The sequence below is a fragment of the Hymenobacter caeli genome (assembly GCF_013294115.1).
GTDB classification, from domain to species: domain Bacteria; phylum Bacteroidota; class Bacteroidia; order Cytophagales; family Hymenobacteraceae; genus Hymenobacter; species Hymenobacter caeli.
This window is the reverse complement of the sequence record NZ_JABSNP010000009.1, coordinates 1-113,434: the sequence shown is the minus strand read 5'-3', so window position 1 is coordinate 113,434 and position 113,434 is coordinate 1. Positions and strand designations below refer to the sequence as shown.

At 64.2% G+C, this 113,434-nt stretch carries 105 protein-coding genes, 1 tRNA gene and 1 pseudogene (1 of these 107 cut by a window edge); 58 read left to right on the top strand and 49 right to left on the bottom strand.

The features are described from left to right. The 9 genes from HNP98_RS11215 to HNP98_RS11175 all read left to right on the top strand — a co-directional run. On the top strand, positions 1-403 hold the final stretch of the coding sequence (locus tag HNP98_RS11215; RefSeq protein WP_173810161.1) for a SusC/RagA family TonB-linked outer membrane protein. 2,789 nt of this gene lie to the left of the window's left edge; only the last 403 of its 3,192 coding nucleotides appear in the window; its start codon lies beyond the left edge, outside the window; it ends in the stop codon at positions 401-403. A gap of 18 nt (positions 404-421) precedes the next feature. Beyond that, a complete protein-coding gene (locus HNP98_RS11210; RefSeq protein ID WP_173810160.1) occupies positions 422-2,122 on the top strand; it encodes a RagB/SusD family nutrient uptake outer membrane protein in 1,701 nt (566 codons plus the stop codon). A gap of 119 nt (positions 2,123-2,241) precedes the next feature. After that, positions 2,242-3,537 (top strand): glycoside hydrolase 5 family protein, encoded by a 1,296-nt coding sequence (locus HNP98_RS11205; RefSeq protein ID WP_173810159.1) that lies wholly within the window; start codon positions 2,242-2,244, stop codon positions 3,535-3,537. Further along, a complete protein-coding gene (locus tag HNP98_RS11200; protein WP_173810158.1) occupies positions 3,537-4,679 on the top strand; it encodes a glycoside hydrolase family 26 protein in 1,143 nt (380 codons plus the stop codon). Before HNP98_RS11205 ends, HNP98_RS11200 begins: the two co-directional genes overlap by 1 nt. A 111-nt stretch (positions 4,680-4,790) precedes the next feature. Further along, a complete protein-coding gene (locus HNP98_RS11195; RefSeq protein ID WP_173810157.1) occupies positions 4,791-6,623 on the top strand; it encodes a sodium:solute symporter family protein in 1,833 nt (610 codons plus the stop codon). Positions 6,624-6,747: 124 nt separating this feature from the next. After that, a complete protein-coding gene (locus HNP98_RS11190) occupies positions 6,748-7,965 on the top strand; it encodes a glycoside hydrolase family 130 protein (RefSeq protein WP_173810156.1) in 1,218 nt (405 codons plus the stop codon). Positions 7,966-8,089: 124 nt separating this feature from the next. After that, positions 8,090-9,259 (top strand): AGE family epimerase/isomerase, encoded by a 1,170-nt coding sequence (locus HNP98_RS11185; RefSeq protein WP_173810155.1) that lies wholly within the window; start codon positions 8,090-8,092, stop codon positions 9,257-9,259. Between the two features lie 31 nt (positions 9,260-9,290). Next, complete coding sequence (locus HNP98_RS11180; RefSeq protein ID WP_173810154.1) at positions 9,291-10,955, top strand: alpha-amylase family protein; 1,665 nt, start codon at positions 9,291-9,293, stop codon at positions 10,953-10,955. Positions 10,956-11,000: 45 nt separating this feature from the next. Next, positions 11,001-12,551 (top strand): glycoside hydrolase family 28 protein, encoded by a 1,551-nt coding sequence (locus HNP98_RS11175; RefSeq protein ID WP_173810153.1) that lies wholly within the window; start codon positions 11,001-11,003, stop codon positions 12,549-12,551. A gap of 12 nt (positions 12,552-12,563) precedes the next feature. On the opposite strand, the gene HNP98_RS11170 is transcribed toward HNP98_RS11175, so the two are convergent. Together HNP98_RS11170 and HNP98_RS11165 are read right to left on the bottom strand one after the other, a co-directional pair. Continuing rightward, entirely contained in the window at positions 12,564-12,848 is a 285-nt protein-coding gene (locus HNP98_RS11170) for a hypothetical protein (protein ID WP_173810152.1), read from the bottom strand. A gap of 1,394 nt (positions 12,849-14,242) precedes the next feature. Next, positions 14,243-14,315 (bottom strand) — tRNA-Lys (locus HNP98_RS11165). Between the two features lie 129 nt (positions 14,316-14,444). On the opposite strand from HNP98_RS11165, the gene HNP98_RS11160 reads away from it, so the two are divergent. Then, entirely contained in the window at positions 14,445-15,164 is a 720-nt protein-coding gene (locus tag HNP98_RS11160; protein WP_173810151.1) for a hypothetical protein, read from the top strand. 281 nt (positions 15,165-15,445) lie between these two features. Here the strand turns inward: HNP98_RS11160 and HNP98_RS11155 are convergent, their stop codons facing one another. Further along, entirely contained in the window at positions 15,446-16,246 is an 801-nt protein-coding gene (locus tag HNP98_RS11155) for an SDR family oxidoreductase (RefSeq protein ID WP_173810150.1), read from the bottom strand. A 210-nt stretch (positions 16,247-16,456) separates the two neighbouring features. Here HNP98_RS11155 and HNP98_RS11150 point away from each other — a divergent pair, with 210 nt between their 5' ends. The 3 genes from HNP98_RS11150 to rlmD all read left to right on the top strand — a co-directional run bounded on the left by HNP98_RS11150 (position 16,457) and on the right by rlmD (position 23,859). After that, positions 16,457-18,730, top strand: a complete 2,274-nt coding sequence (locus HNP98_RS11150) for a GEVED domain-containing protein (protein WP_173810149.1) — start codon at positions 16,457-16,459, stop codon at positions 18,728-18,730. Between the two features lie 77 nt (positions 18,731-18,807). Beyond that, positions 18,808-22,281, top strand: a complete 3,474-nt coding sequence (locus HNP98_RS11145) for a gliding motility-associated C-terminal domain-containing protein (RefSeq protein ID WP_173810148.1) — start codon at positions 18,808-18,810, stop codon at positions 22,279-22,281. Positions 22,282-22,446: 165 nt separating this feature from the next. Next, positions 22,447-23,859: a 23S rRNA (uracil(1939)-C(5))-methyltransferase RlmD gene (gene rlmD, locus HNP98_RS11140; RefSeq protein ID WP_173810147.1), complete on the top strand. Its 1,413-nt coding sequence runs from the start codon at positions 22,447-22,449 to the stop codon at positions 23,857-23,859. Here rlmD and HNP98_RS11135 read toward each other — a convergent pair whose 3' ends face one another. Continuing rightward, positions 23,860-24,282: a hypothetical protein gene (locus HNP98_RS11135; RefSeq protein WP_173810146.1), complete on the bottom strand. Its 423-nt coding sequence runs from the start codon at positions 24,280-24,282 to the stop codon at positions 23,860-23,862. A 47-nt stretch (positions 24,283-24,329) separates the two neighbouring features. On the opposite strand from HNP98_RS11135, the gene HNP98_RS11130 reads away from it, so the two are divergent. After that, a complete protein-coding gene (locus HNP98_RS11130) occupies positions 24,330-24,704 on the top strand; it encodes a hypothetical protein (protein WP_173810145.1) in 375 nt (124 codons plus the stop codon). 144 nt (positions 24,705-24,848) lie between these two features. On the opposite strand, the gene thiL is transcribed toward HNP98_RS11130, so the two are convergent. Next, complete coding sequence (gene thiL / locus HNP98_RS11125; protein WP_173810144.1) at positions 24,849-25,877, bottom strand: thiamine-phosphate kinase; 1,029 nt, start codon at positions 25,875-25,877, stop codon at positions 24,849-24,851. A gap of 326 nt (positions 25,878-26,203) precedes the next feature. Here thiL and HNP98_RS11120 point away from each other — a divergent pair, with 326 nt between their 5' ends. The 4 genes from HNP98_RS11120 to HNP98_RS11105 all read left to right on the top strand — a co-directional run bounded on the left by HNP98_RS11120 (position 26,204) and on the right by HNP98_RS11105 (position 27,932). Then, a complete protein-coding gene (locus HNP98_RS11120; protein WP_173810143.1) occupies positions 26,204-26,824 on the top strand; it encodes a Clp protease/crotonase-like domain-containing protein in 621 nt (206 codons plus the stop codon). 118 nt (positions 26,825-26,942) lie between these two features. Beyond that, complete coding sequence (locus HNP98_RS11115) at positions 26,943-27,110, top strand: hypothetical protein (RefSeq protein ID WP_173810142.1); 168 nt, start codon at positions 26,943-26,945, stop codon at positions 27,108-27,110. Between the two features lie 23 nt (positions 27,111-27,133). After that, a complete protein-coding gene (locus HNP98_RS11110) occupies positions 27,134-27,595 on the top strand; it encodes a phosphate-starvation-inducible PsiE family protein (RefSeq protein WP_173810141.1) in 462 nt (153 codons plus the stop codon). 172 nt (positions 27,596-27,767) lie between these two features. Next, positions 27,768-27,932, top strand: a complete 165-nt coding sequence (locus tag HNP98_RS11105) for a hypothetical protein (RefSeq protein ID WP_173810140.1) — start codon at positions 27,768-27,770, stop codon at positions 27,930-27,932. A gap of 84 nt (positions 27,933-28,016) precedes the next feature. Here the strand turns inward: HNP98_RS11105 and HNP98_RS11100 are convergent, their stop codons facing one another. Further along, a complete protein-coding gene (locus HNP98_RS11100) occupies positions 28,017-29,759 on the bottom strand; it encodes a M3 family oligoendopeptidase (protein WP_173810139.1) in 1,743 nt (580 codons plus the stop codon). Between the two features lie 153 nt (positions 29,760-29,912). After that, positions 29,913-31,016 (bottom strand): ferredoxin--NADP reductase, encoded by a 1,104-nt coding sequence (locus tag HNP98_RS11095; protein ID WP_173810138.1) that lies wholly within the window; start codon positions 31,014-31,016, stop codon positions 29,913-29,915. A gap of 175 nt (positions 31,017-31,191) precedes the next feature. Here HNP98_RS11095 and HNP98_RS11090 point away from each other — a divergent pair, with 175 nt between their 5' ends. Beyond that, positions 31,192-31,875: a peptidoglycan DD-metalloendopeptidase family protein gene (locus HNP98_RS11090; protein ID WP_173810137.1), complete on the top strand. Its 684-nt coding sequence runs from the start codon at positions 31,192-31,194 to the stop codon at positions 31,873-31,875. 18 nt (positions 31,876-31,893) lie between these two features. Here the strand turns inward: HNP98_RS11090 and HNP98_RS11085 are convergent, their stop codons facing one another. Together HNP98_RS11085 and HNP98_RS11080 are read right to left on the bottom strand one after the other, a co-directional pair. Beyond that, positions 31,894-32,889, bottom strand: coding sequence for a hypothetical protein (locus HNP98_RS11085; protein ID WP_173810136.1), 996 nt, complete (start codon positions 32,887-32,889; stop codon positions 31,894-31,896). 26 nt (positions 32,890-32,915) lie between these two features. Next, positions 32,916-34,133, bottom strand: coding sequence for an ABC transporter permease (locus HNP98_RS11080; protein WP_173810135.1), 1,218 nt, complete (start codon positions 34,131-34,133; stop codon positions 32,916-32,918). A gap of 80 nt (positions 34,134-34,213) precedes the next feature. On the opposite strand from HNP98_RS11080, the gene HNP98_RS11075 reads away from it, so the two are divergent. From HNP98_RS11075 to HNP98_RS11060, 4 genes are all read left to right on the top strand, one after another. Continuing rightward, positions 34,214-35,422 (top strand): exo-beta-N-acetylmuramidase NamZ family protein, encoded by a 1,209-nt coding sequence (locus HNP98_RS11075; protein WP_173810134.1) that lies wholly within the window; start codon positions 34,214-34,216, stop codon positions 35,420-35,422. Between the two features lie 169 nt (positions 35,423-35,591). Further along, the gene (gene fmt, locus HNP98_RS11070; RefSeq protein ID WP_173810133.1) at positions 35,592-36,512 is read left to right on the top strand and encodes a methionyl-tRNA formyltransferase; all 921 of its coding nucleotides are present in this window, start codon (positions 35,592-35,594) and stop codon (positions 36,510-36,512) included. A gap of 162 nt (positions 36,513-36,674) precedes the next feature. Continuing rightward, the gene (locus HNP98_RS11065; protein ID WP_173810132.1) at positions 36,675-37,166 is read left to right on the top strand and encodes a dihydrofolate reductase; all 492 of its coding nucleotides are present in this window, start codon (positions 36,675-36,677) and stop codon (positions 37,164-37,166) included. Between the two features lie 104 nt (positions 37,167-37,270). Further along, positions 37,271-37,678 carry a GNAT family N-acetyltransferase gene (locus tag HNP98_RS11060; RefSeq protein ID WP_173810131.1) on the top strand — a complete coding sequence of 136 codons (408 nt, stop codon included), beginning with the start codon at positions 37,271-37,273 and terminating at the stop codon, positions 37,676-37,678. 81 nt (positions 37,679-37,759) lie between these two features. On the opposite strand, the gene porU2 is transcribed toward HNP98_RS11060, so the two are convergent. After that, complete coding sequence (gene porU2 / locus HNP98_RS11055; protein WP_173810130.1) at positions 37,760-42,346, bottom strand: putative type IX secretion system sortase PorU2; 4,587 nt, start codon at positions 42,344-42,346, stop codon at positions 37,760-37,762. A gap of 62 nt (positions 42,347-42,408) precedes the next feature. Next, positions 42,409-43,515: a putative type IX sorting system protein PorV2 gene (locus HNP98_RS11050; protein WP_173810129.1), complete on the bottom strand. Its 1,107-nt coding sequence runs from the start codon at positions 43,513-43,515 to the stop codon at positions 42,409-42,411. A 358-nt stretch (positions 43,516-43,873) separates the two neighbouring features. On the opposite strand from HNP98_RS11050, the gene HNP98_RS11045 reads away from it, so the two are divergent. The 3 genes from HNP98_RS11045 (at position 43,874) to HNP98_RS11035 (ending at position 48,378) form a co-directional block, all read left to right on the top strand. Further along, complete coding sequence (locus HNP98_RS11045) at positions 43,874-44,221, top strand: PadR family transcriptional regulator (protein WP_173810128.1); 348 nt, start codon at positions 43,874-43,876, stop codon at positions 44,219-44,221. Between the two features lie 64 nt (positions 44,222-44,285). Next, positions 44,286-46,952 carry a PspC domain-containing protein gene (locus HNP98_RS11040; protein WP_173810127.1) on the top strand — a complete coding sequence of 889 codons (2,667 nt, stop codon included), beginning with the start codon at positions 44,286-44,288 and terminating at the stop codon, positions 46,950-46,952. Positions 46,953-47,214: 262 nt separating this feature from the next. Next, complete coding sequence (locus HNP98_RS11035; protein WP_173810126.1) at positions 47,215-48,378, top strand: alpha/beta hydrolase-fold protein; 1,164 nt, start codon at positions 47,215-47,217, stop codon at positions 48,376-48,378. A gap of 6 nt (positions 48,379-48,384) precedes the next feature. Here HNP98_RS11035 and HNP98_RS11030 read toward each other — a convergent pair whose 3' ends face one another. The 3 genes from HNP98_RS11030 to mce all read right to left on the bottom strand — a co-directional run bounded on the left by HNP98_RS11030 (position 48,385) and on the right by mce (position 51,101). Beyond that, complete coding sequence (locus HNP98_RS11030; protein WP_173810125.1) at positions 48,385-49,818, bottom strand: CCA tRNA nucleotidyltransferase; 1,434 nt, start codon at positions 49,816-49,818, stop codon at positions 48,385-48,387. Between the two features lie 68 nt (positions 49,819-49,886). Continuing rightward, complete coding sequence (locus HNP98_RS11025) at positions 49,887-50,459, bottom strand: L-threonylcarbamoyladenylate synthase (RefSeq protein ID WP_173810124.1); 573 nt, start codon at positions 50,457-50,459, stop codon at positions 49,887-49,889. Positions 50,460-50,684: 225 nt separating this feature from the next. Then, positions 50,685-51,101, bottom strand: a complete 417-nt coding sequence (gene mce, locus HNP98_RS11020) for a methylmalonyl-CoA epimerase (protein WP_173810123.1) — start codon at positions 51,099-51,101, stop codon at positions 50,685-50,687. 138 nt (positions 51,102-51,239) lie between these two features. Here mce and HNP98_RS11015 point away from each other — a divergent pair, with 138 nt between their 5' ends. The 3 genes from HNP98_RS11015 (at position 51,240) to HNP98_RS11005 (ending at position 53,516) form a co-directional block, all read left to right on the top strand. After that, entirely contained in the window at positions 51,240-52,454 is a 1,215-nt protein-coding gene (locus HNP98_RS11015; RefSeq protein WP_173810122.1) for an IscS subfamily cysteine desulfurase, read from the top strand. A gap of 110 nt (positions 52,455-52,564) precedes the next feature. After that, the gene (gene iscU, locus HNP98_RS11010) at positions 52,565-52,975 is read left to right on the top strand and encodes a Fe-S cluster assembly scaffold IscU (protein ID WP_035561862.1); all 411 of its coding nucleotides are present in this window, start codon (positions 52,565-52,567) and stop codon (positions 52,973-52,975) included. Positions 52,976-53,189: 214 nt separating this feature from the next. Beyond that, on the top strand, positions 53,190-53,516 hold the full coding sequence (locus HNP98_RS11005; protein WP_068234160.1) for a HesB/IscA family protein: 327 nt from the start codon (positions 53,190-53,192) through the stop codon (positions 53,514-53,516). A 220-nt stretch (positions 53,517-53,736) separates the two neighbouring features. On the opposite strand, the gene HNP98_RS11000 is transcribed toward HNP98_RS11005, so the two are convergent. Both HNP98_RS11000 and HNP98_RS10995 read right to left on the bottom strand, forming a co-directional pair. After that, positions 53,737-54,870: a nucleotidyltransferase domain-containing protein gene (locus HNP98_RS11000; protein ID WP_246275089.1), complete on the bottom strand. Its 1,134-nt coding sequence runs from the start codon at positions 54,868-54,870 to the stop codon at positions 53,737-53,739. A gap of 107 nt (positions 54,871-54,977) precedes the next feature. After that, positions 54,978-55,745, bottom strand: coding sequence for a nucleotidyltransferase domain-containing protein (locus HNP98_RS10995; RefSeq protein ID WP_173810121.1), 768 nt, complete (start codon positions 55,743-55,745; stop codon positions 54,978-54,980). Between the two features lie 121 nt (positions 55,746-55,866). Between HNP98_RS10995 and HNP98_RS10990 the strand changes: the two genes are divergently transcribed. Beyond that, positions 55,867-56,121 (top strand): hypothetical protein, encoded by a 255-nt coding sequence (locus HNP98_RS10990; protein WP_173810120.1) that lies wholly within the window; start codon positions 55,867-55,869, stop codon positions 56,119-56,121. Positions 56,122-56,132: 11 nt separating this feature from the next. On the opposite strand, the gene HNP98_RS10985 is transcribed toward HNP98_RS10990, so the two are convergent. The 10 genes from HNP98_RS10985 to HNP98_RS10940 all read right to left on the bottom strand — a co-directional run bounded on the left by HNP98_RS10985 (position 56,133) and on the right by HNP98_RS10940 (position 68,585). After that, a complete protein-coding gene (locus tag HNP98_RS10985) occupies positions 56,133-56,900 on the bottom strand; it encodes a class I SAM-dependent methyltransferase (protein WP_173810119.1) in 768 nt (255 codons plus the stop codon). Continuing rightward, complete coding sequence (locus HNP98_RS10980) at positions 56,893-58,026, bottom strand: SRPBCC family protein (RefSeq protein WP_173810118.1); 1,134 nt, start codon at positions 58,024-58,026, stop codon at positions 56,893-56,895. The genes HNP98_RS10985 and HNP98_RS10980 overlap by 8 nt, the downstream gene beginning before the upstream one ends. Positions 58,027-58,062: 36 nt before the next feature. After that, positions 58,063-58,599: a GbsR/MarR family transcriptional regulator gene (locus HNP98_RS10975; protein ID WP_246275088.1), complete on the bottom strand. Its 537-nt coding sequence runs from the start codon at positions 58,597-58,599 to the stop codon at positions 58,063-58,065. A gap of 11 nt (positions 58,600-58,610) precedes the next feature. Further along, entirely contained in the window at positions 58,611-59,528 is a 918-nt protein-coding gene (locus HNP98_RS10970; RefSeq protein WP_173810117.1) for a TIGR01777 family oxidoreductase, read from the bottom strand. 248 nt (positions 59,529-59,776) lie between these two features. Beyond that, entirely contained in the window at positions 59,777-60,259 is a 483-nt protein-coding gene (locus tag HNP98_RS10965) for an XrtX-associated membrane protein (protein WP_246275087.1), read from the bottom strand. Continuing rightward, entirely contained in the window at positions 60,237-60,791 is a 555-nt protein-coding gene (gene xrtX / locus HNP98_RS10960) for an exosortase X (RefSeq protein WP_173810116.1), read from the bottom strand. The genes HNP98_RS10965 and xrtX overlap by 23 nt, the downstream gene beginning before the upstream one ends. A 253-nt stretch (positions 60,792-61,044) precedes the next feature. Next, complete coding sequence (locus tag HNP98_RS10955) at positions 61,045-61,263, bottom strand: PID-CTERM protein-sorting domain-containing protein (RefSeq protein WP_173810115.1); 219 nt, start codon at positions 61,261-61,263, stop codon at positions 61,045-61,047. A 118-nt stretch (positions 61,264-61,381) separates the two neighbouring features. Then, positions 61,382-65,188, bottom strand: a complete 3,807-nt coding sequence (locus HNP98_RS10950; protein ID WP_173810114.1) for a T9SS type A sorting domain-containing protein — start codon at positions 65,186-65,188, stop codon at positions 61,382-61,384. Between the two features lie 32 nt (positions 65,189-65,220). Continuing rightward, entirely contained in the window at positions 65,221-67,017 is a 1,797-nt protein-coding gene (locus HNP98_RS10945) for a DUF4331 domain-containing protein (RefSeq protein ID WP_246275086.1), read from the bottom strand. A gap of 830 nt (positions 67,018-67,847) precedes the next feature. Continuing rightward, positions 67,848-68,585, bottom strand: a complete 738-nt coding sequence (locus HNP98_RS10940; RefSeq protein ID WP_246275085.1) for a S24 family peptidase — start codon at positions 68,583-68,585, stop codon at positions 67,848-67,850. Between the two features lie 219 nt (positions 68,586-68,804). Between HNP98_RS10940 and HNP98_RS10935 the strand changes: the two genes are divergently transcribed. From HNP98_RS10935 to HNP98_RS10905, 7 genes are read left to right on the top strand one after another with little or no spacing between them, the layout of a single operon-like run. Continuing rightward, complete coding sequence (locus tag HNP98_RS10935) at positions 68,805-69,059, top strand: hypothetical protein (protein ID WP_173810112.1); 255 nt, start codon at positions 68,805-68,807, stop codon at positions 69,057-69,059. 5 nt (positions 69,060-69,064) lie between these two features. Further along, complete coding sequence (locus HNP98_RS10930; protein WP_173810111.1) at positions 69,065-69,346, top strand: helix-turn-helix domain-containing protein; 282 nt, start codon at positions 69,065-69,067, stop codon at positions 69,344-69,346. Positions 69,347-69,360: 14 nt separating this feature from the next. Next, on the top strand, positions 69,361-70,389 hold the full coding sequence (locus HNP98_RS10925; RefSeq protein ID WP_173810110.1) for a hypothetical protein: 1,029 nt from the start codon (positions 69,361-69,363) through the stop codon (positions 70,387-70,389). Further along, entirely contained in the window at positions 70,361-71,116 is a 756-nt protein-coding gene (locus tag HNP98_RS10920; RefSeq protein WP_317171096.1) for a hypothetical protein, read from the top strand. The genes HNP98_RS10925 and HNP98_RS10920 overlap by 29 nt, the downstream gene beginning before the upstream one ends. Further along, complete coding sequence (locus HNP98_RS10915; RefSeq protein WP_173810109.1) at positions 71,100-71,330, top strand: hypothetical protein; 231 nt, start codon at positions 71,100-71,102, stop codon at positions 71,328-71,330. The genes HNP98_RS10920 and HNP98_RS10915 overlap by 17 nt, the downstream gene beginning before the upstream one ends. An 11-nt stretch (positions 71,331-71,341) precedes the next feature. Beyond that, positions 71,342-71,734, top strand: coding sequence for a VRR-NUC domain-containing protein (locus HNP98_RS10910; RefSeq protein ID WP_173810108.1), 393 nt, complete (start codon positions 71,342-71,344; stop codon positions 71,732-71,734). Then, complete coding sequence (locus tag HNP98_RS10905) at positions 71,727-72,491, top strand: DNA adenine methylase (RefSeq protein WP_173810107.1); 765 nt, start codon at positions 71,727-71,729, stop codon at positions 72,489-72,491. Before HNP98_RS10910 ends, HNP98_RS10905 begins: the two co-directional genes overlap by 8 nt. A 94-nt stretch (positions 72,492-72,585) precedes the next feature. Here HNP98_RS10905 and HNP98_RS10900 read toward each other — a convergent pair whose 3' ends face one another. After that, positions 72,586-73,206, bottom strand: a complete 621-nt coding sequence (locus HNP98_RS10900; RefSeq protein ID WP_173810106.1) for a P63C domain-containing protein — start codon at positions 73,204-73,206, stop codon at positions 72,586-72,588. 11 nt (positions 73,207-73,217) lie between these two features. Then, entirely contained in the window at positions 73,218-74,585 is a 1,368-nt protein-coding gene (locus HNP98_RS22335; protein ID WP_173810105.1) for an ImmA/IrrE family metallo-endopeptidase, read from the bottom strand. 242 nt (positions 74,586-74,827) lie between these two features. On the opposite strand from HNP98_RS22335, the gene HNP98_RS21540 reads away from it, so the two are divergent. Beyond that, complete coding sequence (locus tag HNP98_RS21540) at positions 74,828-75,808, top strand: DNA-methyltransferase (protein WP_217425733.1); 981 nt, start codon at positions 74,828-74,830, stop codon at positions 75,806-75,808. On the opposite strand, the gene HNP98_RS10880 is transcribed toward HNP98_RS21540, so the two are convergent. Then, positions 75,801-76,979 carry a helix-turn-helix domain-containing protein gene (locus tag HNP98_RS10880; protein WP_173810104.1) on the bottom strand — a complete coding sequence of 393 codons (1,179 nt, stop codon included), beginning with the start codon at positions 76,977-76,979 and terminating at the stop codon, positions 75,801-75,803. The two genes, HNP98_RS21540 and HNP98_RS10880, sit on opposite strands and share 8 nt — an antisense overlap. A gap of 281 nt (positions 76,980-77,260) precedes the next feature. Continuing rightward, a complete protein-coding gene (locus tag HNP98_RS10875; protein ID WP_173810103.1) occupies positions 77,261-78,226 on the bottom strand; it encodes a retropepsin-like aspartic protease in 966 nt (321 codons plus the stop codon). A gap of 138 nt (positions 78,227-78,364) precedes the next feature. Here HNP98_RS10875 and HNP98_RS21890 point away from each other — a divergent pair, with 138 nt between their 5' ends. The 3 genes and pseudogenes from HNP98_RS21890 to HNP98_RS10865 all read left to right on the top strand — a co-directional run bounded on the left by HNP98_RS21890 (position 78,365) and on the right by HNP98_RS10865 (position 80,169). Continuing rightward, positions 78,365-78,589, top strand: coding sequence for a hypothetical protein (locus HNP98_RS21890; RefSeq protein WP_246275083.1), 225 nt, complete (start codon positions 78,365-78,367; stop codon positions 78,587-78,589). Positions 78,590-78,607: 18 nt separating this feature from the next. Continuing rightward, positions 78,608-79,231 (top strand): annotated as a pseudogene (locus tag HNP98_RS10870) (DNA/RNA non-specific endonuclease); the annotation flags it as partial. An 8-nt stretch (positions 79,232-79,239) separates the two neighbouring features. After that, positions 79,240-80,169 carry a phospholipase D-like domain-containing protein gene (locus HNP98_RS10865; RefSeq protein ID WP_173810102.1) on the top strand — a complete coding sequence of 310 codons (930 nt, stop codon included), beginning with the start codon at positions 79,240-79,242 and terminating at the stop codon, positions 80,167-80,169. Positions 80,170-80,417: 248 nt separating this feature from the next. Here HNP98_RS10865 and HNP98_RS10860 read toward each other — a convergent pair whose 3' ends face one another. Further along, positions 80,418-80,846: a M15 family metallopeptidase gene (locus HNP98_RS10860; RefSeq protein WP_317171095.1), complete on the bottom strand. Its 429-nt coding sequence runs from the start codon at positions 80,844-80,846 to the stop codon at positions 80,418-80,420. 46 nt (positions 80,847-80,892) lie between these two features. Then, on the bottom strand, positions 80,893-81,195 hold the full coding sequence (locus HNP98_RS10855) for a hypothetical protein (protein WP_173810100.1): 303 nt from the start codon (positions 81,193-81,195) through the stop codon (positions 80,893-80,895). Between the two features lie 465 nt (positions 81,196-81,660). Here HNP98_RS10855 and HNP98_RS10850 point away from each other — a divergent pair, with 465 nt between their 5' ends. Beyond that, positions 81,661-82,722: an IS110 family RNA-guided transposase gene (locus HNP98_RS10850; protein ID WP_173810099.1), complete on the top strand. Its 1,062-nt coding sequence runs from the start codon at positions 81,661-81,663 to the stop codon at positions 82,720-82,722. Positions 82,723-84,070: 1,348 nt separating this feature from the next. Here the strand turns inward: HNP98_RS10850 and HNP98_RS10845 are convergent. Beyond that, positions 84,071-84,478: an SLOG family protein gene (locus tag HNP98_RS10845; RefSeq protein WP_173810098.1), complete on the bottom strand. Its 408-nt coding sequence runs from the start codon at positions 84,476-84,478 to the stop codon at positions 84,071-84,073. Between the two features lie 203 nt (positions 84,479-84,681). Between HNP98_RS10845 and HNP98_RS10840 the strand changes: the two genes are divergently transcribed. The 10 genes from HNP98_RS10840 (at position 84,682) to HNP98_RS10795 (ending at position 89,257) form a co-directional block, all read left to right on the top strand. Next, a complete protein-coding gene (locus tag HNP98_RS10840) occupies positions 84,682-85,140 on the top strand; it encodes a hypothetical protein (RefSeq protein ID WP_173810097.1) in 459 nt (152 codons plus the stop codon). Then, complete coding sequence (locus tag HNP98_RS10835; protein ID WP_173810096.1) at positions 85,133-85,534, top strand: hypothetical protein; 402 nt, start codon at positions 85,133-85,135, stop codon at positions 85,532-85,534. Before HNP98_RS10840 ends, HNP98_RS10835 begins: the two co-directional genes overlap by 8 nt. Positions 85,535-85,546: 12 nt before the next feature. Next, positions 85,547-85,822: a hypothetical protein gene (locus HNP98_RS10830; protein WP_173810095.1), complete on the top strand. Its 276-nt coding sequence runs from the start codon at positions 85,547-85,549 to the stop codon at positions 85,820-85,822. 73 nt (positions 85,823-85,895) lie between these two features. Further along, complete coding sequence (locus HNP98_RS10825; RefSeq protein ID WP_173810094.1) at positions 85,896-86,204, top strand: DUF3846 domain-containing protein; 309 nt, start codon at positions 85,896-85,898, stop codon at positions 86,202-86,204. Between the two features lie 52 nt (positions 86,205-86,256). Next, complete coding sequence (locus tag HNP98_RS10820; protein WP_173810093.1) at positions 86,257-86,451, top strand: hypothetical protein; 195 nt, start codon at positions 86,257-86,259, stop codon at positions 86,449-86,451. 65 nt (positions 86,452-86,516) lie between these two features. Beyond that, positions 86,517-87,209, top strand: coding sequence for a hypothetical protein (locus tag HNP98_RS10815; protein ID WP_173810092.1), 693 nt, complete (start codon positions 86,517-86,519; stop codon positions 87,207-87,209). 12 nt (positions 87,210-87,221) lie between these two features. Next, positions 87,222-87,782 (top strand): hypothetical protein, encoded by a 561-nt coding sequence (locus tag HNP98_RS10810; RefSeq protein WP_173810091.1) that lies wholly within the window; start codon positions 87,222-87,224, stop codon positions 87,780-87,782. Positions 87,783-87,790: 8 nt separating this feature from the next. Further along, complete coding sequence (locus HNP98_RS10805; protein ID WP_173810090.1) at positions 87,791-88,495, top strand: PD-(D/E)XK nuclease-like domain-containing protein; 705 nt, start codon at positions 87,791-87,793, stop codon at positions 88,493-88,495. Positions 88,496-88,525: 30 nt separating this feature from the next. Continuing rightward, the gene (locus HNP98_RS10800; RefSeq protein ID WP_173810089.1) at positions 88,526-88,834 is read left to right on the top strand and encodes a hypothetical protein; all 309 of its coding nucleotides are present in this window, start codon (positions 88,526-88,528) and stop codon (positions 88,832-88,834) included. A gap of 36 nt (positions 88,835-88,870) precedes the next feature. After that, positions 88,871-89,257, top strand: a complete 387-nt coding sequence (locus HNP98_RS10795) for a hypothetical protein (protein WP_173810088.1) — start codon at positions 88,871-88,873, stop codon at positions 89,255-89,257. A gap of 84 nt (positions 89,258-89,341) precedes the next feature. Here HNP98_RS10795 and HNP98_RS10790 read toward each other — a convergent pair whose 3' ends face one another. From HNP98_RS10790 to HNP98_RS10770, 5 genes are all read right to left on the bottom strand, one after another. Next, a complete protein-coding gene (locus HNP98_RS10790) occupies positions 89,342-90,328 on the bottom strand; it encodes a coiled-coil domain-containing protein (RefSeq protein WP_173810087.1) in 987 nt (328 codons plus the stop codon). Positions 90,329-90,336: 8 nt separating this feature from the next. Then, a complete protein-coding gene (locus HNP98_RS10785) occupies positions 90,337-94,869 on the bottom strand; it encodes a DEAD/DEAH box helicase (RefSeq protein WP_173810086.1) in 4,533 nt (1,510 codons plus the stop codon). Between the two features lie 175 nt (positions 94,870-95,044). Next, on the bottom strand, positions 95,045-95,308 hold the full coding sequence (locus tag HNP98_RS10780) for a hypothetical protein (protein WP_173810085.1): 264 nt from the start codon (positions 95,306-95,308) through the stop codon (positions 95,045-95,047). Between the two features lie 463 nt (positions 95,309-95,771). Next, positions 95,772-97,103 carry a Y-family DNA polymerase gene (locus tag HNP98_RS10775; RefSeq protein WP_173810084.1) on the bottom strand — a complete coding sequence of 444 codons (1,332 nt, stop codon included), beginning with the start codon at positions 97,101-97,103 and terminating at the stop codon, positions 95,772-95,774. A gap of 3 nt (positions 97,104-97,106) precedes the next feature. Further along, the gene (locus tag HNP98_RS10770) at positions 97,107-97,574 is read right to left on the bottom strand and encodes a LexA family protein (RefSeq protein WP_173810083.1); all 468 of its coding nucleotides are present in this window, start codon (positions 97,572-97,574) and stop codon (positions 97,107-97,109) included. Positions 97,575-97,826: 252 nt separating this feature from the next. On the opposite strand from HNP98_RS10770, the gene HNP98_RS10765 reads away from it, so the two are divergent. Continuing rightward, complete coding sequence (locus HNP98_RS10765) at positions 97,827-98,261, top strand: hypothetical protein (protein ID WP_173810082.1); 435 nt, start codon at positions 97,827-97,829, stop codon at positions 98,259-98,261. 88 nt (positions 98,262-98,349) lie between these two features. Here the strand turns inward: HNP98_RS10765 and HNP98_RS10760 are convergent, their stop codons facing one another. From HNP98_RS10760 to HNP98_RS10740, 5 genes are all read right to left on the bottom strand, one after another. Beyond that, positions 98,350-98,883, bottom strand: a complete 534-nt coding sequence (locus tag HNP98_RS10760; RefSeq protein ID WP_173810081.1) for a hypothetical protein — start codon at positions 98,881-98,883, stop codon at positions 98,350-98,352. A 33-nt stretch (positions 98,884-98,916) separates the two neighbouring features. Further along, the gene (locus tag HNP98_RS10755; RefSeq protein WP_173810080.1) at positions 98,917-99,201 is read right to left on the bottom strand and encodes a hypothetical protein; all 285 of its coding nucleotides are present in this window, start codon (positions 99,199-99,201) and stop codon (positions 98,917-98,919) included. Positions 99,202-99,277: 76 nt separating this feature from the next. Beyond that, on the bottom strand, positions 99,278-99,931 hold the full coding sequence (locus HNP98_RS10750) for a hypothetical protein (protein WP_173810079.1): 654 nt from the start codon (positions 99,929-99,931) through the stop codon (positions 99,278-99,280). Positions 99,932-100,031: 100 nt separating this feature from the next. Continuing rightward, the gene (locus HNP98_RS10745; protein WP_173810078.1) at positions 100,032-100,781 is read right to left on the bottom strand and encodes a hypothetical protein; all 750 of its coding nucleotides are present in this window, start codon (positions 100,779-100,781) and stop codon (positions 100,032-100,034) included. A gap of 60 nt (positions 100,782-100,841) precedes the next feature. Continuing rightward, a complete protein-coding gene (locus tag HNP98_RS10740) occupies positions 100,842-101,447 on the bottom strand; it encodes a thermonuclease family protein (RefSeq protein ID WP_173810077.1) in 606 nt (201 codons plus the stop codon). A gap of 71 nt (positions 101,448-101,518) precedes the next feature. Between HNP98_RS10740 and HNP98_RS10735 the strand changes: the two genes are divergently transcribed. Then, entirely contained in the window at positions 101,519-101,713 is a 195-nt protein-coding gene (locus HNP98_RS10735; protein ID WP_173810076.1) for a hypothetical protein, read from the top strand. 112 nt (positions 101,714-101,825) lie between these two features. Here the strand turns inward: HNP98_RS10735 and HNP98_RS10730 are convergent, their stop codons facing one another. Continuing rightward, positions 101,826-103,178: a site-specific integrase gene (locus HNP98_RS10730; RefSeq protein ID WP_173810075.1), complete on the bottom strand. Its 1,353-nt coding sequence runs from the start codon at positions 103,176-103,178 to the stop codon at positions 101,826-101,828. 141 nt (positions 103,179-103,319) lie between these two features. After that, complete coding sequence (gene murI, locus HNP98_RS10725) at positions 103,320-104,153, bottom strand: glutamate racemase (protein ID WP_173810074.1); 834 nt, start codon at positions 104,151-104,153, stop codon at positions 103,320-103,322. A gap of 98 nt (positions 104,154-104,251) precedes the next feature. Between murI and HNP98_RS10720 the strand changes: the two genes are divergently transcribed. Then, complete coding sequence (locus tag HNP98_RS10720) at positions 104,252-104,479, top strand: hypothetical protein (RefSeq protein ID WP_173810073.1); 228 nt, start codon at positions 104,252-104,254, stop codon at positions 104,477-104,479. A 224-nt stretch (positions 104,480-104,703) separates the two neighbouring features. On the opposite strand, the gene HNP98_RS10715 is transcribed toward HNP98_RS10720, so the two are convergent. Together HNP98_RS10715 and HNP98_RS10710 are read right to left on the bottom strand one after the other, a co-directional pair. Then, on the bottom strand, positions 104,704-105,228 hold the full coding sequence (locus tag HNP98_RS10715; RefSeq protein WP_173810072.1) for a GNAT family N-acetyltransferase: 525 nt from the start codon (positions 105,226-105,228) through the stop codon (positions 104,704-104,706). 138 nt (positions 105,229-105,366) lie between these two features. Beyond that, entirely contained in the window at positions 105,367-106,053 is a 687-nt protein-coding gene (locus HNP98_RS10710) for an arylesterase (RefSeq protein ID WP_173810071.1), read from the bottom strand. A 319-nt stretch (positions 106,054-106,372) separates the two neighbouring features. On the opposite strand from HNP98_RS10710, the gene HNP98_RS10705 reads away from it, so the two are divergent. Together HNP98_RS10705 and HNP98_RS10700 are read left to right on the top strand one after the other, a co-directional pair. Further along, positions 106,373-107,077: an ABC transporter ATP-binding protein gene (locus HNP98_RS10705; protein WP_173810070.1), complete on the top strand. Its 705-nt coding sequence runs from the start codon at positions 106,373-106,375 to the stop codon at positions 107,075-107,077. After that, on the top strand, positions 107,070-109,640 hold the full coding sequence (locus tag HNP98_RS10700) for an ABC transporter permease (protein ID WP_317171094.1): 2,571 nt from the start codon (positions 107,070-107,072) through the stop codon (positions 109,638-109,640). The genes HNP98_RS10705 and HNP98_RS10700 overlap by 8 nt, the downstream gene beginning before the upstream one ends. A gap of 170 nt (positions 109,641-109,810) precedes the next feature. On the opposite strand, the gene HNP98_RS10695 is transcribed toward HNP98_RS10700, so the two are convergent. Beyond that, positions 109,811-110,521 carry a PA2169 family four-helix-bundle protein gene (locus HNP98_RS10695; RefSeq protein WP_173810069.1) on the bottom strand — a complete coding sequence of 237 codons (711 nt, stop codon included), beginning with the start codon at positions 110,519-110,521 and terminating at the stop codon, positions 109,811-109,813. 195 nt (positions 110,522-110,716) lie between these two features. On the opposite strand from HNP98_RS10695, the gene HNP98_RS10690 reads away from it, so the two are divergent. Then, entirely contained in the window at positions 110,717-112,603 is a 1,887-nt protein-coding gene (locus HNP98_RS10690) for a glycoside hydrolase family 35 protein (RefSeq protein WP_217425732.1), read from the top strand. A gap of 173 nt (positions 112,604-112,776) precedes the next feature. Here the strand turns inward: HNP98_RS10690 and HNP98_RS10685 are convergent, their stop codons facing one another. Further along, the gene (locus tag HNP98_RS10685) at positions 112,777-113,283 is read right to left on the bottom strand and encodes a PA2169 family four-helix-bundle protein (protein ID WP_173810068.1); all 507 of its coding nucleotides are present in this window, start codon (positions 113,281-113,283) and stop codon (positions 112,777-112,779) included. Positions 113,284-113,434 lie beyond the last annotated feature (151 nt).

The following is a 113,434-nucleotide window of genomic DNA, read 5'->3' as shown; positions in this document are numbered from 1 at the left end:
CTTCCCCAAGCGGGGCTTTGATGACCTGGGCTCGTCGGGCCAAAGCAACATTACGCAGTCGGCCTACGACAACCGCTGGACGCCCGACAACCCCAACGCCACCGTGCGCCGGGCCGGCAAAGACGACGGCAACCCCCTGCTGTTCAGCAACCGCTTCGTGGAGAGCGGCTCCTACGTGCGCCTCAAGAACGTGAGCCTGGGCTACACGTTCGACTTCAAGCAGTACGGCATCCGCAGCGCCCGCCTGTACGCCAGCGTCACCAACCTGGTGACCATCACCAACTACTCGGGCTACGACCCGGAAGTGAACGCCTACGGCCAGGACCCGTCGCGGCGCGGGGTGGACCTGGGCAACTACCCCACCGCCCGCAGCTACTCGCTCGGTGTCAACGTCGGCTTTTAATCTGCTAACCTCCTTATCATGAAGAATCTTACCAAGATATTAGTCGGGGCTGCCTCCGTGGTGCTGCTGGCTACCGGCTGTAAAGGTGTGCTGGACGAGAAGCCCTACGACTTTTACGCCCCGGAAAACGTGTACAAAACCGCCGACGACGCGGAGGCCGCCATCGCGGGCGTGTACGCCGACTTCAACTCCTACGACTGGTTCACGAAGCCCTACTGGGAGTGGCTGTCGGAGGACGACGACCACGCCAGCGGGCAGCCCTTCGCTATGAACAACATCGGGGCCGGCAACTACCTCGGCGACTACAAAACCCCGATTATGTTCACGGGCCCCTACAACATCATTGCCCGCGCCAACTCGGTGCTGGAGCGGGTGCCGGCCATCGACATGGACGTGGTTCGGAAGAACCGCATCCTGGGCGAGGCGCACTTCCTGCGGGCCTTCAGCTACTTCGTGCTGGTGCGGCTGTTCGGGCCGGTGCCCTTGCGCACGGCGTCGCTCACCGATATCACCGACACCAACCTGCCCCGGGCGGCCGTGGCCGACGTGTACAAGCAAATCATCGACGACCTGCAGCAGGGCGAAACCCTGATGCCCTACCAGGACGAGCCCGGGGCCGGGGCCCTGGGCCACGCCAACAAAGGGGCCGCGCAGGCCCTGCTGGCCAAAGTGTACGCCACCATCGGCTCGGCTTCGCTGAAAGGGGCGCAGCTCACGGTGCAGGGCGGCCCCCAGACCCACACCGGTCCCCAGAACGGTTTTTATACTTACGACAAAGACGTGGTGGCCGGCTACGAGGGTTTCGACAGCAAGACGTACTACCAGCTGGCCAAGGACGAGGCGGGCAAGCTCATTGCCAGCGGCAAGTACAGCCTGTTCCCGAACTACATGGACCTGTGGAAGAAGTCCAACGACAACCTCGTGGAGCACATCTTCATGAACCAGACGCTCTCCGGCAACCTCACGCACACCAACTACGTGAGCAACTACTTCACCTCGCCCGACCTAGGCGGCCGGCAGTACCTGTGGATGGACACGTACTTCTACAACACGTTCACCGCCAACGACGACCGGGTGCGGCAGGGCATTACCCACTTCTGGTTTGAAGACTACGGCACCGGGCCCGCCTACTACTTCTACCCCCGCTCCGACTCGGCCAAGTACCGCATCGTGAAGATTAACACTAAGCCGGGGGCCGTCCCGGTAAAAGGCGACACCACCCTGGCCTCGTACAGCAACAAGGCCCAGATTCTGAAGTACTACGTGCCGGGCAAGGCCGCCGCCCCCAACAACCCCGACGGCACCTCCGACGCCATCAATTACCCGCTGCTGCGCTACGCCGACGTGCTGCTGACCTACGCCGAGGCCGAAACCGAGCTGAACGGCAACACCGCCGATGCCCGTAAGTACTTCGTGCAGGTGCGGCGGCGCTCGAACCAGAACGTGACCACCGCCCAGGACCCGCTCCTCGACCCGGTGGGCCTGAGCCAGCTGCAGCTGCGGAGCGCCATTTTTGCGGAGCGCGACCAGGAAATGTACGAGGAGTCGAACCGCCGCTACGACCTCATCCGTTGGGGCGTGTTCCTGCCGGTGATGAATAAAATCGGCATCACCCTGCAAAACATCACGAAAACCCGTACCCCGCGCAACCTGCTGCTGCCGCTGCCAGTAGCCGAAACCCAGTCGAATACCACCATCGCCCAAAACCCCGGCTGGTAACCCTTTTTCTTTCCCTTTCCTTTTCCACCATTTCCGCCCAAAATGGGTTGCCCCGGGGCCGTGACTGTTCGCATCACGGCCCCCGGGGCAACCTTTTGCGGTGCTTGAGCGCCTCGCGCATGAACAAGCTATTGACATTGACCGGGCTGGCGGCGCTGCTGGCGCTGACGGGCCGCGCCGCCCCGGCCCCGGCGGGCTTCGTGCGGGCCCGGGGCACGCAGTTCGTGCTCGACGGCAAGCCTTACCGCTACATTGGGGCCAACTACTGGTACGGGGGCCTGCTGGCCACCCAGGGCCCCGCCGGCAAGGCCCGGCTGGCCCAGGAGCTGGACTTTCTGAAGCAGCACAACGTGACCAACCTGCGGGTAATGGTGGGGGCCGAGGGCCTCAGCGGCGGCTACCAGTACCGGGTGCTGCAACCGTTGCAGCCCACCGAGGGCCAGTTCGACGAGCACATCATGGCCGGGCTCGACTACTTGCTGGCCGAGCTGGGCAAGCGCGACATGAAGGCCGTGCTGCACTTCACCAACACCTGGGAGTGGAGCGGCGGCCTGGGCCAGTACCTGGAGTGGAATGGCTACACCGGCCAGCCATTGCCTAAAAACCCCGATTACAGCTGGGACAAGTACCGCAACTACATTGCGCAGTTCTACACCTGCGAGCCGTGCAAAAGCGCGGAGGCCACTTACGTCCGCTACGTGCTGGCCCGCACCAACAGCCTTACCCACCAGAAGTACGTAAACGACCCGGCCATCATGGCCTGGGAACTCCTCAACGAGCCGCGGCCCATGACGGCGGCCGCCACCCCGGCCTTCGAGGCCTGGATGCACCAGACGGCGGCCCTGGTAAAGTCCATCGACCACAACCACCTGCTGACCACCGGCAGCGAGGGCGACATCGCCACCGACAACGACATGGCCGTGTACGAGCGCCTGCACGCCGACCCGAACATCGACTACCTCACCATCCACATCTGGCCCAAAAACTGGGGCTGGTTCCGCGACACGGCCACGGCTAAAAGCTTCCCCTCGGTACTGGCCCACACCACGGCCTTCGTGGACAAGCACGTGGCCGTGGCCACCAAGCTGCGCAAGCCGCTGGTGGTGGAAGAGTTCGGCCTGCCGCGCGACGGCCAGGTGTTTGCCCCCGCGGCGGCCACCGCCCTGCGCGACCAGTACTACGCCGCCCTGTTCGGGATGATGCGGGGCGACACGCCGGCCGGCCGCGTCATCGCGGGCTACAACTTCTGGGCCTTCGGGGGCGCGGCGCGGCCGGTGCCGGGCCAGGTGTTCTGGAAAGCCGGCGACGCCTACATGGGCGACCCCGGCGGCGAAGAGCAGGGCCTGAACTCGGTATTTGATTCGGATAAGTCCACCTGGGCCGTGATTGGCCAGTACAGTAAAACCCTTCGCTAATGAAAATCTTCCGCACCCTCGCGCTGGCCGCTGCCGCCGCCGCGCTGGCCCTCGGGGCCCAGGCCCAAACCCCGGCTTCGGCCGGGGCCCCGCCCGCCGACCCCGCCGCCACCCCCGCCACCAAGCTGCTGCTGGCCAACCTGCACCGGCTGGTGGGCCGCGGCGTGATGTTTGGCCACCAGGACGACCTCGCTTACGGCGTGGACCAGGGCAAGATGTGGAAGGGCGACGCCAACCGCTCCGACGTGAAAACCGTGACCGGCTCCTACCCCGCCGTGTTCGGCTGGGAGCTGGGCCATGTGGAATTAGACAGCGCCCGCAACCTCGACGGCGTGCCGTTTGCCCGCATCCAGGGCTACATCAAGCAGGCCTACGCGCAGGGCAGCGTGGTCACCATCAGCTGGCACCTCAACAACCCGCACAACGGCAAAACCGCCTGGGACACCGCCCGCACCGTGAAGTACATCCTGCCCGGGGGCCCCGACCACGCCAAGTACGTGAGCTACCTCGACCGCGTGGCCACTTTTATGGGCGGGCTGAAAGGCGGCAAGGGCGAGGCCATCCCGGTCATCTTCCGGCCGTTTCACGAGCACACGGGCAGCTGGTTCTGGTGGGGCCAGAAGGAATGCACCCCCGCCGAATTTAAAGCCATCTGGCAGTTCACCGTCAACTACCTGCACAACGAGAAGAAGCTCCACAACCTGATTATTGCCTATTCGGCGGCCGACTTTGCCACCGAAGCCGACTACCTGGAGCGCTACCCCGGCGACGAGTACGTGGACGTAATGGGCTTCGACGCCTACTGCGACCGGCGGAACGTGGCCCGGTTCCAGCAGGACCTCGACCAACGGATGACGGTGCTTGAAACCGTGGCCAAGGCCCACCGCAAGCTGCCGGCCCTCACCGAATTCGGCTTCGAAGGCCTCCCCGACCCTACGTGGTGGACGAAGGTGCTGCTGCCGGCCCTCCAGAAATACCCGGTTTCCTACGCCCTGACGTGGCGCAACGGCGACCCCGTGCACTACTTCGTGCCCTTCCCCGGCCAGGCCAGCGCCGCCGACTTCAAGGCTTTTTCGCAGGACAAAAAAGTGCTGTTTGAAAACCGCATTGCGCCCCTGCACCTCTACTCCAAACCGATTTAATCTAAGCTGCTGGCTATTAGCGGTTAGCTATTAGCCGATGCCCAACCATTTATTCAAACCTGAGCCAAAAAGCTAACCGCTAACAGCCAGCAGCTAACAGCTCGCGAAAGCATGAAATTACACACCATTGACCTTCTAATTATTCTGGCGTACCTGCTGACGACGGTATTCATCGGCATTTATTACAGCAAGAAAGCCCGAGAGAACAAGGATAGCTATATGCTAGGCGGCCGCACGCTGCCCTGGTACAAGCTGGGCCTGAGCGACGCGTCGGACATGTTCGACATCAGCGGCACGATGTGGATGGTGAGCCTGTGCTTCGCCTACGGCATGAAAAGCATCTGGATTCCCTGGCTCTGGCCGGTGTTCAACCAGGTGTTTTTGATGATGTACCTCTCGCGCTGGCTGCGCCGCTCGGGGGCCTCCACGGGGGCCGAGTGGCTGGCCACGCGCTTCGGCACCAAGGGCCCCGGCGTGGCGGCCTCGCACCAGGTGGTCATCGCCTTCGCGCTGCTCAGCTGCCTGGGCTTCCTGGCCTACGGCTTCGTGGGCCTGGGCAAGTTCGTCGAGATTTTCATTCCCTGGGACCTGGTGAAGGGCTACGTGCCCTTCGCCGTGGCCCCGCAGTACGTGCCGCACGTGTACGGCATCGTGTTCACGCTCTTCGCCATGTTCTACGCCATCGTGGGGGGCATGCACAGCATCGTGCTCGGCGACATGATTAAGTACGCCATCATGACGGTGGCCTGCGTGGCCATTGCCGTCATCGCTTACATGAACCTGCAGGGCAAGCAGCTGGCGGTGCCGAACGGCTGGTTCAATCCTTTCTTCGGCTGGCGGCTGGGGCTCGATTGGTCGAAGCTCATCCCGGAGGTGAACAGCAAGATTGCCAGCGATGGCTACTCGCTGTTCGGCATTTTCTTCATGATGATGGCCTTCAAGGGCGTGTTTGCCTCGCTGGCGGGCCCCGCGCCGAACTACGACATGCAGAAAATCCTGAGCACCCGCTCGCCCGAGGAGGCCAGCAAGATGAGCGGCTTTGTGTCCATCATTCTGCTGCCGATTCGCTACGCCTTCATCATCGGCCTCACCATCCTGGGCCTGCTCTACTACCACCAGATGAACCTGAAGGCCCCCGACGGCACCATCGACTTCGAGCGCATCCTGCCCATTGCCATCAACAACTTCCTGCCCGCCGGGCTGGTGGGCCTCACGCTCACGGGCCTGCTGGGGGCCTTCATGGGCACGTTCAGCGGCACCGTGAACGCGGCCCAGGCCTACATCGTGAACGACATATACCTGAAGTACGTCAACCCCCAGGCCCCCACCAGCCGCATCATCTCGATGAACTACCTGGTGGGCGTGGTGGTGGTGGCCATCGGCGTGGGCCTGGGCTTCATCGCCAAAGACGTGAACACGGTGCTTCAGTTCATCGTGTCGGCCCTGTACGGCGGCTACATTGCCTCCAATGTGTTGAAGTGGCATTGGTGGCGCTTCAACGCCACAGGGTTTTTCGTGGGCATGCTCTCGGGCATCGTGGCGGCGCTGGTGTTCGGGGCCCTCATCCCGGCCGGCAACCTGCTGTACTGGTTCCCGCTGCTGTTTGCCATCTCGATGACGGGCTCCATCGTGGGCACTTATATGTCGCCGCCCACCGAGGCGGCGGTGCTCCAATCGTTTTACAAAACGGTGCGGCCCTGGGGCTTCTGGGGGCCCGTGCTGGCCCAGGTGCAGGCCCAGGACCCGAGCTTCCAGCCCAACCGCAACTTCCAGCGCAACATGGTGAACATCGTGCTCGGCATCATCGCCCAGCTTTGCCTCACCATTTTGCCCATGTACCTGCTGCTGAGCCAGCACGTACCGCTGGCCATCACGGTCGCCATTCTGGTCGTCGTCGTCCTCATCCTGAAAAAAACCTGGTGGGCCCGCCTCAGCGACGACTAGGTTTTTTGAGCTGTTAGCTGGTGGCTTTTAGCTATTAGCTTTTTTTAAATACCCCGCTTACCACCAGTTTTTTATACCAACCTAAAAGCTAACAGCTAGCAGCCATCAGCTAGCAGCTAACAACATGGCCTCTGTATTTCACCGCCGCCTGCACCTGCTGCAAACCCAACACGACCAGCTCCTGCGCCGCCCCAACGCCCACGCGGAGGCCGGCAACGGCATATTCGACCGCTACGCCCACCCGGTGCTCACGGCCGCCCACGCCCCCCTGGCCTGGAAGTACGACCTGAACCCCGCCACCAACCCGTTTCTGATGGAGCGCATCGGCGTCAACGCCACGCTCAACGCCGGGGCCATCAAGTGGCAGGGCAAGTACCTGCTGGCGGTGCGCGTGGAAGGCAATGACCGCAAGTCGTTCTTCGCCATCGCCGAAAGCCCCAACGGCGTCGATAACTTCCGCTTCTGGGACCGCCCCATCACGATGCCCGAAACCGATGAGCCCGACACCAACGTGTACGACATGCGCCTGGTGGCCCACGAGGACGGCTGGGTGTACGGCTTGTTTTGTACCGAGCGGCGCGACCCCGCCGCCTCCGACGCCGACCAGTCGGCCGCGCTGGCCAAGTGCGGCATCGCCCGCACCAAGGATTTAATTACCTGGGAGCGCCTCCCCGACCTCACCACCGGCTCGGCCCAGCAGCGCAACGTGGTGCTGCACCCCGAGTTTGTGGGCGGCAAGTACGCCCTCTACACCCGCCCGCAGGACGGCTTCATCGACGCCGGCAAGGGCGGCGGCATCGGCTTCGGCCTGACCGACTCCATCGAGCACGCCCGGGTGATGCAGGAAGTGATTGTGGACAAGAAGCAGTACCACACCATTGCCGAGGTGAAAAACGGCCTGGGGCCCGCCCCGCTCAAAACCAAGCTCGGCTGGCTGCACCTGGCCCACGGCGTGCGCAACACCGCCGCCGGCCTGCGCTACGTGCTGTACCTGTTCCTGACGGACCCCCACGACCTCACCAAAATTACCCACAAGCCGGGCGGCTATTTCATTGCCCCGGAGGGCGAAGAGCGGGTGGGCGACGTGTCGAACGTGGCCTTCAGCAACGGCTGGATTGCCGATGACGACGGCCGCGTGTTCGTGTACTACGCCTCGTCCGACACCCGGATGCACGTGGCCACCACGACAATCGAGCAGCTGCTCGACTACGTGGTGAACACGCCCGCCGACGGCCTGCGCTCGGCCACGTCCGTGCAGGCCATCAACCGGCTGGTTGACCGCAACGAAGCCTTCGCCCACCAGAACGGTAGCCCCGTGGCCACCGCGCGGGCTAATTCGTAACGCTGGCCCATCACTTATTTCTTACCTAATAGTTGACTAGAAATCATGAGTTGAAAAACAGAAAGCGTCCCTCGTGGCGCTGTCGTTTTTCAACTCATGATTTTTAATTTCTAATTATTTCCTTATGTACCACGCGGCCGCTTTTCAGCGCGAACTGGAGAACATTCTGGCTTACTGGACCCGCCGGGCCGTAGACGAGGAAAACGGCGGTTTCTACGGCCGCCTCGACGGCCACGACGCCGTGGTGGCCGACGCGCCCAAGGGCGCGGTACTGAACGCCCGCATTTTGTGGACCTTCTCGGCCGCCTACAACCATTTCCACTACCCGGCCTACCGGGCCCTGGCCGAGCGGGCGTTTCACTACGTGCGCCAGTATTTTATTGACCACGAGTGCGGCGGCGTGTACTGGTCGGTGGATGCCCAAGGCCGGCCCCTGGACACCAAGAAGCAAGTGTACGCGCTGGCCTTCACCATTTACGGCCTGAGCGAGTACTACCGCGCCAGCGGCGACGCAGCGGCCCTGGAATTAGCCAAAGCCCAGTACCGGGCCATCGAGGCGCACAGCTTCGACACGGCCCGCGGCGGCTACCTGGAGGCTTTCGCCCGCGACTGGCAGCCCCTGGCCGACCTGCGCCTGAGTGCCAAGGACGCCAATGAAAAGAAGACCATGAATACCCACCTGCACGTACTGGAGGCCTACGCCAACCTGTACCGCGCGTGGCCCGACGCCGGCTTGGCCGGGCAAATCCGGGGCTTGCTGCGCGTGTTCGATGCGCACATCATCGACCCGGACACGCACCACCTGCGGCTGTTTTTCGACGAGGACTGGCAGTCGAAATCCGACATCGTGTCCTACGGCCACGACATCGAAGCCGCCTGGCTGCTGCTCGAAGCCGCCGAAGTGCTCGGCGACCACTCCCTGGTGGCCCGCTTCCAGCACCTGGCCCTGCCGATGGCCACTGCCGCCGCCGAGGGCCTCGACGCCGACGGCGGGCTGAACTACGAATTGGAGCCCGGCCACCTCATCCGCGACAAGCACTGGTGGGTGCAGGCCGAGGCCTTGGTGGGTTTCCTCAACGCCTACCAACTCAGCGGTGACCAGAAGTTCATGGACAAATTTGAAGGCGTGTGGGCCTTCACGCAGGCCCACATTCTCGACCCCGTGGGCGGCGAGTGGGTGTGGGGCGTGGCGGCCGACCACAGCCTGATGCCCGGCCAGGACAAGGCCGGCCTCTGGAAGTGCCCTTACCACAACGGCCGCGCCTGCCTCGAAATCCTTCGCCGCAGCGCCTGACGGTCTTTTTTCACCCCCAGCCCTAACGGTTATGAACCGGCGCCATTTTCTCCAGCTTTCCGGTGCGGGCCTGGGCAGCCTCGTGGTGGTTGCGGCGGCCGGCCCCACCGAAACCGTGGCGCTGCCGGCCCGGGTGCTGGTCCGGCTCGACGGGGGCACGCAGGCCCTGACGACGCAGGACCACGCCACCTGGACCTACCGCGACGTAACGGTGCGCCTAAGCCGCCCGGCCGGCGGGGGCCTGGCCGTGGCCGTGCGCGCGCCCACGGCGGCCCTGCACGCCGTGCAGCTGCAATGGCAATACGCGGCCCCGGCCGGGGCCGCCGTGCTCGGCGATGCCTGGGAGCGCACCTACGGCGACGTGCAGTTTTTGCCGGCGGCCTTTGCCCGGCGGCTGCCCTGGTACTTCGTGCAGCACGACCCCCAAAGCGGCCGCGCGGCGTGCTTCGGCGTGCAAACCGGCGGCCGCACCCTCTGCTACTGGCAAGTGGGCGACGGCACCATGCAGCTCACCCTCGACACGGGCAGCGCCGGGGTGGGCGTGCAACTGGGGCCCCGCACCCTGGACGCGGCCACCGTGCGGGCCACCACCGGCCGGGCGGGCGAAAATGTGTTTGCCACGGCCCGCCGCTTTTGCGGTTTGCTATGTCCCGCGCCCCGGCTGCCGCGCCAGCCCGTGTACGGCATCAACGACTGGTATTTCGCCTACGGCAACAATTCGGCGGCTCTCATTCTGGAGCACACCGCCCTGCTGGCCGACCTGGCCCCGGGCGGCGACAACCGGCCGTTTTCGGTGATTGACGCGGGCTGGGCGGCTTACTCGCCCCTCGTGCCCGGCGACTGCTGCTGGCAAGACGACTTTTCGACGCCCAACGCCAAGTTCCCGGACATGCACCGGCTGGCCGGCGACGTGCAGCGCCTGGGCATGCGGCCGGGCCTGTGGACGCGCCCGCTCTGCGCCCGGCACGACGACAAGCCCACGCGGCGGCTGCCTCCTATTCCGGGCCGCGACGACCCCAGAAAGCCGGTCCTCGACCCCACCATCCCCGAAAACCTGGCCCGCATCCAGCAGAATTTCGCTACGTACCGCGCCTGGGGCTACGAGCTGGTGAAGCACGACTTCAGCACCTACGACCTGCTGGGCAAGTGGGGCTTTGAGATGGCCGACCGCTTCACGGCCCCCGGCTGGCGCTTCCACGACAACAGCCGCACCACCGCCGAAGTCATCCTTGGCCTGTACCAAACCATCCGCGAAGCGGCGGGCCCCGCCTACCTCATCGGCTGCGACACGGTGGGCCACCTCGCGGCGGGCCTGTTCGAACTGAACCGCACCGGCGACGACACCAGCGGCCTGGACTGGGACCGCACCCGCAAAATGGGCGTCAACACGCTGGGCTTCCGGCTGGTGCAGCACAACCAGTTCTTTGCCGTGGACGGCGACTGCGTGGGCATCACGCCCAAGGTGGCGTGGGCCGAAAATGCGCAGTGGCTGCGCCTGCTGGCCGGCAGCGGGGCCCCGCTGTTCGTATCGGCGCAGCCGGTGGCCGTGGGCGAAGCGCAAAAGCTAGCCCTCAAAGCGGCCTTCGCCCAGGCCGCGCGGGTGCAGCCCGTGGGCGAGCCCCTCGACTGGCTGACCTCGCTGCGCCCCACCAAGTGGCGGCTCGACGGCCAACTCACCGAATTCGACTGGAGCTAGCCAGCCGGCTTTTACAGCCGGCCGAATTTCCTTTACTGCCTGACCATGAACCGACTGTTGATTACCGCCGCGTTGCTGCTGGCCGCCGCCGGGGCCCGCGCCCAAACGTACTCCATCACGGACTTCGGGGCCCGGGGCGATGGCAAAACCCTGGCCACCGCCGCCATTCAAAAAGCCATCGACGCCTGCAACCGCGGCGGCGGCGGCACCGTGGACGTGCCGGCCGGCACCTACCTCACCGGCACCGTCAACCTGAAAACCAACGTCGACCTGCACCTGGGCAGCGGGGCCGTGCTCAAGGGCAGCCCCAACCTGAGCGACTACCAGACCTACTCCGTGCCCGGGTTCGGCACCAACCACTACGGCCTCCTGTACTCGGTGCACGCCGACAACGTGTCGTTGACCGGGCCCGGCACCGTGGACGGCAACAACCAGGTATTCTACGACTTCACCCGGGCCAAGACGCTCGACACCGCCACCACCCGCTACACACGCCAGAAAAATAATTACCGCCGCGTGGCCAGCGGCGTCGGCGACGGCCCCGTGGTGCCCGGCGACCGGCCCCGACAGATGGTGATTTTTTCGCAGTGCACCCACGTGCGCGTCATCGACGTGTCGCTGCTCAACTCGCCGTTCTGGACCATGCACTTCGCCGACTGCGACGCGGTGAACGTGGACGGCATCCGGCTGTGGTCGGGCTTGCTGGTGCCCAACGCCGACGGCATCGACGTGACCAGCTCCAGCAACGTGACCATCGAGAACAGCGACATCCGCACCGGCGACGACGGGCTGGCGATTGTGGGCTACGACCACCACTTTGAAATCGCCGGCTTCAGCGGCCTCCGGCACCCCTGCGAGAACATCAACGTCAGCAATTGCAACATTCAGTCGTATTCGAGCGGCATCCGCATCGGCTTTCTGGACCAGAACGTCGTGCGCAACGTCAACGTCAGCAACTGCAACATCACCAACTCGACGCGGGGCATCGGCATTTTTCTGCGCGACGAGGGCTCGATTGAGAACCTGACGTTCAGCAACATCCGCATCGAAACCAGGCTGCGCACCGGCGACTGGTGGGGCAACGGCGAGGCCATCCACATCTCCGCCATCCGGGGCAAAGACAACGTGAAGCTCGGCCACATCAAAAACGTGACCTTCGCCAACATCACCTGCCGGGCCGAAAACGGCATCCTGCTCTACGGCACCGAAGAAAGCGCGTTGGAGGACATCACTTTCAACGGCCTGAAGCTGGAATTCACCGACAGCCCGCTCAACGGCGTGGCCGGCGGCAACGTGGATTTGCGCGGCAACTCCGACCCTAAATTCGGTTTGTTTGCCCGCGACATCCCCGCTTTCCTGGCAGAACACGTGAATGGCCTGACCATCGACGATTTTAAGCTGGATTGGACGAACGCACGCGCCGCTTTCCTCACCAACGGCATCGAAATCAACCACTTCCGCAACGTACGCATCGACCATTTTGTGGGCACCGGGGCCCCCAACACCCCCGCCGGCCGCCCGGTGGTACTGAGCGACGGCACCAACGCCACCGTGGGCCTAAATAAAAACCAAGTGGTGCGCAAGAACGTGCGGTAGCCGCGCCCGGCGCTATTGCCCGGCGGGCGCGGCGTATTCAATTCGCACAAATTCCCACCGGCCCAGCACCCGTCTGAACACCACGCACAGCGCGGGCACCGACGCGTAGCCCGAAGCCGCGAAGCGGGCCGCCGCGCCCGGGTCGGCCCAGGGCCTGGCCGGATCGTGCTGCAAGTGCACCACAAAACCGGGTACGTGAGGGCCAGCGTAGGCCGCCAGGCCGTGGAGCACGTCGCGGGCCGCGGCTACTCGAATCCTGTCGCTTACGGAAAGAAACCGCGGGGAATGATCTGGCATAATTCAAAGATAAAATAGCTCTGCCCATCGCCGGCTATTTTATCCTCGTGCACACGCCACCGCAACAACATTTTTTAGTTAAATAATTGATTTATAAGAATATTAAATTTAATAAAACTTGGGCTCACCCGCTACCCCGGTCGGTAGTTGCACGGCACCAGTGGAGTCCCCGCCCGCGAAACGACGGCGCGGCCCCGCCTTGAGTTGAAAGGGCTGAAATTAAACACCGACTTACTCGTCCCTGTCCCCGTTGGGCGGAGCGCAACCGTAATACGGCCGGCTGTTAACACAACCGGCCGGTACCGCACCAAAATGGTACAATACCGGCCAGAAATATATATTGAATTTATAATATAACTTATCTCATAATACTTATTCTACAATTACTAGACGGAAACTTAAAAATCCAAAAACAATCGTTACCAAAGCGCTGGCACGAAAAAAGTAATTAATGGACATTGGCACGTTAAAAAAATGGTTAAACACCAGATTTATAGCCAAGATGCTCACTCCCATGACCAACATCGAGTGCGCAAGTGTAAATTTCTTCATAGGAATGACTTTGAACAAGAATATATTGGATTAAACAAACGCTTGCGCGATACAATTACTGGCGTCGATTCAAATGTAACAAAAAATATAACACGGCCAAAAAACTTGAGTTAAAAATAGCACCAAAACTTGATTTTTACTGGCCACTGAGCAGCGGGGCAGACCCTACCTTGCCGCTGTGTTCATCGGCTCGGGGGTGTTGCTGGGCATGCAGCGGGCTACGGTGGGCCCGGCCCGGACTAGTTTTAGCATTTCGTCGACAGCATCTTGCTCCGCTACTCCGCGCTCGTAGGAATGCCCCCTGAAATCATTATTCGCGGCTTTTGGCTGTTCTGCCGGACTACCCAAGTTGTCTTGTTATTGCTTGATTAGTAGTTCTCTGTCATACCACCCGTTGAAAAAACCTGAAAAGTCCACGGCGAACGTTCTGCGCTGTTAACATCCCAGAACAATTTTCAGGTCGAGGCACGTAACGGCGGCATTGGTGTGCCCCCTGACCGAGAAACTGCCGCGAGAATAATCTTTTAGTATCCATTAACTACCTGATTAACTGGTTATCGAGGAGTCCATTACTACTTCGCCACTGGATACCTGCGCTGAGGGCCCATTGCCTGCGCCGAGCGGCGGCCTGGACCCAGCAGACCGGGAACCCCAGGCTGGGGAGGTGGCAGGCCGGGGGCGAAGCGAGCCGGGGCAACTTTATTTGCGGCTTGGGCAAGCGCCGTGTTTATAGGCTGTATATCATATAGATAATATAAATATATTATGGACAATATCCTTAATTTTTGGACAACAAAAAACCCCGGCCTATCGGGGCCGGGGCTGCTTGATTGGGGAAGTTGTGATCCCGCTGGGATTCGAACCCAGGACCCGTACATTAAAAGTGTACTGCTCTACCAGCTGAGCTACAGAATCAATTTAGGCAACACAAGAAAGACATTACCTTTTTTGTGGGCACAAAAGTACGGAGACCTTTCGGATTACGCAACCCTGCCGCAAAAAAAAGCGCCTTGGCACTTCGCGGGGGCCCTATTGATGGGGTTTATGCTGCTGCCTTTCTGGGCATTGAGTGCCGATGGCGGGAGGCAAAAAAAACCAGCGCCGGCCGCCGCCGCCGAAGCCCGCGCCCTGCACCGGGCCGATTCGCTGCTGGCGGCCGGCCAGTTTGCGGCGGCGGCCCCGGTGCTGCGGGGGCAGGTGTGGCAGCGGCAGCGGGCGTCGGCGCGGGTGTTGTTGCAGCTGGCTTACACCCAGCAGCAACTGGGCCACTACCCGGCCGCGCTGCTGTACCTGGCCATGGCGCAGGCCCGGCAGCCCCGCCTCGATACCTGGCGGCAGCAGGTGGCCTTGGCGGCCCAGCACCGGCTGGTGGGCTACCCCACCACCTGGCAGCAGGAGCTACGGGTACGGGCCCAGCGCTACTATTATCCGGGCTTGCAGGCGCTGCTGGCGGGGGCCGTGCTGGGGGCCGTGGGCCTGGGCTGGTACCGCCGCCGGGCCCGCCCCGGGGCCTGGCTCGCCTACGCGGGCTTCCTGGGGCTGGCGGGAGCTTACTTGCTGGCGCTGCCCCCCCGGCCCGTGGGCCTGGTGGCCCGGCCGGGGGCCGTGCTGATGGCCGGGCCGGGCGCGGGCGCGGCCTGGCTGAGCACGGCCGCCGCGGGCGACCGCCTGCTGGTGCTGGGCCGGCAGGACATTTGGTTGCAAGTACGCTGGCAGCAGCGCGACGCCTACATCCGCGCGGCCGACGTGTTTGTGGTGGAATGAAGCCGGTTCATTTCATGCAAGTGGCATCCAATTAGTTGGCAGTGAATGGTTAGCAATGGAGCAGTCCATTATAGAAGATGGAAGCAGGGAATGGCCGAAAGCTCCGTTGAGAATCTCTTTTCATTTAGTTACTCGCCAGAGCGGTTTCCAGATCAGCGCACGGCAGCCGCGAACTTTGTAGTTCGCGTCGCCGCCCAACAGTTGCTGGGATGAAATGAGCAACACGAACCACAAGGTTCGCGGCTGCTGTGCGCCGACCTGAAAACCGCTGTGTTAATTGCTCACAGCTCGCCTTCTTCTTTGCGGAAGTTGGCCAGGACCAGCTTGTCGGTGAGGCCGGGCAGCCACTTGTTGAGGAACACCGTGAGCTTGCCCTGGCCGGTGAGCACGAGGCTGCGGCGGCGCTGGGCCACGGCCCGGCGCAGGCGCCGGGCCACTTCTTCGCTGGCCATCATCTTACCCTCGTCGCGGGGGGTGTCGTGCTGGGCTTCGCCGTTGGCCACCAGCGCGGCGCGGCGGATGTTGGAGGCCGTGAAGCCCGGGGCAGCCGTGAGCACGTTCACGCCCTGGGGGAGCAGCTCGGTGCGCAGGGCTTCGAGGAAGCCGTTCATGGCAAACTTGGAGGCCGAATACCCGGTGCGGCCCGGCAGGCCCCGGTAGCCGGCAATGCTGCTGATGCCCACCACGGTGCCCCGGCTGGCCAGCAGGTGCGGCAGGGCCGCTTTGGTGGTGTACACGGTGCCGAAGAAGTTGACCTGCATGAGCTGCTCCAGCACCCGCACGTCCACGTCGGCAAACTTGGCGCGCATGCTCAGGCCGGCGTTGTTGATGAGCACGTCGAGGCGGCCGAAGGCGGCGATGGTGTCGGCCACGGCGCGGGCGGCGGCGGCGGCGTCGCCCACGTCGGCTTGCACGGCGCGGTGCTCGATGCCGGCGGCGGCCAGCTCGGCGGCCGTGGCGGCGAGCTTGGCGGCGTCGCGCCCGGTGATGACGACGCGGGCCCCGGCCCGGCCGAATTCGAGGGCGCAGGCCCGGCCGATGCCGGACGTGCCCCCGGTGATGAGAACGGTGGGTTGGGTCATGGAAAGCGGGGTGAAGGGCGTCGGCGGGGGCCCCGGCCGGGGCCCCCGCCGACGCCCGGGGCCGCAAACCTACGGCCGCCCCCGGGGCCGGCCGGCCAAACCGGGGCCACCCGCCCACGCACGGGCAAAACCGGCCGATTGGCGGGCCAGGGGGCCGGGTTTCCGCCTTACATTTAACCACGGAAAAACTGCCCCCCCCGCCCCCTGCTTATGCGCCCTGGTTTACGCTCCTGGAAATGCTTCATCGTGGCCGGACTGCTGGCGGGGCTGGGGGGCCCGGCGGCCCGCGCCCAGGGCTGCCCCGGGGCGGCGGCCTGCACCCCCGGCCGGGCCAGCGCCGCCCCGGCCACCGTGGCGGCCTTCAACATGGGCGTCCTCAACGTGACGCTGGGCACCCTCAACAACACCACGGCGGGGCAGGCCGACGGCTACCAGGACTACAGCTGCCGCACGCCCAGCACCGCCACGGCCGCCGCCCTGGCCGTGGGCCAGCGCTACACCCTCACGGTGCGTACCAGCCTCAACAACACCGAAACGGTGCTGGCCTGGATTGACTACAACAACGACGGGGCCTTCGACCCGGTGGCCGAGCTGGTGATGGCCGCCAACCCGGCCACCGGCACGGCCACGGCCGGCGGCCTGCACACCGCCGCGTTTGCCCCGCCGGCCACGGCCCACACCGGGGTGCCGCTGCGCCTGCGCGTGGCCGCCGACTACACCAACAGCCCCGTGCCCACGCCCTGCTCGACGCCCCAGTACTCGCAGGACGAGGACTACGCCGTGACGCTGGTGGCCAACACGGCCCCGCCAGTGGCGGCCTTCACCACCGACGGCCCCACCACCTGCTCGGGCTGCGTGCAGTTCACCGACGCCAGCCAGAACGTGCCCACGGCCTGGCGCTGGGATTTTGGCGACGGCAGCACCAGCGCCCTCCCGAGCCCCGGCCACTGCTTTGCCGCCGCCGGCACGTACCAGGTGCGGCTGACGGCCACCAACGCCAACGGCACCAGCACCAGCGCCGCCACCGCCATTACCTACAACGGCGCGGTACCGGGGGCCGCCACCTGCGCGCCGGCCACCACGGCCTACTGCTGCAACTACGGCGTGGTGCGGGTGCGGCTGGGCACCATTGATAATGCGTCGGCCGACGGCAGCGCGGGCTACCAGGACTTCACCTGCCCCCAGCAAACGTCCCTGACCGTGGGCGTGGCCTACCCGCTGCTGGTGACGACGGGCGGCACCGCCGCCCACGACACCCGCGTGTACCTCGACCTGAACAACGACGGGGCCTTTGCCGCCACCGAGCTGGTGGGCGAGGCCCTGAACACGGCCAGCCCCGTCTTTTCGCTACGCCTGCCGGCGGCGGCCGCGGCGGGCCGCCCGCTGCGCCTGCGCCTCGTGGCCGACTACGCGGGCAGCAACCCGCAGCCCTGCAAAAGCCCCCTGAACGGGCAGGTGGAAGACTACACCGTGGTGCCGCAGGCCAACCCCGACCCGCCGGTGGCCGCCTTTGCCTCGACCTACGTAAGCGGCGGCTGCGTGAACCCCGTGCAGTTCACCGACCAAAGCGCCAACGCGCCCACGGCCTGGCGCTGGGATTTCGGCGACGGCACCACCAGCACCTTGCAGAACCCCAGCCACCAGTTTGCCGCCGCGGGCGGCTACACCGTAGCCCTCGCGGCCACCAACGCCAACGGCACGGGCAGCACCTCGCAGGCGGGCTTCTTCATCAGCCTGCCCTGCCTGACCTACTGCGCCTCGAACGGGGCGGGGTTCACGGCCGGCACCCCCAGCCCTTTCTGGATAACGAACGTGGGCGCAACGCCGGGCGGCTTCGGCAACGCCAGCGGGCTGGAGCCCGGCGGCTACGGCAACTACACCGCCCAAACCATTACGCTGGCGGCGCGGGCCACGGCGGCCCTCACGGTGGCCACCAACCTCTACGTCACCCACCGCACCACGGCCTGGGCCGACCTGAACCAGGACGGCGTTTTTTCCAGCAACGAGCTGCTGTTCAACGTTTCCACCTACAACAACACCTATACGGGCACGTTTACGCTACCGGCCACGGCCCTGGCCGGCCCCACCCGCCTGCGGGTGGAGGTGACCCCGAACGCCACCCCGGCCCCCGACCCCTGCGCCGCCAACCTCGTGAACGGCGAGGTGGAGGACTACACCCTGGTCATCCAGCCGGCCACCGCCACGGCCACCGCGGCGGCCGCGGCCCTGCCCGGCCTCACGGTGGCCCCCAACCCCACCGCCGACGGCCGCCTGCGCCTGCGCCTGGCCGATGCCAGCGCCGCCGGCGCGTACGCCGCCGAGGTGCAAAACCTGCTGGGGGCCACCCTGCTGCGCATTGACCTGCGCCTGGCCCCGGGCACCGACGCCGCCCTGGACCTGGGGCCCCTGGCCGCGGGCGTGTACGTGCTGCGCCTGCGCGACGCCCGCGGCCAGGTGGCGGTGCGGCGCGTGGTGCGCGAGTAGCGGCGGGGCCCCGCCGGGGCCTTTTTGCCCGCCGCAGCGAGATTTTTTTAGATGCGTCTTCTTCTGCTGACTTTTTTATGGCAACACCCGTACTCCGGCGTTTTTGGAAATGGCTGCCGCTGCTGGCCCTGCTGGTGCTGGGCCTGGCCGGGCCGGCGCGGGCCACCCACCTGCTGGGCGGTGAAATGAGCTACCGCTACCTCGACGCCAACGGGCCCGCCGCCGCGCCGTTCCGCTACGAGATAATGGTGACGATTTACAACAACGCGCTGCTGGCCACCGCAACTACCCCGGCTCCTGCCGCGCCCAACGCTACCGCCATGGTGGGCATTTACAACCGCACCACCGGGGCCCAGATTGTGCTGAACCCGACCAACTACCCGCGCATCATCAGCCAAGGGGGGGCCCCGGGCTTCATGGACATCACCACCTACACCATCTCGGACCGGTTGCAGGCGTCCACGGGCGCGAACTGTACGGTGACGGGGCCCACCCAGCCGTTCCGACTCCAGAAGTTTGTGGGCGTGGTGAATTTGCCCGTGTCGTTCGACGGCTACTACGCCGTGTTCACGCGCAGCGCCCGCAACGTGGACGTCACCAACCTGAACACCGGCAACAACAACCAGCCCCTGACCTTGTACACGAGCATGGCCCCGGCCCTGCTGCCCAACCACGCCCCCGTGTTTGCCGACACGGCCGTGGCCATCGTGTGCCAGGGCGACACCACCATCAGCCTGAACAACGCAGTGGACGCCGACGGCGACCGGCTGGTGTACTCGTTTGGCACGCCCTACGGCGCGTTTCAGGGCTCGGGGCCGAACCTGCCCGTGGTGTTTCCGCCCCTGCCGCTGGCCATCGGCTACAACCCGGGCGGCTACTCGCTGGCCAACCCGCTGGGCACCGGGCCGGGCAACTTCGCGCTGCTCAACGCCAGCACCGGCGTGGCCCGCTACGGCGCGGCCACGCAGGGCAAGTACGTGGTGGCGGTGGACGTGGCCGAGTACCGCACCATCAACGGGCGGGAGGTGCTGATTGGCACCACGCGGCGCGACTTGCAGCTGGTGGTGGCCATGTGCCCCGCCACCCGGGCCCCGGTGCTGCCCTCGGCCCTCGCCACCCCGCGGGCCTACACCATCGAGGAAGGCCAGGCCCTGAGCATTCCCGTCACGGCCACCCAGCCCGACGGCCACCCGCTGGTGCTCACGGCCAACAGCGTGCTGCTCGACGGCGCGGGGGGCTTCAACGCCACGTTCAACGGCAACGCCGGCACGGTGGCCCCGGGCAACCTCACGGGCACGGCCACGGCCGCCGGCACCGGCACCGTGACGGGCACGTTCGTGTACAATTCGGCCTGCGGCGACGCCCGCGCCACGCCCTACGACGTGGCCCTGACCGTGAAGGACACCGGCTGCAACGGCAAAATCGCGGCCGACGTGCTGCGCATCACCGTGACGCGGGCAGTTGCCCCCACGGGCCTGGCCGGCGACGCCGCGGTGTGCCCCCAGACGGCGCACGCCTACACCGTGGGCGGGGGCAGCACCCCGGCCTACCGCTGGCGCGTGGTGGGCGGCACCTTCGTGGGCAGCGCCACCGGCGGCACGGTGCAGGTGCTGTGGGGCGCGGCCGGCCCCGGCCGGCTGGTGGCCCGGGGGGCCTCCGCCTACGGCTGCCTCACCGATTCGGTGGCCCTGCCGGTAACTGTCCTCCCGGCCGCCGCGCTGGCCGTGACGGGCAACCTGAGCGTGTGCCTGGGCGCTTCGACCACCCTGGCCGTGGCGGGCGGGGGCGGCCCGTACACCCTCACCGGGGGCGGCGCCACCCAGGCGGGCCCCGGGCCGTTCGTGGTGGCCCCCACCCAAACCACCGTGTACACCCTCACGGGCACGGCCCCGGCCGGCGGCTGCCCCGGCACGGCCCAGGTGACGGTGGCCGTGCTGCCGCTGCCCGTGGCGGTGCCGGGCAGCGCCGCCACCATCTGCTCGGGCGGCACTATCCAATTGGGCGGCCCGGCCGTAGCGGGCTACGCGTACCGCTGGTCGCCGGCCACGGGCCTCAGCAACCCGGCCATCGCCAACCCCACGGCCACGCTGGCCAACGCCACCGGCGCGCCCAGCACCACGGTTTATACCCTGACGGTTACTTCCGCCGCCAGCTGCACGGCCACGGGCACCGTGGCCGTCACCGTCAGCCCCGTGCCCACCGTGAGCGCGGGCCCGGCCCGCACCCTGTGCGCCGGCCAAACCGTGGCGCTGGGGGCCCCGGCCCAGGCGGGCTTCGCCTACGCCTGGACGCCGGCCGCCGGCCTGAGCAGCGCCACCGCGGCCCAGCCTGTGTACACGGCCGCTAACGCCACCAATGCCCCGGTGGTGGTGAAATTCCGCCTGGTGGCCACCACGGTCCAGGGCTGCCCGGCCCGCGACTCGGTGCTGGTGACGGTGAACCCGCTGCCGCCCCAGCGCACCATTACGGGGCCGGCGTTTATCTGCGACGCGGCCCAGGCCTTCACGGGCACCTACGCGGTGGCCGGGGCCAGCGCCACTGCTACCTACCAGTGGACGGTGGTGGGCGGCACCCTGCTCAGCGGGCAGGGCACGGGGCAGGTGGCGGTGCAGTTCGCGTCGGGGGCCCCGGCCCGGTCGCTGAGCGTGGTCGAAACGTCCGCGTTCGGCTGCACGGGCACGGCGGCGTCCAGCCTCAACATCCTGCTCGACCAGCCCACCATCGGCCTCACCACGGCTTCGGTAGATGCCACCAGCAACGCCCGCGTGGTGCTGGCCTACCGCGTGCCCAACGGCGGCAACACCCCCAACCAGGTGCAGGTGCTGCGCCGCGTGGCCGGCACCGGCGCGTTTGCCGTGGTGGGCACCACGGCCCCCACCGCCACCGCCTTCACCGACGCCAACGCCCTGGACGCCAACGCCAATTCCTACGAGTACCAGCTTTCCGTGGCCAACGGCTGCGGCACCGTGCTGGCCACCGCCGTGGCCCAAACCGTGCGCCTGCAAGCCACCGCCACGGCCGGCGCGGGCAGCTACCGCCAGGGCAGCGTGGCCCTGGCCTGGAACCCCTACGTGGGCTTCGCCGTGGGCGGCTACCGCCTCTACCGCCGCCTCGACGGTGGCCCGGCCGAGTTGCTGGCCACCGTATCGGCCACCACGCTCGCCTACGCCGTGCCCAACGGGGCCCCGGGCGCGAGCAGCGGCGCGGGTTTCGCGCAGGGCTTCCGGGTGGTGGCCTTCAGCACCGACGCCACGCCCCTGCTCTCAAACTCCAACGAGGCCACCGCGACGTTCGGCAGCCCGCTGGCGTTCTACAACGTCATCACCCCCAACGGCGACCACCGCAACGACCGCCTCGAAATCGACAACGTGGCCCTGTACCCCGGCAACACGCTCACCATTTTCAACCGCTGGGGCCGCGAGGTGTACACCACCGCCAACTACCAAAACACCTGGGGCGACGACGCCAGCGTGGCAGCCGGCATGTACTACTACCTCTTCAAGCTGCCCAACGGCACCAGCACCAAAGGCTGGGTAGAAGTAGTGAAGTGATTTCTGAACCGCAGATTAAGTGGATTTGATGGATAAGAACGGATTGTGAGAGGCACTAACCGGCCCACCTAGGGCCCCAAGATGGCCTCAAGAAATCCGTTCTTATCCGTTAAATCCACTTAATCTGCGGTTCAGGCATTCCGGGGGCTATTTTTGCAGCTCCTTATGAGCAAATTCAAAAATATCCCCGCCGAGCTGCTGCGCAACGTCAAAATTCAGGACATGGTGGCCGAGGGCAAGTGCCTGGTGCGCCTGGAGAACCTGGTAATTTTCGTGAGCCAGGTGGCCCCCGGCGACGTGGTGGACCTGCGCGTGACGAAGGCCAAGAAGAACTTTCTGGAGGCCGTGCCCACCAAGTTTCACCAGTACTCGGAGTTGCGGGTGGAGCCCTTTTGCCAGCACTTTGGCACCTGCGGCGGCTGCAAGTGGCAGCACCTAGGCTACGACGCGCAGCTGCGCTACAAGCAGCAGCAGGTGGAAGACCAGCTCACCCGCATCGGCAAGGTCGAGCTGCCCGAAATCGCCCAGATTCTGCCCTCGCCGGCCCGCACCTACTACCGCAACAAGCTCGAATTCACGTTCAGCGACAACGGCTGGCTGACCACTGAGCAGATCAACGACGACTCGCGCACCTACAACCGCGAGGTGGTGGGCTTCCACACCCCGGCCCGGTTCGACAAGATCATCGACGTGGAGCACTGCTGGTTGCAGCCCGAGCCGAGCAACGAAATCCGCCTCTTCATCCGCGCCTACGCCCACGAGCACGGTCTGGCCTTCAACAACCTAGTACGCCAAACCGGCCTGCTGCGCAACCTCATCGTGCGCACGGCCCAGAGCACCGGCGAGACGATGGTGATTTTGCAGTGCTACCGCGCCGACGACGCCATCGAGCCGCTGCTGGACGCGGTGCTGGCCAAGTTCCCCGCAATCACGTCGCTCAACTACGTACTGAACGACAAGGGCAACGAAACCTTCCACGACCTGGCGGTGGTGTGCTACCGCGGCAAGCCCTACATCGAGGAGGACATGGAAGGCCTGCGCTTCCGCATCGGCCCCAAATCCTTCTACCAAACCAACTCCGCCGGGGCCCACCAGCTGTATAAAGTGGCCCGCGACTTCGCCGATTTGCAGGGCAACGAGCTAGTGTACGACCTCTACACCGGGGCCGGCACCATCGCCAGCTTCGTGGCCAAACGGGCCCGCAAGGTCATCGGCGTAGAATATGTGGAGCAGGCCGTGGCCGACGCCCACGTGAACGCCGAAATTAACGGCATCACGAACACGGAGTTCTACGCTGGCGACATGAAGGACATCCTCACCGCCGCCTTCACCGAAACCCACGGCCGCCCCGACCTCATCATCACCGACCCGCCCCGCGCCGGCATGCACCCCGACGTGGTGCAGCGCCTGCTGGAGCTGCGCACCCCGCGCATCGTGTACATCAGCTGCAACCCCGGCACCCAGGCCCGCGACCTGGAATTATTAGACCCCGCCTACCGCGTAACCCGCGTGCAGCCCGTGGATATGTTCCCCCACACCCACCACGTGGAAAACGTGGTGCTGCTGGAGCTGCGGTAATTAGGTGGAGGCATCGTAATAGCCGTGCCGAAAGCAAATAATTGTTTCAGCTGGCTCTTCGAGTTCTTCAATGTCTTCTGTGTAGCAACCGATACCATTCTTGTAAGAAGTAAAGCCGCTTTCATCTTCTTCAAGTTCTTCATCTCTCTCGCGTACATAATCGAACAATTCGTTCAATGGTACTGGAAACAACTGTTTGCCTTGCCAGCTTACAATTGCTGGTTTGGTGAATTCGACTGCTACACAACTATCGTTTTCGTCGTAGATAATGAAAACCCCTGTTGCTTGAAAATAGTCAGTTAGTTCATATCCACCTCTCTTGAAAGAATTGGGTTCCTCAGCGAATAGTCTGCGAATAGCTTCGCGCTGAGTCCCAAATAGAATTGGCCCTGCTCCTTTGTAGGAATTGATTTCCCAAGTCATATCAATTGCTCTCGTTTCGCCGGCAAAGTAAGCCGCGTTTCATTTATATGGATTACTTCAACGACCCTGAACTGAACGGCAAATACCTCGGCACCATCACCAAGGATTTTGCCACCGTATCCGATACGCTGAAGGAGGCGTCGTACCAGATTCGCAAGCGCGACATCAGCAAGTATCCCATCTTCGTGTTTGCCAAGCAGGAGGTGCCGCTGGGCAGCCTGCTGGTGAATGCCGACGAGCTAAATTTGCAGTGGCACGTGTACGCCAGCTACGTCGAACTATTTATCCAGCAAGGCATTATCGGTGCCGATGGCATCGATAGTTTCGAGGAAAACTATAAAAACTCCGACGAGTTTTGCTGCCTGTTTGTGCTGGATGAGGAATTCACAAAGTTTGTATTTGTGCCGTACCCGGAGGATTAATTTCTTCCTTCTGTCATCCTGAACGCAGTGAAGGATCTGAGGACAGCGAAACGGGACGCAGTAATTAATTACTGCGTCCCGTTTCGCTGTCCTCAGATCCTTCACTGCGTTCAGGATGACAGAGGGGAGCCGGTGACTGCTACCTTAAAACGCTTTCCAGCCTTGGGCTTGCAGGGGCACGGCTTGGCCGGCTTTGGTGACGAGATTCACGGCGTCGCTTTTCTCGGTGAGGTGGCCGATGATGGTGATGTCGGGGTGGTTTTTGATTTTCTCGTAGGCCGCGAGGGGCAGCGTGAAGAGCAGCTCGTAGTCCTCGCCGCCGTTGAGGGCGCAGGTTAGCGGGTCGAGGTTGAACTCGGCGGCGGCTTCGAGCGTGGGGTTGGCCACCGGAATGTTGTCGGTGAACACCCGGGCCCCCGTGCCGCTGGCGGCGCACAGGTGCATCACCTCCGAGGCCAGGCCGTCGGACACGTCGATCATGCTGGTAGGAGTCAGGCCCAGCTCGCGCAGCTCGTGCACCACATCGAGGCGGGCTTCGGGGCGGAGCTGGCGCTGCACCACGTACTCATAGTTGCCCAGTTCGGGCTGGGCCTCGGGGTCGGCCAGGAACACCTGTTTCTCGCGCTCCAGCACTTGCAGGCCCAGGTAGGCCCCGCCGAGGTCGCCGCTCACGCAGAGCAGGTCGGTGGGCTGGCCGCCCGAGCGGCGCACGGCCTGGCCAGCGGGCACCTGGCCCAGTACCGTGATGGCCAGCGTGAGGCCGGCGCGGGTGGTGGTGGTGTCGCCGCCCACCAGGTCCACGCCGTAGGCCTCGCAGGCCAGGCGCAGGCCCTCGTACAGCTCCTCCACGGCCTCCACCGAGAAGCGGGCGGGCACGGCCAGGCCCACCACGAGCTGGGTGGGCAGGGCGTTCATGGCGGCAATGTCGGACACGTTCACGGCCACGGCCTTGTAGCCCAGGTGCTTGAGGGGGCAAAACGTGAGGTCGAAGTGCACGCCTTCCACCAGCAGGTCGGTGGTCATCACCACTTCCTGGCCGGCGGTGGGGGCCAGGATGGCGGCGTCGTCGCCGATGCCGAGCACGGTGCCGGGCTGGGTGAGCGTAATTTTCTGCTGGAGGCGGCGGATGAGGCCAAATTCGCCGAGGGCGTGGAGCGGGGTGAGGTCGGGCATGGGCGGAGCGCGGGGAAACGGGCCGGTGGCGGCCCGGCCCCAAAGGTACGGCCGGGGCCCCCCGGGGCGTTTGGCCGGGGGCCCTGGGGGGACGCGGGGAGTGTGGGGAGGGACTGGTTGACGCTGTTCGGGCAGTTTGGACATTCACTATTGAACGTCCTGACGATTTCCTGGGCAACCTACCCTTCGCCCGCACTCCTTCTCCTACCCTCCTATCCGCCCCACTCCCGCCTACCCCCACACCCTCCTACCCTCCAAAAACCTTCCGCGCGGATACCGGGCGGCTACCTTTGCCGTTGTCATTCCAACCATTTCTACCCGTCGTTATGCCGCGCCTGCTTCGTTCCGCTTTTCCCCTTAAATCCGTGCTGAGCGGCCTGCTGCTGGTGGTGGCCTGCGCCGCTTCGTGCAAGCGCGACGGCGGTACCCGCGCCGCGGCCGCCGACCCCGCTTCGGCCACCGCCGTGCAGTCGCAGCTGACGGTGCTGCGCGACTCGGCCGACGCCAAGTGGCGCACGATGGTGGCCAGCGACGACCAGAAAATTGGCCTCACGCGCCTGCTGCTGCGCGAGCTGGCGCAGCAGCCCGGGTTCGACAAGGCCCGGCTCGAAGCCCTGGGCACGGCCAACGCCCGCCTCAAGGCCCGCCGCTACACCCAAACGGCGCTGCCCTCGGCCCAAATCGACGCCTACGACGCCGCCCAGGACTCGCTGCTGCACGTGCTGCTGCCGCTGGCCGCGCCGGGCGGGGCCGCCCCCACCGACAATGCCCGCAACTTCGTGGAGGGCCTCCAGCAGCTCGACGCCGGCGTGGTGGGCTACCGGGTGCAGTACGACCGCGCCGCCAAGCAATACAACACCTACCTGGCCCTGCACCAAGCCGACGTGGCCCACTTCGGCGGCAAGTACCCGGTACCGCAGCCGCTGCCGCTGTTCACCATTCAGTAGGGCCCGGCCAATAAAGCCAGGAGAAGGGTAATTGACTGGAAGGCCGTAACTTTCAAGCGGATGCATCGCCCGAAAGGCGCGGCTCCTTGGTCAATTCCCTCTTTTTTTCCCTGTTCCCATGCGCAATTCTACGCCTGCTTTTCGTCGCCTGCTGCCCCTGGTGGCCCTGGGCACCCTCCTGCTCACTTCCTGCTGGAGCAAGGAGGGCGACCCCCGGCCCAACGGCCAGTGCGGCAAGTCCAAAACCCCCACGGCCTCGACTGGCAGCACCGGCGGCAACAACTAGCCGCGCCCGGCAGTTGGGCAGGGATGAAACGAATCATTGACGCGGTGTACCCGTACTTCGAGCGCACCATCTTTGGTGCGCTCATTTTCATTATGATGGGCGTCATCCTGCTGGCCACTGCCAAGTACGCCTACGACATTTACCTGAGCATTCGCAGCTATTTCCACCCCGATGCCTCCATCGATTACCTCCAGCGCGTCATGCACGAGGTCTTCGGCGGGTTCCTCATCATCGTGCTGGGCGTCGAACTGATTGGGTCGATTCGAACCTATTTCCAGGACCACGTCATCAAAACCGATGTGGTATTCCAGGTGGCCATCATCGCCGTGTCGCGGCACGTCATCCAGATGGATTTCGACAAGGCCAACCCCCTCACGCTGCTGGGGCTGGGGTTCCTGGCCATCGCCCTCACGGCCGGCTATTCCATCTACCGGCGCATCGAGCTGAAGCCCCCGAAAGAAAATGCCCCGGCCGGCAACAACTGATGCGCTTCCCGGCTACGGGCACCGCACCGGCACGCCGGGCGGCGTAAAGGCGGGGTTCATCCAATAATCAGGTGGGTTGGCAGATTGTGCGCAACGACCCGCGGTTCGCCGGCGTTTCAAGCCAATAAGAACTTCGGTTAGTTCTGCACTTTGCCACTTAATCCGTCCCGACATGTCCATTTTTTCATTTCGCCGCTTGTTGCCGCTGGCCCTGGTGGTGGCGGGCAGCTTTGCCATTACCTCGTGCGTGGTGCACGAGCGCCGCCCCGGCTACGGCCGCGAGCACCACGACCGGCACGACCGCCGCGACGATCACCGCGACTACGACCGCCACTAACCCTTGCCACGACTGGTAATAGTTTCAATCAAAAAAGCCGCCCGGATTACTCCAGGCGGCTTTTTTGATTGAAACTATCGTCGTTTACAACGCCGCCATTTCCTCGCGCACGAAGTCGGCCAGGGTGCGCAGGTAGTCGGTGCTGAAATCGAAGCGGATGCCGGCAGCGGCGTAAATCTGGCCGATGGGCGCGGTGTAGCCCAGGGCCAGGGCGCGCTTATAGGCGGCCAGGCCCTCGGCGGGGTCCTGGCGGTAGTGCCGCCACACGGCAATGGCCCCGAGCTGGGCCATGGCGTACTCGATGTAGTAAAAGGGCACTTCGTAGAGGTGCAGCTGCTTCTGCCAGAGGTAGGGCTTGATGTTCTCCAGGCCGTACCAGTCCACGGTGCGCTGGTTGAATTCGTCAAAAATCTCCGTCCAGCGGTGGTGGCGCTCGGCTTCGGTGTGCTGCGGGTGCTCGTAAATCCAGTGCTGGAACTTGTCGATGGTGGCCACCCAGGGAAAAGTTTCGAGCACGCTTTCGAGGTGGGTTTTCTTGGCCCGGCGCAGGTCCTCCGGGTTTTCAAAAAACACGTGCCACTGGTCCATGCTAATCAGCTCCATGCTCATCGAAGCCAGCTCGGCCACTTCGGACGGCGGGTGCTTGTCGGCCCCCAGCGCCAGGTGGCGCGTGAGGAAGCTGTGCACGGCGTGGCCGCCCTCGTGCAGCATGGTCACCACGTCGCGCAGGCTGCTGGTGGCGTTCATGAAGATGAAGGGCACGCCGGTTTCATCCAGCGGGTAGTTGTAGCCGCCGGGGGCCTTGCCCTTGCGGCTTTCCAGGTCGAGCTGGCCCATCTGGCGCATCGTGCGCAGGCAGTCGCCCAGGTACGGGTCGAGGGCCTGGAACACGGCAATGGTCTTCTCCAGCAGCTCCGCGCCGGTGGCGAAGGGGCGCAGCGGCGGCTGCCCGCTGGGGTCCACGTCGAGGTCCCAGGGGCGCAGGGCGTGCTGGCGCAGGTCCTGGCGGCGCTCCAGGTCGAGGTCGTCAATCAGGGGCACCACCGTTTCGCGGATGGCGCGGTGGAAGTTGAAGCAGTCCTGGGCCGTGTAGTCGAACCGGCCCAGCGCGGCGAACATATAGTCGCGGAAGTTCTCGAACCCGGCGTTCAGGGCCACCTGGTTGCGCAGGCCCACCAACTCCGTGAACAGCGCGTCGAGGGCCACGGCGTCTTGCAGGCGGCGCTGCTGCACGGCCCGCCAGGCGGTTTCGCGCACGGCCCGGTCGGGGCTCTTGAGGCGGTCGGCGGCCTGGGGCAGCGTCAGCTCCTGGCCGTCGAGGGTCACGGTCATGGCCCCGGCGGTGGCGGCGTACTGCTGCTGCTTGGTGCTGATTTCGGTTTTGAGCGGGATGTTCTCCACCCGGTAGATTTCCGAGGCCCGGCGCACCGAGCGCAGGAACACGCCGTAGCGCTTTTCGTCGAGCCCGCCGAGGTAGGGCGAGGCCAGCATCTTCTCGTTGAGGGCGTGGTCGTAGGGGGCCACGCGGGGCTCAATCTCGTTCACGAAGTACTGAAAGGCTTCAGAGCGGCCCGCGTCCTGGGTGGCGCAGGTCATGCGGATGTAGCGCCAGGCCAGGTCCTCGCTCAGCACCGCTTCCAGTTCTGAGCGGTCGAGCAGCCAGCGCTCCAGCGCGTCGGCCGAGGCCACGGGCCGGGCTTCCAGCTCCTGGAAGTAGGTTTCCAGCGCGGCCCAGTCGGTCACCTGAAAATCTTCGGGCACGTAGTGGCGCGGGGGGCGCTGGGTGTCGGTGGCCGAGGCGGCCGTGGGTTCGGCGGTAAGCAGCATGGGCAGTGTGGTAGTGGACGCCCGGAGCGTCGGGGAATAAACCAAATTTTTCTTTACGCAGCAATAGCCGCGCCGAACGGCCCCCCGGGGAACAAATCTTGCGGCGGTAAGTTAAGCGCGACCGGGCGCTTCCCCAAAAAGCGGGGGCGGCGGCTAGCCAATCTCAATCACCACGTCGTCGGTTTGGGGGTGCGCCACGCAGGTCAGGATGTAGCCCTGCTTCAGCTCCGAGTCCGAGAGGCCCTCGCGCTCGTCGAGGTGCACCTTGCCGCTCAGGCACTTGCCCCGGCAGGCGGTGCACACGCCGGCCTGGCACGAGTAGGGCAGGTCGATGTCCTGGTCGAGGGCCGCGTCGAGAATCGTGACGCCGGCGGGAATGGCCACCACGTACTCGGCCCCCTCGTACTGAATGGTGACGCGGCGGGCCCCGGCGGGCGCATCGGCCGCGCTGGCCGACACGTCGCCGTGCAGGCCGGCGGCCGCCACGGCGGCTTCCTCGAACGCGCTGGTCGAGGCGGCGAAGCTCTCGGAGTGGATGCGGCCCTCGGGCACGCCCAGCAGGGCAAACGCGGCCCGGGCCTCGGCCATCAGCCCCTCGGGCCCGCAAATGAAGTACTCGGCCTGTTCGGCCGGGAACTGGTGGCGCTGCTCCAGGATGCGCAGCAGCGTGGTGCGGTTGAGGCGGCCGGTGTGCTGGTGGGGCCCGGCGGGCCGCAGCGGCTGGCTGTACACGTGCTCCACCTGCAGGCGGCCGCGGCTGCCGGCCTCCAGCTGCGCGAGCTGGTCCTGGAAGATGACGTTTTCCTCGTTGCGGTTGCCGTAGATGAGCAGCACGTGGCTGGCGGGCTCGCCGTGCAGCACGGCCTTGAGCATGGCCATGAGCGGCGTGATGCCCGAGCCGGCCCCCACCAGCACCAGCGAGCGGGCCGCCTTGGGGCTGGGCTTGAGGGTGAAGTTGCCGAGCGGGTTCATCACTTCGAGCGGCTGGCCCACGCGCACGGTGTCAAGCAGGTAGTTGCTGACCAGGCCGCCGGTAACGCGCTTCACCGTGACGGACAGGCGCGGGGCCTCGTGCGGGGTGCTGCTGAGCGAGTAGGCCCGGCGCTCCTTTTTGCCGCCGGGGCCGCAGGGCAGAATCAGGGTCAGGAACTGGCCGGGCTGGGCCGCGACGGGCTGCCGGTCGGGCCGCTCCAGGTGGATGGTGATGGCATCGGGCGTTTCCTGGGTCAGCGCAACTACGGTCAGGGTTTGGTACATCGGGGGGAATAGGTAATGGACAAGGAAGCGGGGCGGGGCCCGGCGTCTGTAACAGCGAAGTCCCGGAATTGTCGCGCGGCGGGCCGCTGGCCGGCCGGGAACCGGGCCACAAAAGTAACTTGCCGCGGCCCCGGCGGTTTGCCCACGCCGCGCGGCCGCCAAAATTTTGCCCGCCATGCCCGATTCTTTCCTCCGCGCCCTGGCGCAGGCCCCGGCCGCGCCGGTGCTGCCCGTGCCCCTGGGGGCCCCCAGCGCGGCCCGCCTCGATTTCACCGCCGCCAACCCCCTGCTCACGCCCGAGCACCTGCGCGACACCCCCGCCTTCGACCGGGTGGTGCAGCAGATGCTGGCCGCCCAGCACGCCGCCACCGGCCTCGGCGGCTACCTCGAAAACCGCGTCATCTACCGCCGCAGCGCCCATTTCGGGGGCCCCGGGCAGGCCCGCTCCCTGCACCTGGGCGTGGACGTGTGGGTGCTCGCCGGCACGCCCGTGGCCGCGCCGCTGCCCGCCACCATCCACAGCCTGGCCGACAACGACAACTTCGGCGACTACGGCCCCACGGTCATCTTGCAGCACGCGCTGGCGGGCACCACGTTCTACAGCCTCTACGGCCACCTGGGCCGCCGGGAGTGGCAGCAGCTGCGGCCGGGCCAGGCGCTGGCGGCCGGCGAGGCCTTCGCCACTGTGGGCCCCTACCCCGAAAACGGCGACTGGCCCCCGCACCTGCACTTCCAACTAATGCTGGACCTGCAAGGCCGTCAAGGGGATTTCCCCGGCGTGGCCCGGGTGGAGGAGCGGGCGCACTGGGCGGCGCTGTGCCCCGACCCAAATCTAATTTTGCGGAGCCGCTTAATATGACATTTGCCTGCTCGGGCTCTAATCCACGGAGAGTACCTCTACCTGGTTGTCGATTTTTACAGCGATGCGCTTGGTTTGCGGATTGAACACGATGGCCGGCACGAAATCGAGGTAGCGGATGATGGACGAGCTTTGCCGGCCGGTATTCAGCAATTCCAGCTTTGCCAGCACCTCCCCGGTTTTGATATCGATGATTTTGGGGTATTGGTAGAGGTCCCAGGCCCGGTTTTCGTCGATGGGAAACACATTGCCGAACGGCCACGGAGAGCTTACGGCGGGGGAGAATTCCTTGGTTTCCACGTTCCAAACGGCCAGGCGGCCCGGCGGCAGGGCATCGACCTCGTCCTCGTCTTCGTCCTCCTGCGCACTGTCTTCCCCGGAAGCTACCAGCAAAACGGTGTTGTTCGTGACGAAGCCGGCCGAGCTGATTTCGCTGCCCGTTTCGGGGCTCATTTCCAGGCAGTTGTCCAGCAGCAGCGGGTCGCGCAGGCACGCCCAAATGTCGAACACCTGGATGCCGTTCCACGGGTGCCAGTACCAGCCCTTGCTCATCAGGTAGGTGCCGCCGGGGCTGATTTCCAGCCGGGAATGAAAGAAGTCGGTCGGGCTGCGGGCCGGAGTGTTGGTGACCAGCTCGCCGGTTTCCACGTTTTCAAAATCGAGCTGGCAGTACTCCACCGGGCAATGCACCAGGTAAGTAGTGCCCTCCACCGTGACGAAGGCCGCCGGGTACTCGTAGGTTTCGGCGTGGTAATACGAGCGGTTGATTTCCCGCAGCATTTCCCCGTTTTTCAGCAGCAAGCCCTTGGTGCCGAGCTTCTGGTAAAGGAAAGCGTACTGGCCATCGGTCGAAGTCAGGGCCCGGTCGAAACTAAAGGAGTAGTGAGATTCCCCCAGCTGGCGGCGCTCGCCATCCAGGCCGTAGAGCTGCCCGGCGCAGGCCCAGTCCACGAGGGCATCACCCACCCAAGCGATGGTTTGCAGGCCGGGAGCTTCCAGGGTTTGGTGACGCATCTACTAGAAAACATTTAATAAAACATTTAATCGAACTTGATGGCCACCACCGGCTTAATCCGCGAGATTAAGTACGTGGGGATGAGGATGGCCAGCAGGGTGGTGCCGAAGGTGGCCACGTTGAGGATGAGCAGCACCTTGAAGTCCCAGAAAATCGGCACCCGGTCCATGTAGTAGTTCTGGGGGTCGAGGGGGATGAGCTTGAAGAAGTACTGCACAGCGCAGAAGCCCAGGCCCACCACGTTGCCGATGACCATGCCGCGGACCGTGAGCGAGAGGCCCCGGAAAAAGAACATCTGCCGAATCTGGTTATCGGTCGCGCCCAGCGCCTTCAGGACGCCAATCATGTTGGTGCGCTCCAGAATCATGATGAAAATGGTGGCCACCATGTTGAACGTGGCCACGAAAATAATCAGCACCAGAAAGATGATGACGTTGCGGTTCAGCAGCTGCAGCCAGTCGAAGAGCTGGGCGTACTGGTCGGTGATCTTGTCGATTTTGAGGTCGTAGGGCAGCGCCTCGTAGAGCTGTTCGGCGGTGCGGTCGAGGCGCTTGAAGTCCTTGAGCACCACCTCCAGGCCGCCCACCAGCGAGTCGGGCCAGGCGTTCAGCTCGCGCACCTGGCGGATGTCGCCCACCACGTAGGCCTCGTCGAACTCGTCGAGCCCGGTCTGGTAAATGCCGCTCACGCGGAAGCGCCGGATGCGGGGCGGGTTCTGAATGAAATAAAACAGTGCCTCGCTGCCCACGGCCAGGTTCAGCTTGTTGGCCATTTTGCGCGAGAGCAGCACGTCGTTGCTCGCCGAGTCGGCGGGGAAGCCCAGAAACCGGCCCGCCACCAGGTTCTGGCGCATGGGCGAGGGGCCGCCGTGCTCGTCGATGCCCTTCATCACCACGCCCAGCACCTCGTCGGGGGTTTTGATGATGGCCGTTTTGTAGGCGTAGGGCTGCACCGTTTTCACCTGCCCGAACCGGCGCAGGCGCTGCTCCACCGAGGGGGCCCCGATGGGGGCCACTTCAAGCGAGTTGTTGGTGTCGTAGCGCGAAATCTGGAGGTGGGCCCCGAACGAGAAAATCTTGCTCTGAATTTCGTTGCGGAACCCTTGCAGGATGGCAAACGACACAATCATCACGCCCAGCCCCATGGCGATGCTGATGATGGCTATTTTTGTGACCGACGAAGTAAAGGAGCTAGAGTCGGCCCCTCCGTCGATTTTCTGCGATATGTAGCGGGCAACGTTCATGCGGTGGCGTAAAGCTACGCAGATTGCGGACCCCCAAACCCGGACTTTTGGCTTTTTACGCAAACTACCCGGCTGCCGGTATGCTCGTCCTTAATTCAACCCAACTCCTGGCCTTGCTGCTGGCGCTGCGCACCTGCGGGGCCCCGGGCCCCCGCCCACCCGCCGCGCCCGGGGCCCCGGCCACCGCGGCCGCGCCCGTGGTGGGGGCCGCCCGGCTGGCCCGCTACCTGCCGCTGCTGCGCGGCCAGCGCGTGGGCCTGGTCGTCAACCAGTCGAGCCGCGTGGGCCGCGCCTACCTCGTGGACACGCTGCGCAGCCGGGGCGTGCACGTGACGGCCATCTTCGCGCCCGAGCACGGCTTCCGGGGCGAGGCGGCCGACGGGGCCACCATCCAGGACGGGCGCGACGCCCGCAGCGGCGTGCCGGTGCGCTCGGTGTACGGCAAAACCAAGAAGCCCACCCCCGAAATGCTGGCCGACGTGGACGTGCTGGTGTTTGACATCCAGGACGTGGGGGCCCGGTTCTACACCTTCATCAGCACCCTGCACCTGGTGATGGAAGCCGCCGCCGAGCAGGGCAAAGCCGTCGTCGTGCTCGACCGGCCCAACCCCAACGGCAGCGCCGTGGACGGCCCCGTGCGCGAGCCGGCCCAGGCCTCGTTCGTGGGCCAGGACGCGCTGCCCGTCGCCCACGGCCTCACGGTGGGCGAGCTGGCCAAGATGATCAACGGGGAGCACTGGCTGGCCGGCGGCCGGCGCTGCCGCCTCACGGTGGTGCCGCTGGGCCCCGGCTACACCCACGCCACGCCCTACGCCCTGCCCGTGCGGCCCTCGCCCAACCTGCCCACGCCCCACGCCGTGGCCCTCTACCCCACGGTGTGCCTGTTCGAGGGCACCAACGTGAGCGTGGGCCGCGGCACCGATTTCCCGTTCGAGGCCATCGGGGGGCCCGCGCAGCCGGCCAGCCGGCCGTTCTCGTTCACCCCCCGGCCCAACGCCGGCTCGCCCGCGCCGCCGCTCAACGGCCAGCTGTGCTACGGGCTGGATTTGCGCGGGGCCCCGGTGCCGCCCACCGGCTTCTCGGTGCAGTACCTGCTCGATTTCTACCGCCAAAGCACCGACCAGGAGCATTTTTTCACCAAGTACTTCGAGCAGCTGAGCGGCACCCCGGCCTTGCGCGCGCAAATCATCGCCGGCCGCTCCGAGGCCGACATCCGCGACTCTTGGGAGCCCGCGCTGGGCCGCTACAAGCAACTGCGCCGGAAGTATTTGCTGTACCCGGAGCGGTGAGGCTTTTGGTGACGGTGGAAAATTGATAAAAAAAGGCCGTCATGCTGAGCGCAGCCGAAGCATCTCTCCCACTGACTAATCTTGATTACTGCCGCAGTAGAGATGCTTCGGCTGCGCTCAGCATGACGGCCTTTTTTAACCCAAATAATTAAGCAAATACCTTTTCTATATGCTGAACATCGTTTTCATGGGCACGCCCGATTTTGCAGTGCCCACCCTGGAAGCCCTGCTGGGCTGGCCGGGCGGCCGGGTGGTGGCCGTCGTCACGGCCCCCGACCGGCCCGCCGGGCGCGGCCGCCAACTCCAGGCCTCGGCCGTGAAGGCGGCCGCCGAAGGCCACGGCCTGCCCGTGCTGCAACCCACCAACCTGAAATCGCCCGAATTTCAGGCCGAATTAAAAAGCTACGGCGCGGACGTGCAGGTGGTGGTGGCGTTTCGGATGCTGCCCGAAGCGGTGTGGGCCATGCCCCGGCTGGGCTCGATTAACATCCATGCCTCGCTGCTGCCGCAGTACCGGGGCGCGGCCCCCATCAACTGGGCCCTCATCCGGGGCGAGACGGAAACCGGCGTCAGCAGCTTCTTTCTGCGCCACGAAATCGACACCGGCGACCTCATTTTCCAGGACCGCGTGGCCATCGCGCCCGCCGACGATTTCGGCACGCTCTACGAAAAGCTGAAGCTGGCCGGGGCCCTGCTGGCCCGCCGCTCGGTGGAGGCCCTGGCGGCCGGCACGGCCCCCGCCCTGCCCCAGCAAACGGGCGGCGACCTGCGCCCGGCCCCCAAAATCGACAAGGAAACCGGCCGGCTCGACTTCACCCAATCGGCCGTCGATTTGGTGAACCGGGTGCGGGGCCTCTCGCCCGTGCCCGCGGCCTTCGCGCCGCTGCCCGACGGCCGCACGCTCAAAATATTCCGCGCCGAAGCCCTGCCCGCCGCCTCCGAAGAAGCGCCCGGCACCTGGGCCACCGACGGCCGCCGCTACCTGCGCGTGCGGGCCGCCGACGGCTGGCTCGGCCTGCTCGACGTGCAGGCCGAAGGCAAGAAGCGCCTGGGCGTGGAGGAGTTTCTGCGGGGCAATAAAATCAATTAATGGTAGGCAAACAGTGGGTAATTATTTCGGCTGTTTAAGACTTCGGCTGTTTAAGACTAGATTTTGAACGTCATGCCAAGCGCAGCCGAGGCATGACGTTCGATTGTATTCGTTACACGGCCTCATCAATTGGAATACAGGAACTAAATGTTAAATGACAAGATGGTAGCACTGGTAGTGGCCGTGGCCGAAAACGACGTTATTGGCCGCGACGGGCAGCTGCCCTGGGGCCGGCTGCCGGCCGATTTGCGGCACTTCAAGGCCCTCACGCTGGGCCACCCGGTGGTGATGGGCCGCAAAACCTACGACAGCATCGGCCGGGCCCTGCCGGGCCGCCCCAACCTGGTGGTGACGCGCCGGGCCGGCTGGGCCGCCCCGGGCTGCGAGGCCGCCGCGTCGGTGCTGGGGGCCCTGGCCCGCGCCCAGGAGCTGGACGCGGAGCTGGTCTGCGTCATCGGCGGCGGCGAGATTTACCGCGAGGCCCTGCCGGCCGTCGATGTGGTGTACCTCACCGAAGTGCACCACGCTTTCGGGGGCGACGCCACCTTCCCCACCCTCTCCCCCACTGAGTGGCGCGAGGAAACCCGCGAGCGGCACGAGGCCGACGCCGACCACGCCTACGCCTTCAGCTTCGTCACGCTACGGCGGCGCTGATTTTTACCGTTGAAGGATTTGAGGCCCCAGGCCGTCATGCTTCGGCAAGCTCAGCTTGCCGACCTGACAAGATTGACTGCCGACAACCAGCAACCGACAACTAAATGGACCTTCGCCCCATTCCCTACGCGGCTACCTACCCGCTGCGCCACCAGGTGCTGTGGCCCGACAAGCCCCCGGCGTACTGCCACCTGCCCGAAGACCCGGCGGGGCTCCACTTCGGCGCGTTTCAAAACGACGAGCTGGTGGCGGTGATTTCGCTGTTCGTGCAGGGCCCCGTGGCGCAGTTCCGCAAGTTTGCTACCCGGCCCGACTGCCAGGGCCGGGGCCTGGGCACGGCCCTGCTGCGGCACGTGCTGGCCGAAGCCGCCCGGCTAGGGGCCCGCCGCATCTGGTGCAGCGCCCGCCTGGCCACGCTGCCGTTCTACGAGCGGTTCGGCCTGGGCCCCGACGGGCCGGCGTACCAAAAGGAGGGTATTCCCTACGTGCGGCTGCACAAAGCGCTGCCGTAGCGCCGGGGCCCCAAACGCATGAACGCAAAAAAGCCGTCCTGGGGACGGCTTTTTTGTTAGCCACACAGCGCGAAAATCCTTTTAGCGCAGCAGTACCAGCTTACCCCAGTCGTTTTTAAAAGCCTGGTCGCCGCTGGTGGCCTGCCGCGAGAAGACGCTGCCCGGGTCGTCGAGGCTGACGCGGTAGAGGTAGGTGCCGTTGGCCAGCCGGTCGCCGTACTGGTCGGTGCCGTCCCAGGCGAAGTCGGTGAGGTTGTTGCCGATGTGAATGTTGCCCAGCTCGCCCATGAAAATCTCGCGCACCACGCGGCCCGTCAGGGTCATGATTTGAATTTTCATGTTGCGCGGCAACTCCTGGCCGGTCAGCGTGAACACGAACCGCGCCTTGCTCGTCACCGGGTTGGGGTACGGGTACAGGTTGGTGATTTTCGAGGCGTTCACCACCGTAAACTTCACCTGAAACTCCTGGGCCGCGGCGCTGAGGTTGGACGCGTTGCGGCCCTGCACCCGCAGCGTGTAGTTGCCGTCGGGCAGCGGGTTGGCGCGGCCGGGGCTGTAGTCGAGGTACGCCGTGCTGCCGGCCGCGGTGGTTTCCACCCGGAACGTCGCGTCGGCGCCCAGCACGTTCACGGCCGTGGCCTGGGCGGTGCCCGCTTGCAGGTACACGGTGAAGGCCGAGGCGTCGGCCAGGGGCCGCAGCTTGTCGGTATCGGTGAGCTGGATGCTGACCACGGGGCGCGGCGACACAATCTCGCCGTTGAGGATGTGGCGGCCGTCGAAGGCCACGTCGAGCACCGGCGGCACGGTGGTGTCGCCCACTTTGAAGGGGCTCAGGTTCAGCTCGTTGTTGACGTGCGTCAGCTCGGGTAGGGCCTGGGGGTCGGTGGGGGCCTGGGGCAGCGGGTTGAACGTCACCTTCGTGTACAGGTTGCCGAACTTGCCGGTCACCGGTATCGAGACGTTCTGGGTCAGGATGGCGTTGGGCAGCAGGGGCGTGGTTACGGTTTGCAGCACCGGCCCCGCCACCCGGGTGTTGGTATTGCTGTCGAACACCTCCGCCTTCACCACCAGCGGCGTGCCAAATGGCAGGGCCGACACGTTCTCGAACAGCACCGGGAAGGCGAGGGTGCCCGGCTTGGTGGTGGCCTGTTGCAGCAGCGTGGCGGGGTCGTAGGTTGCGGCCGGCACCAGGTCGCGGCGCACAATGCCCTCGGGCACGCCGGTGTAGGCCACCAGCCACTCGCGCAGCTGCGGGGCCACGCGGTTGGTGTCGGCCACGCTTAGCTCCAGCTGCAGGTACGGGTAGTCGGTGGCCGAAATGCCGGCCAGCGAAAACCGCGACGACGGCACGCGGTCCTTCAGCTCCTTCACGTTGCCGGCCGCGTCGATGCCCAGCAGGCGCAGCTTGAAATTACCGGTGGGGCTGCCCGGCGCCACCTGGTGCAGCAGGGTTTTCCACTCCTGCGCCGGCCCGATGCGGGTCGACGTTATCGTGGCCCGCGTGGTTTGGGGGTCAAACGCCCAGCGGCCGTTGGGCCCCGCCACGCTCACCCCCGCCGAATTATCGCGCTGGAGCTGGGCGTAGTGGCTCTGCGACCACCCGCTGAGGCCGTTGATGACCCGGAACGAGCTGGTGGCCCAGCGGGCATCTTCGCCCGGCCCGGCCGCCGCGAAGCGCACCCGCCAGTACCACACCACGCTGTCGCGCCCCACGGCGGGCAGCGTGGGCCGCCAGCTCACCAGCAGCGGAGCGGTGATATTCGTGCGCTGCACGAGCGGGCTGTTGAAGGCCGCCGTCGTGTCCAGCTCCGCGTTGAAGAGGCGGGCCGGGCCGTTGGGGTCGTTGGTTTGGGCCACCAGGCGGGGCGCGTTGGTGGGCACGACGGCAAACTCGGGCGGGCTGAGCACCGTCACGCCGCCTTGCAAAAAGGTGTAGCTCAGCGTGGCGATGTTGTTGGTCTCGTCCAGCTCGGCCACCTTTTTTTGGTAGTCCAGCTCCACCGTGAACAGGTTATTGCCGAACACGTTCACCCCGGCCACCACGGTATTGGGAATGGCAAAAGCGTACACCGTATCGCGCCGGAACGCCTGCGGAAACACCTGCGTGTACACGTCGTCGGGCCGGGTGCCGCCGGTGCCGTCGTAGTGGCGGGTCACGCGCACCTCCACCTTGTCACGGGTAATTTTGCCCGGGTTGCTCACCCCGATGTTCAACAGGAACGTGGCCGAGCCCGCCGTCACTTCCGCCGGCGGGTTGGCCGAACTGACGGACAGCGCCCCGTTGCTGGCCACGAAGTCGGGCTTGGGCGGCGCGTACAGCGCCAGCGTGGGGTCGCCTTGCCAGCCGGTGGCCAGCAACTGCTCAATACCGATATCGTCTTTGAAGTACGGCGTTTTCTGCAAGCGCCGCACCAGCTCGTCGTGCACCGCCGTGATGGGTTGGCCGTAGTAGTTCGGGTCGTTGAACAGCAGCCGGTACATCGAATCCTGCGAAATCTCCAGCCGGTCCGAATAGCTGAAGCCGTACTCGCCGAGTGAGCCCAGAGCCCCCGCGCTGGGCGTAAATAGCCAGTCTTCGACGCGGGTGTAGCTGGGGGTGAAGGTGTGGTTGCCCGCGCAGCCGTTTAGAAACAGCATCGGGTACTTGCCGGCGTTGGTGTAGCCATTGGACGCGTCGCTAGGCCCTAGAAAATCCAGCAAGAAATGGTTGTTGGAGCCGTGGCCAAAGTAGGTAATAAGCGAAAGCCCCCCGTTCAGTTCCGTGGCAATATTGACGGCCACCGGCAGCTGGGAAACGATTTCACGGGTGGTCACGGTGCCCCCAAACAAGGGCTGCTGGGCCCGCACTTTGCTGCGGTCCATTATCGCCCGGAATTCGTCGCCTTCGGTCTGGTTAGTGCCCCCCACCAAGTGCAGCACGTTTTTGCGCCACGGGGCCAGGCCCAGGGCCTCGTGCTCTCTCAACTTGGCCAGGTAAACAAGCACTTGCTGCTCGTTGACTACCGTAAGGCGGCCGGTGCGCAGCTTGGCCCGGTAGTCGCCGTTATAGAAATCGGCCGTTATCATGTTGTCCGACACTGAGCGCGAACTGGTTGGCACCAGGTCAACGCCGTTTTCTCCGTGCGTGCGGTAGCTGTAAAGCGAATTGTCGCTGGGCACAATGCCTTTGCCCAACAGCAGCAGGTAGCGGTTGGGGTTGGTCGGGTTGCCGTTGACCAGCCACAGGCCAAAATGGCGCAACGCCAACCACGACCGCTCGCCGTAATGAAACTGGTCGTATAGCTGCGGAGCCGTCACGACCAGGGTATCGTAGCCGCCCCCGGCAGCCGAGGCCCGGTAGCCCGCGTACAGCCGGGGGGCCTTGGAAGCCCCGTACACCTGTGGGTGCGTAACGATGGCGAAAGTGGCCTTGGCGTTGAGGTTGCGGAACACCAGCCGCTGGGGCGCCGCTGGTACCGCCGCCGCCGCCGGGTCGGCCAGCAGCAGGCGGCGCGACTGCCCACCGGCAGTACTTGTAAACACAAAGCGGCGCCCGAGTGCACCTAGGGTCAGAGCGGCGGCGGGCGCGATACGCTGCACGTTCCAGGGGTCGTGGATGTCGTAGCCGCGGGCGGTGGCCGGAATGCTGTCCACTTCGAACGTGGCCGGCGTGCTTAGCGTCGAATCGTTGCGAAAGGGCTGCGGTCCAACATTAAGCCAGCGGGTGGCCTGCGGCGCAACGGCTTTCAAATAGGATAAGTGAAAATAATCACTGGTAGAGGTTGTACCGGTAGCAGGGCCCGAAAGCCGAATGATTACTCCTCCGTTGGGGGCAACATCAGAACGCTTTAAAGTAAAGCGCTTGACGATGTTCTCATAGTTTTTGTAAGTGGCAGACCCCAAGGAACGGACCGAACTGCGATTTGTTGGGTTATCGTTGACTAATATTTCAGTCGAATGGGGCACTAAAGTTCCTCCCGTCAGGCCCAACTCAATAACGGGGGCCGGGGCTGGCCCCGTGGGCAATACAGCTAGCAGTGGATATATACCATCATCATAGGTACCCGCCGAGCCGGTGAGGCTTGGCGAATAAAATCCCTCGCCCGACTCCAACCACGGCAGGTAAGTGGAACCGTTAGGAGCTTCCGTGTAGGCACTGGCTTCGGCTCTTGCCGCGGTAAACAGCCACCACGCCTGCGGTGTGCCGCCACCGGCCGACTGCGACTCGGCCATGCGCTTGCCTAACCGGCCACCCGGCCCGGGGTACGTGAGGAAATACGCCGCCGTGTCGGTGTAGAAGCTGTAAAGCTGGTGCGGCTGGTCGGCGGGCGTTTTGTAGAGGCCCCGGTCGAGGGCCCCGTCGTTGCGCTGGCCGTAAAATTCCAGGTAGGTGCTGGCGTCAAACGTGGTAGGGGTGCCGCCCTGATACACGGCCAGCTCCTTGCCGCGCCGCCACAGCTGCAGGCGGCTGGGGTCGATGCCGCTCAGGCCGGCTTTGGTCAGGTACTGGTAATCGAGCCGGTAGAGGGCGTCCTGGGTGATTTTGATTTTGTAGTACGGCTGGCCGGGCACAATCCATTCGTTGCCGTAGGGCCCCGACTGGGCGCGGGCCGCCCCGCTGCCCAGCAGCGCCAGCAGCCACACCAAAGCCCCCCAATGCAGTAGTTCGCGGGTATCGATTCGTTTCATAGCCTAGCAGATAGTCCGGTCGTCGCCCCGCCCGGCTTTTATTGAATTCGGTTGATAGTCGCTTACTTAAAGCCGTAGCCCAGGCTCACAATCAGCGAGTTGGTTTGGGAGGTTTGGCCCAGGGCCTCCACGGCCAGCCGCGAGAGGGCCAGGTCCACGCGCAGGCCGCTGAGGGCCACGCCGGCCCCCAGGCTATACTGCCCCTTCCAAGCCTGAGTACCGCTGAAGTCATTGATTTTCTGAAAGTTACCGGCCCCACCGCGTAGAAACACCAAGTTGCGGTAGCCCAGCTCTACGCCGGCCCGCGGGTCCACGCTTACCACGCTGGTAGCAATGGGCGTGTTGCGGCGGCCGTCGGTGGTGGCCTCCAAATCGACGGCCACCAGGGCGGTGAACTGCTGGGGCAGCTTGAACTGCCGGCCCGCGCCCAGCACCAGGCGCGGCAGCGTGATTTCGTTGCGGTTGGTTGGCACCGGGTCGTTCGAGCCGTAGAGCACCGCGCTGCGGTAGTAGTCGGCGTTGATGCTCCAAGCGGTGAAGGTGGTGGTCACGTCGCGGGCCGTCAGGCCCAGCTTCCAGCCGTTGCGGTTGTATTGCACCCCCAAATCGATACCGAAGCCGTAGGCGTTGGCGAAGCTGCCCACATTGCGGTAAATGACCTTGGCGTTGGCCCCCACGCTCAGGCCCTCCACCTGCCCGATTTTGCGGGCGTACGAGAGCAGCAGGGCATAGTCGGCCACCGAGAAGTAGGTGATTTTGTCGTACTGAATGTAGCCGTACTCGTTGATGAGGTTGCGCGTGTCAGCGATGTTGTCCACGCCCAGGCGCATGAGGCTCACGCCGATGGCGCTCTTGTCGTCGAGGGGCATGGAAAACGCCGCGTAGTCGTTTTTCACAATGCCCGAAAACAGCTCGGAGTGCATCAGCACGCCGTCGTACTTGTGGGTTTGGTTCGTGAGGCCGGCCGGGTTCCAGTAGCCGGCGGTGGCGTCGTCGGCCAGGCCCACTTGCACTTTGCCCATGCCCAAGGCCCGGGCCCCCACGCCGAGGTTAAGGAATTCGTTGCTGTATTTGGGCGTGCTGGTGGTTTGGGCAGCAGCGGAACGGGCCAATAGGGCCCCGGCGGCCAGCACCAACAGCCGCCGCGCGAGCGGGGAGAACTGGGGCATAGAATACGGACGAGTATAAATTTTCGCGGACGGAACGCAAGTTACCGCTTTCTAGTGCGTGGCCCCGCGCCCGGCCGGGGCCCCCGGGGGCCCGGCCGGGCCGGGCGCAGCGGGCCGCCCCGCGCCCAAACGCCCTCCGCAGGCCGCCCGGGGCCCTCCCGCCCGGGCCGCCACCGGGAAATTAATTGCGTGAGCTTAAAAATATTTTTCCGTCCAAAACCGCTTAAACAACCCATTTAAGGTGTTTTACAAAATTATCCAAAATAAATACCAGTTTATTTTGTAACAGTACCTTGCAAAACAAAGTACCTACCATACATTTGTACCGTTCATCACCCACTAGCCTATCCCATCGCCCATGAAACTCGAAAACACCCAGGTGCAGATGCGTAAGGGCATCCTGGAATTCTGCATCCTGGAGATCATCGCCCGCGGCGAGGCCTACGCCTCCGACATGCTGGAGGAACTGACGGTGGCCCGCATGATTGTGGTCGAGGGCACCCTCTACCCGCTGCTGACGCGCCTCAAAAACGCCGCCCTGCTCGACTACACCTGGAAGGAGAGCACCAGCGGCCCGCCCCGCAAGTACTACGTCCTCACCCCGGACGGGGCGCAGTTTCTGCAGGAACTGCGCGACACGTGGGAGGAAATGGCCCTGTCCGTGGGCATCATCCGCCAGGGCCGGCCGCCCGGCGACCTCCGCTGATGCGGCCCGCCTTTTTGCCTTTCACTCACCAGCCTTCAAACCGGCCCGTTCGGCCTTCCTTCGTATGAAAAAGAACATCAGCATCAACTTGCAGGGCCTCATCTTCCACATCGAAGAAGACGGCTACGAAGTGCTCGGCCGCTACCTGACCGAGGTGAAGGCGCACTTCGCCAGCTTCCGCGGCCACCAGGACATCGTGGCCGACATCGAGGGCCGCATCGCCGAAATCTTCGCCGCCCGCCTCTCGGCTGCCAAGCAGGTCATCACCCTGGACGACGTGGAAGCCATGACGGCCAAGATGGGCCGGGTGAGCGACTTTGCTTCGGACCTCGACGAGGAAGACGAAACCGAAACCACCGGCGCTTTCGCCGGAGCCGCCGGGGCGGGCGCAGCCTACGCCGCCGGGGCTGCCACGGCCGCTGCCGGTGCTCCGAAGCGCCTGTTCCGCGACATGGCCCACCGCAAGATTGCGGGCGTGGCCGCCGGCCTGGCCCAGTACCTGGCCGTGAGCCCGCTCTGGATTCGGCTGGGGTTTGTGGCCCTGGTGCTGTTTAAGCCGTTTTTGCGCATCGGCCACACAATGGATTTTGACAACCCGGTGAATCTCTCGGGCTTCGCCGTGCTGCTGTACGTCATCCTCTGGGTGCTGCTGCCCAAGCGCTACGATGCCCCCGACCCCGACACCATTGCCCCGGGCGCGGGGCCCCTGGCGGGCCGGCGCTTGTTTCGCGACACCGACACGGGCAAAATCGGGGGCGTGGCCGGCGGCCTGGCCTACTACCTCAACCTCGACGTGACGCTGGTGCGGGTGCTGCTGCTGGCGGGCCTGCTTGCGGGCGGCTTCACGTTCGTGCTCTACATCATCCTCTGGGTGGTGGCCCCCGAAGCCAAAACGGTGTCGGAAAAAATGCAGATGCGCGGCGAGGGCGTGACCCTCTCGGGCATCGACAACAACCTGCGCGCCACGGCCTTCGACGCCGACGGCAACCCGGTGGCCCCGGCCCCCAACCGCCCGGTGGGCGCGTTTCTGGAAGGCGCGGCCCGCGGGGCCCGGCCGGCGGTGAGCTTCCTCGGCACGCTCATCCGGTGGGGCGTGGGGGCCCTGCTCATCTTCATGGGCGGCAGCGTATTATTTGGCTTGTTTACTGCTTTGGGCGTGGTGGCGGGTATGATTCCGTTCAATTCGCTGACGAGCAACGGGCGGGGCGGCATTCATTTTGACGATGGCAGCAGCGCCCAGAATTTTGCCGCTGTGCTACACAACGTACATCCTTGGGCCGGTGTAGTTGCTTTGTTGGCAGTAGGCATTCCGTTTCTGGCGCTGGTGCTGTTGGGACTGCGGCTACTGCTACGCCGCCCGATGCTGGGCCGTACGGCCGGCCTGTCGCTGTTAGGCCTGTGGTTGGTAGGCGTAATGGGTACGGCGGTAGCCGCTGGCCAAGTCAAGCGCGAGTTCCGAACCCGCGATAGTATGGTGACGACCCGCAACCTAGCCCCAGTGGCCGGCCGTGGCTTCGTGCTGACTGTACGCGACGAAGATGACGACAACTTTTTTGAGCGTGTGGACTTCAACCTAGCTCCGGCTGATAGCGGCAAAGCCCCTTATATCGAGCAGGAGGTGACGGCCCGCGGTATTTCGGCCGCCGCTGCTCGTCAAGCCGCCGCTACAGTACAGTACAATTTAGAACAGAAAGACTCGGTACTGACCCTGGACCGCGGCTTCACGCTGACCAACGACGCGCCCTACCGCGACCAAAAGGTGGCGCTCACCCTGCACCTTCCCCTGGACAAGAACTACCGCCTGACGCGGGCGTTCATCGACCGCCTCGACGACGACGACTTCCAGGGTAACCGCCGGCCCAGCGGCGACCAGCCCCACCGCGCCCGCCTGCTGCGCAGCGGCCGCTTCCAGTGCCTGGACTGCGCCAACGCCTCGGCCAGCGAAGACGATAATGACAACAGCGATGCCGACACCAGCAGCGACGACAACAGCAACGACGACGGCGACGACAGCAGCGATTCCAAGAGCGGCCTGTCACTCAATTACGGCGGGGCCCCCAGCTTCGACACCGACCTGGGCAGCTACGGCAGCGCCCGCCGCTCGTTCAACGAGACGGACTTTACCCGGGTGAACGTGGTGGGCGGCTACCGCGTGGTGGTGCGCCACGGCGACGCCTTCAAAATTGAGGCCGGCGGCGCGGAGGACGAGCTGAACGACCTGCGGGTGTCGCGCGACGGCAACGCCTTGGAAATCAAGCCCCGCGACACCTCGATTTTCGGCAAAGACTGGAACCGCGACCAGCAGAAGGTGCTCATCCGCATCGAGATGCCGGCCGTGGAAAGCCTGGAGCTGGCCGGCGGCATCCAGGCCGACCTCGGCGGCTTCGACCGCCAGGACCGCCTGCAAGTGCAGCAGGCCGGCGTGAGCCACCTGCGCCTGAACGGCAACTACGGCACCCTGAAAATATCGCTGGCCGGGCCCTGCCACACCACCGCCACCGGCCACGCCGACGACCTGACCCTCGACGCCGCCGGGGCCTCCGAGCTGGCCGGGGCCAACCTCCAAACCCGCACCGCCAAGGTGAGCCTGGTCGGGGCCTGCAAAGCCCGCCTCAACGTGAGCGAAACCCTGAAGGGCGACGCCGTGGGCGGCAGCGAGGTGGCCTACAGCGGCAATCCCAAAAGCGTGAAAGTGAGCTCCATCGGCGGTTCCAGCTTCCACCGGCTGTAGGCCAAGTAGGGCCCCCGGCGAAATTTTCTTGCGCCGGGGCCCTAAAGCGGGCAACCCCGCCCCTGCTGGCCGCATCTATTGCCCCACGAAACCTACCTAAAAGGAAGGATCCCTCAGACTGGTGAGTGAAATGAGGTTCCTTCCGGCCGAAGCCCCCAGGCCACTCCCTGCTGCAACAGGAAGGCCCAGGCTTCGGCCATTTCGTTTTTAATGGGGGCCCCAGTTAGCCTGTAATAGGCACCAAATTTTGCTGTGCAAGCCCATGAAAACCTTCTTTTTGGTTTTGCTGCTGACGCGCACCGGCGCGGCGTTGGCACAAACCGCCACTCCTGAATACACCCGCTTGCTGGAGCACGGCAGCACCCAGCTGCAGGGCAAGGACTGCTGCGGGGCCGTGGCCACGTTCGCGCAGGCCTTCGCGCCCGATACCGCCCGCGCCAACGAGTTCGAGCTGTTTGCCGCCGCAACGGCGGCGGCCCAGTGCCCCGCCCGGCAGGGCCTGGCCTGGCAGTGGCTTGGGCAGCTGCGCCGGCGGCGCCCGCTGCGGATGCAGCCCGGCGACCTCGACAACGTAGCCCAGGACCCCGCCCTGGCCCCCCTGCACGCCGACCCTGCCTGGCCCCGCTGGCTGGCCGCCGCGCGCCAAGCCCTGGCCGACCAAGCCGCAGCCAAAACCGCCGCCCAGCAGCGCTGGCTCCGTGAAACCCGGGCCCACGCGCTGCCCGCGCCCACCGGCCGGCGGGCCACTGCCCAGCCCGGCTTTGCGCTGTATTTCAGCGCCGTGTCCGGCGACACCGTACGGATGCCCTACCTGGTGCGCGTGCCGGCCGGCTATGACCCCGCCCGGCCTGCGCCCGTGGTGGTGTACCTGCACGGCGGCGTGGTGAGCACCGCCCAGTTCCAATATGCCGATCCTGACGTGACACAAGAGCCCATTTTTGCTGCCGCGCCGGCCGCGGCCCTGGTGGTGTACCCTTTTGGCCGCCGCAGTTTTGGGTGGGTGAGCCAACCGGCAGCGTTCGCCCAAATTGAGTCGATAGTAGCCGAGGTGCAAGCCCGTTACCGCACCAATTCCCGCTGCACGGTGCTGGGCGGCCTGAGCAACGGGGGCAGCGCCGCGTTGTGGTTTGCCAGCCAGCGGTCGGCCGCGTTCAGCGGGTTTTATGCGTTGTCGCCGGCGCCGGAACTGCCGCTGGGGGCCGGCTACGGCCGCTTGGGGCAGGGCAAACCCTGTTACCAGCTCAGCGCCGAAGACGATACACTTTATCCTTACCCGGCAGTGAAAGCCGCCTACGACGCGCACCGCGCCCAAGCGCCTAAGTGGCGGCTGCAAGCCGTGCCCACGGGCGGCCACGGCTTTCTCTACGGCCCGGCGGGGCCCGCTGCCCTGCGCCAACTCCTGGCGCAGCTCTGCCCGCAGCCGTAGCGGCGGTTAGGCCTGCGGGGCCGGGCCAACGGGCGCCAGCCCCCGGGCCGCCCCCTGCTGCAACAGGAAGGCCCAGGCGTCGGCCATTTCGTTTTTGATGGTGCCCTCCAGGATGGCCTCCAGCACGGCATTCTTCAACTCGCCCACGTCCTTAGAGGGCTTGAGGCCAAAGGCTTCCATGATGATTTCGCCGGTGATGACGGGCTTGAAATTGCGCAGGTGGTCCTGGGCTTCCACCTCCTTCAGCTTCTCCTCCACTTCGCCAAAATTGCGCAGGTAGCGGGCCTTGCGCTCGTGGTCCTTGCTGGTGATGTCGGCCCGGCACAGCAGCATCAGCCGGTCAATGTCATCGCCGGCCTCGAAGAGCAGGCGGCGCACGGCGGCGGCGGTCACGGTTTCCTTCACCAGCGCGATGGGGCGCAGGTGAAGGCGCACGAGCTTTTGCACCATGCGCATCTCCTCGCCCTGGGGCAGCTTCAGGTCGGCAAAAATACCGGGCACCCAGCGGGCCCCCTTGTCCTCGTGGCCGTGGAACGTCCAGCCCTGGGCCGGAAAGTAGCGCTTGGTGGCGGGCTTGGCGATGTCGTGCAGCACGGCGGCCCAGCGCAGCCACAGGTCGCCGCCGGCAGCCGCCACGTTGTCCAGCACTTGCAGCGTGTGGTAAAAGTTGTCCTTGTGCGCGTGCTTGCCCACCTTTTCCACGCCGTGCAGCTGCGCCATCTTCGGAAAGATGAGGTGCAGCAACCCGGTCTGGAACAGCAGCTTAAAGCCGTAGCTGGGCAGCGGCGACTCGATGATTTTGTTCAGCTCGGTCGTAATTCGCTCCTGCGACACAATCTTGATCCGCTCCTTGTTGCGCACAATGGCGTCGTAGGTGTCGGGCTCGATGTCGAAGCCCAGCTGCGAGGCGAAGCGCACGGCGCGCATCATCCGCAGCGGGTCGTCCGAAAACGTCACGTCGGGCCCCAGCGGCGTGCGAATGGTCTGCGTGTTTAAGTCCTGCATCCCGCCATAGCGGTCCACCAGGGCCCCAAAGTCGGCCGGGTTCAGGCTTAATCCCAAAGCATTAATGGTGAAGTCGCGCCGGGCCAGGTCGTCTTCCAGGGTGCCGGTTTCCACTTCGGGCTTGCGGCTTTCGGCGCGGTAGCTCTCTTTGCGGGCCCCCACAAACTCGATTTCGCCGGCCTCCTGGGTGGGCAGCATGGCGGTGCCGAAGTTCTTGAACACCGTGACTTTACCCCGGCCCGGCAGGCGGCGGCCCACCTCCTGGGCCAGGGCAATGCCGTCGCCCACGGTCACCACGTCGATGTCTTTGCTGGCGCGGCCCAGGGCCAGGTCGCGCACGTAGCCGCCAATCACGTAGGCCGGCTGGCCGAGGGCCCCGGCCGCGTCGGCGATGGTGCGAAAGATGGGCAACTCGGGCAGTTCGGGCGTGTTCATGGGCGCAAAGGTCGGCAAGCCGGCCGGATTTGGGGCCCCACGCGGCGCCCGGCGCGCCCGCGCCGCCCCTACTCGCGCACCACTTCCAGGGCCCCGCCGGGCGCCAGGCGCACCACCCGCGAGGGGGCCATGCGGGTCGCGTCGTCCTGCCGCCAGGTCACTACGTGGTCGGCGCCGCGCAGCAGGGCGGGGTCAATGTCAGCATACACCGCGGGGGCCGGCTCGCCGGGCTTGTTGGCCGACGTGGACACCAGGCCGTGGCCCAGGCGGCGCACCACTTTAAAGCAAAACTCGTCGTGCACAATGCGCAGGCCCACGGTGCCGTCGGGGCCCACCAGGTTGGGGGCCACGGCGCGGCTGGCGGGCAGGATGTAGGTGGTGGGGCGGGTTTGGGCGGCCAGGGCGGCTTCCAGCCCGGCCGGCACCTGGGTAGTGTAGCGGGCCAGCATGGCCAGGTCGGCCACCAGCACGATGCTGGGCTTGCCGGCCTCGCGGCCCTTCAGTTTATACAATTTCTCGACGGCCGGCGGCACTTCGGCGTCGCAGCCCAGGCCCCACACGGTGTCGGTGGGGTACAGGATGACTTGCTGAAGCAGCAGCGCATCGACGGCGGCGTCTACTTCTTGCTGGAAAAACTTCATAGGACCACAGATTTAACGGATTTCTAGCGGATTTAACGGATTTTTTTGGGGTTCCGCCGCTAGGGGCCCTAAAAAATGTCAGAGCGCTGCCCCTTCACTAAATTGGTGGGAGGCAGTAGCAGCCGGCCACAGGTAAGAATGCGTGCGCAGGCAGTCAACCCAGCGGCTTATCCGGCCCAAAGGACCGCCAAGACGAGCGGAACCCCAAAGAATCCGTTAAATCCGCTAGAAATCCGTTAAATCTGTGGTCTGGCAGAGTTCTACCAGCACACCGCCGGCGCTTTTGGGGTGCACGAAGCACACGAGCTTGTTGTCGGCCCCGCGCTTGGGGGCCTCGTTGAGCAAGGTGAAACCTTCGGCGCGCAGGCGGGCCATTTCGGCCACGATGTCGTCGACCTCAAAGGCCACGTGGTGAATGCCGGCGGGCTTCTTCTCCAGGAATTTGGTGATGGCGCTGTCGGGGCTGGTGCCGGCCAGCAGCTCGATTTTGGAGCCCCCTACTTGGAAAAACACCGTGTCGACGGCCTCGCTGGCCACGTGCTCGGTTTTGTAGGGCTCCGTGCCCAGCAGCTTGGTGTAGAGGGCCGTGGCGGCGGCCAAATCGGGCACGGCCAGGCCGAGGTGTTCGAGGTTGGTGAGCATGAAAAGGCCGGGGCCGTTATATAGGTAGGAATGTCCCTATTTTTGTGGGGCCAAAGAAAACCGTTTATCTTGGAACGGTGTTCTATGCACGGCTGGCCCACCGCCGGCCCTTCCCCTGCCAACAACCGCTCTTGCGCAATGCTTAAGCTCCCCATTTACCTCGACAACAACGCCACCACGCCCCTTGACCCCCGGGTGCTGGAGGCGATGATGCCTTACCTGACCGACGTGTTCGGCAATGCGGCGTCACGCAACCACCCCTTCGGCTGGGCCGCCGAAGAAGGCGTGGACTACGCCCGTACCCAGATTGCCCAACTCATCGGCTGCGACTCGAAGGAGATTATCTTCACCAGCGGGGCCACCGAGGGCGACAACCTGGGCATCAAGGGCGTGTTTGAGATGTACGCCCAGAAGGGCAACCACATCATCACCACCACCACCGAGCACAAGGCCATCCTCGACACGTGCAAGCACCTCGAGAAAATCGGCGGCCGCGTAACCTACCTGCCCGTCGACGAGCTGGGCCTTATCAGCCTGGAGGACCTCGAAGCAGCCATGACGCCCGAGACGATTCTGGTGACCATCATGTACGGCAACAACGAGACGGGCACCATCCAGCCCATCCGCGAAATTGCCGCCATCGCCCACAAGCACGGGGCCCTGTTCATGACCGACGGCACCCAGGCCGTGGGCAAGATTCCGGTGGACGTGAACGCCGACGGCATCGACATCATGGCCTTCACGGCCCACAAAATGTACGGCCCCAAGGGCATCGGGGCCCTGTACGTGCGCCGCAAAAACCCGCGCGTGAAAGTGACCGCCCAGATGGACGGCGGCGGCCACGAGCGCGGCATGCGCTCGGGCACCCTCAACGTGCCCGGCATCGTGGGCATGGGCAAGGCCTGCGAATTGGCCCGCCTGGAAATGGCGGCCGACGCCGCCCGCCTCAGCGTGATGCGCGACCGCCTGCAAGCCGAGCTGATGACGATGGAAGAAACCTACGTGAACGGCTCGGTGGAGCACCGCCTGCCCCACGTGGCCAACATCAGCTTCAAGTACGTGGAAGGCGAAGGCCTGATGATGGGCGTGAAGGACCTGGCCGTGTCGTCGGGTTCGGCCTGCACCTCGGCTTCGCTGGAGCCCAGCTACGTGCTCAAGGCCCTGGGCCTGAGCGACGACTTGGCGCACAGCAGCTTGCGCTTCGGCCTGAGCCGCTTCACCACCGACGAGCAAATCGATTATGCCATCAACCACGTAAAAGAGGCCGTCACCAAGCTCCGCGAAATGTCGCCCCTGTGGGAAATGCACAAGGAAGGCATCGACCTCAGCAAAATTGAGTGGGCCGAGCATTGATAATTAATTATGAATTAAAAATTATGAATTATGAATTGCACCTTGTCGTGCGTTCTGATTCTGTTTTCAATTCATAATTTTTAATTTTTAATTTTTAATTCAAAAAAGCCATGGCTTACTCCGATAAAGTAATCGACCACTACAGCAACCCCCGCAACGTGGGCACGCTGGACAAAAGCAAGAAAAATGTGGGCACCGGCTTGGTGGGGGCCCCCGAGTGCGGCGACGTCATGCGCCTGCAGATCGAGGTGGACGAAGCCACCAACACCATCACCGACGCCAAATTCAAAACCTTCGGCTGCGGCTCAGCCATTGCGTCGTCGTCGCTGGCCACGGAGTGGCTGAAAGGTAAAACCGTGGACGAGGCCCTGGCCATCGACAACATGGAGATTGTGGAAGAGCTGGCCCTGCCGCCGGTGAAAATCCACTGCTCGGTGCTGGCCGAAGACGCCATCAAATCGGCCATTTCGGACTACCGCGTGAAAAACGGCTTGCCCGCCCTGGAGCTGGCCCACCACTAAGTGAATGAGCGAGTTGTGAATGAGTAAATGACTCACTTATTTGCAATTCAGCCTAAGCAGGCTCTTGACCTTTAGCGGGTTAGGAGCCTGCTTTCTTTTTTTAGGAAGTGGGCGTGAATACTTTTCGCCAATTACTTGTTTACAATACGTATAAATAAGGGTCCTATCTTTGCGTCCCGGCCTTTCCGCCGTTTCGTTTAATTCGCTTACCGCCATGATTACTGTATCCGACAAAGCCAAGGAGAAAGTTGAGCGCCTGATGCACGATTCGGAGCTGGACGCCACGTACCGCCTGCGTGCCTCGGTGGCCGGTGGCGGCTGCTCGGGCCTGAGCTACAAGCTGGACTTCGACAACGAGGTGCGGCCGATGGACCAGGAGTTCGAAGACAAAGGCGTGCGCGTGGTGGTGGACATGAAGAGCTTCCTCTACCTGGCCGGCACCGAGCTGGACTTTTCGGACGGCCTGAACGGCAAAGGCTTCCAGTTCAACAACCCCAACGCCTCCCGCTCCTGCGGCTGCGGCGAGAGCTTCTCGGTGTAACTCATACTGAATACTTGAATGAATTAGGGGCCCCGTGCAATGTGCACGGGGCCCCTACCCTTTTGGCCTAATCCGTACCTACAGCTACGCAGTGTTTTAGTTAAAGTGCCGTCGGGGGTGTAGCGCGAACTTTGTAGTTCGCGTTCCCGCGCCGTTAAAATGGCTTTGAGGGCACGGGGACGCGAACTACAAAGTTCGCGCTACTGAGCGTCGCGTAACATTAGTCCGTAATGGGGGCCCCGGGCACCGCGGGTCCGGCCGGAGCCGCGGCTTCGTAGAACGCCCGGCGCACCCGCACCAGCAGCTGCTCGGCGGCGTCCCGGTCGGGAGCGGCGGGCAGGGTTGAGGCGGCAAAGGCGGCTTCCACTTGGGTTACCAGCTGCTCGGCTTCGGCTACCAGGGCCTCGTACTCGAACTCGCCCCGGCGGATTTGCAGCAGGAATTCCCGGTTGGGGCGGCGCACGTGCAGCTGGCCGGTTTCGGCAATTTCACCGGCCATTTGCAGCAGCCGGAACACGTGCAGCATGTTCTTGGCGTCGTAGTTTTTGCCGTGCTGCACCGTGTTCTGGTAGCGCTCGGCGTTGCGCTTGGCCACCCAGTCCCAGTACTCCCGAAACACGCGGCAGTAGGTACTGTAGCCGTTGCGGTTGAAGGAGAGGTAGGCAACCGGCGCTTCCCCCTTGGACACGGCCGAGAGCAGCACGTCCTGCGACGTTTCCGCGTCGCGCACCAAGCCCCGGTAGCCCAGGCTTTGGCCGGGCGTTTCGTCCACAAACAGGGCGTAGAGGTCCGTCAGGTGGGGTACGTTGGCCAGGCCGCACTGCGCGGCATCGTGGCCCTGCCGCGCCAGCCACGGGCCCACGGGCTGGGCCCCCGCGCCCACCGTCACGTAGCAGAAGTCCAGCACCGCTTTGCGGGCGGGCGGCTCGGGGTGGTTTATCTTCTTGTTCAGGCCCTTAGCCTTGCGAATCTGCGCCACGGCGTACTCGGCAAAGCTCTGCCGGCAGAGCTGGGAAAGAAAGTCCGGGGCCCTGAACTGCGCAAACAGCGGGTGCTGGTAGACAATGCAGTCGGCCGGCGTGCCCAGCAGCTCCAGCACCGTGGGATTGTTTTTTAGCAGCAGTTCCACGAAGCGGCGCAGCTCGTAAAACACCTCGTCGTTGGTCGCATTCGCCACCTGCGGCACGTAGTCCAGCCCAAAAAACTGGTCTTCCGGCAGCACGAATACACCCTTCAAATCGGTATCCGAATGCGGCAAGTCGGTGCCATAGGCCCGGCTGCCGCTCACGGCTTCAAACAAAATAAGGCCCCGGCGGCGCAAATCGGCAATGATCATCAGGCGAAAGTAGCGCATGCGCAACACCGCCGTAGCGCAGAATTTACTGATTGGCCGCTCCGCCAGCCCCAGCGCAAAACCGCCCGCGCCAACGCGCCGGCCCTGAGCCGCCTGCCCCCGCCGGCTTACCCTGCAAATGCCTCCCGCAGCAAGGCACGCAGCAGCGTATCCAACTCGCCGGACCGGCCGTTGTGCGCCACTGGCAACGCCTCACGCGCCGCCTGCCCCGCCGCCAGCTCCTGCTGCAGAAACGCCAGCAGCGCCGTGGGCTGGGGCCTCATTGTCTTCTCATTCGCCTGGGCTTTGCGTTGCAAGAGCGCGTTCACATCGGCTGCCAGGGCCCCGGGCAGCAGCGCCCGCAGCGGTGCGAATTCCATCGGTGGCACGCTGTGTCGCTCCCGAATCCAGCGGGCCGCCAGCGCCGCGCGCAGGGCGTAGAACAGCCGTTTTAGCTGTACTTCGTCGCCCGCCAGGTCTTCCGCTACGCCGCGCCGCAACTGCCCCAGGTAGTGGTGCAGCCCCGCTTTCAGGTTGAACGCGCCGGGCAGGAACGGGGCCAATCGAGCCCGAAAATTCAGCGCCTCGTGGTACACCACCGGCGACTGCAACCACTCGAACAGCGCCGCGTTGCTGCTGCGCAGTAGCCGCAGGGCCTTGCGCAGCTCCCAGCCGGCCAGGTCCAGCTCGTCGTCCACCGGGAAATTCAGCGTGTCGGGGCCCTCATCCAGCGTCAGGTACCAGTCCGCCGGGTGGCAGTAGATGAACCGCACGTCGTAGTCCGAATCCGGCGAGGGAAACCCCCAGGCCCGGCTGCCCGACTCGCAGGCATACAGAATGCGGATGCCGTGCGTGGCTTCGAGCTGGGCCAGGGCCGTTTGGATGCGGGAAGTCATGGGTAGCAGTTCGGTTAGAAAGGCGAAGCTATTTAGGGATTAACCACCATATTTCGGCGGCGCGAACGGCAAATGAACACAACGGTTAATTCCTAATCGGATTCAACAAGCATTTTTTCAGATGAGCAAGTTTTCTAAAAAATATCCCCATCTGACCTATTGGACCGAAAGCCAGGGCTGTATTGAATTGGGGGCCGACGAGCACAGCGCCAGCCTCCTGCGCATTCTCGACGCGGGCGGCACGTGCTTCGAGGACGATGAAGCCACCGAAATCGACGCGGCGCTGGCGGCCGGCGAGACTTTTCTGGTGGACGAGTTTGCCGACCGGCTCGGGCTGGTACTCAACCCGAAAACCGGCGAATTTGATGACGTATAGGCGTGGGCCCGCTACGCCATTTTTCGGGCCGTCACCAGCACCGCGCAGCCTGGCCACAGGCGCCGCTGCCGCACCGCCACGAAGCCGGCTTGCGCCAAAGCGGCGGTTAGCTCGGCCACGGCGGGGCCCTGGGCTGCGTAGCGGAGCAGGGCCGCGTGGGCGGCGGCGGCGGGGCGCACCCACGCCAGCACGGGCAGCAGGGCACGCAGGTACCCGTTGAAAAGCGGCCGCAGCCAGCCCGTGCGCGGCAGGGCCAGCTCCACCAGGGCCAGGGTGCCGCCGGGCTGGAGCAGCCGCCGGGCTTCGGCGACCAGGCAGGAATAAGCACTGGGGGCCAGTGTTTTGAGGCCGAACGCGCACACCACCGCCGTGGCCCGGCCCGCGGGCAAGGGCGTAGCCAGGGCGTCGGCCAGGTGCAGGCGCAGCGCGGGGCTGGCGCGGCGGCGGGCGGCCCGCGCCAGCATGGGGGCCGAGAAATCGACGGCGGCCACCCGCAGGCCGGGGCCGAAACGGCGGCGCAAGGGCGGCCACAGCTCGGCCCCGCCCGCCATCAGATCCACCACGCGGGGCGGGCCGCTGGGGGTTGGCAGCGCCGCCACCAGGGCCGCCCGCCAGCGCCCCAGCAGCCCGCCCGAGAGCCAGGCGGCCCAGTCGTAGGTGGCGGCCAGTGCATCGAACCGGGCCTGCACCCGCGCCGGCTGGTAGGTGGCCACTGGGGGCCCCAGCGGCCGTGGGGCCCCCAGGGCCCGTGGGCAACTGCTCAGCGGGGCACTAGTCATGGCGCGGGCGGGCGGTGGTTTGCGCGAGGGCGGGGGCGGCTTCGGCCCGGGCTTTGAGCGTGGCCAGCACTCGCTGGTGCATGGCGTCGAGGAGGTAGTCGCTCCACAGGTGCCAGTAGAACTGGGGCCCGATGCTGTGGCGGTACACGGTGCGGGCTTCGAGCAACGTGCGCCCGCCCGGCAGCGGCCGCAGCCGAAACGTGCCGCTGTCGACCTGGAAGTAGCCGTGCAGGTGCGGCGCGTGGATGCTGGGGTACGGGCTCAGCTCGTGCATGGGGGCGGGCATGTCGGGCGCGGGCACGGCAAACGTGAGCGACCGGCCGGGCACCCAGCCCACCACCGGCAGCCGCGCCACGCCCTGCGAGTAGCGGCAGACGAGCGTGCGCGGCCCGTGGGCGCGGCCGGCCTGGGCAAACTCGGTGCGCACCGGGTACACCACCCCGGCCCGGAACAGGCCCGTGACGGCCGGGTAGTCGGTGGGCTGGAGCAGGGCCGCCCACACCCGCGCCGGCGGGGCCGCCACCACCAGCTGCGTGACCACCAGGCGGGGCAGCGCCGGGGCCGGGTGCGCCGTTTCGTAGCCCTGGGCCAGCGGGTAGAGCAGCACGGCCACCGCGAACACCGGCAGCGGGTGCGGCCGCCGAGCCACGGCGGGCACCACGGCCTGCCCCACCAGGGCCCCCACCAAGGCCAGCACGAAGGCAAACGGCAGCGCCATCAGAATGCAGATGAAGCCTTCGCCCCCCGACGCCACCAGCAGCAGCAGGGCGCTGCCCACGGCCAGCACGCCCACCACGATGCCCGCCATCGAGGCGATGCCCTTGCGCTGCTCGTCGGGCCGGGCCCAGTTGTAGAAGATGATGGCCAAAAAGCTGCACAGCGCGGGCGAAAAGCAGAACACGGTGACGCCGTACGACTGGAATACGCCCACCGAAATCCACATCAGCCCGCAGCCCACCGCGCCCGTGCCCAGCACGGCCAGCAGCGCGCACACCCAGGCATTGCTGCGCACGGCATCCCAGGTGGTAGCGGGCGGGCCCGGCTGCGCTTCAGATTCGGGGGAGTCGGCCAGGGGCGCGGGGGCCGGATCGGGGGCGGGCGGCGGGGTATTTTCCAAGGAATCCATCGGGCAAGGAAAAAGGTAAGGAAATGGCAGTCGGTATCAGATGAACAGCTTCAGGAACTTGTCCCAGAACCAGCTTTTTTCGGCCTGCATGAGGCGCGTGAGCAGCTTATCGGAAGCGCCGGCCAGCTGCTGGATATCGGTCAGGGCCGTGTGAAAGGCGCGGTAATCGGGGTCTTGCGCGTCGCCGGGCAGGGCGGCGAGCTGGTCGAGGCTGCGCTTCATCTGGTCCAGCTCGCGGCGCTTGCGGGCCCGGATGATGCAGCGCGTGACTTGCAGCATGTCTTTCTCGGCCACGAAGTATTCGCGCCGCTCCCCGGCCCGCAATTCCTTGTAGGCCAGGCCCCAATCGAGCAGCTCGCGCACCGTCATGCTCGCGTTGCCGCGCGAAATGGTGAGCTGCTCCATCAGGTCCTCGGTGCTCAGGGCCCCGGGGCTCACCAGCAGCAGCGCGTGCATCTGGGCCAGGGTTTTGCTCACGCCCCAGCCCGCGCCCGACACGCCCCAGGTGTGAATGAACTGCGCTTTGGCCTGGGCCAGGGTAAGAGCGGGGACGGGGTTGTCGGTAGGGTTCATATAAGGGTAGGTTAGGCGTTGAGCAACTCTGCCACCGCCGCCGCGCAGGTGGGGTACTCAAACTGAAACCCCAAGTCCAGCAGGCGCTGCGGGTACACTTTGCGGCTTTTGAGAATCAGCTCGGTTTCGGTGCGCAGGAAAAACGCGCCGATTTTCAGCAGCCAGGCCGGCTGCGGCAGGCGCACCAGCGGCCGCAGCGCGCGGCCCAGCAAGCCGTTGAACTCCCGGTTGGGCACGGGGTTGGGCGCGCACAGGTTAAAGGCCCCGTCTGCTTCGGTTTGGGTGGCCAGAAACTCGACGGCGCGGCAAAAATCTGCCACGTGCAGCCAGCTCACCCACTGCCGCCCGCTGCCCTGCGGGGTGCACAGGCCCACCCGGGCCAGCCGCGCCATTACCGGAAACGCGCCCCCGTCGGGCCCCAGCACGATGGCCGTGCGCAGCGCCACCCGCCGCGTGCCGGGCGTGGGCCGGGCCCCCAGGGCCGCCTCCCAGGCCATGGCCACCCCCGTCGAAAAATCGTCCCCAATGACGCCGGCCGCCTCGGTATTGGCCGGCCGGTCGCCCGCGGTGTGCGCGTAAATCGTGGCCGTGGAGGAGTTGAGCCACACTTTCGGCGGCCGGGCGCAGGCCGCCACGGCTTCGCCCAGCACGCGGGTGCTGTCTACGCGGCTGGCCAGGATGGCGTGCTTGTTGGCGGCGGTGTAGCGGCAGTCCACGGTGCGGCCGGCCAGGTTCACGAGCAGGTCGGCGCCTTCCAGCGCGGCGGCCCAGGGCCCCGGCGTGCGGGCGTCCCACTGCGCGTAGTCGGACCCCGCGCCGGGGCCCCGGCCGAGGGCAACCACCCGGTACCCCAGCCGCTCGAAGTGCGCCCGCAAGTGGCGGCCCAGGAACCCGTTGCCGCCGGCAATGACCAGTTTAGGCGTTAGCATCCGCACTTGCCCCGGGCCGGTAGCCGCGGGCCGGTGTGTTCCGGCGCGCTCCGTTCGGGCAGGACAAATGTATCACAAGTTTCAATAATTATTGAAACTTGTGGAAGTTATTTTTTAGGCTCCAACCAACCCAGCGGGCGCTGCCTACAGCCGCGGGTTCACGGCTTCGCTTTTCAGCGCCAGCAGGCCGCCGGGGCGGCCTGCCTTCCCGCCTAGCGTTACCGGCGCAGCGCGGCGCGAGCGGCCGGTTACTGGCCGAGGGCAGCCGACCCGTAGATCAGCATCAGGGCCAGGGGCGAGCACACGATGCCGAGCAGCAGGTGGCCCTGGCTGGCCAGCCAGGGCAGGTGGGCCGCGTAGCCGCCCAGCACCAGCGCGAGGCACAGCACCAGCGCGGCCCCGTAGCCGGCCGTGATGGCCCGGGTGCCCCGGCCCCGCAGCAGCACGTGCAGCGTGAGCACGTTGAGGCCGAAGTAGAGCAGGCGGTAGCTCATGGCCACCGGCCAGCCGTGCTGGCTGAGGCCCGGCGTGGAGCCGGCCGCGGCCCAGTCGGCGCGGCCGACGACGGCCAGCGCCCCGTGCCAGCCCCGCGCCAGCCCCGCGTAGATGGCCTCGTCGCATTCCCCCATCAAAAACAAGAGCCCGGCCAGCCCCAGCAGGGCCAGCCACCGGGGCCAGCGGGCCCGCTGCGGCGCGGGCGCTACGGCCTTACGCGACGTACCCGGGCTCATACGACGGCCGGCCAATGTCCGTGCCCAGGTGCGCCCACCAGCGCCAGAGGCCCAGGATGGCGGCGTAGGCCACGAACGTGAAGGTGTAGTGGTGGTTGAAATCGACGGTGTGGTACCAGTAGGCGTGGTTGAGGGCCAGGGCCGCCACGCGGGCCACGTTGAGCAGGTACACGGCCGCCACGCCCAGCGGAATGAACCACGCCTTGCGGCGCAGGCTGCCCGGGTACGCCACCACAAACCCGGCAAACAGCGCGTACAGCGCCAGGCCGTTGCACGGGTCGCCGACCAGCACCGCCGGGTCGCCGGCCAGGGTGACCAGGGTAGGGTCGTGGGGGGCGGTGGCCCCGGCGAAGCCGGCCGCCCGCAGGGCCCCCGCCGCCGCGCCGGCCACGTGCCGGGAAAGGGCGTGGTCGAGGCGGCCGTCGGGGCCCAGCAAGTGCTCGTAGCCCACCCACCAGAGCAAGGCCAGCCCGGCCCCGGTGAGCAAAAACCGCCAGTACGGATGCGCCGGCACGTAGGAACGAAGAAGCATAAATACCAAGTAAAACGATACGCGACGAATTAGCAGGCAAAAGGAAACGGGTCGTCTGCCACCCATTGCCAGTTGTTAATCAATAATCTTACGGACAACCCCTAACGAACAACTTAATCACCCGCGCGGCTCCGGCGCGGCGAAGCCTGCACCGCCAGGCAGCGCCGGGTATCGCGGGCGGGGCCCCGAAACCAAGCACAGCGGTGGCAGCACAGGCTTCGCTCAGGAAGGCCGGTACGCGGGCGGCGGCGGCCTAGCGGGCGCGCTGGGCGCGGCGGCGGTCGCGGAGCTTTTTCAGGCCGAGGGCCACGCCGCTGGCCAGCAGCAGCGAAGCGCCGCCGTCGATGGGCACGGCGGTGGGGGGCGACGTGGGCGTGGGGCCGCCCGAGCCGGGCTGGGCCAAAGCGCTGGCGGTGGCGCACAGCACGCACACGGCGGTGGCGTACACGAGGCGAAGGGTATGTTTTTTCATCGGGGAGGAAAGTTAAAGGGAAAGTTTTTAAAAGAAAAACACTCTTTCTGATGCCACCAATGGCGGCTCAACCGCCCCGGCCGATTGGCACGGCCGGGGCGGTTGAGCCGCCAGGGGCCTAGCGCTCAATCATCACGCGCTTGGTCACCTTGGCGTCGCCTGACTGGAGCTGGAGCGTGTACACGCCCAGGGCCAGGCTGCTGACGTCGAACTGGGCGGTGGCCCCGGCGGCCGTCATGGGCAGCGTGCGCCGCGCCACTACCTGGCCCAGCTGGTTGTAGAGCGTGGCCGCCACCGGCGTGCGGCCCAGGGCGGCGGGCAGCAGCAGCGTGAAGCTGCCGTGGGCCGGGTTCGGGTACAGCTGCACCTGCTCGGCCAGGGCCGCGTTGGTGGTGGCCAGCACCGCGCTGGGCCCGAAGTACAGGCTGAAGCGGCCCGGCATGGCCAGCGACGCGGCCGTGAAGGTGTAGGCGGGCTGCTGCGCCAGGTCGATGCGGGCCCCGGTCTGGGCGTCCAGCAGGAGCACCTTGGTGCCGGCGGGGAAGTTGAGCACGCTGGCCGCGTTCAGGGTGTAGCTGCCCGTGGCGGGCACCTGCACGTCGAGCGGCACCGTGGTGGAGGCCGTGGGCCCGGTGAGCAGCGGCAGGCCGTTCACCGACAGCAGGTCGCTGGCCAGCAGGCTGCTCAGGCTGAGGCCCGACGAGCTGGGCAGCTTGTAGGCGTCGTAGTGCGCGTCGAAGCCGGCGGTGGCCCCCTGCTCAAAGTACACGTAGGTTTCGTCGGCCAGCAGCAGCGGGGCCCCTTGCAGCTTCAGGTTCACCAAGGGGCGGGTTTCGGTGCCCCCGCGGTTGAAGCTGGGCGTGGCGGCAAACGTCGTCACCCGGGCCGCGTTATTCAAGGCGAAGCTGCCCGTCGTCTGGCCGGCGCTCACCCGGGCGAAGAAGCCCTGCATGGCCGCCACCTGCGGGTTGCCCACGCCGTTCACGTAGCTGCGGTACTGGCCCACGTACTGGCCGGTGCTCTGGTACACGTAAATGGCGTCGTCCACGTTGTTGCGCGTCACGCCGCCCGGCTGGCTAAAGTCCAGCGGCGACGGGTAGGGGTTGCCCAGCAGCTGCCAGCCGCTCTGGGGCTGGGTGCCGCGCGTCAGGTTGGTGCGGACCAGGGGGCCGTTGTTGAGCGTGCCCGTCAGGTCCACCACGGCGGGGGGCGCGATGTTCACCACGTAGCCGCTCAGCACGCCCATCGGGTCGCTGCCCATCGGCACCACAAAGCCCATGTCGAAGGCGCTGGTGGCGTTGGCCGCGCTGGTCACGCGGGCCTGGTCGTAGCCGAACACGTTGGGGAAGGGCGTCACGCTGCCGCTGCTGGCCCCGGCCGAGTTGTAGGCCTGGTTGAAAATCGGGGTGAAGCCGGGCGTGTTGGTGCCCAGGTCGTCGAGCGTGGTGCTGGCCACCGGCGAGCTGTAGTGGCGGTAGCCCGGGCCGGGGTTAAAGGCCGGGTCGATGGCCCGCTGCATGGTGGCCGGGCCCGTCACGGCCCCGTTGGTGTTCACCACCAGGGCAGTACCGGCGGTGGGCGTCGAGAGCAGCGTCAGCGGCTGGCTGGTGCTCGTGGTCAGGTTGCCGTTGGTCAGGGCCAGGGTCTGGACCACCTTCACGCCGCCGTTGTTCAGGGTCAGGCCCGCGCCGTTGTTCACGGTCAGGCTGCGCACCTGGCTGGGCAGGCCCGTGCCGGTCATCTGGGCATCGAGGCCGTTGTACTCGTAGGTGGCGTCGGGCGCAAAGGTCCGCGTGCCGTTCACCTGGATGGAGCCGGTGGCCCCGGTGGCGGCGATGCCGGCGGCGTCGCAGATGCGCAGCGTCGCGCCGGGTTGCAGCACGAAGCTACCGGGGCCGCTCACGGGGATGCAGTTGGTGGCCAGCACGCCGCGGGTGTTCAGCACGCCGCCCGTCTGCACGGTCAGGGTGCCGTTCACCACGATGGGGCCGTTGAACGCGGCCACGCCCGAGCCGGTGATGGTCACGTTGTTGTAGGTGCCGGCTTCCACGGGCATGGCCGTGCTCACCGTCAGGTTCGGGATGGTCAGCACGTCGGTGGGGCCGCTGGCGGCACCGGTGCCAATCCAGGGCGTCTGCACGAAGGGGAAGGCCGCGCGGATGGTCGTGTCGTTCTTTTCCACGCCGGTCGTGAAGGTCAGCTCGCCCACGAGCCGGGGCGTCACGGGCGACGTGCTGGCAGGCGTGAAGTCGTCGTACCACAGACCGATGGCGGCCAGCACGAGGCCGCCCACCGCTTTCAGCTCAATCTGGTCCACGGCGTCCTCCAGGCGGCGGCCGTTGGGGAAGCCGTCCATGTTCGGAATGTTCTGGATGCCCGTGCCGGCGAAGCGCGAATCCGTCAGGCCCAGCACGGCGGCTTGCAGCAGGCCCTGGTTGCTGAACTCGGGGTTGGGCTGGCCGTTGACGGTACGCGGGGTGGCGGGCACGGCCATGTTCAGGCGCAGCATGTCGCCGCCGGGGTTGCCGCTCACGTTGGCGCTCAACGGCAGGAAGTTGTTGATGAACGGCTTGCCCGGCGTCAGCGGGTTGTTTTGCGTCTTGCCCGTGGCCAGCTGGTAGGGGGGCAGGTTGGGCACGCCGGTGTGGAAAATGGGCTTGATGTCCACCGAGCGGGGGCTGTTGGCCACCAGCAGGTAGTTGCCAAAGGCGGCGTCGTCCAGGGCCGTGCCCTTCACGGCCGCGCTGCCCTTCAGCGGAAACAAACCCGACTGCGTGTTGCCGAAGTCGAAGCCCGGGAAGGAGGCCCCCAGAAAGGGCTGGCCCGCCAGCGACTTGGTTTGCACGGTCAGCGGGATGAGTTGCGGCACGGCCCCGCCGAAGAGGCGCTGGTCCACGTACAGGCCCAGCTCGGGGTTGGAGAGGTAGTCGTCCGTCTTGGCGTCCTCGTTGTAAGGGGTCAGCGCGTTCCAGCGGTCCTTGCCGCCGATGGGGTTGATGACTTCGTTGGTGAGCGGCATGCCCAGGCGCGACACCTGCACGTAGTCGCCGCTGGCCCCGTTGCCGGTGCTGGCGCTGAAGGTTTGCATGGCCGGCCGGCTGGCCGAGGCCCACACGCCAATCACGTAGTCGCCGTCGAGGATGCTGGTGGCGGCCGACACGGCCTTGCCGTTCTTTTGCAGCGTGGCAATGGGGATGCTCAGCGCGATGGAGTGGCAGTTTTTGTGCGACAGGCCGTCGGGGGCCCCGGCGGGCCGCAGGTTGGCCAGGTCAAAAATGGCGCCCAGGTCGGCGAAGAACGGGTCGTCGGCGGGGCCGCAGAACACCTGCTCGCCGCCCGCCCCGGTGGCGTTGGTCACCGTGCTCTGGCGCAGGTCGGTGTACGAAGGCTGGCCCAGGCCCACTACGGGCGTGTTGATGGAGCGGGGCCCGATGTTGTTGGGGGCCACCACGCCGTTGCTCACAATGGCCGTAAACGTGGCCCCGCCGTCCGTGCTTTTCTCGCAGGTGTAGGTGGTTTTCAGGTTCTGCGCGCCCAAACGGATGTTGAAAAACGTGGTGGGGTCCTGGTTCACGCGCTTGAACGTGAAGCGGTAGGTCACGTCGTCGCCGGCCTTGGTGCCGTCGTTTTTCACGTGCACCTCGTAGCGCACGTTCTCGCCGAAGGTGGAGTAGTTGGGGCCCCCTTGGGGCAGCTCGAACGGGATGTAGTTGGCAATGATGACAATTTTGCTCGCGTCGTTGGGGTCTTTGAACGCGTAGAGGTCGGTATTGTCGGCCACCGGGTCGTCGGCGATGAGCGGGGCTTCGCGGTGGCTACTGGCCTCCAGGGGCGTGTGGGCAGTGCTCCACACCGAGAGCCCGACCGCCGCCGCCGCCGCAACGGCGGGCACCAGCAGGAACTTGGGTATAAATTTAGAAGACATGTTCTTCGGATAAATCGGGGTGAGAAAATGCGTTAGCGGCGGATGCGGTAGCCCTCCCACGGCGTCTGCACGTAGGGGAAGGCGGCGCGGAATGTCGTGTCGTTCTTCTCCACGCCCGTGGCGAAGCTCAGCACGCCGCGCAGCTGGGGCGTCACCGGCGAGGCGCTGGTGGGCGTGTAGTCGTCGTACCACAGGCCAATGGCGGCCAGGGCCGCGCCGCTGACGGCTTGCAACTCAATTTTCACCACTTCGTCCTCCAGGCGGCGGCCGTTGGGGAAGCCGTCCATGTTGGGGATGTTCTGGATGGCGGTGCTGCCGTTGTAGCGCGGGTCGGTGAGGCCGAGCACGGCGGCGGCCAGCAGGCCCTGGTTGCTGAAGTCGGGCGAGTTGCGCGGGGTGGCGGGCACGGCCATGTTCAGGCGCAGCATGTCGCCGCCGGGGTTGCCGCTCACGTTGGCCCCCAGGGGCAGGAAGTTGTTCACAAACGGCTTGCCCGGGGCCAGGGGGTTACCGGCCTTGCCGGTGGCCAGCTGGTAAGGGGGCAGGTTGGGCACGCCAACTTGGAAAATGGGCTTGAGGTCGACCGAGCGGGGGCTGTTGGCCACCAGCAGGTAGTTGCCGAAAGCGGCGTCGTCCAGGGCCGTGCCCTTCACGGCCGCGCTGCCCTTGAGCGGGTACAGGCCGCTTTTCCCGTTGCGGAAGTCGAAACCGGCGGCCGGCAAGCCGGCGAAGCCCGCCAGCGACTTGGTCTGGATGCGCAAGGCCGCCAGGGCGGGCACCGCGCCGCCAAACTGCGAGTCGTCCATGTACAGGCCCAGCTCGGGGTTGGAGAGGTAGGCATCGGTGATGGCCGCCTCGGCGTAGGGCGTGGTGCGGTTCCAGGCGTCCTTGTCGCCGATGGGGTTGATGGCCTCGTTGGTGAGCGGCATGCCCAGGCGCGACACCTGCACGTAAGTAGCGTTGTCGGTGGTGGGGGCCCCCACGGCGCTCAGCGTGCGCAGCGTGGGGCGGCTGGCCGAGGCCCACACGCCAATCACGTAGTCGCCGTCGAGGATGCTGGTGGCGGCCGACACGGCCTTGCCATCCTTTTGCAGCGTGGCAATCGGGACGCTCAGCGCGATGGAATGCACGTTGTAGCGGGCCAATCCGTCGCGGGCCCCTTTGTTGATGCGCAGGCCGGCCAGGTCAAACACGGCCCCGAGGTCCACGAAGAACGGGTCGTCGGACGAGCCGCAGAACACCTGCTCGCCGCCGCCACCGGTGGCGGCGGTCACGGCGTTCTGGCGCAGCGTGGTGTACGAAGGCTGGCTCAGGCCCACGCCCGTATTGATGGAGCGCGGCCCGATGTTGTAGGGGGGCACCACACCATTAGAAACGATTGCGGTAAATGCGCCCCCGTTGGTGCTCTTCTCGCACGTATAGGTGGTTTTAAGGTTTTGCTTGGCCAGGCGCACGTTAAAGAAAGTGCTGGGGTCCTCGTTCGTGCGGGTGAAGGTGAACCGGTACGTTACGTCGTCGCCGTTCGTGGTGCTCTTGTTCTTGACGTGAATCTCGTAGCGGATGTTCTCGCCAAAAGTGGAGTAGTTGGGGCCGCCCTGGGGCAGCTGGAACGGGATGTAGTCGGCAATCAGCACCACCCGGTTCGCGTCGTTGGGGTCCACGAAGGCGTACACGTCGGTGTTGTCGGCCAGCGGGTCGTCGGCGATGAGCGGCGCTTCGCGGTGGCTGCTGGCTTCGAGGGGCGTGTGCCGCACGGTGCTCCACACGGAGCACAACGTGACGACACCAGCCCCAGCCAACCACATGAGAGGTTTGGTAAAACTTTTCATAAGGGAAAAGGGAGAGGGGAAAATGGGAGGGAAACCAACGAACAAGTAACTATCGCCCCCCGGCCCGCTGACGAGCAACCCGGAGGAGCGGCAAAGCGCGGCCAGGCCTGCCCGGAAGCAAGCCATTTCAGTTGGGGTAACGCGGGGAATTGGGGGCAATCAACCGCCGTTGGAAAGACGGCGGCAAGCTTGTATCTCGCCGGCAGTAGCAGCGCAGTCAAAAGGCTCGGGACCCGGCGCACCGCGCCAGGCAAAGGCAAAAGAGTAGCGCGGGGAGTGCGTCGTCGCCCGGCCGGGGTAGCGCGGTCGGGCGACCAGGCTTGCGGTGAGGGCGACGTGATAAGTTCCTTTTAGAGGGGATATTATTGCCTACGAAACAGGATGCATCTTGGATTTTATGTAATCAGTTATTTTTAAAATAAATAGTAGCATAATCCGTTGAGTCGACACTAGCACAGCTTTATATCCAGGTAATCAGTAATATATGGCTAAAACCGGGGCTTCCAAAGGCCGGTAAACCGGTGGCTCCCGCGGCAACCGGGCCCGTTCGCCCCCGCGTTGGCGCGGGGGGGGCGGCGGCCCCCGGCTGGGCGCATCGCCCCCGGCCAAACGGCAAAAAGCCCCCCGCGCCGGGGCACGGGGGGCTTCCTCAGCGGCACCACCATTTCCTTACTCCCAGAGCAAGTAATTACCCATCAAGTACAAATGCAACAATCAACTATCTATCAACACGATACGAAGACAAGCAACCGAGCCCGATAAAGTAGGGGGGCGCTGAGTGGGGCGATTTAGAATAAGAACCACACCAATAGACACGCCCACCGTACCGGCTAGGCCCGCTCACGGGCGCTTTCTTCGAGAAATTTCCGCACCTCGTGGTAGTCGTGCCCGAGCAGTTCAATTACCTCTTGCAGCCGCTCCATTGTGTGGGGCGAAGTGGACGGGCGGGCCGGGATGCTGGTCGAGATGTAGCCCCGTACCTGCCACAGCTGCATCAAGTCGGCCACCGGCAGCCGGTAAGAGTCGTAGCCCGAATTATCAGAGTGCAGCTCGAACGAGCCGCGCCGGTCGGTGATGACCGCACCGATGCGTTTGAGCAGTAGGTTTTCGGCCGTCACCACCACGTAGCATTCCCAAGGCTTGAGCAGGTCCCAGCGGTCCACGTAGGAGCACACCACGATGTCGCGGTGGCCGAAGGTCGGCGACATGCTCACCCCTTCCACCTCGAACGCCCGGTAGGTACCCCGCTCGAAACCCGGCAGGTGGTACGGCTTCATGTCGCTCAGATATACCGCTTCGTTGAAGTGGCCGGGGTAGCCGGCTTGCACGGTTAGCGGCACGAGCAGGGTATTTTCCTCACCCGTCGAATCTACCGTCACCGTCAGCACCTCCGTGCTGGTCATGGCGCGCTGCGGCATCACCAGCCTAGCCACCGCATCGGCAGCCTCACCGCGCAACATGGGCCCCTTCCCCAGCATCAACCAGTCGCTGGAGATGTCAGGAAACTCTTTTAAGAAGTCTACCAGAGTAGGAAAGCTAGGTTCGGCACCCTGCAAAATCTTATACATTTTGCTGGTTGTGGAGTAGCCTAGGCGAGCCGTAACACTATTGGCATTCAAGCCATAATGTTTAAGAATCGCTTGAATACGGTCAGACACATTGGCGTTTGCTTCCATAAAAACGTGTACTGAGGTGCAACATTCGCACTATGATAAGTGTATCTTCGTGTCAATATGGCTTTGTGGTCTACACAAAGATACACAATTACCACCAAAATACACACGGATATGGAACAGAATACCAAAGAGCCCACCGAATTGCAAAAAGTCCTGGATAAACTAGGGCCTGGGCAATCCGTCGTGAAAGACGCCATTGCGGCCCTGGCAGAGGCGGGTATCAAGGTCAGCAAGTCGGCCATGTATCAGGTCATCACCGGCCGCAGCGCGAAGAAGGAGTTGGTAGAAGCCTTCCTGGCCGCCGCTGAGGCCGAAACCGAGCGCCGCGCCTTGGTAAAAGAGCGTGCCGCCAAGCTAGCCGCATAGTCGCCATGCAAGCCGTTCTCATCATCCCCGAAAACGAATGGCGGGCAGTCATTGACCGGCTCGAACGGCTGGAGGCCCAGCAGCAGACCGGCGTGGCCACCACCGCCGGCCCCGACGACATCCTGACCACCGACGAGGCCGCCGCCCTATTGGGCATCACGCCCGAAGCCGTGCGCGTGGCCCGCCGCGCCGGCCGCCTGCAAGGCGTGCGCCGCAATGAAAAGTCATTTGGATTCCGCCGCTCCGTGGTCGAAGCCTACCCGTTGCGCTACCAGCGCCCGGCTTAGCGCAGCGGCTGCCCATGAACTTCATCCAGCACACCCGCGCCGCCCACGAGCAGCTGACCCGGCAGCGGGCCGCCACGCCCTTCCATGTCAGCCTGTACTGGGCCCTGTTTTTCGAATGGAACGCCAACCGTTTCCCCGAGTCGCTGGAGCTTGACCACGACCACCTGATGAGCGCCGCCCACATCGGCAGCATCAAGACCTACCGCGCCACGCTGTACGACCTCGAAGATTGGGGCCTCCTGGCCTACCAGCCCAGCAGGTCGAAGTACCAGCCCAGCCGCTGTTTCATGTCGGATTTACTTGGGGCAGTTGTGCCCCCGGTGAACCATCCTACCGGGGGCACAACTGCCCCCGATGAAAACGACCACAGCGAGGGCACATCTGCCCCAGGTGACCACCCCGCACCGGGCCCGGAAGTGCCCCAGGTAAAATCCGCATCGGGGCCAGAAGTGACCCAACCACTCCTTATAGTTACTAAACGTGGTACTAATAGCAAACCTCCTGTAGTAGTAAACGGCACCGCCGCCGCCGCCCCAAAAAAAATAGGGGTGGCTTCGCCGGCCAACGAGGGACTTTCAGGGCTGGCCGAAGATTCGGCCGACGACTACCAGCAGGCCCCTGGCACAGCCCCAAAAAAGAAAGTTGCGCTAAAGAAAAAAGGGGTGCAGGCCGAGGCCATCCGCGCAGCTGCCACCGCCAGGCCCGACGAGCCGCGCCGGCGTGCTCCGCTTCCAGAGCTGCCATTCAGCCAGTCGGCCATCGCCACGCCCGAAGCCTTCGCCGCCGCTTTCGAAGGCACCGACTACGCCCTGGCCGACCTGCGCCACTACCACCAGATGGTATCGACGTGGCGCGATAAGAAAACCGGCCTCCCCCCCGAACGCAAAGACTGGATTGCTACCGCCCAAAGATTCATGCTCAACGATGCAGCCGACAATCGCCTTAAACTCGCTCCCAACGTCCAACGCTTCGACGGGGGTAGCACCGACCAGAAAAACCCCGGAGGCCCTGCTAGTGGCTACCGTAGCAGCCGCTACGACTAGGGAACTGGCCCGCGCCACTACGCCCGAAATCCGCGAGATGCTGGCCGATGTCAGCGTGGGCCTTACCCGCGAAGTCGCCCTTACCGCCCCCAAGATTTTCCAGCTTAACCGCTCGATAGGTCAGCGGGAGGTCGTGAAATTATTGGTGATGATACTGCGGGCCTTCGTCGACTCGCTCCGGGTGCCCGAGAAGCCCGACGTGGCCGACCTGCTGGAGCTGGCCGACACGCTAGCCGAGACCTACACCCACGACAGCATCAAGGATTTTATTCTGGCTTTGAAGGAGGCCCGCACCAACGGCACCAAGTTCTACCAGTCGCTCGACGTGAGCACCATTTACCGGCTGATAACGGAGTATTTCGACCGCAAAGCGGCCTACCTCGAAAACCGGCACCTCGACCGGAAAGCCGCCGGAGTCAGCCGGCAGGCCCAGGACGTGCAGCTGCTCGGCGATGCCGCCCCCCGGATGCTCGAAAACGTGGCCCAGCAGATTCCCGCCGACCACCCCAACGCCGCAGGCCTGCGCCAGAAGCTCACCATCACCAACCAAAAGGCCCGCCGCGGCCTCATTACCCCCGAGGAAGCCGAGCGCCAGCGCGCCGAAACCCGCAAGGCCACCGAGCGCAAGCCCCGCAAGGATTGGAAAGCGGGCCCCGAAGCGCAGAAGCGGATGGACAAGCAGCACCGCGAGGAAAACAACCGGCTGATGAATGGCAACCGCGACTAAAAGGCCCGCCACTACCACCTGCTACTACCTGGCCACCTGCGGCAGCATCTACCGGGTGCGAACCGTGACGGGCGGCAGCCGCACCGAAAACGGCACCTGGCAGGCCCGCCGCACCAAACGAGCCGCCGAGTTCGAGCACGAATACTACGCAGACTCCGACGAAGTGGCCCAGGCCGTGCGGCGCGGGGCCTTCACCCTCACCACCAAACCCTGACGCAGTTTGCCATGATTGCCAAAAAGCACGACCAGCTGCCGCTAGACTTCGGCACCCTGAAGGCCGGGGAGATTACCAGCGCCATCATTGCCTACCTCACCAGACATGGCTTCAAGGTATGGCGCCAGAACACCAGCGGCATCTACGACCCCGCAACCGGCCGCTGGCGGAAGAATCCCCAGGGCTGCAACGGCGTGCCCGATATTATCGGCTTTCGCCTTGCTGACGGGGTATTCGTGGGCGTCGAAGTGAAAGCAGGGCGTGACACCCTGCGCGACGACCAGAAGCAGTTCCTCAATGAGCTGAAGCAAGCCGGCGGCGTAGCCTTCGTCACCTACGATTTTGCCCAGTTCCAACAGTCATTCGAGGGCCGCGGCCTTCACCTGCAGCACCGCCATGATTAAGTTCCCTACCATCAGCACGTACTACGGCGGCAAGGGCAGCAGCGGCACCTACCAGAAGATTATCAACCACGTCCGGCCCCACGACACGCTGATAATTCCCTTTCTGGGAAACTGCGCCCTGACCCGTCAAATCCAGTGGCCCGCCCAGGTCATCGCCAACGACCTCGACCCGTTCATCATCGACCAGTGGCGCGAGGCCCGGCTAGGGCCCCGGCTCGACCTCTACAACCTGCCCGCCCTCGACTTCCTGGCCACCGTGCTAAAGCGCCCCGACCTCGGCCGGGTAGTCGTCTACTGCGACCCGCCCTACCCCCTCGATAGCCGCAAAAGCCGGGAACTGCGCTACACGCACGAAATGACCGAACGCGACCACGAGGAATTTCTTACTGCCGTCCGGTTCCTCCGCGTCGACTGCTTGATTTCAACCTACCCCAACCAACGCTATGCCGAGCAGCTGAGCCACTGGAACCGAACCGAGTTCCAAAGCCAGACGCGCCAAGGCATGGCCACCGAGTGGCTTTTCTACAACTACGCCCGCCCCGAGGTGCTACACGATGTCCGCTTTGCCGGCAACGACTACCGCGAACGGGAATACATCAAACGCAAGGCCGCCCGATGGGTAGCCAGATGGAAGGAGCTGAAACCCCACGAGCGCCAACACATTCTACAGGAACTGATGCAGGAGACCCACCCCGCTTTGCTCGCCATGGCCACCACCGCCACCCACGACGAGGCAGCTAAGTACGGCGGTACTTGACCACAGGCAGCCCCGTCAGGCTAGCCGGTTATCCGGCTACACTTGATTGACGCCCCGAAGCATTTCCCAACACCTCGTTGCCGGCGGCGAAATTCTACTCAATCGCTTTTATCTGATATGGCACACCGTACTGCTTAAAAAGCTTCTGCCTGAACTCGTACATGGTGTTGCACGATTTCATAACCTCAATAGCCTCATCACGGTATTGGGCCAGCAAAGCTAGGCCTTCTGGGGTGAGGTAATGATAAAGTTTGCGCGGCCTTATCCCGTTGATGTAAGCAGGATTTACTGCCCGCAACGCAGGTAACACCGACTTGTCATACCTGCCGTAAATTATTTCGCAGATTATTTCCCCAACAAACGCAGGTTTGATATATTCTGTCGGGTCGAATTTGACTTCGGACAGCCGGTTTATTTCCGAGAAAAAGGGGATGTTATTCGGAAACATCGGCAGATAGTCCGAAGGGTTACCGCAGACGATGGCGTTGATTTCGCCAATAGTTATTTTGAAACCGCTATGCAGCTCAATAACTGTCTGCTCCCGTTTGCGCTTCAGCTCTCGCGCCTGCTTTGCCTGCTCGTCGGCACCCAGAATCAGCATTCCGGCTAGCAGCAGCTGCTGCTCCCTGGACTGCTTGGAAACTTCCTTTGGTTTTTGAGTGCTCACGGTGGCCGGGCTACTCAATTCCTCGGGCTTTTGCGTAGTCTTTTTCATCAGGTCGACAACTAAACGTATAAGGAAGATTTGAGGGGTTTGGTCAATTCAGCAATAAGGCCACCGTTTTCGAGAGCAAAGCCGTATTCAACGATGGAACGGCTGGCCGGAGGTGAGTGCTTGCGGGCCAGCGCCCAGGCCGAACGGCTCTTGGGCATAGCGAAAGCGCACTGCGTATATATGATGCTGGGATGCACTTGGTGGTCGGCAGCAAACCGGGCCACATACACATCATCGTGCAGGAAAGGCTTTACCTGCTCAACTTTCTCGCGGGAAAACAGATACTCGCTGGCGAAATTGTTTGCTTCTTGTTCCCGTTCCTGAACCGACAGCTGCTGATTTTCATCGTCGGTTACATGGTACTGATTCACCTTGATATCGTCCCAGTCAAACAGGACGTGGAACAGCTCGTGAAACAGCGCGAACCACAGCGTCGAATAAAACCCGACGAAATCGGTAATCACGACAGCGGGCTTGCCATCATGGTTGAATGTGGCTCCACGCAGCTGTAAACCGGGTAACGGCGGTTGCAGTACCACTGTAACCCCCACCCGGTGCAGCAACCGGATTACTTCCGCCAACCCGTGCTCCTCATTGGTAGTAAACCACCGCAGGCGCGGAAAAATCTTGATAAGCTCCGCCCGGTCATACGGGTACATGTTATCAATTTCTGCAAAGCAGGCCTGCGCGGCCCTAATCCATACCGCCCGCGTGAGTTCGTTCTTAGGCTCGTAAGTACCCACGCAGAATGCTACATCGACGGCCGGCTTGCGATACTCCAGTACCGATTTCAGCCCCAGACGGGCAGTTAGCTTCTGCTCGATGTGAGCGAAATCGGTAATGTTGTCAATCCAACCCGCCTTGCGTAGCGCCGCCAAGTCGAAATTGGCCTTGATGAATTCTATTTTCTTCGCCGAGATAGTATTTATCGGGAAGTGCTTTTCCACAGCGTCCAAGTAGAGGCTGACAATTTTCTCACGGGGCACCTGTAGAAAATTTGCCAACTTACCGATAACGGTAATATCAATGACTTTCTGGGTACCGCTCAAAATCCCGTTCAAAGCCCGCAGCTGCATACCCATAATGCGGGCAGCAGTCGTAGGAGAGACGCCGAGCGCCTGTACTTTATAATCAAAAAGTTCGCGGAGATTCTGGGATGGAAACAAGCCACCTAGCAGGGCATCTACCTCTCTATACTTGTCGTCCATTGCCAGTGATTGCAGCCGAGTGATGCAGTATTGCATCGGCAAATGTATTGCATCCAGAGCGCAAAGCAAGGCTTTTGCAGAAAAAAAATGCAGGATTGCATCGGCAAAACCAGCATCTAATATCCTTCTGTACCACTGCCGGCGGCCTAGTGCGACGTACTTCGACGACACCGCTAGCCCTGACGGGGAGCAGGTTGTATGATGCCGACTTATTGCTGGCGAGAAAAAACCGGGAGCCTAAAGCTGGAGCACCGCCAGAGCAGGCCGCGCCGCTAGCCCACAACCACCAGCAAAGACCATTGCAATTCTTAGCGCCTACGCGCCGACTCGAGCCATCAGCTACTAGGCGAATTCCTACCGCTAAAGAATTTAGTTGTCCGTACTTTTACATGGTATTCTAAAGCAGGAAATAGATGGAAAAGTTGGGTCAGTGGGAAGTAAACAAGGTACATCGGGCAGACTGCTTAGATGCTATGCGACTGATGCCCAACGATTGCGTGGACGTAATTGTAACGAGCCCGCCCTATTGGGGGCAGCGTGGAGATGCTGGTCTGGGCTCCGAAGCCGACCCCCGCGAGTACGTGAAGAACCTTACCACCGTGCTACTGGAAGCAATGCGGGTACTGAAGCCGGAGGGGGTGCTATGGCTGAACATCGGCGACAGCTACAACACACCGATAAACTGGAGCCTAGAGGACATGAAATACAGTACCCTCGGCATCGACGGTACAGGCCTTGCGCCACATAACTCTGCTTACACCAAAAACCGGGGCAGCCGCCGGGCATTCATCGAAAAACAAGCCGGCTGGCTCCAATACGGCAACCTGCTGGCCCTACCCCTGCGCGTGATTATTGCCCTCGGTGATGCAGGAATTTTATACCGTGGTGAGGTTATTTGGGCCAAGCGGAAAGCCATGCCAGAAGGCCGCTGCCGCCGCCCGCATCGCAAACACGAGCCCATTTATCTATTCGCCAAGACTGAGCGCCACGCCTTCACCGTACAGCCGCCGGTGCCCTCTGTTTGGGACATCAAGCCCGACGTAAACCGCACCCCGCACACCAGCACCTTCCCGCTAGACCTGCCCGTGAAGTGCATTCAGGCCAGCGGCATCACCAGCGGCATCATTCTCGACCCGTTCATGGGCAGTGGCACCACCGCAGTAGCCGCCGCTAGTTTGGGCTTCAATTACTTGGGCTTCGAACTGGACCCAACCCGTATTGACATCATCGAACAGCGTATCAAAGCCGAGGCCCCAGCCCTAACTGCCCAAATTAAACAAGCCGAGGCCCCGCTCACTAATGCGGTAGCACCCACCGCACCAGCAGAGAAGAAAAGGCGCAAGAGCACGAAGAAGGCCACCGCCGAAGCAGACCTATTCAGTAGCCTTATTTGAGGCCCCGAGCTTTTTTAAAATCTTGCCACGCCGCCAGCACCACGCTCGGCAACGTGTCTTTATCAGGAGCCAGCGTAGAAACCACGATTCTACGCTGGCTTGGCGTTTTATGGTAGCTAGCGGCGGTGCGGGTATTGTAGCAAAAGCAGATGCTGAACGACCCATCACGCTCGATGTAAAGCCGTTTAGCTGTTGGCTTGCCAGTGAGGCTAGTGCCCAACTCCCCGTAATTCACTAGGCTACGCGGTGGGTGGTCCTTCGCGTCAAACGTCCACAAGCCGCTGAAATAGCCCGCTGCCATCATTATTTCACTGCACGGCACATCATCAGTCACTCGTTCAGCTAGTGAAGCCTTAACGTGCAGACCGCCGAATATGTACCGTTTCCCCTCGTGAATACCGTACAGCGCAATATCCAGCTTAGCGGCCCCCACTCGGTCGGATATGCCCATTTCTTCCAGCGCAGCTAGCCGCCGGTCTTTGGCAATAAGGGCTTCTACTTCGATTCCCTCACTCAACAGGCGGCTTTTGTATAGGTCCTCAATGAAGAGTTCCAGCGCTTCGCCGCCAGCCCTCACCCAGCTCTGTTTGGGTGATTTTAGCGAGAACTCCCGCACGTACAGCCGGTAAATAATGTGGCGGTAAACGTCGCTTGGATTGAGCAGCGGCAACCGTCGAATGGCGAAATCCAAAGCCACACGGATAGCCTCACGGTTTTGCAAGCCTAGGCTACCATCGTTCAACGACCGGAACAACCTCACCGCTTCGGCCTCTACTGCCCGGTAGCCGGCGATGTCGGCATTTGCTAACACAATGTCATGGTGTGTACCCGAGCCAACCAGGCGTATTTCAGTGCCACCAGTCACTGCCACGACATGCGCAGGGTCGGGCACGAACTCACTGGCTACGTTCACAACAGGCGCAGCAGGAGCTAGCGGCACCAGTAGCCCGACCTCTGACAAGAAACTAAACAGGTCGTACTCCAGAGCGGCCAGCCACTCCACCAGCTCAACGATGTCTAGCCGCCGCTGGCCTTGTTCTACCTTCGACACATCGGACTGCCCTATTTCCAGGGCGGTGGCTAGTTGTGTCTGGCTTATTCCGGCATCAGTCCGAATAGCGGTAAGACGGTTTACAATGCTTTTGTGGCGGGCGTCGTAGATAGAATTCACCGCGCAAGCTGCCCACTTGCACCAGGGTATTCCAAAATAGAATATACGCGCCAAGGCATCAAAAACGCGGTTTTGGTCTTAATCGCTTATTACTGACGATAAAAATAGGCGAACAAAACCGGCACCCACGACAGAGCAGCGCCCAACCGCCACGAAAACGGGGCCAGCTAGTCGAGCATCACGCCCGGCCAGCTGGCCCCTTAATCTGTAGTGATGGTGCAGGAGCCAGCCACTTGTTGGCTTGGTTCCGCTAATTGCCCATGAGCTGCAGTTCCCACAGATTACTTACGCGGAGTCACCGGCACCAGCGCATAAAGCTGCTGGCGACCAAAGTGAAAGCTCACTACTTGGTCCTGGCTCAGAAACGGAAATCCCAGTACGCCCTGGTAAGCTAATTCCCGGCCGCTAATAGGTCGAGCATGAGGAAGAATTAGCACGGGAACTGCTTTCCAAGTGATATTTTCCAGCACCAGCGTGGGCAACGTGCCGCGCTGAGCCACCTGTTGGTGGCCGTCGCTGCCCGTAACGAATTCTGCACCCGAGCGCGTGGGCTGCTCGCGCGGGGCCAACCGTTGGCAGAAGGCAGCGTCTAAGTCATTATTTACCGCCCCCGTGTCCAACAACAGCCGCACTTGGACCGCACCAATGGTACCTGTTACAATGGGCCCACCCCGCACCACTACGAACGCCAGCGAGTCCTGCCGTGCGAAGGGCCGCGGGGCGGGCTTTTTCGTCCGCAGGGTGTACCAGTACACGCGGCGGCGCGGATAGTCAATGACAACCTCGTAGTCGCGCAGCAGCCCGTACCCAATCACTCCGAGCAACCGGGGCCCGGCGTAGCGGCGCAGGTGCTCCAGCGAGAAGGCATGGGCTGCGAAACCGGTGTAGCGGGCCGCGCCCAGCTGAAAGTTTGTGACGGGCAGCCCCTTTATGGCCACCGTGCCAGTCGTTCCGTGGGCAGTGGCGTGCTCCCGCAAGGGCGTCAGCTGCCCCGCGAACGGCCCGCTGTCCACCAACAGCGCCGTCGAGCACCCCGTATCCAGCACAAAGTCCCCCTGCCGGCCGTTGAGGGTTAGATTACGCAGGATAATCAGGCCCCCCACCAACTCAAACGCCGTCTGAAAAACGGGGGTAGCCTCCAACCGCCGGGGCTGGGGATCGGTGGCCGCTATCGGTTGGGCGGGGGCCGTCAACGTGGTAGCCACCACCAGGCCCCACCACAGAGTTAGGAAAGAAGTTGCGCGCAAAGCATTATCATCAAGGAACAGCACGAATGTACGCGGCCTGCCCATCCACCACAGTACCGCCTAGCCTTCAGCGCCGGCCCCTCACTCGCTCGGGACACCACCGCTTCGTTCCCACCTTTGCGCTACGACCTACCGCCCATGCAACAAATACTTACCCGCACCACAACCTTCGTCTTGTTAGCTCTGCTGGCCACTGCCTGCGCCAAAACCGACGACGCCACGCCTAACCCAATCACCACCCAACCCGCCCTAACCGAGCACCTGACCCTCGGCAATCCCAGCGGTTCCACCATGGACCCCGGGCAACCCACCAATTACTTGCTCAGCAAATCACAATACGCCCTCTCCTACCACCGCGACTAAGGCAAACCGAACTGGGTCAGCTGGCACCTGAGCAGCTCCTGGGTCGGCAGCGCCGCCCGCCAGGACGATTTCCGCCCCGATGCCGACCTGCCCGCCACCTGGTACCACGTCACCGCCGCCAGCTATACCGGCTCGGGCTTTGACCGCGGCCACAACTGCCCCAGCGCCGACCGCACCAGCACCGTGGCCGACAACTCGGCCACGTTCCTAATGTCCAACATGATGCCCCAGGCCCCCCGCAACAACCAACAAACCTGGGCCAACCTCGAAGACTACTGCCGCAGCTTCCTAGCCAGCGGCAACGAACTCTACATCATCTGCGGCAGCTACTGCAAAGGCGGCACCGGCTCTAACGGGTACGCCACCACCCTCGACAACGGCCGCGTGACGGTCCCGGCCCACTGCTGGAAAGTGGTCGTTATTCTCCCAACCGGTAGCAACGACGCCGCCCGGGTGTCCACCAATACCCGCATCATTGCCGTCGACACCCCCAACGATAATTCGCTCAGCACGAGTTGGGGCACCTACCGCACCAGCGTCAACGCCATCGAAACTTCCACCGGGCTTGATATCTTATCGGCCGTTCCTATTTCCGTTCAACAAGTGCTGGAAAGCCGCATCGATAGCGGCCCTACTAACTAAAATAAAAAATGAAAATTATTCAATCGCATGACATCCAAAGCAAACTAATGGACGTCATTTTAAAAGCTAAAAAAGAGCTGGTTATTGTTTCACCTTACGTTAATCTAACTTATTCTAAACAAGTATCGGCAGCTTTAATAGCTGCGCGGAATCGAGGAGTCAGCATTGATTTCTATATCCGGGACGATGCTACCAATCACCTAAGTAAAGAGCAAGTGTTAAGCATGGGCATTACCCCCCGCCTTATCCCAAACCTACACGCCAAGCTTTATTTCAACGAATTGACCGGAATAATTTCTTCCTTAAATCTACTGAGCAGCTCAATCGGAAATTCCATTGAAATAGGCGGTCAGTTGGAAACAGCGGAAGAATTGGATGAGCTACGCTTGTTTATTACCCAATTCATAGCCCCTCACGAAGTAGGAAGGGCTGCTGCACCAGATCCAAACGCATGGATGAAAGACGCCGCAAAGCCGCCCATAAAAAAAACACAAACTCCAGAAATCAAACACTCCCGACAACAGGAATTTGGTTCTGTTTTAGCTGATTTTTTAGCCGCGAAAGTCGACAGAAACACTCATATCGATGGCCACCAAGACGGTAGTTTAACGATTCGTGCCGTAGGAAATACCTTCACCGTACAAGTTGAAAATACTCGTCTCGTCTCTAATCAATTGGCCTTAATAGCAGTAGTTTCCGGTTCCGAGGCTGACCGTTTCCTGGCCAAGGCCAGTGCTCATTTCACTTCGCCGGATTATGTTCGTTTCATCCAACGCGGTGGCAAAGGCCACTACGACCTGCTTAAAGCCACGCGAAAAGAAAAGCTTTCCGCCAAGTCCCTCGAAGAATTGCCACAAGCTGAAAAGCAAAAGCTTTTACCAGAGATTGCTAAGTTTCTAAAAGAGGTCCAAGCCTATAAAGCAGACTACCGCAGTTGAGCCCACTACTGACCTTGGAGTTGATTCCGACACTACTTATCAAAAAGGCCAGCCAGTCGAGCATCACGCCCGGCCAGCTGGCCCCGTTGTTTGTGGTGGTGGTGCAGGAGACGGCTATTTGCCGGCCTGGTCGCGCTTCTTATCCACGAGCTGCAAAATCACGCTTACCGCAGCGTGAACGAGTATTTGCCAGAGCTTCATCAGTGAGAATTAGGGTAAAAGGGTGAAGAAAAAGAAATGCTTGTGGCTCAGCTCAATACTTCGAAATGCGGCCTATCCTTGAACTCCGGCCAGTCGCCGCCCCAATGCACCCGCGCATCGGCCGCCTTCATCAGCCGAGCGAACTTGGAGAGCAGCAGCCCCGACCACGACACCGACCCATCGGCCAGCAGAAAGGCCACGTCCAGGGCCGGCGTAGGCAGCCGGTTGTGGTTCGACTCGCCCCCGCGCTTGTAAGTCACGACGGGCCCCGGAGCCGTGCGGCCGTGGGTATAAAGCTCATCCTGACGCTCGGGGCTGCGGTAGCATTCTGTCACAATAGGTAGCCCCAGCAGCCGAAGCACCGGGTCACCGGCCCAGCGCCCCAAGGCGTGCAAGTAAGCCGCCGCCAGGCCGGGCACCGCCTGGGCCAGCCGCACGGCCTGGCGCTGCTGCTGGGCAGGCGTGAGCACGGGCACAACACGGGGCGGTTTGGGGGCGGCTCTGGCAGCAACGGCGGCGGCTTTAGTCGGCGACACGGGCAGAATCATTAGGTGCAAGCTCGACGGGGGCAGCAGCCGGTGGTACAGCTGGAGCCACCACGGCCCCAACGGCCGGCAGCTTTACCACCGTTTCCGGCCGCTGAAACATCTTGCGCACCGTAGCCACCACCGTCACAATGCCCACCACCACCTGAATGAAGACGTGAACGAACACCTCAATTTCGTTAGCCGTGGGCGGGGTGAAGGCCGAGGTACCTATCTCCCAGACCGCACCGGTACTGAGAATCTGGCCAATATGGCCCAGTTTTGAACTGCTGAATAACATGGCTTATTAAAGTAGATATTTAAAACACACTTTAATACAAACATACGGGGTAACCGTTGATTCAGTCATCGAATTATTAAGTCATCTTCGATTGCATTATTTTGGGCTCATCCCCCTGCACTCCCGTTGGTCGTTCCGGGGGTCGGGCTGTCCAGGGCTCCGCTTCGCTGCGGTGCTTCGCACATCTCCCGTTGGTCGCTCCCTTCCCATCCCTTGTATGATTGCATTGCCTTTCGTTGAGAGGCAGCCAGAAAAGGAAACGGAGTCACCCACCATCCCTAAATGCGGCGCTCTGGCGCTGACATTGAGCGTTAGAGCCTGTGCTCCGTTTCCCGTTTTTGCCTGAAGACTGAACAGTATGAAGGGAGCCCACCCGCTCGGGTCGTGGCATCCCGCATGTTTACAAGGAGAGTTGCGGTAAAAACCCGGACTGGCTGATTCATTTCCCCTTTTTCCCGTTCGTTCATGTCCGCCATCCCTTCCCCCACCGCCCCGCTCAAATACGTCGTGGGCATCGACATTGCCAAAGACACGTTCGTGGCCTGCTTCGGCCGCATCGACGGGCAGCAGCAGCTGCGCTTCGGCAAAGAAGCCACCTTCGACAACACGCTGGCTGGCTTTGCGGCTTTGCTGGCCTGGACGGTGAAGCAACAGGCCACCGCCGCTCCGTTGTGGTTCGTGGTCGAGGCCACGGGGGTCTACTACGAGGCGCTGGCCTATTTTCTGGCCGACAACGAACAGGCGTTGAGCGTCCTATTGCCCAACAAAGTCAAGCACTTCGCCCAGAGTACCGAGCAAAAGAGTAAGACCGACCAGCTCGACGCCCGCCTACTCTGCCGCCTGGGTCTGGAGCGGGCCCTGCCCGCCTGGCAGCCGCCCACGTCCGCCCTGCGCCAGCTGCGGGCCCTGGCCCGTGAACGCCAAAGCCTGAAACGGCAAGGGGCGCGGCTCAAAACCCAGCGCCACGCCTACGACCACAGCTACCAGCCCGACGCCCGCACCCTGGAACGCCTGGACGCCCGCCAAAAACTGCTGGTGGAGCAGCTCAAAGCCGTCGACCAGGACCTGGCCGCCCTGCTCGAAGCCGAGCCCGAACTGGCCCGCAAGCTGGCCCACCTGACCAGCGTACCGGGCATCGGGCTGACCACGGCCATCGTGGTGGTGGCCGAAACCAACGGCTTCGTACTTATCGAAAACGAGCGGCAATTGGCTTCCTACGCCGGTCTGGACGTGGTACAACGGCAAAGCGGTCTCTCGGCACAGGCCACGCGCATCTCCCGCCGAGGCAACGTGCATTTGCGTCAGGCCCTGTACCTGCCGGCGGTGAGCAGCTTACGGTACAATCCGCAGCAAATGGCCTTTTATGTCCGCTTGCGGGCTCGCCAGCCCAGCGGCAAGCCCGGCGTGATTGCCGTCATGCGCAAGCTGCTGCTGCTCTGCTACTCCCTCTGGAAAAACGACCGCCCCTACGACCCGCACTACCACCCCGCCCAGGTGGCCGAAAAAGAAGTAGCCCCGGCCACGTAAACGCGCCGAGGCTACACAGGATGAACCCGAAGGCTCTCCTTGAGGAGAACCAAAGGTAAAAAAACTTGCCCGATTTCTTGCTTTTTATCACAGTATCTTGCGCACTTCAGCAGCGGCTTAGTGACTCGGCAGCGACGACCCGCCAGCGGGCCCGGCAACGCCCGAAAAAGCGCAGCCAGCCCCTACCGAAACCCACCGCCCCGGCCCGCCTTCCGTTGGTCGGCCAGCCTCTCCCTACCCACCGGTACAGCAGAAGCGGCCCACCGCAGCCAGCCGCCAGTCCAGCACACAACCATCGCCGCGCGTCAGGCAGCGGTGGCCGTGTTGCCAGCGACACAGTCCAGCCGCAAGCCCACCGCCCCGCGCCAGCCGCTGAAAAAAGCGGCCCGCGCTCACCGCTTCAGCAGTAGCGACCGGTACCCACCAAACGCACCCAGCGGCCCGCCCAGCCTCCCGATGGTCGGCCAGTCGGCCCTACCGCAACCCTCCGGGGACCCCTTTGGGGCAGGCTCGCCTCATTACGCACCGGGCGGCCGGACTGCGCTCCGTTCCTCCGCTTGCCGGCTGCCCGGCGCTTCGTTCGGCCGGCCTCTCCCCACCCGCTTACACGTGATGCACCCGAAGCACCAGGCCGTTCAGGTGTGGAAATATGGAAAAGGCTACTCCAAAACCAGCCCGCGCTTTCCCACATTCCCACACCACGGGCCACCCCACGCCAAGGGGGCCAGCTTGGGCTAAGGCCCGCGCCCCCTTCGCTCACCGCGACTACAGCGATACCAGATTCGGCACCTTACGCTAAGCCACGCGGCTCTGATGCCAGCCCCCCGCACCGGCCCAGGTTGCCCATGCGCAAGGTCGCCGCCTTCCGTTGGTCGGCACCTCCCAAGCGCGGCCCCCTGGCCGTGCCCCACGCACCGCCCGCGAGCAGGCTGGAGCAACGCCGGAAGCGGCGGAAACGAGGCCAGGGCGCGGCTCAAAGCTGCGAACGTTCCGGCAGCGGCGACAGCGGCCCCTGGCTAAACAACAAGGCCCGCTTCGCGGAGGGTTTGTCTGGGGGCAGCCCCCAGGCCCCCGGCATCTATGCCCAAGCTAGCGCCCGGTCATCTTCCTCGGGTTCCGCAGCCGGAAAAGGCCGCTACACCCTCACAAGGCCCGCTTCGCGGAGTGTGTGCGGCCATCGGCGCGCACCGGGGGCCTCACGGCCGGCCCCCGCACCCCCTGGCCAGGGGCATCTAGTGTGTTGTGTCGGGCTGCCCCGCAGGGGTCTCCCGCGCCAGCGGCCAGCGGTGGCCACTACCGCCAGGGGCGGCGGGCCTCGCGGCCACCAGCTGCCCCGCTGGTGCAGGCCTCACAGCCCCAGCCCGCCCGGCACCGGGGCCGCTCCAGGTGCAGGGGCGGCCAGCCACTCGCAGCGCCTGCCCAGTCGGGCGGCGGCGCGGGCGGCGCTCAGCGTCCCCCGGCTTTTCCCGTCCCACACTACTAGCACCACATCGGCGGCGGCTACTATTTCGGCGTTCCGCACATGGGGCGCGGCTGGGCCGTGGGCGCAGTAGTCGGGCCGCAGCACCCGTAGCGGCACCCCGTTGGCCCGCGCCCATTCTGCGCCCATTGTATCGGCCCCGGCCGCGCCGCCGCTCACCAGCTCGGCGGGGGCCAGCTCAGCCAGCCGGGCAGGCAGCGTCGCGCACGCCACCAGTCCCCGGCTGCCTATCACCGCCACCACCAGACCGCTAGCGCCAGCTGCCTTTTTTATCATATTTCTCATACTCTAAGTTACGCCTTGTAGGTGTATTTTGGTGCATATTGTGGATAACTTTTTACCTATTTTGGTGTATCTTTTACTACTTTAGTACGTATATTTGTGTAGTAGTCGGGGAGAGGCCCCGGCGCTTCGCGCCAGCGGCGCTAGCTGGGCCCGGCCAGCACCGCAGCGCATTTTACGCCTAACCCATACAGGTCATGTTTACCCCCGTTCAGTTTCATGCTTTGGCCGCTGCTGCCTGGGCCGGTGCCCCACTCGCAGCTTGCCACGTCGGCACTTCCGGCCAGCCGGGCTATTTCTCTTACCAGGTCAGCTACTTCTCGCAGGGCTGGCAGCAGGCCACCGAGCAGCAGTCGGGTAGCGGCTTCTACTCCGCGGCTTGCGTTGGCTGCCCGTTTCAGGCCGTAGAGCAGGCACTTTTCACCGCTTACCGCGCCGGTGCACTGGGCGTGTTCGAGTACAAGCAGGGCCGCCAGGTAGTCGCGCAGGCTGAAACCATTTTCGCGGGGGCCCCGGCTCCCGCACCGCCTGCGCCGGCAGTAGTGGCCCCCACCCAGTGCGCGGCTTGCGCGTGCGACAGCACGACCGACCCCTTCGGCTTAGGCTGCGATTGCCTGTGGCTGGCCGTACACCACAGCGCCGGGGCCCATGCTTAGCACCGTGCAGCCGGCGGCGGCTCCCGCAGTGGGGGCCGCCAGCCAGCGCCTACGCGAAACGCTGGCCCGCCTTGAGGCCGCGCTGGGCCGCCCAGTCGCCCGCAGCCCGGCCGCTCCCGCCGTGCCGGCGTCCGACTCCGAGGGCCAGGCCGCCTACTTCGAGCTGTGCCGGGCGCAGTCGGCCAAGTACGATGCCGACCAAGCATTCTGGGAGGTGCGCGACCATTACCACGGCCCCGGCCGCAAGCAGCGCAAGTCAGCCGCCCGGCTGGTCCAGGAGGCCGCCCGCGCTCGCTTTGTCGCCGCCGCGCAGGCCTACCACGCCAGCCCCAGGGGCCGCGCCGAGGCCGCCGCCCGCGCTACTCATAACGCCCGCCACGGCACCAGCCTATAAGCCGCCCAGCCCATGCCTGCCTTGCTTACTCCCAGCTTCGCCCAGGTAGCGGCGGCGCTATTTCCGCTGCCCGGCTGCACCGTCGGCGGCTACCCGTTCGCCCACGGCACCCGCTTCACCATCGTCGTGAGAACTCCGGCCGGGCTTGCCTGTCCCCGCGAGTACCGCGCCACCGGGGCCTGCCGGTGGGAGGCGCTGGCCGCAGTCGTCGGCCTTTTCAACGACAGCGCCCACGCCTACCCCAGCGCCCGGCCTCACGCCGTCCCCGGCAGCTACGCGCCGCGCTAGCCGCCCCCGCAACCATCCCAACCCATCAACCGGGGGCCGCCCTCAGCACGCCGGCCCCGCATCCCTTACGACCATGCCCAAAATCACTTACCAGCCCCATTTACTAGACCCGCACAGCGCCGAGCCCCGGCCCGTCAACCCCGCCAACGGCGAGAGCTTCAAGCTGGCCGAGCTGTACGCCATGCTCGACTGCCGCACCGTCGACGTGGTGCGCCTCACCGACGAACTGATATTGATAATCGACGACGAAGGCAAGTTCCGCGAACCGACCTACCTCAACCTGCTGGCTACCTACCTCTGGCACCAGCACCAGCCCGAAGCTCGGGGCGTCGATGCCATCGTGGGCCGCGCCATCCTCTGCCACGACAAGCAATTCAAATAGCCGCCCAGGGGCCGGCTATTTGACGCCGGCCCCGCATTCCAACCCCGCCCCCGTGAAAGCCCCGATTTTCCGCGCATACATCCGCCGCTGGCCCGCCGGCGGCTACGTCTGGCAAGCCCGCCAGCCATTCAGCGCCACCACGGCCAACAACGACAGCCCGACCCGCTCCGGTGCCATCCGCGACATCATCCGCGACTGCCGCCACTTCCAAGACATATACGAGAACCCCGACCCGCGCCGGGCCTAAGCACAAACGGCGTAGGGGCCGGCCGACAACTGGCCCCACTTTTTTATTCCTCCACAACCGCCCCAATGGCAACCACCACCAAAACCGCCGCCGGTGCCGCAGTAGCCGCCCCCGTCGCCATCCAGACCACCCCGAAGCCCACCCGCGCCTACCTCAGCGTTTCGGTGGACGAGAACAGCGGCGAGGTTACCGAAACCAGCCGCTTCAAGTACCTGCCTGGCCACCCGCGCCAGGTTCGCTTCGACGCGAAGGCGGGCGTTTTCAACCTCGGCGGCCAGACCGTCCTCGGCAAGTCGCTGAGCTTTATCCCGCTGGCCTGGCACATCTTCCAGGACAACATCCTGAACATGGGCCGCAAGACGTGGGCCGAACTCTACTTTGTCGACGACAAAGGAGCCGTTTGCGCCGTGCTGTTTCACGGCTATTCGGTCGAAAACCTGTACCGCCTCATCGAGCCGCTTTTCTACGACGACCTGACCCTGGCCGACGTGGTGGTAACCGCCACCGCCCAGAAGAAGCAGACCGAGAAAGAAGGCAAAACGGCTACCTATTACATCGCCGAATTCAGCTACACCGCCGCCGACCCGGCCGAAGTGCAGGCCCGCCAGGAGTTCGCCGATGACTTCCCCATCTGGCGCGAGGAAACCCACACCGGCGAGGCCGATACCAAGCTGGTGCAGGGCTACCGGGTGCCCGCGCCCGTCGAAGTGCCCGCGCAGCTCGAAGCAGCCCCCGCCGCCGGGCAACTGACCGAGTAGCGCCCGCCCGTAGTGATTGCCCTACCGCAGCCCGTTCAGCAGGTCGCCCGCCCCATCGGTGGGCGGCCTCAGCTGGCCCCGCCGAAAGTGGCGGCAGCCATCGACGACACCGCCAAAGCCAACGGGGTGGCGTGGGTGCCCATCGCCCCCACCACGGCCACCCGAAAGCGCCTGCAGCACCGTTGCCAGCGCCGGGGGTGCGGCAGCCCGGCCGGCAAGAAAAAGGCCCTTTGCTCCAAGCACCACCACCAGGCGCTGAAAGCCCGCGACATCATCAGTTACATCTACTCGGCCCGCAAGCAGCGCGCCAAAGCCAGGGGCAAGGAGTGGACCATTACGCTGGCCAATTTCCGCGACTGGTGCCAATTCACCGGCTACCACCGCGAGAAGGGCCGCACCGCCGCCAGCGCCAGCATCGACCGCAAAGACGGCCGCCACGGCTACCACGTTTGGAATATTCGCAGCATCCCCTACGGCGCTAACAGCGCCAAAGGCAGCCAGAATAACGGCTGCTGGTCGCAGGACGCCGAAGGCCATTATCATTTCACTGAGGAAGAAGAACCTCCTTTTTAAGTCCCGCCATGTTCACCGACCATCGCCACCACCCCGGCCTGACGCAAGAAGCTCACCGCGCCCTGCCCTACGTTTCTAACACCGACCTGAGCGAAACCAAAAACCGCGCCCTCGGCATCACCCGCCAGCCCAACCCGCAGGCGCTGGCCTTCGGCAGCCACTTCCATACCGCCGTGCTGGAGCCCGGCCAGTACCAGCGCACCACCCAGCGCGTGCCGTGGGCCCAGATTGAGGCCCTGGCGGCGGCCGTGCGGCGGCAGCGGTTTTGTCGTGACCTACTTTACCGGGGGCAGGCCGAGCAGACCCACACCGCCACCCACCAGGCCACAGGCCTCACGGTGAAGGTGCGCCCCGACCTGATGATAACCAGCCCCAAAACCGGCCGCGTGGTGCTCGTGGACTTCAAAACCACCAGCTGCCAGGACTACGCCAATTTCTGCGCCACCATCGAGAAATACGACTACGACCGGCAAGCCGCCCTCTACGCTGACCTGCTGGGTGCGGCCCGCTTTATCATCATCGGTGTGCAAAAGAAAGCCCCGTTCGAAGTATGGCAGTTTGAAGTAACAGAGGCCTACGGCCTCATTGAGCAGGGCCGCAAGAAGTACGAGCGCCTGCTAAAACTGACCGCTCAGCAACAGCCCCAGCCCGTAATGCCGGCCGTGCTGGGCCTGACCGCCCAGACGTGGGCCCCAATATTTAGCCGGGCGTAGGCCGTGGCCGAGAACTACAATTTTCGGGTAATGTCCCCCGCTGGGAAGGTCGAGCAGCGGGGGACGGTCTGGACGCTGGCCCGCACCGTCAAGGCCCTAAACCGCGCCACCGGCATAGAATGGCCTTACCAGGTCATCCACCGCGCCCTGAAACGAGCCACTGCCTGGGCCGAGGCCTACACCCCGGCCGGTGAGCCGGGGGCCCTGATTGCGGTAATCGAACGCGACGCCGACCCCGCCCGCCCGATTCAGGTCTGGGAAGATGAGCAGGTGGCGGCCAATAACCAAGACATATACCGGCAGGCCGGGCTGGCCCCAGAGCAGTCGCCACCCGAGTAATTGGCCTACCCCTTTTTATTATTCACGATAAAGCCCATGCTTACCCAGCTAAACATCATCCAGGACCAGCGCGGGCACACCGTCAGCGTCAGCACCACCTACCAGACCCATGCCGGGGCCCTGGCCCACTTTACCGAATTGCTGGCCCAATTCACCCACGACCACCAGCAGGCCGCCGCCCGCCGCGCCGCCCTGGCCGCAGCAGCAGCCGGCGACGCAGGCCTTACCGGAGCCCCCGACCTCTCGCACCGCTGGGATGGTCTAGGGCATGACGGCCGGCCAGTTCACGAGCTGGCCACGGCGCCCTGCCTCGTGGCCACCACCGCCGAAGACGACGAGTGTGTAGTACCCGCGCCCGCACCGCTGTTCCGGTTTGGGGCTCCCGTTAGCCGCCGCCCAGGCGACGAGGAACCGCCATTCTGACGGCCATGCAGAACTGTCGTCACCAGAAGCAGCGTGCATCGAGCACCGCCAGCTCCGACCCGCCATGCGCAGGTCGGGGCTTTTCTAGTTATGGCACGTAAAAAACAGTAATACCCCAGCTACTACCACAGCACCAAGTGTAACCAGCTGCCATAGGCGCTGCTGCCGTCCTGCTTGTGCAAGTTGTCCCGACAACTGCTCTACCAACCCTTGTAAACCATCCATGCGTTGTTCATAGGCCTCCTTATGCAAGCCGGCCGTATCGGCTGCCTGCTGCTGCCCTCGTTGCAGTTCCGCCAGGAATTCAGTTCCTTGCTGCTCATACAGTTCCGTCAGCCTCGTCGCCTCCTCGTCGCTGGCCTTTTTGCTTTTCGCTAGGTCGGCCAGCGTATCCTTCTGGTGTTGCTCAATACTTTCCAGCCGGGCCGTGAATTTGGCCGCGTTCATCACCTCCGCAAAAGCCGTTACCCGCCCCGCCACCACCTGTAGCTGACTGGCCACCGCACTAAGTTCGTCGTGCTGTTGTTGGGTATTTTTCTGTAGCACTTCGGTAGACTGCCGCAACAGTTTCAACTCCACCTGTAGCTGTTCATGTAACTTGTCAGCCCAGTTCTGAACGCCATTCCGAAGAATCTCCTGCTGTTTCTCCATTCCCTGCTCATGCTGCCTACCGATAGCGTCCAGATTCGCCGGCTGCTCGGTCAGCAAACGGTCAATCAATTCCTGCACCTTGGTGGCCGATTGCTTCACGCCATCTAATTGCCTGCCGATTTGCTCGCCGGCTTGCAGCGACAGATTCTCCACGTGCTCGCGCAACAGCAGTTCCTGTTCGCCGAGGCTCTTTTGGTGCTGCTGACCCAGCTGGTCCACTAGCTTTTCCTGTGACACTGCCGCCTGTTTCGCTGCCCGCACGGCTTCATCCGCAGCCCGCTGCAACTGCCCGGCAGCCTGCTGGTGCTCCCCGGCCGATTGTTTGGCTTTTTCTATTTCATCAGTAGCCGTTTTTAATCGGTTCAGATTTTCTTTCAGTTCTTCCAGCAGCGGGAGGGCGGCGGTAAATGCTGTCGACATACGCGAAATTATTCGGCCGTAGCCGCGAGTGTGGGAAAGTCAATAAAGCGGGTAGTAAATTCTTTCACCCAGCGGGCATGTAGCTCCAGTTGCAAGGGTTCCTCAATGTGGGCCGTCACGTACTCGCCGATACGCGGCTCGTAACCGGAAACTTCTTTAGCGAAGCCTTGCACGAATGCCACCAGTTCCGTCAGCGTCATCACACCCAGCCCATCATAAGCCATGAATCCGTCAAATAACTGCTGTTTCGCTGATACCATCAGCAGTTCTATTCGGTCTTTGGATTCTTTTGACAGTTCTAGGTATAGCGTAGCGAAGGCACCCAGGAGCAGGAAAGCCCCGTTGTGCGGTTGGGCACTCAGCAACCGGGCACATGCCCCGCGCAGGTGTTTTACGTTGTCACGCTCCATGCCCCGCCCATCAGGTGGGTTACGCATGAAGGCCAGGTACTTCCAGATAATATCTCTATCAAAGTACCGACCTTCTTTCGTGTCGTGCGGCAGGTACTCTGTTCTAGCATATTTGGAGTTAAAATACAGGTCAAAGTAGTTACTAAGATTTTCGCCCTTCAAACCCATTAGGCAGGCATCACGCATGGCGATAATAGAATGCCGACGCTTTTCCTTGATTCCTTTCTCGTTATAGTCCAGCAGCGCGTCCACATATTTCAGCAGGTAGGAACCGTCTTCCGGTGCTGGCGCAATAGCCACAGCTTCTGCCTGCTCACGCGCATTATCCCGCGTGGTGTAGCGTGCCAGGTACTTTTGCAGCACGGCTCGGAGGTTATTTTCATCTTGAGGCGCGGCCAGCGTCACCCGCACCGATGAGGCGCTGTAATCAATTGTGTAGTCGGCTACCACCTCCAGCAAGCAAAGTCGGTGAATAGCCCGGAAAGTGTCCTGGCTTTGACGCACCCCAATAAATTGTTCAGCAAATACCTTATGCAACAACTCCGGCAGCCCTTTCTGCCCGTTAGCAGCCCGCACGTTCTCGCCTACTTGCCAGGCAAACGACTCGCCATCCTTCGCACCCAGGTACGCGGCAAGTCCTTTTTCCGTAAAGCGCAGACCGTAGCTTTCCGCCAGTTCGCACAATGACGATAACTGACCATTCTGAAAACCTATATCAAACGGGTCATTATTAGTCTCTCCGGCCCTGATTGCTGCCAGACGCGGTAGGATACCGTCAATGCTGCCCGGTGCCGTGCCTGCTTCTAGGGCGACAGCCAAGGACTGTGCATTAGCACGGGCCGACAAAGGCAGATTCAGCAAATAGGCAACTACGAATTTGACCACAGCCCACTGTTCAATAGAAGACGCAGCTGGCTGGTTTCTGTCAATATCGGCCTGCACATTTGGCAGCTTGCTAAAGTCAATCCAACCATAGCCAGAACCTTCAGCATTATTAATATTCAGCGCTCTGGGGGTCGATGCCCCCTCTGTGATAGTCAGCTTTGCTTCTATTTCTACCTCTGGAAAAGCCTCTTCCAGCGCGGCATTTAAATGCATACACTCGCGGGAAGGGAACGTGATGCGGGTAAGAAGCTCTTGCATCACAGTCATTTCCTGTTCCCTTGCTTTAAAAGCCTGGTTGAAGAAGAAATCGTTAGTGTGTGCATCGCTTTCGTGAAACAGAATGTAGTTCAACGCCACACTCCGGTCACGGCCGGCACGGCCGGCCTCCTGCACGAAGCTCTCGATTGACCCCGGATAGCCATAATGCACCGTGAAACGCACGTCCGGCTTGTCGATACCCATACCGAAGGCCTTAGTTGCCACCAGCAAATTGCTTTTGCCTGTCACGTAGTTCGTCTGCATCTCGGCCATCAACTGCTGATGCCCGTCCTTCGTCTGACTATCATCGTCGCTGCCCATAAAGTAGCCGACTTCAAGTGCCTGTTCAGTTGTCGCCCGGAGCAACTCATAAATTGGCTTCACCCCAATAACGCCGGTTCGATGTGGGGAGAACACCAGCCCGGCCCGCGTTAGCCGGTCAGTACCGGCATCCGGCTTGTAGAAGTCCTCCGGGTGCCACTTGCTCAACGCAACGGGCAAGACAGCCTTTTCCGGCAGCGGGACCATCGATGATTGCTCATCTAACGCCCGCAATTTCTGCGGTATTTCCTGTAGCAGGCGTTTCAGGTGCGTGTGCTTTGCTTCGCCCACAGCATTTCTATCAGTCAGTTCAGGCCCTACTTCTTCCACTTTGACGTGCAATTCCGGCCGGGTCATCGTGGCCGTGCGGATTACGGCCCCCTCGTCGTCATCCAGATGCAGTTCGCGCTGCACATCGGCCAGCACGTCAAACGAGGCAGTAGCGGTCAGGCCATACAGCACCAAGTTTTTGTCAGGGTCATACGGAGCGCAAAACTCTCTTGCATTGGCTCCCAACCGCAGGTAGGGCGTTCGGAAGTCGTGTCCCCATTCTGAAACGCAATGTGCTTCGTCAATCACGCAGTAGCTGAATGCTACCCGTGGCACCGCAGCCTGCATCTGACGCAAATGGTCACGAAAGCCTTCTTTAATCACCAGCCGCTCAGGCGACACGAACATGAATAGCAGCTCCCCCTCACGCATACGTCGGAGTCGCAGCTCTTTGCGCGGCCGGCCCGGCACTGAGTTGTTCAAAAACGAAGCAGCGTCAATCCAGTTACGCGCCAAGCCCTCAACTTGGTCCTGCATCAACGACTTAATCGGGTCGATAACCAGCGCGATACCCGGCTGTAACAAGGCTGCAATCTGGTAGGTGAGCGACTTGCCCCCGCCCGTTGGCAGCAGCCCCAGCACATTCTTACCCTGCAAGCCCCGGCTAATAATCGGCAACTGCCCTTCACGCAGGTGTCGCTTCCGAAAAATATCCTGAACAAATCGCTCCAGGACTTCTTTCCGCAACAGTTGTTCCTCGCTGGCGGCCTCGTAAGTTTCCCGCGCCGGGTCATACTTCACCAGTTCGGGGTAGGAAATTAGTGGCGCTGACCGGAAGCGCCGAGCCTCACGAGGCCGCGCCGCCGTGCGAATGGTTAAGCACTGTACTCCCGGCAGCTCAACAGCCGCCGAGAAGCCCGGCCGCTGCAACATTGATACGTCCAGCAGCACATGATACCCATCCGTTTCTAATGGCACTTCCCCGCGACGAATGATTGCAGGCGAGTGAAGAAGCCTCGTCGGCTGCTCAAACTCAGAGGCCGGAAATATATGTAGTTCAATAGCTGGTACTTCCCGCTGTCTTCCTTCCAGTATGTACAACTGGTCGAGCTGCGTCAGCAGATTGGCTACGGCCTGTTGGCCACAGGGTACATCCCTTTCCACAACGGCTAGGCGCAACTGACCCACACCGAGCAGGGCGTTGTGTAGAAATATCTCCAGTAGGGTGCGTTGCACCCTCGCCACCGCCAGCGGCCCCAACGTCAACTGCATGGCCTGTCGCCCGTCCACCATTTCCAGCAGCGAATGGTCGTAGTTGGCCTGTAGCTGCTTGAAATATGAATGCTCCTTCAGCAATTGCCGCATAGGCCGCAATGGCTCCTGCGGCTGCGCAAAGTTTCTGGTGGGCAGACGCACCGGCCACCAGCCTACGCTGCGGGAGGCCCGGTCACGAGTTGCATCCTTCTGCACCTGCGGTGCCACCTCATGGTGCGGCCCGTCCACTTCCAGCACTACGCCACGCACTACAGCCGGCCACGGGTGTACACTACCAACGGGAGCGTCCGCGCCCGCGCCCGGTAGCCACGGATAAGGAAAGGCCAGCGTGAAATCGGCATCTTGGTTTACGAACACAGCAGTGTCTATCAACTCGTCACGCCGTAGCTGTTCCTCTTCCGCGTTGCTCCATCCCAGCAGATTTTCTAGCGAGGTCTGCGAGCTAAGTAGTTGCGGCAGAAAGTGAGCACCGCCGAACCGGGGCAACAGTGCCGCCACAAACTCTATTTCCGCGTCACTAACCGTTCCAACCTTCCAACTTTCCAACTGCTGTCGTAGCACTGCCCCCGGCCGCAGGCGCGGGTCTAGTGGATGCATGGCCCGCCACAGCAGTGCCGCCCAAGCAGCCGGCTCGGGTGGTTCCGACAATGGAAAGATTAAGCTACCGTTTTTCTCAACTACTTCAAAATTGACTTCTCCCTCAGCCGTCAGCAGGCAGTTTTCGCCCGGCCAGTTTTCGGCCAGCACCGCCGCAGCCAAATCAAAAGGTGCCCGCGTCGGCAGGCCCCGCGTCAGCAGGTTCACCGCCACCGTCCAGATAGTGTGGGGCGAAGAGTTGTCGTACTCCGGGGCTGCCAGCCTGAATGGCTGTGTACTTTCTACCTCAAACCATGACAACCAATGCAGCAAATCATGTACTTGCTGCTCATTACCTCCGGCTACCGTTGCGCCCTTAATTAATACAGGCAGTAACTCTTCGATAAAGTAACCGGCTTGAAGCTGAAGCGCATGCATTATTTCAAGTAAGAATGTTTCTACCAAAGAAGCTAGTTTCAGGCCGGTTAAATCCGCCCGCTTACACGCCGAGAGCGAAGGAAGTGAATCAAGCGCGGAGAACCACAAAGATGCCCTGAGTACTTGACATGCTAATCAGTACCCACATTAGTAAGCACTCATAAAAAAGCCGCCTCCCTTACCGGGAGGCGGACATTCCTAATCAGTTCGCCCAACAAGAGGATTAGTATATATTTCCCAACTGCTGCCACCGTTAACATTCAACCTTATTAGTTCGCATCACTTACCGCCCTTGTAGTATGCAATCAAACTGGCTCAGGTGCTCGTCGCGCAGGTGTGCCATCCAATGCTGCGCGGCTTCCGGGGTTTGCATCTCGTCGGCTGGCAACGGGAAAATAGGCGACACGGTACTATCAGGGCCGAAGTCCATTCGAAGCCCGTACCCGCCCATCGGGGCAATTTGTACGATTTTAAATTGGCACCCGCGGGCCTCGTAAGCCCCGCAGTAATCGGTGATGGATTCAGCATCCGGCAAAAAATGTGGCATAACGAATAGTAGAAAAGTAAAAACAGGGGCCCGGCAACCCACCGGCCCCGAAAAGCTCAAATTCCGGCCATTGAGGCCCGCAGCTTACCGCCCCGGATTACACCCGCCTGCGACCCTTTCGCTTTTGCTCCCGCGCCCGTAAATCCCCCCAAAGGCCGATTATCGCGTCCAGGGTTTCGCCTTTCAGCACCAGCACCCAGTACCGCACCCGGTCCCGCAGAATGTAGTTTATTACTGTATCCACGTGCCCCTCCCGCCGCAGCTCATCCGCCTCACCGGGTTTCAAAGCCACCGCGAAATGCGTGTAGTAGTCCCCGTTAGGCAGCGTGACCATCGTAACGCGCCGGTTGTGCAGCCGCCTGACCACAGCGCGGTTGGAAACGGGGTAATCGGGTTTGGCCCCCGGAAGATGGGCCGGTGGTATCGGAAAAGCCATTATGCAGTAATGAAAGAGGTTAAAAAATCAGCTCACCGTCAGCAAGTCTTCCAGCCGGGTAGTGTAGGCCGGCGTGCGCCACGCCGCTTGCCCCTGCCACGGCACCGGCCCGCCGCCCTTGGGCCCCAGCGCCGCCGCCAGTTGCACCGTACCGCGCCCGAACCGCTCGTTCAGCCCGTCCAGCGCCGTCATTAGCCGTACCCCCTGCCCGGTGGCCGCGGGGGCCGCCGCCGGCGGGGCCTCGAATAGCCCGAGCTGCTGCCCACCCGGCGGCTCCAGCCCGGCCAGCACCGCGCCCGCTTTCACGTACACCGCCCCCGGCTCCCACAGCCGCGCCAGCAGCTGCGCGGCCCGCACGGTCAGCTCCCGCGTATCGCTGGTGGGCACGGGCAGTGTCAGTACCGCCGAGCGCGAATGCCCGCCCGGCCCGCCCGCGTCCGGCCCGAAGCGGTTTTTGCTGATAAATACCGTCAGCACGTGCGCCAGGTCGCCTTGCCGCCGCAGCTTCTCCGCCGCCCGCGCCACGAACGCGGCCAGCGCCCCCCGCACCGACTCCTGCTCCCGCAGCGCCCGCCCGAACGTGCGCGAGCAGCTGATGCTTTGCCGGCTCAACGTCCCGTCCTCGCTCGGGGCCAGTTTCCCGCACGAAAACCCTTGCAGCTCGCGCACCAGCCGCGCCCCCACCACGCCTCCCAAGTGCTTACGCGCCCAGGCGTCCGATACCCGCGCCAGGTCGGCCGCCGAGTCCACGCCCGCCGCCGCCAGCTTCTGGGCGTACTGCCGCCCCACGCCCCACACGTCGCCCACCGCCACCTGCCCCAGGGCCCATTTCCGCCGCTCGCCCGAGTCCAGGTATAGCACCCCGCCCAGGCCGCTATCTTTCTTGGCCAGCCGGTTCGCCAGCTTGGCCAGCGTCCGGGTCGGGGCCACACCCACGCACACCGGAATCCCCGTGCGCGCTTTTACCCCCGCCCGCAGCCGCTGCGCCAGGTCGGTCAGGTGGCCCAGGTAGGGCGTCAGGTGCGTTTCCAGGCCGCCCAGGTCCAGAAAGGCCTCGTCAATCGAGTAGATTTCCACCCCCGGCACCGTCGCCCCCAGGTAGTGCATCACGCGCCGGCTCATGTCCCCGTACAGCGTGTAGTTCGAGCTGAACACCTGCACCTCGTGCCGGTGCAGCAGGGCCTTCACCTGAAAATAAGGGTCGCCCATTTTCAGCCCCAGCGCCTTCGCCTCCGCCGAGCGCGAAATGATGCACCCGTCGTTGTTCGAGAGCACCACCACCGGCCGCCCCTCCAGCCGCGGCTGAAAGACCCGCTCGCAGCTCACGTAAAAATTATTGCAGTCGACCAGCCCGAACATCCCCTAGTCGCGGCTGTGCAGCAGCGCCGTTAGCTTGCCCGGAATCAACTCGTGCACCACGTGCGTCACCACCCCCCAGATGTGCAGCTCCTCCCCCGTCTGAATCCGGTAGGGCGCAAAGGCGGGGTTGGCCGGCATTAGCCACCACGCCTCGCCCCGGCGCTCCAGCCGCTTCACGGTGCAGTCCCCTTCCACCACCGCCACCACGATGTGCCCGTGGTCGGCCTCCAGGTGCTTATCCACCGCCAGCAAATCGCCCGGGTGAATCTCGGCCCCGCTCATGCTCTCGCCCATCACCCGTACCAGGTAGGTAGCGTCGGGGTGCCGAAACAGCAGCCGGTTCAGGTCGAACAGCCCTTCCAGCTCATCGGTGGCCGGCGAGGGAAAACCGGCCGCCACCCGGCAGCTGAACACCGGCAGGCAGGCGGGCATCGGCGCTTCCCGCACCGGAATAAGCAGAACATCGTACATCAGGCGAGCGGTCAGGTTGAATGCCTAAAGTAACGTCCACTAATTTTATTAGCCTATAAATCGGCTAACCGTATTGGTATTTAGCCTTGATAATCAGTCGTAAAACTTTCGCAGAAAGCCAGTATGCTCTAGGTACTATCGGTGTACTTCAGTAGCAGGCCCCTGCTAGAATGATTGTAGCCCCGCTTGCCGGCCCGCCCGGCGCTAGCTAAATTAGCAGTAGTTTAACCTGCCAGCGACCAGCCTATTCTTATGAAAACGCCTAAAAAGGGACCCCGCATCGTGTCCTTGGATGAAGCGCCCGAGGCCGAGGCTTCCGCGCTGCTCTACACCGACGAGCCGCCCGCCGACTACGAAACCGGCAGCGCCGACCCACTTTGCCCCGTCTGCGGTGACCTGCTGGCCTGGCACGAACAGGCCTGCGTAGCGGCCCCGGCGCTCTCCGCCACCGCCACAACGGATGATGACGATACCCCCGCCGCCAGGCCCCCCGCGCCGACCTCGACCTTCGCCTACCCCATCGGGCACCGCGTACAGCCCGCGGCCAGCGCCCCAGCCACCGTTACTTGGCGGGGTCAGCATAAGGAGCGCCACCCCGCCACCGGCCTCGTCCAGCGCATCAACGTCTACTTCCTCGACAACGGCTACTGGGACTGCTACCGCGAAGACGAGCTACAAGCCGCCTGAGCAGTAGCCGTGCAGCATCCAGCGACTATCAAAAAAGCCGGCCCCCACGCGGGAGCCGGCTTTTTCATGCGTGCATTAGCTGCTAGCCTCAGGTAGTTTCGCCCACCGTGAACGTGTGCGTCAGCCGCGCACCCGAAGGGGCCACCGCCGAGAGCGTAACAATCTGCCCAGCCGCCACGCTCGGCACCGACAGGCTAATCGCATTATTCAGCGCCAGCTTGTAGGAGTAGGCCCCCGGCGAGTCGAACACGAGCAGGTATTCGCTGTCCGTCGCCACCGGCGAAGAGACTTGGATGGTGATGTTGTCGTAGCCGCCCGAAAAGCTGTGCAGGAAGGTCGTCAGCGTCAGCGCCTCGGTGGCCGGCCCCGCGCCGGCGCTCGCCGTCAGCACGGCCCCCGGCAGCTCGAAGCCCAGCTTGGCCGCGTCCAGAATGTACATGCCGTCGGGCACGAGCTGCGTGAGCGAGTTGAAGATATTGCCCGGCTTAAACACTTGGTAGCCCGTCCCGTCGTTGTTGAAGCCGTACACAGCGTTCGCGTTGCCCTTCCAGGCGGCCGAAGCCAGGGTTTGGGCAGCCCCGCTGTACAGGAAGCCCACCAGTTTTTTGCTTATTGTACTCATTTGGTCGTGATTGAAGGAGTTGAGAAAAAGAGATTAAGTGACCGCCAGGTCACGCGGGTCGAGGTAGCCCAGCAGCACGTAGCCCGCCGGAAATGGCACCGGCGGCCACGCCGCCCCCACCGGAAAAGCGGCCCGCAGGTCGGCATAGCCCCGGCCGGCCGGGGCTTGCACCACGGCCACCAGCCACTGCGCGAGCGCCACCTGCGCCCGCGCCGCCCCGAGGCCCACCACCGGCTCCAGGGCCGTAATCCGCACCTGGCCCAGGCCGGCGGCATCGGGGGGCATCTGCGCGGCCGGGGTAGTCAAAAGGCTGTTCATACCGCACGAGGGTAAAAAATGGGCCGGCCCCGGCATCGCACCCGGGCCGGCCCGTTCGTTGGCTAAGCCGCCAGGCCTAGAAGTTCACCGTGGCGGCGAAAGCGCCCGTGTGGGCCACGCCGGCGTGCGTGAAGCTGAACGGCTGGCCCGCGTAGCGGTCCAGGTAGGCCACGCTGGCCGCCTGCGCCCCGCCGAGGAGAATGTCCATGCTGGCCGGGGCCGAGCCACCCGCCGCCAGGGCGTGGAAGCCCAGCGTGTCGCCCGGCGAAGCGGCCAGCGTCACGCCCTGCGCATCCTGGTTGGGGCCCGTCAGCGTCGTATCGTAACCGGCCGGCAGCGGCCCGCTCCCGCCGCCCGCGCCGCCGCCGACCACCGCCCCCGTTTCGCCGAATACCGCTTCCAGGGCGAGCACCGCGCCACCGTTGCCGTCGGGCGTCGCGTTGAACAGCTGCACTTCCTCGCCCGGCGAGCTGTTGCCCGTGGCCGTAGCAAGCGCCTGGCCCAGGCCAGCCGTACGCAGCTCGTGCACCAGCAGCGTTTCGGTGGAAATATCCACCCCGTACAGCGCGTTGAGGCGGTTAATCCGCGCCTGGGCGTCAGCGGCCCCCGCCAGGGCGGTCCCCAGGGCGTTGGCGTATTTGCGCACCTTGCCATCGTAGCGGGCGCGCAGCTTCAGCGCCGTTTTCGTGCGCTTGTTCGCTTGTTGTTGGTAGAGGCTCTTGGTAGCCATAAGAAGCAAATAGGTAAGAGGTTATAAAAATACCGGCCCCACAAAAAAGGCCGGCTTCCGACAGGGGAAGCCGACCTTTTTGCAGCTGGTCGGCGCGGCCCTAAGCCACGTACTCGACGGCCAGCGGGTTGGTGCTGTTGTTATTGAGGGGGTAGAACTTGCCGTTAAGCTGCTGGTAGAAATTGATACCCACCGCCCCCACCACCAGGTCGTCGGCCCCCGGCGCGGTGGCCAGCGTGGCCGTCACCGCCCGGTTCTGCAGCGCCGCCGAATTGAGGGCCAGCACGCCCAGCGGGGCCGCTACCGTGGCCACCTGGTAGGTACCCAACTCGAAGTTCACCGCCGACACGCCGTAGAGCACCTCGAAGTGCGTCGCGCCCTGCGGGGCCACGATGTCCGTCGCCGGGTTCAGGCGCGGCACGGTCAGGGTCACGTCCGCCCCGTTGCCAGCGATGGCGTACTGGAAGAACAGCGACTGCCCGATGCCCGCGCCCAAGTTGAAGTTGAAGCCCAGCAGCTCGTCCTTGGCGTTGTCGCGGTCCACCACCCGCGCGCCGCGGTCGTTGGCGTCGTCCATCCCGATGATGCCGCGCATCTTTTGCGTGAGGCGGCTCACCATCCGCGAATCCGAAGCGGAGGCAATCAGCACCCGCAGCGAGTCGCGCAGCAGCTTGCCGGCCCCGGCCGCCCGGCCGAATTCCGAGGCGTTCTCGCGGGTACGGGCCAGCGAGGCCGCCGAGTTAAAGGCCGCCTTGTTGGAGGCGGGTTTTTGACGGACGGAGCCGTCTTTGGCAAATACAAGGCCGCCTACCGTGCCTTGCAAGCCCAGAATGCCAGTTTGAGAGGCCATGCTGAATTACAGAAAAAAGATGAGAAAAGTGAACCCCTTGCTTTCGCTTACGCGGCGCTGCTACCAGGTGCAAGTACCCTGGTAGCGCCGCTTGATTGTTGCGTTGAAGGATCGCCACAGCTTGGGCGGCACCGCACCGGCCGCGCCGCATTTCCACAGCCCGCGCCCGGCCTGCTGCGCCGCGACTTGCTGCGCGGCCCGCGCCGCCACTGTGCGGTTGGGGTCGAAAGCCCAGGCCCAACCGCGCATCACCAGCAACGAATCCAGCGGCACCGGCCGGCCCGTCGCGGCCACCGTAGAGGTCGGCAGCAGCACCATGCCCAGCGTCCGGCCGTACAGGTCCAGGCCCGCTTTCGCCACCAGCACCACCCGCCCCGGGGCCAGCAGCCGCGCCACCGAGTCGGTGGCTTGGGGCCCGAACGCCTGGTCGTGCTCCGGGGCATCCACCCCGAGCAGCCGCAGCCGGTAGGTGCTCGACCCCGACAACAGAATGTAGGTGTCCGCGTCGACGACGCGCACCACGCGGGCCGCCTCCGCGGCCGCGGCGGCGCGGCCAGTCAGCGACAACGCCGAAAAATCGTCGGAGCGCGTGCCCACGCACCCCGCCGCCAGCGCCCCCGCCAACCCTACCCCCACCAGTACCGAAATAACCCGTTTGCGAACCATGACCCGAACCTACGGCCCGGTTTTAGCGGTTGTATATTCGTCCGGTCAACTATACCCCAAAAGCCCCCATCATGCCCCAGGTCTGCATTTACCCCAAGCAGGCGGCCCAGCTCACCGGCAACCAGTACACCGCCGGCAAGCGCCTGTTGCAGCGCATCCGCACCAAGCTGGGCAAGCCGGCCGGCTCCTACGTTAGCGTGGGCGAATTCTGCCAGTTCACCGGCCTGCCCGAGGCCGAAGTTTCCCGCGCCCTGAACCGTAGCTAGAGTATGGCTCGAGTATGGCTAGAGTATGGATAGAGCCACCCTACAGTACCGCCGCCCCAGCCGGACGAGACAGGGCAAAGGCCGGGCACCTGCTGCTACGCCGCTCGGTGGTTCAGGCAGCCGCCGATTCCGCCGCACAGATGGTTTCCGATAAAGCTGACTTGTCGGTAGCCGTGCGCTGAGCCGGCGCGGCCGGCCCGTCCCAGGTCGCCCGCATCACGTCGTGCTGCATTTCTTCCACCACCTGCGCGTAGCGCATCGTGGTTTGAATGTGGGCGTGGCCCAGCACCTTTTGCAGCACCACCACCGGCATTCCGCGCATCAGGCTTTGCACCGCGAACGTGTGGCGGGCCGTGTGCATACTCAGCAGCTCGAATAGCGGCACCGCCTTCTTCTCGACCCGGCCGCCGGGCGTGCTCACCACTTCCACCAGCCGGGTAAGGCCCGCCAGCTCACCCACGCGCTTTATCGCGCGGTTCATGGCCGTGTTCACCCGCACCGGCATCAGCTTGGCCCCCAGTCCCGACCGCGCCGGGCCGGCGTATTTGTCGAGCAGCGCCGAAGCCGCCGAGGTCAGAAAAATGCTCACCGCCGTGCGCGTCTTAGTCTGAATTAGCCGCAGCACCCGCCCGCCGCTGCCGTCCGCGCCCAGCGCGTGCAGGTTGCCCCCGTGCAGCGCCTGCACGTCCGAAAAGCGCAGTCCCGTGTAGCAGCAGAACAAAAACACGTCCCGTACCGATACCATCCACGTCGGCAGCATGGCCGAGGCCAGGGCCGCCAGATCATCGGCTGTGAGGTACACCTTCACCGGGTCCGAGTAACGCAGCTGCACCTTCGCCAAGTCCAGCGCCAGCTTTTCGCCCCGCTCACTTTCCAGGTGCCGGAAAAACGCTTTCATGTCCTTGATGGTCGAGAACACCGCGTTATCGGCCAGGCCCTGCACCTCCCGCAGGTAGCCCACGAATTGCTGATGGCGGGCCATATCCCATTCCGAAAGCGGCAGCTCGGGCCGCCCCACCGAGGCCAGAAACCGGCCCAGGGTGTTGCGCACCGTCCCGTAGTGGCTCAGCGTGTTCGGCGCGTAGCCCATGCCGCGCATCGTGTCCATGAAATCCCCGAACCGCCCCACCATCGGCGGCTCTGCCGGCGCAGGCTTCACTTCCGCCGCCACCACCGGCTGCACCACCGCCAGCAGGGCCTCCTTAGTTACGGGCGTCCCGTCGCCCCGCAGCTTGCGGTACAGCTGGTATAGCCGTTCCGACAGCTTTTTCAAGTAGTCGTTCGCCTCCCCCTTGCCCTCCATCTGGCCGCAAAACTTCTGGCCTTTCTGGTTCCAGTTCACCGGGCGGCACTTCTCACCGATGCCGGCTTTCAGCCGCTTACCATCATAGTGAATAACCACATGCACCGGGGCCAGCCCGGCGGTACTCATCTTATCAGCGCGAAGGATGTAGGAAACTTTCATAATTAAGTGGGGCAGCCAGTGGGGCGATAACCGCGGGGTAAATTCAAATACAAGCCAAAAACTAAGTACAATGCGAAAGGCAAAAAACCTGTTTATAACGTGTGAGAAGGGTATTTTCTAGCCCTGACATAGTATATAACCTTACTCCCAGAGCGGGTAGTGCTCCAGCCGCACTTCCTGGCCAAAAAACAGCCGGGTGCTTTCCTCGAACGAGGGCGTGAAATCGGACACGTAGAAGTGGTGCGCGGGCGCTGTGCCGGGGGCCGGGGCCAGCAGGCCCTGGGCGGCCAGGTAGGCCGCGGCGTCGGCCGCCACCACGTCGGAGGCGTCGAGCACATCGACGCGGCCGGCGTAGTGGCGCTCCAGCTGCGTTTTGATGAGCGGGTAGTGGGTGCAGGCCAGCACCAGGGCGTCGATGCCGGCCAGCGCGGGGTGGCCGAGGTAGCTGGCGATGATGTCGTCGGAGATTTTGTTCTGAAAAAACCCTTCCTCAATCATCGGCACCAGGAGCGGGGTGGCCAGGCTGCGCAGGTCCACGCCCGCGTCGAGGGCGTCGATTTTCTTCTTGTAGGCGTTGGAGTTGACGGTTTGCTTGGTGCCGATGAGGCCCACGGTGCGGCCGGCGTAGCGCTGGCCCACGTGGGCCACAATGGGGTCGATCACGTTCAGCACCCGGGCTTTGCTGCCCACGTACTCGCGCACCAGCTCGTAGGCGGCGGCCGACGCCGAGTTGCAGGCAATCATAATCAGCTTGCAGTGCTGGCGCAGCAGCAGGTCGCAGATTTTGACGGCGTAGGCCTGGATGGCGGCGGTGCTTTTGTCGCCGTAGGGCAGGTGGGCCGTGTCGCCGAAGTACACCAGCCGCTCGTGGGGCAGGCGCCGGGCCACGGCCCGGGCCACGGTGAGGCCCCCGATGCCGGAGTCGAACAAGCCGATGGGCCGGGCGGCCAGGGCGGGGTCAGCGAGTGGGTTCATGGGGCAAAGGTAGCCGGGCGGCCCCGGCGCGGCGGCCCGGGTTTTCGCCCGTTCAGGGCCTATATTTCTGCCTTCAACCCGTAGCCCAACCCGCCGCCATGAGCACCGTTCTGGCCGAAATCGACCACGCCCTGGCGGCCCACGACCCGCGCCGGGGCCGGCCGGTGGCCATTTACCTGGGGGCCCGCAAGCTCACCCAGCTCACCCTCGACGCGGCCCGCACCGCCCTGCCCGGCCTCAGCACCGACGACGGCCGGCCCCTCGCCTACCGCCACCTCGAGCTGCTGCGCGACGAAGTGGACCCGGACGGCCTGCGGGTGATTTAGCTGGAGGCCGGGCCCGCAGGGCAGGCGGTTCCTTGTTCCCTGGTTCCCTGATTTAACGTTAAGTACAGGAACAGTCCTGCCGGGCGCCGCCGAGGCATTGCGTGTGCGTCGTTGCGCTGATTGAGTTACTGCGGCACGCGCGATGCCTCGGCGGCGCCCGGCAAGACCGCCCACTGGAACCAGGCTATCAATAAGCTATTTGGTACCGAACCGCTCCGGCAGCACTAGGCAGCAAACCGCTCCAGCAGCACGATGGGGTGCGCTTTGTACGCGGTGCGGCTGAATTCGCGGTAGCCGCACTTGGCCGCCAGGCGCAGCGACGGCGCGTTGTCTTCGTCGATGAGGCACACCGTGCGCTTCTGGGCGAAGTGGGCGTCGCCCCAGGCCAGGACGGCTCGGGCGGCCTCGGCGGCGTAGCCCCGGCCGTGGGCCCGCGGGGCCAGCACCCAGCCGATTTCCGGGTAGCCTTTGATGGAGGGCTCGAGGGCACGCTGCCACTCCCCAAAGCCCACGTTGCCGATGAATTGGCCGGTGGCTTTTTCTTCCACCGCCCAGTAGCCGTAGCCGCACAGGGCCCACACCCCGGCGTGGCGCAGCATCTTGGTCCACACGTCTTCTTCGGGCAGCGGCTGGCCGGCCAGGTACCGGTAGAAAGCCGGCTCCTGCCACATGGCCAGGAAGGGCACCAGGTCGGCGGGGTAGTGGCCGCGCAGCCGCAGCCGCTCAGTTTCGAGGGTGGGGATGGTCATGGGTAGTGCTTAGCGTCGCATGAAATCAATGCCGCCCGACGCTTGCCACTTGTGGGGATGGTCATGGGTAGTGCTTAGCGACTGGTGCTTCGTATTCAGGATGTTTTGCATTCAAACCTAAGCACCAAGCACCACCTACTAATGCAGCAGCGGCTGGAGCACGCCCCACACGGTGCGGGCCACGATGCGGTGGCCGGCCGGCGTGGGGTGGATGCCGTCTTTCTGGTTCAGCTTGGGGTCGCCGCCCACGCCCACCAGCAGGAAGGGAATGAGCGTGACGTGGTTTTTGTCGGAAATTTCCTGGTAAAGCTTTTTGAAATCGGCGGCGTAGGCCTGGCCCAGGTTGGGCGGAATCTGCATGCCGGCCAGCACGATTTGGGCCCCGGGGCTGCGGCGGCGCACCGTGTCGATGATGCCCTGCAGGTTCTGGCGGGTGTCGGTGAGGGGCAGGCCGCGCAGGCCGTCGTTGCCGCCCAGCTCGAGCACGAACACGGCCACCGGCTGGCGCAGCACCCAGCCCACGCGGCTGCGGCCCCCGGCGGTGGTTTCGCCGCTCAGGCCGGCGTTGATGGCTTCGTAATTCAGCTTCGCGGAGTCGATTTTCTGGCCAATCAGGGCCGGGAAGGCCTCTTCGGGCTCCACGCCCAGGCCGGCGGTGATGCTATTACCGAAGAAGAGGACGCGCTTCTTAGTGTCGGGCACGGGCAGCGCCACGGGGGCCCCGGACGCGGCAGCCGGCGTTTTTTCGGGGGCGTTGGGATTGGAGTTGCACGCGCCCAGCCCGAGGGCGAGCAGCGCGGCAACCAGCGGCAGCGGCAGTTTCATGGAGCAGGGTTTGGGGCAGAAGCCGGGGCGGCGGGCGAAAGTTTGGCCCGCTCCTCAAACGATGAAGGGGGTTGGGGCGTTATGGGGGCAGTCGGACGCGGGCTATGAAAATTATAGGCCGTCATGCTGAGCGCAGCGCAGCGGAGTTGAAGCATCTCTACTGCGGCAGTAAACTAATCGATTGTAATAGTAGAGCAGTAGAGATGCTTCGACTCCGCTGCGCTGCGCTCAGCATGACGTTTTGGTATCAAGTATTTGGTTGATTTCTGCGTCTTTCCTGTTCGGGCCCCGGCCCTCTCCTCTCGCTAGTATATTTTCAATGAGCATTCTTAAAGTCGAAAACCTCACCAAGGCCTACCCCAGCGCGGGGGGCGCGCCGCTGACGGTGCTGCACAGCGTGAGCTTTGAAATCGGGGCCGGCGACACGCTGGCCATCGTGGGGCCCTCGGGCAGCGGCAAAACCACGCTGCTGGGCCTGTGCGCCGGCCTCGACCGCGCCACCGCGGGCAGCGTGTGGCTCAAGGGCATCCGGCTCGACGAGCTGGGCGAGGACCAGCGGGCGGCGGTGCGCAACCAGCACGTGGGCTTCATCTTCCAGAACTTCCAGCTGCTGCCCACCCTCACGGCCCTCGAAAACGTGCAGGTGCCCCAGGAGCTGCGCGGCGAGAAAGACAGCGCCGCCTCGGCCCGGGCCCTGCTCGAGCGCGTGGGCCTGGGCAAGCGCGCCCACCACTACCCGGCCCAGCTCTCGGGCGGCGAGCAGCAGCGCGTGAGCCTGGCCCGCGCCTTCGCCAACCGCCCCGCCCTGCTCTTCGCCGACGAGCCCACCGGCAACCTCGACCCCGACACCAGCGAAACGGTGGTGAACCTGCTCTTCGAGCTGAACCGCGAAGCCGGCACCACGCTCGTGCTCGTAACCCACGATTTGGAGCTGGCCGCCCGCACCCAGCGCACGCTGCGCGTGCGCGGCGGCAGCGTGCAGGAAGATTACCGCAACGAACCCACTGCCCCGCTCCGTGCCTAATACCCTGGTCTCTGATTCGCCCCCCCGGCCCGCCGCGGGCCTGGGCTGGCTGCTGCGCATGGCGTGGCGCGACAGCCGCCGCGGGCGCGGCCGGCTGTTTCTGTTCGTGGCGGGCGTGGCGCTGGGCATCGCGGCGCTGGTGGGCATCAACTCGTTCGGCGACAACCTGGCCCGCAGCATCAACGAGCAGGCCCGCGAGCTGGTGGGGGCCGATTTGGTGCTCTCCAGCAGCCAGCCGTTCGACTCGGCCCTGGTGCCCACGCTGCGGCGGCTGAGCCCGGTGCAGGCGCAGGAGCGGGCGTTTGGCTCGCTGGTGCAGTTTCCGCGGGTGCAGGGGGTGCGGCTGGCGCAGGTGCGCGGCATCAGCGGCGGCTTTCCATATTATGGCGAGTGGGACGTGCAGCCGCGGGCGGCCGTGGCCGGCTACCGCGCCGGCCGCGGGGCCCTGGTGGACGACGTGCTGCTGAGCCAATTCGGGGCCCGGGTGGGCGACTCGGTGCGGGTGGGTAGGCTCAGCCTGCTCATCATCGGGAAGGTGCTGCACACGCCGGGGCAGTCGGGCCTGGGCAGCGCGGTGGCCCCCACGGTGTTCGTGCCAGGGGCCCTGGTGGCGGCCACAGGCTTGGTGCAGCGCGGCAGCCGGGTGCAGTACAAGCAATATTTCAAGTTCGCGCCCACCGTGGACGTGGCGGCCCTCATCAAGCCCCTCGAGACCCGGTTCGACCAGGCCAACATCGACTCCGACACCGTGGCCAACCGGCAGCAGCGCACCGGCCGCGCCTTCCACGACCTGACGCGCTACCTGAGCCTGGTGGCCTTCGTGGCGCTGCTGCTGGGCTGCGTGGGCGTGGCCAGCACGGTCAGTCTCTACGTGCGCGAAAAGCTGGCCGCCGTGGCCGTGCTGCGCTGCCTGGGGGCCAGCGGCCGGCAGGCGCTGCTCATTTATTTGATTCAGACGGCTGGGCTGGGGCTGCTGGGGGCCCTGATTGGGGCCGCGCTGGGCGCGGGCGTGCAAGCTATTTTGCCTAAGGTTTTGGGTGATTTTTTGCCGGTGGCGGTGCGCGTGGGCGTGTCGTGGCCGGCCATTGCCACGGGCGTGGGCGCGGGGCTGGGGCTGGCGGTGCTGTTTGCGCTGCTGCCACTGCTCAGCATCCGGCGGGTGGCCCCGCTGCGGGTGCTGCGGGCCGCCTTCGAGGCCGACACGGCCGCGCCCGACCCGCTGCGGGGGCTGGTGGTGGCGGTGCTGGCGGCCGGCATTTTCGGCTTCGCCTACCTGCAAACCCGCGAGTGGAAGCTGGCCCTGGGCTTCGGCGCGGGGCTGGCGGCGGCGCTGGGGGCCCTGGCCGGCCTGGGCTGGCTGCTGACGTGGGCCGTGCGCCGCTACTTCCCCGGCGGCTGGGGCTACGTGTGGCGGCAGGGCCTGGCCAACCTCTACCGGCCCCAGAACCAGACGCTGGTGCTCATCACTTCCATCGGGCTGGGCACGTTTCTGCTGGCCACGCTCTACCTCACCCAGGGCCTGCTGCTGGGCCGCCTGGTTACCGCCAGCACGGGCAAGCAGCCCAACCTGGTGCTCTACGACATCCAGCCCGCGCAACGCGCCGGCGTGGAGGCCCTGCTCGCCCAGCGCGGCCTGCCCATCATGCAGCGCGTGCCCATCGTGACGATGCGCCTCTCGGCCATTAACCGCCGCACCGTGACGCAGCTGAAGAAAGACACCGCCGGCGGCAAGGGCATCCCAAACTGGATTCTGTCGCGCGAGTACCGCGTGACCTACCGCGACACGCTGAGCCCCAGCGAGAAGCTAAAAACCGGCACCCTGCCCCGCCTGGGCCCCGGCGGCCTGCCCTACGTGTCGGTGGACGACTCGTATTTCGAGCGGGCCAAGCTGAAATTGGGCGACACGCTCACCTTCAACGTGCAGGGGGCCCCGCTGGTCACCGTCGTGGGCGGCACCCGCGAGGTGGACTGGAGCCGGGTGCAAACCAACTTCCTGGTGCTCTTTCCGAAGGGCGTGCTGGAAGGGGCCCCGCAGTTCCACGTCATCCTCACGCGCACGCCCAACACGGCGGCGCTGGGCGCGGTGCAGCAGGCCCTGGTGCGGCAGTTCCCCAACGTATCGGCCCTCGATTTGGGGCTGATTTTGCAAACCGTGGACGATATTTTGAGCAAGATTTCCTTTGTGATTCGCTTCATGGCGGGCTTCAGCATTGCCACCGGCCTGCTGGTGCTGGCCAGCTCGGTGGTAGTGAGCCGCTACCAGCGCACCCGCGAAAGCGTGCTGCTGCGCACGCTGGGGGCCAGCCGCCGCCAAATCCTGCGCATCACGCTGGTCGAGTACGCCCTGCTGGGCCTGCTGGCCGCCCTGGCCGGCATCGTGCTGGCCGCGCTGGCGGCCTGGGCCCTGGCCCTCTGGGTGTTCGAGACGCCCTACGCGCCCAACCCGCTGCCGCTGCTGGCCATCGCGGCGGGCGTGGCAGCCCTCACCGCCGCCATCGGCCTCTTCAACAGCCGCGACGTGCTGACCCGCCCGCCGCTGGAGGTGCTGCGGGCCGAGGGGTAGGCGTTTTCAGGCATTAGTTGTCAGTTGTTAGTTGCTCGTTGTCAGTCAATAACTGAATACGTTGCTAACGACTGATAACTAACAACTGACACCTGACAACTTAACAGCGAAAAGCCCCCGGCGCGGCCCTTGCAAGGGCCGCGCCGGGGGCTTTTTTTAGGCAGGGCCGCCTACTTCTGTTGCGCCGTCAGTTGCTTGAGGTGCTTGTATGTCTTTTTCGACTGGCTGAACTGCTTCTTTACGGCGTTGCGCATCTCGCCCTTGAGGGCTTTGCGGCTCAACGCCTTTTTGTACGCCCGGATGGCCCAGCGCTCACCGAAGACGTTGGCGGCCAGGATGGCCTTTTCGTCGCGGCCGGTTACGGCGGCTTGGGCGTCCATCAGCTTGCGGTACAGCTTGCCTTTGAGCGTGGTGCCGGTTTCGCGCTCGCCGCCCAGCTTGGTGAGGTAGTCGTTCAGGGTGCCGGCAAAGTGCTGGCTCTGGGCCACGAGCAGCTCGTAGTAGCTGCGCAAATCGCCGTCTTTGGTTTCGGCCACGGCGCGCTTGTAGCCCTCGATGCGGTCATTCACGAAGAGCAGCAGCTGGTCGAGGGCGGCGGCTTTGCGTTTGGCTTTGCCTTTCTTTTTGGGCGCTACCAGGTAAGTCAGGGCCAGGGTGAGCAGTGCGCCGCCCACCACTTTCTGGGTGGTGCTGAGCTGTTTAAAGCCGCTGACGGTCTTGTCGCTGGCTTCTTTGAGCGAAGCCGGTACTTTTTCAATTAAATCGGCCATTGTGCCGTCGGTGAGGGCGTGCCGGGCTTGGTCGAGCAGGCCGGTGGGCTGGTCGGCGGGCGTGGGGTTGGTGGGCTGGTCGGCGGGCGTGGGGTTGATGGGCTGTTTCATGTTACTAAAAGAAGTTTATTTAAGAACCCTCGGTTATACGGGCCCGGGACCGAGTCGTTAAGTGGAGCTTAGCGCGGCCCTTATCTTCGGCGGGCGGCCCGCGCATGTGCGGGCCCGCGCATTCATCTTTGCGGCCGGGCGCATTTGCGGCCAGCCGCACGCGGCGGAGCTTTCTTGTTTTTTCGACTCCTGCAAATGACCCGTTCCATGCGCTGCTTTTGCTACCTGCTGCTGGCCGCCCTGGCGGCCCTGGCCCTGCCCGAGGCGCGGGCCCAGGCCCCCCAAACGGCCCGCCACACCTTCGCCCTGGGCCCCGATAACTTCCTGCTCGACGGCAAGCCGTTCCAGATGATTTCGGGCGAAATGCACTACCCGCGCATCCCGCGCGAAGCCTGGCGGGCCCGCCTGCGCATGGCCAAGGCCATGGGGCTGAACACCATCGGCACCTACGTGTTCTGGAACCTGCACGAGCCCGAGCCGGGCCGCTTCGACTTCACGGGCAACAACGACGTGGCCGCCTTCGTGAAAACTGCCCAGGAAGAAGGCCTCTGGGTCATCCTGCGGCCCAGCCCCTACGTGTGCGCCGAGTGGGAATTCGGCGGCTACCCCTACTGGCTGCAAAACACGCCCGGCCTGCAGGTGCGCAGCCTGGAGCCCCAGTACGTGGCCGCCTACCGGCGCTACCTCACCGCCGTGGCCCGGCAGCTGGCCCCGCTGCAAGTGGGCCACGGGGGCCCCGTGCTCATGGTGCAGGTCGAGAACGAGTACGGCTCGTACGGCCACGACCAGGCCTACCTGGCCCTGAACAAGCAGCTGTTCGAGCAAGCCGGCTTCGACGGCCTGCTCTACACCTGCGACCCGGCCAACGACGTGGCCAAGGGCCACCTGCCCGGCCTGCTGCCCGCCGTGAACGGCCTTGACCGGCCCCGCGAGGTGCGGCAGCTGGTGCGGGCCAACCACGGCGGCCAGGGGCCCTTCTACATCGCCGAGTGGTACCCGGCGTGGTTCGACTGGTGGGGGGCCCCGCACCACACCGTGCCGGCGGCCCAGTTCGTCGCGCCCCTCGACTCGGTGCTGCGGGCCGGCTTGTCCATCAACATGTACATGTTCCACGGCGGCACCACCCGCGGCTACCTGAACGGGGCCAACTACAAGGGCCCCGGCACCGGCTACGAGCCCCAAACCAGCAGCTACGACTACGACGCGCCCCTCGACGAGGCCGGCAACGCCACGCCCAAGTTCCGGGCCTTCCGCGGCGTGATTGAGAAGTACCGGCCCGCCGACCAGCCCCCCCTGCCCGCCGTGCCGGCCGCCCGGCCCGCCATTGCGCTGCCGCCCATTGCCCTGGGGCCCGCCGCCAGCGCGCTGGCCGGGCTGCCCGCGCCGGTGGCCAGCGCCCGCCCCCTCACCTTCGAGGCCCTGCACCAGGCCTACGGCTTCGTGCTGTACCGCGCCACGGTGCCGGGCGGCCGGGCGGGCCTCCTGAAAATCAAGGAGCTGCGCGACTACGGCCTGGTGTTCGTGAACGGCCGGCGGGTGGCCACCCTCGACCGCCGCCTGCGCCAGGACAGCGCCCAAATCAGCCTGCCGGCGGGGCCCGTCGTGCTCGACATTTTGGTGGAAAACCTGGGCCGCATCAACTACGGCACCTACCTGAACGACAACCGCAAGGGCATCACCGCGCAGGTGCTGTTCCAGGGCCGCGAGGTGCTGAACTGGCAGCAGTTCCGCCTGCCGTTCGGGGCCGCGCCGGCCGCCGCCAGGGCCCCCGCCTACGCCGCCACGGCCACCGGGGCCCCGGTGCTGCGGCGCGGCACCTTCCGCCTGGCGCAGGTGGGCGACACCTACCTCGACATGCGCCCCTGGGGCAAGGGCTGCGTGTGGCTGAACGGCCACCACCTGGGCCGTTACTGGGAAGTGGGCCCCCAGCGCACCCTGTACGTGCCCGCCGAGTGGCTCCACCAAGGGGCCAACGAAGTGGTGGTGCTGGAGCTAATCAAGCCCACCCAGGCCACCCTCGCTGGCCTCGACCATCCGATCCTGGACGCGGGCCCCTCCCCTAAACCGGGCGGCACCAATTAGCGTGGCGGGCCGTTTGCAGCGGGCGTAGTGGCCCGCCCGCCACTAGAGTTACTACGCACCGAAAGCCGGACGCGGGTCCCAGCCCCGGGTCTTCGCGCTAAAAGAACCCCCCGGGGCGGCCCTTGCAAGGGCCGCCCCGGGGGGTTCTTTCGGGCTGCGCCGCCTACTGCCGCCTACTTCTGCTGCGCCGTCAGCTGCTTGAGGTGCTTGTAAGTTTTCTTCGACTGGCTGAACTGCTTCTTTACAGCGGCGCGCATCTCGCCCTTAAGGGCTTTGTGGCGCAACGTCTTTTTGTACGCCCGGATGGCCCAGCGCTCGCCAAACACGTTGGCGGCCAGGATGGATTTCTCGTCGGGGCCGGTTACGGCGGCTTGGGCGTCCATCAGCTTGCGGTACAGCTTGCCCTTGAGCGTGGTGCCGGTCTCGCGCTCGCCGCCCAGCTTGTGGAGGTAATCGTTTAGGGTGCCGGCAAAGTGCTGGCTCTGGGCCACGAGCAGCTCGTAGTAGCTGCGTAAATCGCCGTCTTTGGTTTCGGCCACGGCGCGCTTGTAGCCCTCGATGCGGTCGTTGACGAACAACAGCAGCTCGTCGAGAGCGGCGGCTTTGCGCTTGGCTTTGCCTTTTTTCTTGGGCGCTACCAGGTAGGTCAGGGCCAGGGTGAGCAGGGCCCCGCCCACCACTTTCTGGGTGGTGCTGAGCTGGTTAAAGCCGCTGACGGTTTTGTCGCTGGCCTCTTTAAGAGGGTATAGGATAAATCAATCGTCAGGTTTGGATATTGCCCGTTTAGCAAGTCGTCTGAGCATTAAGTTGCTAAGACAGATTTTAATCCAG

Coding starts and splice junctions, on each gene's coding strand:
- HNP98_RS11210 (WP_173810160.1), top strand. CDS start 422: ATGAAGAATCTTACCAAGATATTAGTCGGGGCTGCCTCCGTGGTGCTG.
- HNP98_RS11205 (WP_173810159.1), top strand. CDS start 2,242: ATGAACAAGCTATTGACATTGACCGGGCTGGCGGCGCTGCTGGCGCTG.
- HNP98_RS11200 (WP_173810158.1), top strand. CDS start 3,537: ATGAAAATCTTCCGCACCCTCGCGCTGGCCGCTGCCGCCGCCGCGCTG.
- HNP98_RS11195 (WP_173810157.1), top strand. CDS start 4,791: ATGAAATTACACACCATTGACCTTCTAATTATTCTGGCGTACCTGCTG.
- HNP98_RS11190 (WP_173810156.1), top strand. CDS start 6,748: ATGGCCTCTGTATTTCACCGCCGCCTGCACCTGCTGCAAACCCAACAC.
- HNP98_RS11185 (WP_173810155.1), top strand. CDS start 8,090: ATGTACCACGCGGCCGCTTTTCAGCGCGAACTGGAGAACATTCTGGCT.
- HNP98_RS11180 (WP_173810154.1), top strand. CDS start 9,291: ATGAACCGGCGCCATTTTCTCCAGCTTTCCGGTGCGGGCCTGGGCAGC.
- HNP98_RS11175 (WP_173810153.1), top strand. CDS start 11,001: ATGAACCGACTGTTGATTACCGCCGCGTTGCTGCTGGCCGCCGCCGGG.
- HNP98_RS11170 (WP_173810152.1), bottom strand. CDS start 12,848: ATGCCAGATCATTCCCCGCGGTTTCTTTCCGTAAGCGACAGGATTCGA.
- HNP98_RS11160 (WP_173810151.1), top strand. CDS start 14,445: ATGCTGCTGCCTTTCTGGGCATTGAGTGCCGATGGCGGGAGGCAAAAA.
- HNP98_RS11155 (WP_173810150.1), bottom strand. CDS start 16,246: ATGACCCAACCCACCGTTCTCATCACCGGGGGCACGTCCGGCATCGGC.
- HNP98_RS11150 (WP_173810149.1), top strand. CDS start 16,457: ATGCGCCCTGGTTTACGCTCCTGGAAATGCTTCATCGTGGCCGGACTG.
- HNP98_RS11145 (WP_173810148.1), top strand. CDS start 18,808: ATGGCAACACCCGTACTCCGGCGTTTTTGGAAATGGCTGCCGCTGCTG.
- rlmD (WP_173810147.1), top strand. CDS start 22,447: ATGAGCAAATTCAAAAATATCCCCGCCGAGCTGCTGCGCAACGTCAAA.
- HNP98_RS11135 (WP_173810146.1), bottom strand. CDS start 24,282: ATGACTTGGGAAATCAATTCCTACAAAGGAGCAGGGCCAATTCTATTT.
- HNP98_RS11130 (WP_173810145.1), top strand. CDS start 24,330: ATGGATTACTTCAACGACCCTGAACTGAACGGCAAATACCTCGGCACC.
- thiL (WP_173810144.1), bottom strand. CDS start 25,877: ATGCCCGACCTCACCCCGCTCCACGCCCTCGGCGAATTTGGCCTCATC.
- HNP98_RS11120 (WP_173810143.1), top strand. CDS start 26,204: ATGCCGCGCCTGCTTCGTTCCGCTTTTCCCCTTAAATCCGTGCTGAGC.
- HNP98_RS11115 (WP_173810142.1), top strand. CDS start 26,943: ATGCGCAATTCTACGCCTGCTTTTCGTCGCCTGCTGCCCCTGGTGGCC.
- HNP98_RS11110 (WP_173810141.1), top strand. CDS start 27,134: ATGAAACGAATCATTGACGCGGTGTACCCGTACTTCGAGCGCACCATC.
- HNP98_RS11105 (WP_173810140.1), top strand. CDS start 27,768: ATGTCCATTTTTTCATTTCGCCGCTTGTTGCCGCTGGCCCTGGTGGTG.
- HNP98_RS11100 (WP_173810139.1), bottom strand. CDS start 29,759: ATGCTGCTTACCGCCGAACCCACGGCCGCCTCGGCCACCGACACCCAG.
- HNP98_RS11095 (WP_173810138.1), bottom strand. CDS start 31,016: ATGTACCAAACCCTGACCGTAGTTGCGCTGACCCAGGAAACGCCCGAT.
- HNP98_RS11090 (WP_173810137.1), top strand. CDS start 31,192: ATGCCCGATTCTTTCCTCCGCGCCCTGGCGCAGGCCCCGGCCGCGCCG.
- HNP98_RS11085 (WP_173810136.1), bottom strand. CDS start 32,889: ATGCGTCACCAAACCCTGGAAGCTCCCGGCCTGCAAACCATCGCTTGG.
- HNP98_RS11080 (WP_173810135.1), bottom strand. CDS start 34,133: ATGAACGTTGCCCGCTACATATCGCAGAAAATCGACGGAGGGGCCGAC.
- HNP98_RS11075 (WP_173810134.1), top strand. CDS start 34,214: ATGCTCGTCCTTAATTCAACCCAACTCCTGGCCTTGCTGCTGGCGCTG.
- fmt (WP_173810133.1), top strand. CDS start 35,592: ATGCTGAACATCGTTTTCATGGGCACGCCCGATTTTGCAGTGCCCACC.
- HNP98_RS11065 (WP_173810132.1), top strand. CDS start 36,675: ATGGTAGCACTGGTAGTGGCCGTGGCCGAAAACGACGTTATTGGCCGC.
- HNP98_RS11060 (WP_173810131.1), top strand. CDS start 37,271: ATGGACCTTCGCCCCATTCCCTACGCGGCTACCTACCCGCTGCGCCAC.
- porU2 (WP_173810130.1), bottom strand. CDS start 42,346: ATGAAACGAATCGATACCCGCGAACTACTGCATTGGGGGGCTTTGGTG.
- HNP98_RS11050 (WP_173810129.1), bottom strand. CDS start 43,515: ATGCCCCAGTTCTCCCCGCTCGCGCGGCGGCTGTTGGTGCTGGCCGCC.
- HNP98_RS11045 (WP_173810128.1), top strand. CDS start 43,874: ATGAAACTCGAAAACACCCAGGTGCAGATGCGTAAGGGCATCCTGGAA.
- HNP98_RS11040 (WP_173810127.1), top strand. CDS start 44,286: ATGAAAAAGAACATCAGCATCAACTTGCAGGGCCTCATCTTCCACATC.
- HNP98_RS11035 (WP_173810126.1), top strand. CDS start 47,215: ATGAAAACCTTCTTTTTGGTTTTGCTGCTGACGCGCACCGGCGCGGCG.
- HNP98_RS11030 (WP_173810125.1), bottom strand. CDS start 49,818: ATGAACACGCCCGAACTGCCCGAGTTGCCCATCTTTCGCACCATCGCC.
- HNP98_RS11025 (WP_173810124.1), bottom strand. CDS start 50,459: ATGAAGTTTTTCCAGCAAGAAGTAGACGCCGCCGTCGATGCGCTGCTG.
- mce (WP_173810123.1), bottom strand. CDS start 51,101: ATGCTCACCAACCTCGAACACCTCGGCCTGGCCGTGCCCGATTTGGCC.
- HNP98_RS11015 (WP_173810122.1), top strand. CDS start 51,240: ATGCTTAAGCTCCCCATTTACCTCGACAACAACGCCACCACGCCCCTT.
- iscU (WP_035561862.1), top strand. CDS start 52,565: ATGGCTTACTCCGATAAAGTAATCGACCACTACAGCAACCCCCGCAAC.
- HNP98_RS11005 (WP_068234160.1), top strand. CDS start 53,190: ATGATTACTGTATCCGACAAAGCCAAGGAGAAAGTTGAGCGCCTGATG.
- HNP98_RS11000 (WP_246275089.1), bottom strand. CDS start 54,870: ATGCGCTACTTTCGCCTGATGATCATTGCCGATTTGCGCCGCCGGGGC.
- HNP98_RS10995 (WP_173810121.1), bottom strand. CDS start 55,745: ATGACTTCCCGCATCCAAACGGCCCTGGCCCAGCTCGAAGCCACGCAC.
- HNP98_RS10990 (WP_173810120.1), top strand. CDS start 55,867: ATGAGCAAGTTTTCTAAAAAATATCCCCATCTGACCTATTGGACCGAA.
- HNP98_RS10985 (WP_173810119.1), bottom strand. CDS start 56,900: ATGACTAGTGCCCCGCTGAGCAGTTGCCCACGGGCCCTGGGGGCCCCA.
- HNP98_RS10980 (WP_173810118.1), bottom strand. CDS start 58,026: ATGGATTCCTTGGAAAATACCCCGCCGCCCGCCCCCGATCCGGCCCCC.
- HNP98_RS10975 (WP_246275088.1), bottom strand. CDS start 58,599: ATGAACCCTACCGACAACCCCGTCCCCGCTCTTACCCTGGCCCAGGCC.
- HNP98_RS10970 (WP_173810117.1), bottom strand. CDS start 59,528: ATGCTAACGCCTAAACTGGTCATTGCCGGCGGCAACGGGTTCCTGGGC.
- HNP98_RS10965 (WP_246275087.1), bottom strand. CDS start 60,259: ATGAGCCCGGGTACGTCGCGTAAGGCCGTAGCGCCCGCGCCGCAGCGG.
- xrtX (WP_173810116.1), bottom strand. CDS start 60,791: ATGCTTCTTCGTTCCTACGTGCCGGCGCATCCGTACTGGCGGTTTTTG.
- HNP98_RS10955 (WP_173810115.1), bottom strand. CDS start 61,263: ATGAAAAAACATACCCTTCGCCTCGTGTACGCCACCGCCGTGTGCGTG.
- HNP98_RS10950 (WP_173810114.1), bottom strand. CDS start 65,188: ATGTCTTCTAAATTTATACCCAAGTTCCTGCTGGTGCCCGCCGTTGCG.
- HNP98_RS10945 (WP_246275086.1), bottom strand. CDS start 67,017: ATGAAAAGTTTTACCAAACCTCTCATGTGGTTGGCTGGGGCTGGTGTC.
- HNP98_RS10940 (WP_246275085.1), bottom strand. CDS start 68,585: ATGTATAAGATTTTGCAGGGTGCCGAACCTAGCTTTCCTACTCTGGTA.
- HNP98_RS10935 (WP_173810112.1), top strand. CDS start 68,805: ATGGAACAGAATACCAAAGAGCCCACCGAATTGCAAAAAGTCCTGGAT.
- HNP98_RS10930 (WP_173810111.1), top strand. CDS start 69,065: ATGCAAGCCGTTCTCATCATCCCCGAAAACGAATGGCGGGCAGTCATT.
- HNP98_RS10925 (WP_173810110.1), top strand. CDS start 69,361: ATGAACTTCATCCAGCACACCCGCGCCGCCCACGAGCAGCTGACCCGG.
- HNP98_RS10915 (WP_173810109.1), top strand. CDS start 71,100: ATGGCAACCGCGACTAAAAGGCCCGCCACTACCACCTGCTACTACCTG.
- HNP98_RS10910 (WP_173810108.1), top strand. CDS start 71,342: ATGATTGCCAAAAAGCACGACCAGCTGCCGCTAGACTTCGGCACCCTG.
- HNP98_RS10905 (WP_173810107.1), top strand. CDS start 71,727: ATGATTAAGTTCCCTACCATCAGCACGTACTACGGCGGCAAGGGCAGC.
- HNP98_RS10900 (WP_173810106.1), bottom strand. CDS start 73,206: ATGAAAAAGACTACGCAAAAGCCCGAGGAATTGAGTAGCCCGGCCACC.
- HNP98_RS21540 (WP_217425733.1), top strand. CDS start 74,828: ATGGAAAAGTTGGGTCAGTGGGAAGTAAACAAGGTACATCGGGCAGAC.
- HNP98_RS21890 (WP_246275083.1), top strand. CDS start 78,365: ATGCAACAAATACTTACCCGCACCACAACCTTCGTCTTGTTAGCTCTG.
- HNP98_RS10865 (WP_173810102.1), top strand. CDS start 79,240: ATGAAAATTATTCAATCGCATGACATCCAAAGCAAACTAATGGACGTC.
- HNP98_RS10855 (WP_173810100.1), bottom strand. CDS start 81,195: ATGTTATTCAGCAGTTCAAAACTGGGCCATATTGGCCAGATTCTCAGT.
- HNP98_RS10850 (WP_173810099.1), top strand. CDS start 81,661: ATGTCCGCCATCCCTTCCCCCACCGCCCCGCTCAAATACGTCGTGGGC.
- HNP98_RS10845 (WP_173810098.1), bottom strand. CDS start 84,478: ATGATAAAAAAGGCAGCTGGCGCTAGCGGTCTGGTGGTGGCGGTGATA.
- HNP98_RS10840 (WP_173810097.1), top strand. CDS start 84,682: ATGTTTACCCCCGTTCAGTTTCATGCTTTGGCCGCTGCTGCCTGGGCC.
- HNP98_RS10835 (WP_173810096.1), top strand. CDS start 85,133: ATGCTTAGCACCGTGCAGCCGGCGGCGGCTCCCGCAGTGGGGGCCGCC.
- HNP98_RS10830 (WP_173810095.1), top strand. CDS start 85,547: ATGCCTGCCTTGCTTACTCCCAGCTTCGCCCAGGTAGCGGCGGCGCTA.
- HNP98_RS10825 (WP_173810094.1), top strand. CDS start 85,896: ATGCCCAAAATCACTTACCAGCCCCATTTACTAGACCCGCACAGCGCC.
- HNP98_RS10815 (WP_173810092.1), top strand. CDS start 86,517: ATGGCAACCACCACCAAAACCGCCGCCGGTGCCGCAGTAGCCGCCCCC.
- HNP98_RS10805 (WP_173810090.1), top strand. CDS start 87,791: ATGTTCACCGACCATCGCCACCACCCCGGCCTGACGCAAGAAGCTCAC.
- HNP98_RS10800 (WP_173810089.1), top strand. CDS start 88,526: ATGTCCCCCGCTGGGAAGGTCGAGCAGCGGGGGACGGTCTGGACGCTG.
- HNP98_RS10795 (WP_173810088.1), top strand. CDS start 88,871: ATGCTTACCCAGCTAAACATCATCCAGGACCAGCGCGGGCACACCGTC.
- HNP98_RS10790 (WP_173810087.1), bottom strand. CDS start 90,328: ATGTCGACAGCATTTACCGCCGCCCTCCCGCTGCTGGAAGAACTGAAA.
- HNP98_RS10780 (WP_173810085.1), bottom strand. CDS start 95,308: ATGCCACATTTTTTGCCGGATGCTGAATCCATCACCGATTACTGCGGG.
- HNP98_RS10775 (WP_173810084.1), bottom strand. CDS start 97,103: ATGTTCGGGCTGGTCGACTGCAATAATTTTTACGTGAGCTGCGAGCGG.
- HNP98_RS10770 (WP_173810083.1), bottom strand. CDS start 97,574: ATGTACGATGTTCTGCTTATTCCGGTGCGGGAAGCGCCGATGCCCGCC.
- HNP98_RS10765 (WP_173810082.1), top strand. CDS start 97,827: ATGAAAACGCCTAAAAAGGGACCCCGCATCGTGTCCTTGGATGAAGCG.
- HNP98_RS10760 (WP_173810081.1), bottom strand. CDS start 98,883: ATGAGTACAATAAGCAAAAAACTGGTGGGCTTCCTGTACAGCGGGGCT.
- HNP98_RS10755 (WP_173810080.1), bottom strand. CDS start 99,201: ATGAACAGCCTTTTGACTACCCCGGCCGCGCAGATGCCCCCCGATGCC.
- HNP98_RS10750 (WP_173810079.1), bottom strand. CDS start 99,931: ATGGCTACCAAGAGCCTCTACCAACAACAAGCGAACAAGCGCACGAAA.
- HNP98_RS10745 (WP_173810078.1), bottom strand. CDS start 100,781: ATGGCCTCTCAAACTGGCATTCTGGGCTTGCAAGGCACGGTAGGCGGC.
- HNP98_RS10740 (WP_173810077.1), bottom strand. CDS start 101,447: ATGGTTCGCAAACGGGTTATTTCGGTACTGGTGGGGGTAGGGTTGGCG.
- HNP98_RS10735 (WP_173810076.1), top strand. CDS start 101,519: ATGCCCCAGGTCTGCATTTACCCCAAGCAGGCGGCCCAGCTCACCGGC.
- HNP98_RS10730 (WP_173810075.1), bottom strand. CDS start 103,178: ATGAAAGTTTCCTACATCCTTCGCGCTGATAAGATGAGTACCGCCGGG.
- murI (WP_173810074.1), bottom strand. CDS start 104,153: ATGAACCCACTCGCTGACCCCGCCCTGGCCGCCCGGCCCATCGGCTTG.
- HNP98_RS10720 (WP_173810073.1), top strand. CDS start 104,252: ATGAGCACCGTTCTGGCCGAAATCGACCACGCCCTGGCGGCCCACGAC.
- HNP98_RS10715 (WP_173810072.1), bottom strand. CDS start 105,228: ATGACCATCCCCACCCTCGAAACTGAGCGGCTGCGGCTGCGCGGCCAC.
- HNP98_RS10710 (WP_173810071.1), bottom strand. CDS start 106,053: ATGAAACTGCCGCTGCCGCTGGTTGCCGCGCTGCTCGCCCTCGGGCTG.
- HNP98_RS10705 (WP_173810070.1), top strand. CDS start 106,373: ATGAGCATTCTTAAAGTCGAAAACCTCACCAAGGCCTACCCCAGCGCG.
- HNP98_RS10695 (WP_173810069.1), bottom strand. CDS start 110,521: ATGAAACAGCCCATCAACCCCACGCCCGCCGACCAGCCCACCAACCCC.
- HNP98_RS10690 (WP_217425732.1), top strand. CDS start 110,717: ATGACCCGTTCCATGCGCTGCTTTTGCTACCTGCTGCTGGCCGCCCTG.